Source organism: Rhodanobacter sp. OR87 (assembly GCF_000473345.1).
GTDB lineage: Bacteria > Pseudomonadota > Gammaproteobacteria > Xanthomonadales > Rhodanobacteraceae > Rhodanobacter > Rhodanobacter denitrificans.
In genome coordinates this window covers 1-82,773 of record NZ_AXBJ01000017.1, presented here as the reverse complement: position 1 = coordinate 82,773, position 82,773 = coordinate 1, and the positions used below count along the sequence as shown (strand labels likewise).

Sequence of the window (82,773 nt, the reverse complement as noted above, 5' to 3'; positions counted from 1 at the left end):
CATCGCCGCTGGAACGAGTGGTATCGCCTTGCCCTGGATAGCCAGCTGCCACCCCTGGTCGCCTTCGCCAAACGCTTGGCGCCGTACATCGATGGCATCATCGCCAGCGCCCTTTACCGGCTCAACACCAGCGTCTTGGAAGGCATGAACAATCGCATCAAGGTCATCAAGCGAATGGCCTATGGCTACCGCGACTCCGCTTACTTCTTCCTCAAAATCAAGGCCGCCTTTCCCGGTAAGGCGCGATGAACCATAAAAAAGCCGCGTCGGCGGGAGTGCCGGACGCGGCCAAGCTTGGGACCGATCCACTGCCAGTGCATCGGGCGCCGGTCGCGGAGCGGTCCGCGCCGGCCCGGGCAGTGTGCCGAGCGTAGGTCTCACCGTTCGGGATTGCCCTGATCCCGGTCAGGGCGCCCGGGCGGGGCGCCGGTCACCATCGCGCCCGGCGGATGTGCCGCCCTCAACCCTGGAGATCGTACCGATGCTGTTCCAAGTGAAGGATTTTGCCGGTGACACCGGCGCCATCGCCGCCATCCTGCGTGCCCATGACGCCACCGCGAAAGTCACGGGCGATGCCGTCGCCGGGCAGATCGACGTGTCGGCACAGCTGACCTCCGGCCAGGTCGTCACCGCCCTGCACGAGGCAGGCTACGAGGCCGTGCGCGTGTCCGAGCCGCGGCAGATCCACGTCAGCGGCGGCAGCACCTGCTGCGGCAGCTGCTCATGAGCCGCTGACGTCCTCGCCGCGCGGCCGCGTGCGCGGCTTGCGCGGCCCCGGCGCGGAATGCCGCCCCTGCGCCGCGTCGATCGCGTCGATCCAACCGGCGCGCGCGGCGGGGAACGCGTCCGCGTAGGGCACGTACGGCTTGATGTCGAGGATCGGCGTGCCGTCTAGCAGGTCCACCCCGCGCACGCGCAACGCGCCTTCCTCCACCGCCACCAGCTCCACCGCCGACAGCCCGATCGCGTTCGGCCGGTGCGGCGAGCGCGTGGCCAGCACGCTGCGCTTGCCGCCGCCGCGCGGCGGGCGCACCTCGGCCTTCCAGCCCTCGCTGCGGTGGAAGGCGAACAGCAGCCAGATCCGCTCGAAGCCGGCCAGGTCGCGGAACGCCGCCGCGGGAAAGCCCGCCACGAACTCGACCACCGCCTCGGCCGCCGCCTGCGTCTCGATGCCGGCGACCACGGTGGGCTGGTGCGGCGCGTCGATGCGCTGCGCATACGGCGAGCGCACGAACGCGATCGGATGGCAGGACAGGACGTGCAAGCTATCGGGCGCGGTGCTCATTGCGGCATTATCGCTCCTTCGCCCCGCTTCCCCCGCCGAGGACGCCATGAAATATCTCGTGATGATCTACTGCGACGACGCCCTGCTGGACGCGCTGCCGGAAGGCGAGTTCGACACCCTGATGCACGGCTGCTTCGCCAAGGCCGATGCCCTGCGCGCGAACGGACGGCTGCATGATTCGCAGCAGCTGGAGGCGCCCTCGACCGCGCGCACCGTGCGCGTGCGCGAGGGCCACACCAGCGTGGTCGACGGCCCGTTTGCCGAAACCAAGGAATACCTGGGCGGCTTCAACCTGATCGAGGCCGCCGACATGGACGAGGCGGTGCGCATTGCGCAGGCCTTCCCGTGGTCGCGCACCGGCGCGATCGAGATCCGCCCGGTGCGCGACATGGATGCGGTCAGGCGGCGGGTGGGCGCGTGAGCATGCGCGACGACGACGATTTCGACGCCGACCCGGACTTCGACGAGGAGGACGACTCGGTCGAGGCGAAGGTCTGGCAGTTGCTGCTGCTGATCAATCCCGGCGACGAGGAAACCGCGCTGCAGCAGTTCGCGGACTACCGCGAGGCCGCGGCGGAGGGCGGAGACGCGGAGCCGGTCGAGCTGATCGGCCGGGTGATCGACTGGCGCTCCGGCTTCATGGTCGACGAGCACGACCTGCGCGCGCTGGTGCAGGCGCTGGACGAGCTGAGCGCGCGCTGGAACCTGTCGATCGACTGGAACGGCGACCCGGACGACGACGACTTCTTCGACGACACCGACGCGGGCAGCCTGCTCGGCCTCGCCTACGATCGCCTCGCCGAATCCGGCTACACGGTGTGGTCGTGGGAAACCGCCGACGGTGCCTGCGCCGGCTGGATCACCCTGAGCCGCGACAACGAGCCGATGCGCGAACTGGCCACGGCGCTGCACATCAACCTGCGCCTGGGCAGCGACTTCGGCTGAGCCGCGGAACAGAAAGGGAACGGCACGACCATGCTGCAATTGATCGGTTTCGATGGCGACGACACGCTGTGGCACAGCGAGGGCTATTACCGCCAGGCCGGCGACGCGTTCGCTGCGATCATGGCGCGCTACGTGGACCTCGGCGACCGGCACGTGCACGACAGCATGCTGGCCACCGAGCAGCGCAACCTCAAGCTGTTCGGCTACGGCGCCAAGGGCATGGCGCTGTCGATGGTGGAAACCGCGATCGCGGTCTCGGGCGGCCGCATCAGCGCCGCCGACATCCACGCGCTGGTCGAGCTGGGCAAGACCGTGCTGCAGCATCCGGTGGAACTGCTGCCCGGCATCCGCGAGGCGGTCGAGGCGGTGGCGCGAAGCTACGACGTGGTGCTGATCACCAAGGGCGACCTGTTCCACCAGGAAAAGAAGGTGGCCGAGTCCGGCCTGGCCGACCTGTTCCGCCGCATCGAGATCGTCTCGGAGAAGGACGCCGCCACCTACCGCCGCGTGCTGGGCGAGTTCGACCTGCAGCCGGCGCAGTTCGCCATGGTCGGCAACTCGCTGCGCTCGGACATCGAGCCGGTGCTGCGCCTGGGCGGCTGGGGCGTGCACCTGCCGTACCACGTGACCTGGGCGCACGAGCTGGAGAACGGCCTGGCCGCCGACGAGCCGCGCATGCTCACGGTGGACGCGCCGGCGGCGATCCCGGCGGCGCTGGAACGGCTGCGCGCATTGGCCGGTGCCGCGGCGTAAGGCAGGCATCGCCCGCCGCTCGCCTAGTCGTCGAAGCCGGTGTAGCCCTCGGGGAAGATCGGCGTGCCGTCCGCTTCCAGGCCGGTCATGTCGGCCAGCGCCCTGGCGGCGGCGGCTTCGGCGATGCCCTTGTCGCGGAAGCTGCGGTTCTCGCAGATCGCGTAGTACACCGGGTAGCCGTGGCGGCGCGGGGTGACCGCCAGCCAGGCCGCATAGCGCGAGCCTTCCAGGGTGGCGCCGGAGCGGCAAAGGTAATCGTCGAACTCGCGCTCGGCCATGGTCGTCGGTTCCGCCCGGAAAGCCTGCATTGTATCGAGTGGACAGCGTGTCTCGCGCAGCCGGCGAGGTGGATCCATCGAACCCGTCGGTCCCGATCAGCTAGGATCCCCTGGCTGCAGCCGAGGTGACCCGTATCCGTCCACCGCATGACAGCGCAGGTCGCCATGCCCCGTGACCCTGGAAAACGACAAGGATGAATCGATGAAGTGGGGTCTTGCCTTTTGTTTCCTGGCCGTATCGACCGCTGCCGGAGCCGTTGTCATCCGGGCAGACCTTGATGATGCCAAATATCGGGTTCCGGCTTCGGCATTCCCCGCGCTGGTCGATATGCCCGGCGAGGGACATGGCGTCCTGATCGCGCCGCGGTGGGTCGTGACCGCGGCTCACGCCGCGCCCATGCCGATGCAGGGCATGGAGAACGAGGTATCTGTCGGCGGCGTGGCGCGCAGGGTCAAACGTGTCGTCACGTATCCCGGCTACAGGAAACTGCCCAACCGGCTGATCACGGAGGCATTGGCCTCCGGCGACTTGTCCAGGGTGTCTGCCTTTCTCGCATCGTCCAACGACATCGCGCTGATCGAACTTGCATCGCCGGTGACGGAGGTGACTCCCGTTCCCCTCTATCGCGGGAAAAAAGAAGTGGGGATGACCGTGCAGCTCGTGGGCAAGGGCGTCACGGGCAATGGCGCCGGAGGCCAGGATCCCCACGGCTCGCATCGCAGCGTCTTGCGCCACGCCTTCAACGTGATTGCCGGTGCCGACGCGCGTTACGTCTGGTATCGATTCGATGCGCCGCCGTCCGCCCTGCCGCTTGAAGGCATCACGGGAAGCGGTGACAGTGGCGGTCCCCTGCTCATCGGGGATGGCCATTCAAGGCAACTCGTCGGCCTGGCCTCCTGGAGCAGATATCCGCCGGACCATCCATTCTGGAGAAAATGGGCACCGGGCCGCCCGTTCGTGGAAGGTCTTTACGGCGAGATCGGGTACGCCGTTCGCATCTCAGGCTACGTCCCGTGGATCGAAGGCGTGATGTCAGCGCCTGCGGGTGGCCGTACGCAGCATCAGGCAGCGGAGGCTGGCGACTCGAACCAGCCGACGGACATGCGCCACTGATCAGGGCACCGGCAAACGGACGTCCAGAAAGCTGACCATCGCGGTTGGCTGGAATGGGCGGCTTCTGCCGGTCGACGCCGGCCGTCGGCTGGTCCCGTCGGTCGGCGGTCAGGTCAGCGCCGACCGGTCGCGTGATGCGATCGCTCCGGTGCGATCGTTGCCGGCGTGCGGGGTGGCGCGCCCGCCCTCGACCCCGATGGTCGGTTCCGCTCGGAAAGCGTGCAGTGCACCGTGCGGCCCGCTTGCCTCATCATGGCGCAATGACCCTTGCCGAACCGCCCGTGCCGCGCATCGTGCTGGACACCAACGTGTGCCTGGACCTCTTCCTGTTCCGCGACGCGCACTCCGCGGCGCTGCACGTGGCGATGCAGCAGGGCACGATCGAGGCGGTGACGCGCGCCGACTGTCGCGACGAATGGCGGCGCGTGCTGCACTACCCGCAGCTGCCGGTGACCGGCGCCACCCGGCCGGCGATCGAGGCCGCGTTCGATGCGCTGGTGCGCTGCCTGCCCGATGACCTGGCCATGGCACCGGCCGCGCTGCCGTTGCCGCGCTGTGCCGATCCGGACGACCAGAAGTTCCTGGAGCTGGCGCAGGCCTCGGGCGCGCGCTGGCTGGTCAGCAAGGACAACGAACTGCTGAAGCTGGCGCCGCGCTGCGCCCGCGACGCGCTGTTCTGGATCGGCCTGCCGCAGGCGTGGTCGTTGCGCAGGGGCTGAGCGTCGCAGCGCCGCCGCTACGGCGTCGTGGTGTACTTGGGCTCCCCCGTCTGCCGGGACGCACCATGCTCACGCCACACGCCATCGACTGCCCGTACTGCGGCGAGCCGATCGAAGTACTGATCGACGCCTCGATTCCCCGCCAGCGCTACATCGAGGACTGCCAGGTGTGCTGCCGGCCGATCACGCTCGACGTGGAGACCGACGTGGACGGCGAGCCGCAGGTGCGCGCCTCCGGCGAGAACGACGCCTGAAGTTCAGGCAAGTGCCCACTCCGCCGACGCGGCGATGCCGATGCCCTGCGCCAGCAGCGTGGCGCGGGTGGCCGCGTCGCCGGCCGGCGTGACCGGGCGGCTCAAGTCCCACAGCACGCTGGCGCGCAGGCCCAGTGCCTGCGCGTCCTGCGCGGTCCACAGCACGCATACGTCGCGCGCCAGCCCGCACACGAACACCTCCTGCACGCCGCGCTCGCGCAGCCAGCCGGCCAGCCCGGTGCTGGGCCGCGTGCCGTGCGGGCCGTGGTTCTCGCGGAAGCCGCTGTAGGAATCCACGGTGCTGTCGCTGCCCTTGCGGATCACCGCATCCAGCGCCGACCAGTCGACGTCCGGATGCAGCGCGGCGCCGGGCGTGCCTTGCACGCAATGCTCCGGCCACAGCGTCTGCGGCTGGCCGTACAGCGCGATCTGCTCGAACGGCGCACGGCCGGGATGCGAACCGGCGAACGAGACGTGCCCGCGCGGGTGCCAGTCCTGGGTGGCCACCACGTGGCGGAAGCGGCGTGCGCGCAGCAGCGCGTCGAGGCCCGGCACGATCGCGTCGCCCTCGTGGCAGGCCAGCGCACCGCCGGGCATGAAGTCCGGCTGCACGTCGACCACGATCAGTGCGGCATGGGGCGAGAAGGCTTGGCTCATGGCGTGGGGCGCAGGAAGGGGCGGTCAAGTCTAGCGCGCGGATGCGAGCCGTCGGCATGGCCCATAATGCGCGCTGCAGCGGCAACGCGGTTCGGGGCAGGCGATGCAGTACGACCAGTCGTGGATGGGTTACGGGATCGTCGGCGGACTCCAGGCCGGCCTGATCTCGGCCGCGGCGGGGCTGGCGCTGTTTTTCGTGTTCCACGGACTGGGCCGGCGCCACGGCTGGGGCTGGGGCCCGCCGATCGGCTGGGGCTTCCTGCTGGCGAGCGCGCTGACTGCCAGCGGCGACCTGTGGAACCTGTTCTATTTCAACTACGGCCGGCTGCAGTCGCTGCAGCTGCTGAAGGTGAAGCTGGCCGAAGTGCACGACCCGGACAGCATCGGCCTGCGCGCACTGTGCGAGTTGCTTGGTGTCGCGCTGGGTATCTACGTCGGCTGGGCGCTCGCCAGCGGCGACTGGCGCCGGCGCTTCGGCGGGCGCAGGTGATTCCTCAGCGCGCCGGCAGCCGGTGCGCGAACATCCACGGCCACAGTGCCTGCGTGGCGTATGCGGCCTGCCAGGAGGCGTGCCTGATGCCGGCGAATTCGGTATAGCGCACCTCGGCGCCGCGCGCCTGCAGCGCGGCGTGCATGCGGCGCGATTCCTCCGGCGGCACCACGTCGTCGAGCGCGCCGTGGAAGATCCACACCGGCAGCGTGCCGAGGTGGGCGGCGAGCCACGCATGCGGGTCGCCGGCCGTGGCGGGGATGCCCTGCACGCGCAGGTCGGCGTGGTCGTTCGGATGGCGGATGCCGCCGCAGACGATCGCGGCGGCGGCAAACATGCCGGGGTGGTCCAGCGCGATCTGCCAGGCGCCGTAGCCGCCCATCGACAGGCCGGTGAGGTAGAGCCGCCGGCGGTCGCCGTGCCATTCGCCGATGCTGTCGTCCAGCGCCTTGAGCGCCATCTGCTCGATCGCGCCGTGCCAGCGGCTGCCGGCCGGCGCCTGCGGGATCACCACCACCGCCGGGAACGCCTCGCCGTGCCCGTTGAGCCATGGCGGCAGGCCCTGGCCGAGCTGGGCCCGGTTGTTCCTGCCGCGCTCGCCGCTGCCGTGCAGGAACAGCACCACCGGCCAGCGGCGTTCGGCCGTCCAGCCGTCCGGCACGAACACCCGGTAGCGATAGGTCGTACCGTGCAGTTCCAGCGAGCGCGCGACGAAGCGCGCCGGTTCGCCGGTGTGGCCGGTCAGGCTGACGCTCATCAGGCACAGCAGCAGGGCGAGTCGGCGCATGGCGGGGTGTTCCTACAGCAGCGGGTCGAACAAGCGTGCCACATGCATCGCCACCCGGCGCAGGTAGGGCGCCTCGCGGTATTCGTGCTCGTCGATGGCCCTGGCGCGGGCAAAGTCGGCGTTGAGCATCGCCGCCACCTCGGCGGCGAAGGTATGGTCCACTGCCAGCACGGCGGCTTCGAAGTTGAGCCGGAACGAGCGGCTGTCCAGGTTCAGGCTGCCGATCGCGGCGGTGTCGCGGTCGATCAGCAGCGCCTTCTGGTGCAAAAAACCGGGCTGGTAGCGGAACACGCGGATGCCGGCGCGTACGGCGGCGTAGGCGTGCAGGGTGGAGGCGAGGAACACGGTGCGGTGGTCCGGCCGCGCGGGGATCAGTACGCGCACGTCCACCCCGCGCAGCACCGCCAGCTGCAGCGCCGCGCGCACCGCGTGGTCGGGCACGAAGTACGGCGTGCTGAGCCACACGCGCTGGCGTGCCGCGTTGATCGCGGCGGCGAAGAACAGCGAGCCGGTTTCCTGCGGATCGGCCGGGCCGCTGGCCACCACCAGCGCACTGGCCTCGCCGTCGGCGGGCGGCGACGCCAGCAGTGGCGGCGGTGCGCCGGTGATCCATTGCCAGTCCGCGGCGAACAGCTGCTGCAGGTCGGCCACCGCCGGCCCGGCGAGTTCCAGCTGGGTGTCGCGCCACGGCGCCAGCGGCGGTTTCAGGCCGAGGTATTCGTCGCCCACGTTGAGGCCGCCGACGAAGCCGCGCGCGCCGTCCACCACCAGAATCTTGCGGTGGTTGCGGAAATTCAGCTGGAAGCGGTTGCGCCAGCGGTGGGTGGCGAAGCGGTGGATCGCCACGCCGCCGGCGCGCAGCTCGTCGACGTAGCGTTGCGGCAGCGCATGGCTGCCGATGCCGTCGAACAGCACGTACACGCGCACGCCGGCTGCGGCGCGCTCCAGCAGCACCCGCTGCAGGCGCCGGCCCAGCGTGTCGTCGTGGATGATGAAGAACTGCACCAGCAGACAATGCCTGGCCGCAGCCATCGCGCCGAGCATGGCGTCGAAGGCGGCTTCACCGTCGATCAGCAGGCGCAACCGGTGGCCGCCGCGGAACGGCCGCCGCTGCAGCGCGCTGATGGCGGCGTAGCGCTCGCAGCCCGGGTCGAGCGGCGGCGCGGCACCGGCCGCCCCGGCCTGCGTGGATGCCGCTGGTGCATGGTGCCCGGCGCGATAGCCGAGGAAGTGGCTGGAGCCCAGGTACAGGTAGGGCAGCAAGGTCACGTACGGCAGCAACAGCAGGCCGAGCGTCCAGCCGATCGCGCCTTGCGGGGTGCGCGCGCGCATCACCGCGTGCATCGCTGCCAGCAGGCCGAGCAGGTGCGCCACGGCGATGCAGGCAGTGAGCACGCTGGCGGTCATCGCGGGCGCCGCGGGCCGCTCAGCCGCCCAGCAACTGGTCGGCCAGGTGGCGCGCCTGCTGGCGGATCTCCGGCATCGCGGTGGATTCCCACAGCGTGCCGCGCAGCAGGCTGCCGATGGCGAACAGGTTCGGCCAGTACTGCTCGCCGTGGCGCAGGTGGCCGTCGCTGTCGGCCTGCACGCCGAGGCCGAGCGGGTCGGCGGCGATGTGCGCGTTGGTGAGCAGCTGGCTGACCAGCCGGTGGTTGCAGCGGCGCAGGTCGGTCTCCAGGCCCACGGTCTGGATCACCAGCTCGGCGCCCAGTACATAGGTTGCGCCGGCGTGGGCCACGGTCAGTTGCAGCACGTCGCCGGCGACGCCCACCGCGTGCACGCGTCCGCACTGGCGCTGCAGCCGGCCGTCGCGTTCCAGCGCGGCGATCGTCTCGCGCACCTGCGGCGGCATGCGGTGGCGCACGCGCTCCCACGCCCAGCGCGCGTGGCGCATGAAGCGCGCGCGCTGTTCCGGCGACAGCTCGGCCCACAGCGCTGGCAGGTGCGGGCGCAGGCCGTCGACCACGGCGCGCCATTCGGTGCCTTGCTGCGCGATCGCCTCGCGCAGCAGGCGCATCCAGCGGCGAATCTCCGGCGCGTCGCGCATCGCCTCGACCAGCGCGGCGCCGTCGTCGGCGGGCGTGGCGGCGGCGTGCAGGTGCGCCTCGGGGAAGCGGCCGTGGCGGGAGATCGCGACGAATTCGGCCTGCGGCCATTGCGCGGACAGTTCCAGCAGCACGTCGACCGCGGTCAGCCCCAGCCCGATCAGCACCACCTTGCGCGGCGGCGGCTGCCGCTCGGCGAGCTGGGCCAGCAGGCGCCATGGGTCGACCACGTAGCGGCCGCTGGCGAGGGCGGCGGCGCTGACGCCGGCCAGCGGCTGCGGCGGCAGCGCGCCCAGCGCCAGCACGGCAGCGTCGGCCGGGTGGCTTTCCTCGCCATGGATCACGGTGATGCCGCCCGACTCGGGCACCAGCGCGTCGACCGCGAATGGCAGGATGTTGACGTGGTGCCCGCGCGCCTTGCCCTGCTGCAGCGCGCGCGCCACTTCCGCCTCGAGGTAGTCGCCGTAGCGGCGGCGCGGCAGGAAGTCGGTGCCGGCGATGGCGGGATCGTCGCGTTGCAGGAAATCCAGGAAGCCGCGCGGCTTGCCGGCGAACATGCTCATCGAGGCCGCCCGCACGTTCAGCAGGTGGCGTTCCGAAGCGGTGCCGTAGGCCACTCCGCGCGCCGGTGGGCCGCCGCCGGTGAACCAGTCCAGCTGCAGTGGCTGCGGCGATTCGCGCTCCAGCAGCTCGCTGAGCAGCGTGGCAGCCGCGGCACCGCCGCCGATGATGGCGACCCGTCGAAACATGGAACTCCCCGTGCGTGTGGTGGCGGGCGGATCAGCCGGGCAGGCGGCCGGCGATGGCGCTGTGCCGTGGCTGCGCGCTCCAGCGCCCGGCGGGGTCGAGCTGCCCGCCGGCAAAGTGCTGCGCCGGCTCGCCGCTGCAGACGTGCAGCGAGAGCGCCGTGTCGTGCCGCGACAGGTTGCGGCAGCGCCGCGCCAGTCCGTGTTCGCCCTCGAACCAGATGCCGTCGCCCGGGCCGAGCCAGTTGCGGCCGTGCAGGCTCAGCTCGCCGGACGCGTCGTCGCAGCGGTAGGACTGCACTTCCAGCGCGCCCACCAGCGCCATGTCCAGGCCCCACAGGCCGGCGGGGTCATGCACCGGCGCGGCGTGGTTCGGCGGCCAGGCCAGTACCAGCACGCTGACCGGCGGCTTGCCGCGCTCGGCCAGCAGCCAGCGTTCGAAACCGTGCCGGCGCTGGCTCAGCCGGCCCAGCCGGTGGGCCAGCGCCGCGGCATCCTGATGCACCACGCGGCCCAGTTCGCGCGCCATCGTGGCGAGGTCGGGGCGTTCGACGCCGGCGTGCTCGAGCGCGATCGCGCGCAGGGTTTTCAGGAGAGGCTGGTGCTTGCCCATGCGTGGAGCCCGGCAGGGTGAATGGGCGCCAGTGGAGCATGCATATCGTTAAAGCCACGTAAGCCGGCGGCATCGCCGCAGGCACTCGCGCCACGGTCATCCGCCCGTCGCGGCCGCCGGGCGGATGACCGCGGCGAAAGCGCTACTCGCGCAGGTCGAACGTCACCGGCACCCGTGCCCAGGCGCGCACCGCCCGCCCGTTCACCATCGCCGGCTGGAACTGCCAGCCGGCCAGCACCTGCTCGACGGCGCTATGGTCGAGCAGCAGGTAGCCGCTGCCGTGCTCCACCGACACCTGCACCGGCTTGCCGGTCTCGTCCACCAGCACGCGCAACAGCACCGTGCCCTGCATGCGTTGCTGCAGGGCGCGGGTGGGGAAGCGCAGCGGGGCGGAGCGGTAGGCCAGGCTGGCCTCGACCGGTGCGGTCAGTGCCGGCCCTGGCGTCGTAGCGCTTGGCAGCAGGGTCGGTGTGGCGACCGGTGGCGGTGGAGGCAGGGGTGGTGTCGGCTCGACGAAATGGATCGTGGGAATTGGGTTGATCTGTTCGATCGCATGGAAAAACGCCGGGCCGGTCGGCCGCGAGGCGATCACGATCACGGCAAGGTTGAGTGCGATCGCGGCACTGATGGCGGCGATGCGTGCGCGGTCGGGGTGGGTACGATGAGCTACGGCCAGGCTTGCGGACGACATGGCGACCTCCTGACTTCGGTGGGATGTTGCGGCGGTCACGCTGCGCGAGCAGGGGGATCGTGCCGTCGCGATGGCAGCGTATGCCTGCGGAATGCGCTTGCGCAAGCGGACGGCTGGATGGCCAAATGCGGGATCGTGGCGGCGCGGCCGTGACCGGCAAAAAAAGCCCCGCGGGGAGGCGGGGCGGAAGGCGGATGGCGGGGAGTGCACAGCCACCGGCAAAATCGTGCGCTGCGGCTGCAACGGTCCGCCGTGGAGTCCTCGTGAAGACGGTCTTCATGCCAGTCCCCGCCGCGGGTGCCATGCTCCTGCAGCCTTCGGCCGCGGCGCCGGTGCTGACCAGGGGCAAGGTCTCGCTGCGCTCGGCGGCACGGGCGCGGGCCGGAACCTGGGCGTGGCGTTCGGTGCGTTCATCATCGAATAACGTGACGGCGTACCGGCGCGGCCATGCGCCACGATAGGCAGGCGCGGGCACACCCGGTTAAGGTATGCCCACGCGCCTCGCATTGCCCAGGAGTCCCCCATGTCCGCCACATCCGGCACGGTGATCCCGCGCTACAGCTTCGGCGACGAGCTTGCCAGCATCATCATCCACGGCCTCGGCATCGTGCTCAGCATTGCCGGCCTGGCGACGCTGGTGGCGTTCGCCGCGCTGCACGGCAATGCATTGACCGTGGTCGCCTGCGCGGTGTTCGGCACTTCGCTGGTGCTGCTGTACACCGCGTCCACGCTGTACCACTCGATTTCCGTGGCGGCAGCCAAACCGGCGTTGCGCATGCTCGACCACATCGCGATCTATGTGCTGATCGCCGGCACCTATACCCCGTTCACCCTGGTCGCCCTGCCCGGAGCATGGGGCTGGAGCCTGTTCGTGGCGGTGTGGGCACTGGCGCTGGCCGGCAGCGCGCTGGAGCTGGGTCTGCTCAAGCGTTACCACAAGCTGGCGGTGCTGCTGTACGTGGGCATGGGCTGGATCGGCATGGTCGCGTTCAAGCCGCTCAGCGAGCATCTGCAGACCGGCGGCACCGCACTGCTGCTCGCCGGCGGGCTGGCCTATACGCTGGGCGTGCCGTTCTACCTGTGGCGGCGGCTGCCGTACCACCATGCGCTGTGGCACGTGTTCGTGCTGGCCGGCAGCGTGCTGCACTTCCTGGCCGTGCTGCTGTACGTGATTCCCGACCCGGCGTGAGCCTGCCGCCGGACCTCGCGGCGCGGCGCCGCGAACTGGAGGACGCGGCCACCCACCTGGGCCGGCCGCACGCGCTGCGCTTCCGGCCGATGTTCGGCGGGTTGATGGCGTATCTCGACGAGCGGCCGTGCGCCTGGCTGACGCCCGGCGCCCTGGCCCTGAAACTGCCGCCGGCCGAGCAGCCGGTGTTGCTGCGCATCGCGGGCACGGCACGGCTGGTCGTCAAGCCCGGCGCCGCGCCGAGCCGGCACTACATCGTGCTGCCCGCCGCGCTCAGCCGCGACACCGCGCGGCTCGCCGGCTGGCTGGCGAAGAGCGCGCGGCATTGAGGGTCACGGTTTCTGCCGGGTCGGCACGAACTGCGTGCGCACCGCCTCGGCCAGCTGCTCCGGCGGCAGCAGGCCCTGGCCGATCACGAAATCGTTGAAGGCCAGGCGGTCGAACTTCGGGCCCAGCGCCAGCTCGGTCTGCAGGCGCAGCTGCTGCAGGCGCAGGTAGCCGTAGAAGTACGCGGTGGCCTGGCCGGGCGAATCGTAGGTATAGCGGTTGATCTCCTGCGTGGCGAGCGCGTCGGACAAGCCCACCTCATGCATCAGGATCTGCTTGGCACGCGCGGGGGTGATCAGGCCGAGATTGAGCATCGGGTCGAGATACGCGCGCGCGGCGCGCTGCAGGCGCGCCTGCAGCGCGGCGAACTGCCCAGCTGGCGGCTCGTACGGCAGCATCTCGGACTCGGCGTACAGCGCCCAGCCTTCCACGTTGACGCTGTTGAACGCGAACAGGCTGCGCGCCAGCGAGACGCCGCGCTCGACCATCGCGGCGAACTGCAGCTCGTGGCCGGGGCGGCCCTCGTGTGCGGTCAGCGTCCACGCCGCGGCCTTGTAGGTGAAATCGTCGTAGGCCTGGGTCGGGTCGCCGTTCTTGCCCGGGTTGCCCATGGTCAGCACGAAGGTGCCTTGCTCGCCGTGGTTGTTGATGAACGGTGGCGGGTCCATGTGCGGCGCCGGCACCTGCGCGGCTTCCGCGTCGGAGGCCAGGCGCATCTGCATCTTGCGCTGCGGCAGGGTGACGATGCGCTCGCGGCGGATGGTGTCCTCGATCCTTCCGAGCACCTCGTGGTACCACGGCTCCACCTGGTCCCGACCCAACTGCTGCTTCTTCAGTGCCTTGAGCACGTCGCGGTAGTCGGTGGCATCGATGCCCTCGGCCTTCGCCACCACCGGCGCCAGCACCTGCATCATGCCCTGCAGCTCGACGAACTCCAGCTGCGCCTGTTCCATTAACTGCTGCGGCGGGATGTCGATGCCGACCTGGCGCAGGTTGTAGGCGTACAGCGGCTCGGGCAGGCGGAAGTCGGCGCGGGCGCGCGGCAGCACGGTGCGGCGCACCCAGCCGTCGTACGCCTGCAGCTGGGCGTCCAGCGCGTCCAGCGCAGCCTTGCCCTGGGCATCGTCCAGCTTGTATTTGGCGAACAGCTGGCGGATGCCTTCGACATAGCGCGACGTGTTGGCGAGCTTCTGCTCGACCTCGCCCTTGTACGGGCCGAGCAGCGCCTTATCGCCGAGCCGGGCGACGGTCTGCGCCTTCGCCAGCTCGGCGATCGGCGTGCAGCCGGGCGTCTTGCCCACGTAGCACTGCAACCGCTTCAGTGCCGACGGGCGGCGCGCGGCGGCCACGTCATCCTTCAGCAGGCTGAATTCGCCGCCGAACACCAGCTCGCCGACATCGGTGTACGGCAGCAGGTATTTGCGGTTGAGGTCGATGCCCTCGATCTGCCCGGTGGTGGCCTTGATCAGGATCTGCAGGTCCTGCCGCACGTTGGCGTCCCGCTCCGCCGCCAGCAGGGTCTGCAGCTTCGCCTTGGCCGCCACCAGCGCGGCGCGCGAGCGCTGGTCCACGCCGGGGCGCAGGTCGGCAACCTTGTCGTCGTAGCCGGATACACCGACCTGCGAGGCGAACTCCGGGCTGAAACGGGCGATCTGGTCGAGCAGGATCTGCGAGTCGGCGTTGCTGCGGGCGATCCAGGCCGGCGGTGCGGTCTGGGCGTGCAGCGAAGCGGTCGCGGCCAGCACGGCGGCGAGGGCGAAGACGAGGCGTCTGGACATGGCGTTCTCCCTGGGGTAGCCCCAGCCTAGGACGCCGCGCGTGTCGAAAGCATGTGCCGGAAGCTCAGCCGAACAGCATCGCCAGCCCGAACAACCCCACCATCACGAACGAGAGCACCAGTTTCACCAGGGTGCCGAGCAGCAGGCCGAGCCAGGTGCCGACGCCGACGTGGGCCGAGCGCAGCACGCTGGTGCCGGAGGCTAGCTCGCCGGCCAGCGCGCCGAGGAACGGCCCGAACAGCAGCCCCGGGATGCCGAAGAACATGCCGACCAGGGTGCCCAGCCCGGCGCCCCACAGCGCCCGCTTGCTGGCACCGACGCGCTTGGCGCCGAGCGTGCCGGCGACGAAGTCGACGATCACCCCGAGCGTGCCCAGCGCACCGATGAGCAGCAGCCACCACAGGCCCAGGTGCCGGTAGCCGTCCAATGCCGCGGCCAGCCAGATGCCGCCGAACAGCATCGGGATGCCGGGCAGCGCCGGCAGCACGGCGCCGGCCAGGCCGCCGCCGATCAGCAGCGCGGCGAGTACGTACAAGGCGATGTCCATCAGGTGGGTTCCGTTGGCGCGATCACGCGGCGGGCGTCACCGCCGCGACCATGGCGGGTCGGGACACTATGGCATGCAACCGCGCGCCGTTCGCGGCCGTGGCGTGCCATCGGCAAGCGGTTGCACGCATGGACCGCATGCCGCGCGTTCATGCGCGGTCTAAGCCGGCGGCTATTTCTCCACGAAGGCCCGCTCGATCACGTAGTCGCCCGGTTCGCGCGTGCGCGGCGAGGCCTGGAAGCCGCGGCCGTCGAGCAAGGCGCTGAGGTCGTCCAGCATGGCCGGGCTGCCGCACAGCATCACGCGGTCGGTGGCCGGGTTCAGCGGCGGCAGGCCGGTGGCTGCGCTCAGCCTGCCGTTGACGATCGCATCGGTGATGCGGCCCTGGTGGCGGAACGGCTCACGCGTCACGGTCGGGTAGTAGATCAGCTTCTCGCGCACCAGCTCGCCCAGGTAGTCGTGCCGTGGCAGCTGGTGTTCCAGGTAGTCGGCGTAGGCGAGGTCCTCGACCCGGCGCACGCCGTGGGCCAGCACGATCCTGTCGAAGCGCTGGTAGGTGTCCGGGTCGCGGATGACGCTCATGAACGGCGCCAGCCCGGTGCCGGTGCCGAGCAGGTACAGGTGCTTGCCGGGCTTGAGGTCGGTCAGCACCAGGGTGCCGGTGGGCTTGCGCGTGACGATCAGCGGGTCGCCGGGTTGCAGGTGCAGCAGGCGCGAGGTGAGCGGGCCGTTCGGCACCTTGATCGAGAAGAACTCCAGGTGTTCCTCCCAGCTGGCGCTGGCGATCGAGTAGGCGCGCAGCAGCGGACGGCCGTCCGTCTCCAGCCCGATCATCACGAACTGGCCGCTGTCGAAGCGGAAGCCGGGGTCGCGCGTGGTGCGGAAGGAGAACAGGTTGTCGTTCCAGTGCCGCACGTCGATCACGTGCTCGGTTGCCATTGCCACCATGGTCGGTCGTCTCGCCTTGTTGCGCCGTCGGGGAAGTCGCACGCCGGGCCATCCGGCAGGCCGGAGAGGGGGACTCGCGGGGAGGGCGGCCACGGCCGCGGTGCCTTGCGAGCGCCGGGATGGGCGCGGCGACAGGCGCCTAGGATACGCGAGTGGGCGGGAGCGCGCCCATGCCTGGGCGCGGTGGTGCCGGGGCTTGCGGCATCGTGCCACGCCGCCGGCCCCGGCCGGGAGTCGGGGCGAAGGGGCGGTTGGGTGACCGGCCGCCATTTCCGGGGCGGGACGAGGCGATGGCCTAGGCCGGTGAGCCGCCGGGTACTACGCCGGCAGCAGCCGGGGACGACAGCAGGAACATGACTTGGACTGCAGCGCCGAAACTGCGCATACTCCATCGTCGCCGATGATCCGGTGACGCCAGTACCGGATCGCGATGGATGCCAGGGGGATTTCGCTGCACGCCGGGAGTTGGCGTGCCGGGGTTCTTGCTGGTGACTTCGGGGACGGACGATGCCGGTCATGCTCGGCCAATCCATGGCAATCCAGGCGGTGCGGGCGCAATTGCAGCGCTATGCCGGCTGCGACGTGCAGGTGCTGATCGAGGGCGAGACCGGCACCGGCAAGGAGCTGGCCGCGCGCGAGATCCACTACGCCAGTACGCGCCGCGACCACCCGTTCGTGCCGGTCAACTGCGGCGCGATCCCCGACAGCCTGATCGAGAACGAGCTGTTCGGCCACGGCCGCGGCGCCTTCACCGACGCCGGCGCCGCCCAACCCGGCCTGGTCGACCATGCGCGCGGCGGCACGCTGTTCCTCGACGAGGTCGACGCACTCTCGGACAAGGGCCAGGTGACCCTGCTGCGCTTTCTGCAGGACAACGAATACCGCCCGGTCGGCGGTGGCGCGGCGCGGGTGTCGGACGCGCGCATCATCGCCGCCACCAATGCCAGCCTGGAGCGCCAGGTGGCGGCCGGGCGCTTCCGCCGCGACCTGCACTACCGACTCAACGCCTTGTACCTGCGGCTGCCGCCGCTGCGCGAGCGCAGCGACGACGTGGCCCTGCTCGCCCGGCGTTTCGTCGATACCGTCGCCCTGCGCCTGCGCGGGCCGGTCCGTCAGTGGAGCGAAGCCGCCCTGCAGGCGCTGCGGGCCCATGCGTGGCCGGGCAATGTGCGCGAACTGGAGAACGTCGTGTTGCGCGCCTACATGGCCACCGAGGGCGACGTCATCGGCTTTGCCGAGCTGGTGACGGCGGAACCGGCGTTCGCCGGCACCGCATCGGTGCCGCGGCGCCGCGCCGACGAGCCGGACCTCGGCTTCAGCGCGGCCAAGCTGCATGCCATCCGCCAGTTCGAGCACGACTATCTCACCCGGCTGATGCAGCAGGCCTGCGGCAACATCAGCGCCGCCGCCCGCCTGTCCGGCACTGAGCGCCGCCAGCTTGGCAAGCTGCTGCTGAAGCACGGCATCGAGACCAAGCAGTTCCGCTCGCACTGAACGGGGCGTCCGGCCCGGGTGCAATCTTCCCCGGTGCGCCGGCAAAACGGGTCACCGCTGACCCGGTTGCTGCAGGCTGGCACGCCCAGGCCCTTGGCACAGCCCATCCGGCCGGTCTGCTCCGCTGGCACGCCTGTTGCCTTGGTCCCCATGCACATGTGCAGAAGGGTGTCATGACCAGGCATCAGGGCCACAGCACGGCAGGCGAAAGCGGGATGGAGATCGAGCGTTCGGTACTCGCGTATCTGCATTCCCATCCGCAGGCGGCGGACACCCTCCGCGGCATCGTCAACTGGTGGCTGCCGCGGCAGCGCTACGAGAGCAACTGCCTGCGCATCGAGCACGTGCTGGAGCGGCTGGTCGCCGAGGGACTGCTGCACCGCGACGAGCTGCCGGACGGCGAGGTGCTGTACGCGTTGAACAGGCACACCAGGCAGCCGCAGCCGAACTGACCGCGACACGGGTTTTCACGACGGAGGACCGATCCCATGCCATCTGCGCTCACCTATCCGGGCGTCTACATCGAGGAAATTCCCAGCGGCGTCCGCACCATCACCGGGGTGGCCACCTCGATCACCGCCTTCGTCGGCCGTGCCGCGCGCGGCCCGATCGATGCCGATGCGGAAAGCCCGGTCATCGTCAACAGCTACGGCGATTTCGAGCGCAACTTCGGCAGCCTCGATCCGGCCTGTCCGATGGGCTATGCCGTGCGCGACTTCTACCTCAACGGCGGCGCGCAGGCGGCGATCGTGCGGTTGCACAAGGGGACCGACGGCAAGCCGGCAAAGGCGGCCATCGCGATCGCCAACCTGCCGCTGGAGGCAGCCTCGGCCGGCAGCTGGGGCAATCAGCTGCGCGTGCGCATCGACGGCAACGTGTCCGCCGACATCGCCACCGGCTTCGGCCTGGCGGTGGGCGACCTGTTCAACCTCACCGTGCGCGACCTGGCCAGCGGTACCCAGGAGAGCTTCCTCAACCTCAGCGTGAAGGAGAGCCCGCGGCGGGTCGACCGTGTGCTGAAGGCGGGCTCCTCGCTGCTGCGCGTGGCGTCGTCGCTGGTCCTGCCCGCCACCGCCGTGCCCGCCGCCCACCTCGACGCGGACGCCGGCAAGACCGTGTGGGAGCAGGACAAGTCCTCCACCGGTGTTGCCGCGGCCGGCCAGGCCGTCGACAGCGCGGCGCTGGATGACAACGCGTACCTGGGCAGTGCGGACGCCAAGACCGGCATCTACGCGTTGAAGAAGGCCGACCTGTTCAACCTGCTGTGCATTCCGCCGGACGTGCGGGGGGGCAACACCAGCAAGTCGGTCTATCAGAACGCAATGGCGCTGTGCGTGGAACGTCGTGCGCTGCTGATCGTCGATGCGCCGGCCGAGTGGAGCAGCGCCGGCGCGATCACCCCGGCGGTGCTGGCGGCGCTGGGCCTCACCGGCACGGCCGCGCGCAACGCCGCGCTGTACTTCCCGCGGGTAATCGAATCGGACCCGAAACGCCAGGGCCAGCTCGACACTTTCGTGCCCTGCGGCATCGTCGCCGGGGTGATGGCGCGCACCGATACGCAGCGCGGCGTGTGGAAGGCGCCGGCCGGCATCGACGCGGCGCTGAACGGCGTGCAGGGGCTCGCCGCCACGCTCAACGACGCCGAGAACGGCATGCTCAATCCGCTCGGCGTGAACTGCCTGCGCAGCTTCCCGCTGGTCGGCCCGGTGCTGTGGGGGGCGCGCACGCTGCGCGGCGCCGACCTGCTCGCCGACGAATACAAGTACGTACCGGTGCGGCGGCTCGCGCTGTACATCGAGGAAAGCCTGTTCCGCGGCACCCAGTGGGTGGTGTTCGAGCCGAACGACGAACCGCTGTGGTCGCAGATCCGCCTCAACGTGGGCGCCTTCATGCAGAACCTGTTCCGCCAGGGCGCGTTCCAGGGCAAGACGCCGAACGACGCGTACTTCGTGAAGTGCGACAAGGAAACCACCACGCAGAACGACATCAACCTCGGCATCGTCAACATCGTGGTCGGCTTCGCGCCGCTCAAGCCCGCCGAGTTCGTGGTCATCCAGCTGCAGCAGATGGCCGGCCAGATCCAGACCTGAGGACACATCCATGGCTCAGTTCAGCGTCAATGCGCAGCGCTTCGATCCGTACAAGAACTTCAAGTTCCGGGTGAAATGGGACGGCCGCTACGTGGCCGGCATCAGCAAGGTGTCGGGCCTCAAGCGCACCACCGAGGTGGTCAAGCACCGCGAGGGCGGCGACCCCAGCAGCACGCGCAAGTCGCCCGGGCGCACCGAGTACGAGGCGATCACCATCGAGCGCGGCGTCACCCACGACACCGAGTTCGAGAAGTGGGCCAACAAGGTGTGGAACTTCGGCGCCGGGCTCGGCGCGGAAGTCTCGCTGAAGGACTTCCGCAAGGACCTGATCCTCGAGGTCTACAACGAGGCCGGCCAGCTCGCGCTCGCCTACAAGCTGTACCGCTGCTGGGTCTCGGAGTACCAGGCGATGCCGGACCTGGACGCGAACGCGAACGCGGTGGCGATCCAGCACCTGAAGCTCGAGAACGAGGGTTGGGAGCGCGACGTCGGCGTGCCGGAGCCGGCCGAGCCAAGCTTCACCGTACCCGCTGGCTGAGCGCCATGCACACGCCCACGCCCGCGCAGCTGCTGCAGGTCTGGGAACGCGGGGGCGACCCGTCCGCCGCGGCACGCGGACTGTTGCTGCTCGGCTGCAGCTGCGACGAATACTCCGCCGAAGCGCAGGCGGCCTTGCCGCTGGGCCGGCGCGATGCGCTGCTGCTGGAGTTGCGCGAGCGCCTGTTCGGCGCCGCGATCGACGCGGTGGCGACGTGCCCGCAATGCGCGGCCACGGTCGAGGCCACGTTCCGCTGCGATGACCTGCGGCTGCCGGATGCGGAAGCCGCCGCCACCACGCTGGAACACGCCGCACACGGCATCCGCGTGCAGTTCCGCCTGCCCGACAGCCGCGACCTGCTGGCGCTGGAAAACTGCGGCGATGCCGGGGCGGCGCGCGCGCTGCTGCTCGAACGTTGCGTGCTCGCCGCGCAGCGTGGCGGCGAATCGCGCGAGCCGCGCGGCCTGCCGCACGAGCTGCAGGCGGAGATCGCGCAGGCGATGGCGCAGGCCGATCCGCAAGCCGACCTGCAGCTGGCGTTCCGCTGCCCGGACTGCGGCCACGAATGCCAGCCGCTGTTCGATATCGCGCGCTTCCTGTGGCAGGAGCTGCATGCCTGGGCGCTGCACATGCTGCGCGAGGTGGACACCCTGGCGCAGGCCTACCACTGGGCCGAGGCCGACATCCTCGCGCTGAGCCCGCGCCGCCGCCAGGCTTACCTGGAGCTGTGCGCGCCATGAGCGATTTCCTCGACCGGCTGGCGGCACGCGCGATCGGCAGCGAAACCACGCTGGCGCCGCGGCTGCCGTCGCTGTTCGAGCCGCTGCAGCGCGCGCCGATCATGCCGCCGGCCGATGCGGACGAGGCGCCGCCGGACCGGCGCGATGCCGCAGCCGCCATGCGCGCGGTGCCGGTGGAGGCGCCGACAAGTGCCACGCCCGCGAGCACGTCGGCGCCGCCGGCCGCAGCGCCGGTCAGGACCATCGAGCGCGTGGCGACGGCGGGGCCGGCAAGCGCTGCCACGAGTGCAGCGCGGCACGCATCGGCACCGCCGATCATCGGCGAACGGGCCGCCACGCCTGCCGTCGACCGTCCCGCAGCGCCATCCGTGTCGGTGCGTCCGGCCATGCCCGCATCGCCGCTGCCGGTCCAGCCGCGGCAGGCGCGCGTGGCGCCGGATCGGCCGGAAACGGCGCGGACGCCGGCGTCGAACGGCGTCTTGTTGCCCGCGCCTGCGCCGGTGTTTGCCGTAACGCTTGCGGCGCCCGCACGACCCGGGCGCACCGTCGCCGCGCGGGCCGCGGCGGCGCGAACCGAAGGCAAGGCTGATGCAGCGGGCGAGCCGGTGGTGCACGTCAGCATCGGCCGGCTCGAAGTGCGCGCCGCGCCGGCGGCTGCCGCGCCGCCGCGTCGTCGCGGCGGCCCGCAGCCCGGCAGCCTCGACGACTACCTGCGCCAACGCGCAGGCAAGGCCTTGCCATGAGCAACGTGCTGGCGATCGCCGCGACCACGCGCACGCTGCGCAACCTGCTGCTGGCGCAGATGCCGGTGCTGGATGCGGAACTGAGCGACCTGGAGGTGACCCTGCAGCCGCTGGACGTGGCGCGCAAGGGCATCAGCAAGGCGCAGCTCAACCTGTTCCTGTACCAGGTGGTCGCCAATGCCGCCTGGCGCAACCTCGACCTGCCGGGGCAAGTGCGTCCCGGCGAGACCGCGCCGCCGCCGCTGGCGCTGAACCTGCACTACGTGATCACCGCCTGGGGTCGCGGCGAAAACGACAACGATGCGATCAGCCACCGCGTGCTGGCCGCCGCGATGAGCACCCTGCACGACCGCGGCGTGCTCGACGGCAACGACATCCGCAACGCGCTGCCAGACAACGACCTGGCCGGCCAGGTCGAGCGCGTGCGGGTCACCCCGCTGCCGCAGAGTGTGGACGAGCTGTCCCGGCTGTGGACCGCGTTCCAGACCAACTACCGCGCCTCGGCCGTCTACGAGGCGGCGGTGGTGCTGATCGACAGCCAGGCGGCGATGCGTGCGCCGCTGCCGGTGCTGCGGCGCGGCCCGCAGGATCGCGGCGTGATCGCCACCGCATCCGCCGCCGCGGTGCTGGACGCGCTCGACTACCCGCGCCATCAGGCGGCCGTGCGCCTCGGCGAGGACATCGTGCTGAACGGGCGCCAGCTCGCGACGGATCACGCGCTGGCCCGCTTCAGCAGCCTGCGCCTGGATGCGCCGATCGATCTCGCGCCGCTGCCCGGCGACGCCGCCGGCACGTTGCGCGTGCATCTCGCCGACACCGCCGACGATGCCGACGCCGTCGCGCGCTGGGCGCCTGGCATCTACACCGTGGCCCTGCTGGTGCAGCCGCCGGGACTGCCGCCGCTGCTCAGCAACGAGCTGCCGCTGGTGCTGGCGCCGCGCATCACGCTCGGCTCGCTCGCCGCCACGGCCGGCGACTTCGCCTTGAACCTGACCTGCACCCCGCGCATCCGCGACGGCCAGCGCGTGTTCCTGCTGTTCGGCGACCGCCTGCTGGCGCCGGCCAGCCTCGGCAACCCGGCCGATACGCACCAGCCGACCGCGCTGGTCTTCCAGCTCACCGGCGTGGCCGCGGGCAGGTACACCGTGCGCCTGCGCGTGGATGGCGCCGACAGCATCCCGGTCGACTTCAGCGGCAGCACGCCCGCATTCGCCGCGGACCAGCAGGTGGTCGTGTCATGAACGACTACGCGCCGTGGCTGGAAGCGAACGACCGCTACCTCGCCGGTGCGCTGGCCGATATGCGCGCGCGGCTGGAACGCGCCGCGCAGCGGCACGACACGCCGCCGGCGGCACCGGCGGCGGCCACCGCGCTGATGGAATCCACGCCGGCGGTGAGCGCGCCGGCCGGGCCGAGGCATTCCTGGGTCGCGCGGCTGTTCGGCGGCCAGCACGCGCCGCCGTCGCTTGCGGCGGAGGCCGACGAACCGCCCGCCGCCCAACCGCTCGTCGCCGCCGTGCCGGATGACGGGGTGGCTGCTGCCGCACCGGGCGACGACGAGGGCGGCCACACCCCCGCGCTGGCCGTGCTAGCGAACCGCCTCGGCCTGTCCGCGTTCGAGCGCGACGTGCTCCTGCTGTGCATCGGCATGGAACTGGACACGCGTCTGCCTGCGCTGTGCGCACTGGCCCAGCACGATCCCGCCAGGCCGTATCCCACGTTCGCGCTGGCCTTTGCGGTACTGGACGAGCCGAGCTGGGATGCCTTGTCGCCGGAGCGGCCGCTGCGCTACTGGCGCCTGCTCGACATCCACCAGCCCGGCGCGCAGCCGCTGATCGGCGCGGCGCTCAGCGCCGACGAGCGCGTGGTCAACTTCGTCAAGGGCATGAACTACCTGGACGACCGGCTGACGCCGCTGCTCACCGCCTTGCCGCCGGCCACGCTGCCGCCGTCGCAACAGGCGATCGCCGACCAGCTGCTGGACAGCCTGCACCACGTGCCGCCGGGCGAGCCGCTGCCACTGGTGCAACTGCTCGGCAGCGACAGCGTCAGCAAGCAGGCGATCGCGCAGGCGATCGCAGCCGCGTTCGGCGCGCAGGCCTATCGCCTGTCGGCCGAGCTGCTGCCGGCCGCGGTCGCCGAGCAGGAAACCCTGTTGCGGCTGTGGCAGCGCGAAAGCCAGCTGCTGCCGCTGGCGCTGTACCTCGACGCGGCCGAGGTCGAACACGGCGACGCCGCGGCCGCGTGGGTCAGGCGTTTCTTCGCGCGCACCGGCGGGCTCGCCTTCGTCGACGCGCGCGAGCCGTGGGCGGGTGCGGCCACGCAGGCGCTCAGCGTCGACGTGGCCAAGCCCACCGCGGTCGAGCAACGTTCGCTGTGGCAGCGCCTGCTCGGCGACGCCGCCGGCGCGCAGCCGCAACGGCTGGCCGGCCATTTCGATTTCAACCTGGGCCGGATCGAGCAGATCGCGCACGGTGCGCTGGCGGCGGCCGAGGGCAAGCCCGCCGCGCTGGCGCAGACGCTGTGGCAGGGCGCGCTGGCGCACACGCGGCCGGCGCTGGATCAACTTGCCCAGCGGATCGAGCCGAAGGCCGGCTGGGACGACCTGAAACTGCCCGACAGCGAGAAGGCCCTGCTGCGCCAGATCGCCGACCAGGTGGCCCAGCGCACGACCGTCTACGACGACTGGGGTTTCCGCCAGCGGATGAATCGCGGGCTGTCGATCAGCGCGCTGTTCACCGGCGAAAGCGGCACCGGCAAGACCATGGCGGCGGAAGTGCTGGCGCGCGAGCTGGGCCTGTCGCTGTACCGCATCGACCTGTCGGCGGTGGTCAGCAAGTACATCGGCGAGACCGAGAAGAACCTGCGCAAGCTGTTCGACGCAGCCGAGGGCGGCGGCGCGATCCTGTTCTTCGACGAGGCCGACGCGCTGTTCGGCAAGCGCAGCGAAGTGAAGGACAGCCACGACCGCTACGCCAACATCGAGGTGAACTACCTGCTGCAGCGGCTGGAGTCGTTCGGCGGGCTGGCGATCCTGGCCACCAACATGAAGGGCGCGCTGGACAGCGCGTTCCTGCGCCGGCTGCGCTTCGTCATCAACTTCCCGTTCCCCGGCACGGCCGAACGCCGCGCGATCTGGGCCTCGGTGTTCCCGGCGCAGGCGGCGGTGGGCGCGCTGGACTTCGACCGGCTGGCACGGCTCGCTCTCACCGGCGGCAGCATCCAGGGCATCGCCCTCAACGCCGCGTTCATGGCGGCCAAGGCTGGTGTGTCGATCGGCATGCCGCTGCTGCTGGATGCCGTGCGCACCGAATACCGCAAGCTGGACAAGCCGATCAACGAGGCGGACTTCCGCTGGCTGGAAAGCGCCGGAGGCAAACCGTGAGCATCGAGCTGCACATCGAACGGCTGGTGATCGACGAAGCCGCGCTCGGCGGCGAGCGCGCTGCCGGCGTGCGTGCCGCGATCGAGCGCGAACTGGCCCGGCGGCTGGCGCAACCCGGCGCCGTCGACGCGCTGCGCGGTCTCGGCGCCGTGGCCACGCTGCCGCCGGCGACGCTGCCGACTGCCGGCCACCCGCACGAGCGCCTCGGCGTGCGCATCGCGACGGCGGTGCAGCACGGCCTCGGCATCCCTCCCGCCGCGCGCGTCGCGGGCAAGGAGCATTGACATGAAAGCGATCCCCAAACCCCGCCCCGACGGCATCGTGCGTTTCGGCAAACGGAAGGCCAAGCGCGACGACCGCAACCTGCTGTTCGCCACGCTGCTGAAAGTGCCGCCGGCGCTGCCGGCCGAGTACGACTTCGACGTGGTGCACCACGGCATCCCCACGCCGATGTTCGGCAACGACCAGTACGGCGACTGCGTGATCGCCGGCCGCGCGCACCAGACCCTGCGCTTCGAGAAGGCCGAGCAGAACAAGTTGATCGCGATCGGCGACAACGACGTGCTGCACGAGTACTTCGGCGAAACCGGTGGGACGGACAGCGGCCTGGTCGTGCTCGATTCGCTGAAGGAATGGCGCAAGCGGGGCTGGCTCGCCGCGAAGCGGCGCTACAAGATCAAGGCCTTCGCGCAGATCGACCAGGGCAAGCGCAGCGAGGTCAAGCGCGCGGTGTTCATGGACATCGGCGTCGGCCTCGGCTTCACCCTGCCCGACGCGGCGCTGACCCAGTTCTACGCCGGCAAGCCGTGGGCGGTGGTGGGCGGCAAGGCCGGCCAGCCGAACCCGCGCAACGGCCACTACGTCTACGTGCCCGGCTACACCAGGAGCGGCCCGGTCTGCGTCACCTGGGGCCGCAAGCAGCAGATGAGCTGGGCCTTCCTCGTCAAGTACTGCGACGAGGCCTACGCGATCATCGATGCGATCGACACCGCGAAGAAGAAGCGCGGGCTGGATGCGGGCAAGCTCGACGCCTTCCTTGCCGGGTTGCGCAAGGCGAAGGCGACCGCGAAGAAACGGGCGCCGCGCGCGGGAGCCCGACATGGCTGAGCGCAGCGCCACTGCCGTGAGCAAGCCGCTCGCCCGTCACGCGGCCGCGGCCGGCCTGCTGCGCCGCAAGTGCGCGTGCGGTGCGCACGTGCCTGGTGGCGGTGAATGCGAATCCTGCAAAAAAAAGCACGCGGGCCTGCAGCGTTCGGCGCAAAGGTCGGAGCCGCCCGCCGCGCTGCGGACTACCGGTCCACTGACCGCTTCACTGATGCGTTCGCGCTTCGGTGGGGATTTCTCGCGTATCCGCGTGAACGGCGCCAACGTGCCGATGGCGAGAGCAGACGACGGCGGCAGGAAGATGGATATCGACGTGCGCACGGTGCGCCACAACGCGGCTGCCCGCCTGGGCGCCCTGCAGCAGGCTGGCGAGCAGCCGAAGGAAAACGAAGGTGCTGGCGCAGGCGGCATCATGCGCACGGCGCAGGTCACGCCGCCGCCCGGCATCATGGGGCCGGTGGGCCCCGGTTCCGGCGCGGGTGGCTGCAGCTTCGCGATCCACTACGAGAACGTCCGGAATACCGGTTGTGGAGCGAACTGCGGCGCGCAGATCGAGTACGACGTCACCGGCGTGACCGCGACCGGCAGCGGTTGTCCGGCTACGCTCAACGGCCTGCGTGTCACCGAATCGGTAACCACCGACAACGGCTGCGGCCCCGGCGGTGTGACCACCGGCGCGGGTTGTCCGATCGAGGAACATCCACCGCTGCTGCCTGGCCACGGCATCATCCGCAACTGCCACGATACCTATGCGCTGTGCGGTCCGAACGCCGCCTTCGGCACGGCCGGATGCAGCGAAACCTACACGCAGAAGCTGTCCGTCGGCGGCACGCTGGCCGAGACGCGGACGATCCGCTTCGTCATCACCAAGTCGGGCAGCAGTTGCTCGGGCACAGTCACGCGTACCTGAGGGAATGCCATGAATACTCCCGCCCGCCGAACCGATGGTTCGTCCGTCTTCACCCCGAGGCAAGCCGCTGCATATCTGCGCGGGCAACACCACATGGCGCTGTGCTTCATCCAGAACGGTGCCGCGTCCCACGACTGGCAGGCGGCATCGCACGGGACGCCCGGAGCGCTCCTGGATTCCATTGTCGCCGTCGTGCCCGAATACGCGTGGACCGCGATAGGAGACCGGTACGTGCTCCATCCGCGTCAGGACATCTGGCGTGCGCCGCTGTCGGGTGGGGCGTTTCGGGGGCCGCGCCTGCAGACGGCGAAGGCCTATGTCGAGTTCCTGCGCGGCACGGCACCGGAGATGGCCGATCTGCTGCCGCCACTGTTGAAAGGCGATCCCGCCGCGGCGCTGTACACGGCCACGGTGTCGATACCTGAAAGCTGCAGCGCGCTGCAGGGGCTGGTCGGTCTGCTTGGTCCTGAGCCGACGATGGTGTTCACCATCGAACGTCAGGATGCCGACCGGCGGGTGCTTTTCTTCGAGCAGGTGGACGTGGGAGAGGCAGCATGAGCGCGGATAGCTCCTTCGCCTGTGCGCGGCCCCCGGATGCAGCCCCCTTCGCGGCGAGCCTGCGCCGCAAGTGCGCTTGCGGCACGCACACGCCGGACGGCGGCGAATGCCGGGATTGCGCGAGCAAGCGACTGCGGCGCAGCAGCGCCGGGAGAAGCTCGCCCATGCTCGTGCCGTCGCTCGTGCACGACGTGCTCGCCACGGCGGGCCGGCCGCTCGAACCCGCGACCCGCAATTGGATGGAGCCGCGTTTCGGCAGCGACTTCAGCCGCGTGCGCGTGCACGACGACGGCCACGCCGCCGCATCCGCGCGCGCCGTGGGTGCGCTGGCCTATGCGGTCGGCAGCCATGTCGTGTTCGACACCCATCAGTACGCACCGGGCACGCCCGCGGGCCGCCACCTGCTCGCGCACGAGCTGGCGCATACGCTGCAGGACCCCGGCGCTGGCGGCCTGCACGCGTCGCTGGCGATCGGGCAGCCCGGCGACGCCTCCGAAGTCGCCGCCGACCGGGCGGCCGACGCGGTGACGCGGGGCGAGCGGGTTTCCGTTGCGCCGAGCGGCGGCGGGCTGGTGCGTCGGCGGATGCGCGGGTGCGCCGCCAGCGCGGGCGACAGCCCGGACGTGCGCAAGGTGCATTGCCCGGACGGCTCCGACTACCGGGTGACGATGACCGCCATGGACGGACCGCCGGTGCCCGGCTTCCATGGCTCGGTCACGCCCGGTGCCAGCCTCAAGGAAATCTGGCTGGACATCGAACTGTGCAAGGGCGGCACCCAGGTGAACGTCCGCCCGAGCGTGGACCTGCCACCGGCGCTCGGCTCGGTCGTCGCCAACCTGGTCACGGGCTCCGACGCGCTGAAGGGCGTCGCCATCAATCCGGCGCTGAAGGTCACCTTCATCCAGGGCTCGAACTTCACGGTGACGCTCTCGCCGTCGGTCAGGCTGGACGACAAGGGCGTCGCCGGTGCCGGCGGGTCGGTGAAGGTGCAGACCCCGGATGTCACCGTGACCGGTGGAGTCAACTGCGACCCGCGGGCGAAGTCGTGCATGTTCACCATCGACATCGGCGGTGGCGCGGCCACCAAGGATGTCGATTGCCACAAGAAAGGCAAGCAGAAGCTCGTCTTCGCGTGCGAGAAGATCACCCATGTGCCGCCGGTCCCGGAGGTGCCAGCGCAGACGCGGACGGACACCCAGACGCGCTACGTGTTCTTCCGGCACGCCAGGCACGAAGTACGCAAGGATTTCCGGCTGCCGACCGACATCCAGGCATTGAACGAACAGGGCTACCGGGTCACCTCGATCAAGGGCTTTACCTCGCCCGAGGGACCGCGTGGTTCCGAACACGCGCCGCAGTTCGAGGGCAATGTGGAGCTGGCCAAGGAGCGCGCGCAGGCGGCCCGTGACTGGCTGGCGGACCCGAAGGTGTGCGCCGGCTGCGACCTGTCCGGCGCCAGACAAAGCGGCGAGAGCGAACTGCCGCCGGAACAGGGCCAGCAGGAGCCCGAACCGAAAGGCCCGGGCATGGAGCATGGCGCCGTGGACGAGTTCCTCGGCAAGCAGGGCACGCCCGACCCGCTGGCGCCTGCCGACCCGGCGGAACGCGCGAAATTCGAGCGCATGCCGTTCGGCCGGCAGCGCGAACAGGCGTACGAACTGATGCGCCGGGCGGCCATCGTGCTACAGCGCACGCAGGTCGTGCGCGAACGTCAGCCCGGCGTTCCGGCACGGGACGAACCCAGCGCTGTCGAATGCAGCCCGGAGGTGCTGGAGGCGGCGCAGAAATCGTTCGGCATCAACCCGCCGGGCCCGTTCAACTTCGGCACGCCCGGGAAACCCTGATGGAAAGCTCGCCATGAACATCTTCGACGGCCTGTACGGCTACGAAAAACTGATGCTGCTTTGCGGCTTCATCCTGTTCGTGTTCGCGCTGGCGGCGATCACCGTGATGATCGTGCAGCGGCGCGACTTCAAGATGGCGATGGGGCTGATCGTGTTCGCGATCGTGCTGATGGGCTTTCCCGGCATCCAGGCGGTGAAGTTCAGCCAGGACACGGTCGAGCTGGACCGCATCCGCGCGCAGCCGCAGGCCCCCGCCGATCCGGCGCAGAAGCAGCAGGCCGAGCGGACGCTGGCCAGTCTGGAGCAGCGTGCGGCCGGCAATCCGCAACTGCAGGCGCAGGTGTCGGACGGCTACCGCGCGATCGGCGAGCTGGACCAGGCCTATCGGCTGGCGCAATCGGTGCTGCATGAGAAACCCTCGGCGCAGGTGCAGGCCACCCTGGTGCCGGTGCTCACCGCGAAGTTGAACCAGGTGCAGGCGGGCGCGCCGATCGCCGAACCGGCCATGCCGGCCGCCGCTGCCAGTTCGGCCATCGCGTCGACGACCACGCCGCCGGCGGCGCCCGCCGCAACCGCCACCCAGCAGCGCGAGATCGCCGATATCGCCAGCCAGCTGCAAGGCACCGGCACGCCGTTGCCGGCGGCCTCGCATGCCGCGCTGGCCAAGGCCTACGTGGTACTGGGCCAGCCGCAGAAGGCGCAGGCGAACGTCGAGGCGGCCCGCCGGATCGACCCGAACGTGAAGATCAACGCCGCCGTGCTGCGTGCGGCCAGGACGGACGGCCACCCATGAGCGACGAGGCGACGACGATGGATACCTTGCGCAGGAACGACCGGGGACCGCCGGTGCGGCAGTTGCAGAAGCTGCTGGCGCAGCGTGGCTACGCAGTCGATGCCAATGGCACGTTCGACACGAAGACCTGGCAGGCGACGCGCGCGTTCCAGACGCAGAACCTCGACCAGCACGGCCAGCCGCTGGTGGTCGACGGCGTGGTCGGGCCGCTGACGTGGTGGAGCCTGCGCAACCCGAAGCCGTTCATCCGCACGCCCACGGCGGTCGACTACGCCACGCTGCCGGCCAGCGGCGGCAGCAAACTTGGCCGCGCCGCACTCGCCGCGGCGATCGGCGAGCTGAAGGCGAACGCGCGCGAGATCGGCGGCAACAACTGCGGTCCGTTTGTGCGCAAATACCTCGCGCCGGCCGGCCTCGACGAAGGCAGTTCGTGGTGCGCCGGTTTCGTCAGCTGGTGCTTCATGCAGGCAAGCGGTGGCGACAAGGCGGCGATGCCGTTCACCTATATCGCCAGTGCGCGCAGCTTGCTGGGCGAGTTCAAGCAGCAGGGCTGGGCGTCGGCGCCGGGCAGCGGCTACCTGCCGCAGCCGGGCGACGTGGTGGTGTGGTGGCGGGTCAGCCTGGCCGGCTGGCTGGGCCACACCGGCCTGGTGCACTCGGTGCAGGACGGCATGCTGTACACCATCGAGGGCAACCGCAGTCCGCGCGTGCAGGGCTTCTCCTATGTGCTGAGCCGGATGGACAAGCTGCTCGGCTACGGCCACGTGCCATGAGCGCATTCCCCGGCTCCCCGCGCATTCTGAAGGGCGGCATCGTGCTGATCGACGCGGCCAGCTCGGCGGTGCTGCGGGTGATCGCGCTGCAGTACAACCCGGATTCGCTCACGCGCTCGCTGCAGGTGCAGGCCGTCAGTGCGGACGGCGGCGACCGCTCCGAGGTGCTGCGCCTGAAGGGGCCGCCGGTGGAGACGCTGAAGCTGGAGGCGGAGATCGACGCCACCGACCAGCTGGAGTTTCCGGAACAGAACGGCGGCGTCGCCCAGTCCGGCATCTTCGCCCAGCTGGCCGCGCTGGAGACGATGGTCTATCCGAGCAGCGGGCAGCTGCGCGCGAACGACCTGCTGGCGCAGATCGGCACGCTGGAGATCGTGCCGATGGAAACGCCGCTGGCGCTGTTCGTGTGGAGCAAGTCGCGCATCCTGCCGGTGCGCGTCACCGAGTTCGGCATCACCGAAGAGGCGTTCGACACGGCGCTGAACCCGATCCGCGCCAAGGTCAGCTTGGGGTTGCGCGTGCTGTCGGTGAACGACGTGCCGTCCGGGCACAAGGCCGCCAGCCTGTTCATGAGCTACCTGCAGCAGAAGGAGCGCCTGGCCGGCGGCGCCGGCGGCCAGCTGTCCGCGCTGGGCTTGAGCGGAGTGCCGTGATGAACGCGAACTTTCCTCCCACCAGCCGTTACGCGCTGACGCCCACCGCGAGTCTCGTGCGCGCCGACGGCAGCGCGGTGACGTACCTGAAGCGCCGGTTCGTGCCGCCGCCGGAAAACCTCGCGCTGCTGCAGTGGCATCGCGTGGTGCAGGGCGAGCGGCTGGACAACATCGCGGCGAAGTACCTGGGCGATCCGGAACAGTTCTGGCGTCTGTGCGACGCGAACCGCGCGCTGCGTCCCGGGGAGTTGACCGAGACGACAGGAAAGCCGTTGCGCATCACCTTGCCCGAAGGCATCCCGGGGGTGCCGCATGCTTGAGGGAATCCACCTGACCTTGCTGGTCGGCCCGGTGGTGCCGGTGCCGGTGCCGCAGCTCGTGCTGGATGCGCTGACCCGGATCGAGGTGAACGCGCCGGACGAAGCGGCCGGTGCGTTCACCCTGCAGTTCACGCTGAGCGTGCAGTCGCCGCTGCACACGCTGTTCCTGCTCTCGGGCGGCGGCGTGGTGCCGCTGCTGCGGGTGATCGTGGTGGTCACCGTGAACGGCATGCCGCAGGTGCTGATCGACGGCGTGGTGACCCGCACCGAGGTGGTGCCGGGTGCGGACCAGCGCCATACCACCTTGCAGGTCACCGGCGACGACCTCACCGCGGTGATGACCAAGCTGGAGTTCTCCGGCCTGCCCGGCCTGCCGTATCCGGCGATGCCGGCCGAGGCGATCGTGGCGCTGCTGCTGGCGAAGTACGCGTTCCTCGGCATCGTGCCGCTGGTGATCCCCAGCATCGCGATCGACGTGCCGATCCCGACCAACCGTATTCCTACCCAGCAGGGCAGCGACCTGGAGTACATCCGCCTGCTGGCCGAGCGCGTCGGCTACGTGTTCTACCTCGAGCCCGGCCCGCTGCCCGGCATGAGCACCGCGTACTGGGGGCCGAAGATCAAGGTGGGCGTGCCGCAGCCGGCGCTGAACGTGGACATGGACGCGGCGAGCAACGTCGACGAGATCAGCTTCAGCTACGACGGCAACGCGCGGCAGCTGCCGGTGGTCTACATCCAGAACGAGCAGACCAAGGTGCCGCTGCCGTTGCCGATTCCGGACATCGGGCCGCTCAATCCGCCGCTGGGCCTGATCGATCCGCCGCCGCAGCAGTTCCGCCCGCTGCCGGAGACCGCGAAGTATTCGCCGCAGCGCGCGCTGCTGCTGGGCATGGCCGAGGCGGCGAAATCGGCCGACACCGTCACCGGCCGCGGCAGCCTCGACGTGGTGCGCTACGGCCGCGTGCTGCAGCCGCGCCAGCTGGTCGGCGTGCGCGGCGCCGGCCCTGCGTTCGACGGCCTGCACTACGTCACCCAGGTGCGCCACACGATCCGCCGCGGCGAGTACCGGCAGAGCTTCCAGCTGTCGCGCAAGGGCCTGGTTTCCACCGTGCCGCTGGTGCCGTCATGAGGATGCCGCCATGAACCGGTTCTACGGCAAGTACCGCGGTACGGTGATCCAGAACGTGGACCCGGAACAGCGCGGGCGCCTCCAGGTGATGGTGCCGGACGTGTCCGGGCTGATCCCGTCGAGCTGGGCGATGCCGTGCGTGCCGATCGCCGGCAAGCAGAGCGGCGTCTACGTGGTGCCGCAGATCGGCGCCGGCGTGTGGGTCGAGTTCGAGCAGGGCGATCCGGATTATCCGGTCTGGGTCGGCGGCTTCTGGGGCAGCGCGGCGGAAGTGCCGGCGCTGGCGCTGGCCGGCAATCCGGCCAGTCCGAGCGTGGTGCTGCAGTCGGGCCTGCAGCACACCATCGCGATCAGCGACGTGCCGGGGCCGGCCGGCGGCATCCTGCTGAAGAGCGTCACCGGCGCGATGATCATGGTCAACGAGGTCGGCATCACGATCTCCAACGGCCAGGGCGCCACCATCGTGCTCGCGGGGCCGACGGTGACGATCAACAACGGCGCGTTGGTCGTGACCTAGGGAGATGCATGATGCCGGGCTTCCTCCTCCATGTCGGCGCCAGCGTGCTCTGCTCGCACGGCGGCCAGGCGCAGGCCACCGCTCCGAATCCGCGCGTCACCGTCAGCGGCCAGCCCAGCGTGACGATGCCGGCGCCGTGGCTGGTTGCCGGCTGCGCGCTGCCGCCACCGACGGCGGCAAACGGGCCGTGCGTCACCGCGCAGTTCGTCACCGCCGCCACCCGGGTGACTTCCAACGGACAACCGCTGCTGCTCATCGACAGCCAGGCGATCTGCGCGCCGACCGGCACGCCGCTGCTGATCGTCGCCAGCCAGACGCGCGTCACCGCGATGTGAGGGTCCCATCATGAACATGGATTACCCGTTCCATTTCGACCCCCGCGGCCGCGTCGCGGAAACCGGCGACGACGAGCACGTGCGCGACATGATCGAGCAACTGCTGTTCACCAGCCCGGGCGAGCGGGTGAACCGGCCCGATTTCGGCAGCGGCCTGCTGCAGCTGGTGTTCGCGCCGAACAGCCCGGAGCTGGCCGCCGCGCTGCAGTTCACCTTGCAGGCGGCATTGCAGCGCTGGCTGGGCGACGTGATCGACGTGGGCAAGCTCGAAGTCAGCAGCGAGGACGCCACCCTGCGCGTCGACCTCAGCTACACCGTGCGCGCCAGCGGCGACAAGCGCAGCGACAGCTTCGTGCGGAGCCTGCCATGAACCGCGCGAACGCCCATGCGAGTCTCGGCACGATCGGCTGCGCGCCGCTGCCGGCCTGCAGCGTGCCGGCGCGGCGCGAGAAGCTGCGTCAGGCCGGCACGCTCAACGGCATCGACTACGTCGAGGTGAGCGACGACGGCGTGAGCCTGTGCGTGCACCTGTTCGGCGAGATTCCGCAAGGCCTCGGCGTGGCCAACGTGCGGATCAGCGGCGGCGACCGCATCACCGGGCTGCGCGTGCTCAGCGTGAACCCCGAGCTGGAGCCGGAGCTGCACGACGACGCCTGCCTGCGCGTGGTGCTCGATCGCGAAGGCGACCACACCGCGTACTGCCTGTGCCTGGTGGATGCGGCCTCGGGCAGCGACGCGGCGAGCTGGCAGGCCTACCCCGGCTTCGATCCGCGCTACGCCTGCGTCACGCTGCACTTCCGCCTGGACTGCGCGAAGACGCTGGACTGCGCCGACGAGACGCCGTGCGTGTCGCCGCCGTCGCCCGCGCCGGAGATCAATTACCTGGCGAAGGACTACGCCAGCTTCCGCCAGCTGTTCCTCGACCGCCTCGCGCTGGACCTGCCGGCATGGCAGGAGCGTCACGTACCGGACCTCGGCATCGCGCTGGTGGAGACGCTGGCGTACACCGCCGACTACCTCAGCTACTACCAGGACGCGGTCGCCACCGAGGCCTACCTGGGTACCGCGCGCAAGCGCATCTCGGTGCGCCGGCATGCGCGGCTGGTCGACTACCGCATGCACGAAGGCTGCAATGCGCGCGCCTTCGTCACGCTGGCATCGAGCGACGATCTGAGTCTCGAGCTGGCCAACCTGCTGCTGCTGGTGCCGCCGCCGGGGCAGGGCCATCCGCAACCCGGCGTGATCGACGCGGCCCAACTCGACGCGGCGCGTGCGCAGGGCGCGCTGATCTACGAGCCGCTGCCGCTGGACGGCATGACCACGTTCGACGTGGTCGCCGCGCACAGCGCGATCCGGCTGCACAATTGGGGCGACGAGCTGTGCTGCCTGCCGCGTGGCAGCACACGGGCGACGTTGGTCGACACGCCGCCATCGGCGCCGCCGGCGACGACGGATGTCGCCGCCGCCACGGCGCCGCAACGCGCACTGAAACTCGTGGCTGGCGACCTGCTGATCTTCGAGGAAGTGCGGGGCCCGCAGACCGGCAACCCGGCCGACGCCGATCCCACGCACCGGCACGCGGTGCGCCTGACGGACGTCCGGACGTCCGTCGATCCGCTCGACGGCACGCTGCTGCTGGAGGTGGCGTGGGATCCTTGCGACGCGCTGCCGTTCGACCTGTGCCTGTCGGTGCGCACGCCGGCGCCGGATTGCGCATGGCTGCACGACGTCAGCCTGGCGCGCGGCAACGTGCTGCTGGTCGATCATGGCGAACACGTGCGCGGGCAGTGCGTTTCGTCGGCGATCTGCATGCCGACCGGTGGCGATGGCGACTACCCCGGCCTCGCCGCCGCGCTCGCCGCGATGCCGGATGCCTGCACGCGCTGCGGCACGCTGGCCGAGGACTGCTGGCTGGTGCCCGGCGGCACGCAATACGGCTGCTGCCGTTGCGACGGCGCCGTGCCCGACGTGCGCCGTCCGCCGTCCGACACCGGCCACGTGCTGCCGGATACGCCGCTGACCTGGGCCGAGCCGCTGCCGCCGCACGCGCCGGTGTGTCGGCTGCTGGCGCGCGATCCACGCCAGGCGCTGCCGCAGCTCACCGTCTACGGCGGCGCGCTCGACGAGGTGCTGGTGGCCGGCACGCCGGATCCGCGCTGGCAGTGGCTGCCCCGCCAGGACCTGCTGGCGAGCGGTCCGGACGACCGCCACTTCGTGGTCGAGATCGACGACGACGGCGCCGCGCACCTGCGCTTCGGCGACGGCGTGCTGGGCGCGCAGCCACAGGCCGGCGACTTCTTCCGCGCCGCCTCGCGCGTCGGCAACGGCCCGGCCGGCAACGCGGGCCGCGACAGCATCGTGTGGCTGGCGTTGAAGTCCGGCGTGCTGTCCGCCGAGCTGCAGCCGCGCAACCCGCTGCCGGCCAGCGGCGGCACCGCGCCGGAGAGCCTGGCCGAGGTGAAGCTGTACGCGCCGGGCGCATTCCGCGCGAAGCCGCTGCGCGCGGTCGTCGCCGACGACTACGCGAGCTTCGCCGCGCGCGCGCCGCAGCTGCAGGGCGCCGCCGCCGCGCTGGAGTGGAGCGGCAGCTGGTACGCCGCCGACGTGGTGGTCGACCCGCTGGGCCGCGAGAGCCTGCCGGCGGGACTGGCGCGGCGGATCAGGGCGCAACTGGAGCGCTACCGCCGCATCGGCCACGACGTCGAGGTGCATGCCGCCCGCTACGTGCCGCTGCGCATCGCGCTGTTCGTCTGCGTGCTGCCGGACTTCCTCGTCGCCCACGTCGAGGCCGGGCTGCGCGACCGCTTCGGCGCCGGCCTGCGCCGCGACGGCACGCCCGGCTTCTTCCATCCGGACCGGCTGAAACTGGGCGCGCCGGTGTTCGCCAGCGCCCTGCTGGCCGAGGCGCAGGCGATCGCCGGCGTGGCCCACGTCGAGGTCACCACGCTGGCTCGCGCCGACGGCGTGGATGGCAGCGTGCCCGACGACGGCGTGCTGCACCTGGCCGCACGCGAAATCGCTCAGGTCGACAACGACCCGGACCATCCCGACCACGGAAGCATCGCGTTCACGCTGGGAGGTGGCCGATGAGCTGCTGTAGCGCTTGCGGCACGCATGCCTGCGCCTGCGGTTGCGGCGCGACTGCCGGCACGCCGCTGCCGCTGACCAACCGGCCGGGGCTAGACAGTCTCGCGTATCGCGTCGGCACCTACGCCGACTTCCGCGCGACCATGCAAGCCGGCTTGAGCGACGCCGCGCTGCCGGCGCTGGCCGGACTGCGCACGCGCGAGGCCGACGATCCGGCGATGGCGCTGCTCGACGCCTGGGCGGTCGGCGCCGACGTGTTGAGCTTCTATACCGAACGCATCGCCAACGAGGCCTACCTGCGCACCGCCACCGAACGCCGCTCGGTTCTGGAGCTGGCGCGGCTGGTCGACTACCGCCTGCGCCCCGGCGTCGCCGCCAGCGTCTACCTCGCCTACACCGTCGAGAAGGATTCGCCGCCGGTGACCATCCCCGCCCGTGCGCGGGCGCAATCGGTGCCGGCCCCCGGCGAGCAGATGCAGACCTTCGAGACGGCCGAGCCACTGGATGCGCGCTTCGAATGGAATGCACTGCAGCCGCGGCTGACCCGGCCGCAGAACATCACACTCGACAACGTCGCCGGGCTCGGCGAGCTGTGGATCGCCGGCACCGCCAGCAACCTCAAGCCGAACGATCGCCTGCTGTTCCTGTTCGGCGACCTCGCCAGCGGCGTGCAGGCGATCCGCCTGGTGCAGTCGGTCGAGGTGCAGCAGCAGAGCGGGCGCAGCAAGGTGCTGTTGCAGCCGGTCGATGCGGCGACGGTGGCGATCGTGGCGGCGGCAAGCAAGGCGATCGCCGCGTTGAACGCGTCGGCCGCCGGGCCCCATCGCGAAAGATGGCTGGAAGGCATCGAGTCCGCGCGCAGGGATCTGCTGCTGGGCGGCGACAACGGCGGCAGCTTCGACGTGCTGATGAGTCGCCGGCTGGATGGCATTCCCGCCGGGCCGCCGGCCGTCGACGATTTCAAGAGCGCGGTGGACGCGGCGTTCGGCACCGTTCCGGCGCCCGCCGGTCCGCCGGCCGGCTTCGGCGCGCTGTTCGGCGCGCTGACGCTCACGCCGACCTTGCAGCCGGCCAGCCGTTTCCGCCTGCAGCGCAACGTCGCCAGCGCACTGGGCAAGGCCAGCGACGTGCGACCGCAGCTGCTGCTGAATTTCGAGGCGCGGCTGGCCGACAACTTCTACCGCGCCTGGACCAGCGTGCCGCAGGGCGAACCTTCGCCGGCACTGAGCGGCGTCCATGCGTTGCGCGTGTCCGCGCCGCTGTTCGGCTACAACGCACCGCACATCATGGGGCTGGGCTTGAACACGGACGCCGGCACCAAGGCGACGGTGCCGTATGTGTCCAGGCCCGACGGCGACTGGACGGCGGCCGAGGATGACGACCGCGTGCAACTGGACAACGCCTACGACGGCGTGCTTGCCGGCAGCTATCTGCTGATCCAGCCGAGCAGTGATGACGTGCCGGCGGTGGCGAAGGTGAAGAGCGTGCGGATCCATCCGCGCAGCGACTACGGCATCAGCGGCAAGACCACCGACATCGTGCTGGACGATCCGTCGACGGGTGGTGGCTCGCCCGTCTGGCGGGCGCCGGACATGGCGATGCTGCGCGGCACGCAGGCGCATGCGCAGAGCGAACCGTTGCCGCTGGCCGAACTGGCGATCGCCGACACGATCGGCCGGGTCGCCGATGACGGCACGCCGCGTACGACCGGGGACAACGCCACCCGGCTCACCCTCGATACCGCCGTCGACGGCCTCAAGGTCGGCCGCTGGGTGATCGTCGAGGGCCGGCGCAGCGACGTGCCGGGCACCGACGCGGTGACGGCCGCCGAGCTGGTGATGCTGGCCGCGGTGGAGCAGGGCGCGGATGCGAACCTGCCGGGCGACACCGTGCACAGCACCCTGGTGTTCGCCAGCCAGGGCCTGGCATACAGCTACGTGCGCGACAGCGTGGCGGTGCATGCCAACGTGGTGCGCGCCAGCCATGGCGAGACGCGCAACGAGGTGCTCGGCAGCGGCAACGGTGCCGCGACGATGCAGGCGTTCGTGCTGAAGCAGTCGCCGCTGACGTACGTTTCCGCCGCCACCGTCGACGGCGTGCAGAGCACGCTCACGCTGCGCGTCAACGACATGCGGTGGCACGAGACGCGCAACCTCGCCTTCGTCGGCGCAGCCGAGCGCAGCTTCGTCACCGCCATCGACGACGGCGGCAAGACCACGGTGCAGTTCGGCGACGGCACGCATGGCGCGCGTCCGCCGACCGGCATCGAAAACATCGTCGCCACCTACCGCAACGGCATCGGCACGCCGGGTAACGTGCGCGCACGACAGGTCAGCCTGCTGGCGACCCGGCCGCTCGGCGTCAAGGAGGTGATCAACCCGCTGCGCGCCTCCGGCGGCGCCGACGCGGAGACGCGCGATCAGGCGCGTCGCAACGTGCCGCTGGCGGTGCTGGCGCTGGACCGGCTGGTCTCGGTGCCGGACTACGCCGACTTTGCGCGCACGTTCGGCGGCGTCGGCAAGGCGGCGGCGATCAAGCTGGGCCACCGGGTGCAGGTGACCATCGCCGGTGCCGCCGATGCGCCGATCGACTCGTCTTCCGATCTGTACCGCAACCTGCTGCAGGCACTGCAGCGCTACGGCGATCCGTCGCTGTCGGTGCAACTGGGCGTGCGCGAGCTGCTGGCGCTGACCGTGAGCGCGAAGGTGGGGCTGCTGCCGGACTTCGCGTGGGAGTCGGTCGAGCCGGCCGTGCGCGCGGCGCTGCTGGATGCGTTCGGCTTCGAGCGGCGCGCTCTGGCGCAGAGCGTCTACCTCAGCGAATTGGTCGCCTGCGTGCAGGCCGTGCGCGGCGTGGCCTGGGTCGACGTGGACGCGTTCGGCAGCCTCGACGAGGCGACCCTGCTGGCCGGTTTCGGCGTGAGCGGCGACAAGCAGGGTGATGGCGTTGGCTTGATGAGCCACGCCACCGCCACGACCGTTGCGACGGTGCCGCCGCGCGTGCGCGTGCTGCCCGCCCGCTACGACGATCAAGGCACGCTGCGCCCGGCGCAGCTCGCCTACCTGCCGCCGAACATCCCCGACACACTGCTGCTGCAGGAGGCCACGCCATGAGCGCGCAAGCGGAAGGAGGGCGCGCCATGAGCGCGCGAGCGGATCGGCTGTTCGACCTGCTGCCGGTGGTCTACCGCATGCGCGATGCGGAGCAGGGCTATGCGCTGCGCGATTTCCTGCGCGTGCTGTCGAGCCAAGTCGAGGTGATCGAGCAGGACATCGCGCGGCTGTACGGCAACGCCTTCATCGAGACCTGCGACGACTGGGTGGTGCCGTATATCGGCGACCTGCTCGGCTACACGCTGCTGCCGGAAGCGGCCACGCTGGGCGCGGACGGCGGTCGCGATGGCGGCCTCGGCCGCGTGCTGGCACCGCGCGCCGACGTGGCCAACACGATCGACGCGCGCCGGCGCAAGGGCACGCTGTCGCTGCTGGAGGACCTGTCCCGCGACGCGGCGGGCTGGCCGGCGCGCGCGGTGGAGTTCTACCGCCGGCTCGGCTGGATGCAGCATCTCGACCACCTGCATCCGCGGCGCGGCGGCACGGCCGACCTGCGCGATCCCGGGCGGCTGCAGCGGCTCGGCTGGGCCAACGGCGCGTTCGATCCGTTCGCGCACAGCGTCGACCTGCGGCGCCTGGGCAGCGCGCATCGGCGCGGCCGCCACAACATCCCCGCGGTGGGCGTGTTCGCCTGCCGCCTGCGCAGCTACCCGGTGAGCTGCACCCCGGCGTACTGCATCGAGGAGCGCGGCCCGCACTGCTTCAGCTTCAGCGTGCTCGGCAACGACACGCCACTGTTCCAGCGCCCGGTCGCGGAAACCGAACCCACCCACATCGCCGACGAGCGCAACCTGCCGCTGCCGCAGCGCCGCTGGCGTTTCGCCGAGCGCGGCGTGCTGGCCGACTACGCCAGCGTGGCGGCCGAACTCTACGGCGACGGCCGCAGCGTGCAGCTGTGGGCGCCGGACTGGCCGGCGAAAGGGCAGGGCGTGCCGGTGCCGCGCGAGGCGCTGATCCCGGCGGATCTGTCCGGCTGGGGTGGCCAGGTGAAGCGCGGGCGCGTGGCAGTCGATCCCGAGCGCGGCCGCCTGCTGTTTCCGGCCAACCAGCGGCCGAAGCGCGGCGTGTGGGTGAGCTACCAGTACGGTTTTGCCGCCGATCTCGGCGGCGGCGAGTACGCACGGGTCACGCCGGAACTGGAAGGCGCCACCCGCTACGTGGTGCATGCGACGCGGCCGGATCGTGCGGCAAACGCCAGCTGGCCGGCCGGCCACTTCGGCAGCGTCGCCGAGGCGCTGGCGGCGTGGGCCGCCGCCAAGGCGGCCACGCCGGCGTTGCACGCGCTGATCATCGAGCTGGCCGAGAGCGGCGTGTATGAAGGCAGCCTCGATCTGCAGCTCGATGCCGGCGAGGCGATCCAGCTGCGCGCCGCCGAACGCACGCGGCCGGTGCTGCGCCTGCTCGACGTGCGCGCCAGCCAGCCGGACGCGCTCAGCGTCAGTGGCCATGCCGGCAGCCGCGTCTTGCTCGACGGCCTGCTGATCGTGGGCCGCGGCGTCGAGGTGCATGGACCGGCGGAAGAAGATGACGCGCCGACCGGCGACCTGTGCGAACTGGTGATCCGGCACTGCACCCTGGTGCCGGGCTGGGCGCTGCAGTGCGATTGCGATCCGAAGCGCCCGGGTGAACCCAGCGTCACGTTCGATCGCACGCGCGCTGCGCTGCGCGTCAGCCACAGCATCCTCGGCGCGATCATGGTGATCAGCCCCGAGCAGCGCGGCGAGCCGCCGCCGCTGGAACTGTGCGACAGCATCCTCGACGCCACCGGCATGGAGCGCGTGGCGCTGGGCGCGCCGGACGAGGCAGTGGCGTATGTCGAGGCCAGCTTCCGCCGCTGCACGGTGATCGGCGCGGTGCAGGCGCACGGCATCGTGCTGGCCGAGGACTCGATCTTCGCCAGCCCGCTGCGCGTGCTGCGCCGGCAGCAGGGCTGCGTGCGTTTCTGCTACGTGGCCGACGGTTCGCGCACGCCGCGACGCTTCCACTGCCAGCCCGACCTGGCGCTGGCCGCGGTGGTGCCGGAGCAGCGCGCGCATGAACGGCTGCGCGTGGTGCCGCAGGTCCGCAGCCGGCGTTACGGCACGCCGCACTACCTGCGCCTGGCCGATGGCTGCTGCGCGGAGATCCGCCGCGGTGCGTCCGACCGTTCGGCGATGGGCGTCTGGCACGACCTGTACGAGCCGCAACGCGAGGCGAACCTCGCGGCGCGGCTGACCGAATACGTTCCGGCGGGCACGGACGCCGGCATCCTCTTTGCGACTTAGGAGATCGACCATGAAAGGCGACTTCGCACGCGTCAGCTTCGATCCGACCCGGCATTACAGCCAGGTGTTCCAGCAGCAGGGCCGCGTGTTGCTGGAGGCGGACTGGAACGAACAGGCGCAGATCCAGCTGCAGCTGCTGCGCAGCCTGGTGCGCGACCTGGTCGGCCCGTGCTGGGCCGCGGGCAGCGGCTTCGCCATCACCGCCAGCGTCACCAACGCGGACGGCAGCAGCAAGCCGCTGCCGCTGGCCGACTGGCAACTGGCGCCGGGGCACTTCTACGTCGACGGCATCCTGTGCGTGAACGAGGCTGCCTGCACGCTGGCGCAACAGCCGTACGCGCCCACGCCCGACTACGGCGTGGCCGATGGCAAGAGCGGCTTCGAGAACCCGCCGCAGGGCTACGCGTTGTGGCTGGACGTGTGGGAGCGGCACCTGTGCGCGGTGGAAGCGCCGGGCATCGCCGATGCGGCGCTGGACGGCGTCGACACCGCCTCGCGGGCGCAAGTGGTGTGGCAGCTACGCATGCTCGACCAACCGCGGGCGCAGCAACAGCTCGACGACGTCACCACGGCGTTGAAGACGCGTCAGCAAGCCGCGGACAATCCGACCAGTGCCGCCGCGATCAAGCAGCAGTTGGCCGAGGTGGCCTCGCTGCGCAAGAGCCTCGACGGCGGCGACCAGGCCAACGCCTCGCCCTGCGCGCTGGTGCGCCAGTTGCTCGATGCGCGCGCGACCTATGCGTCGCCGCGGCTGCGCGCCGAGCTGGGCCCCCACGAGACCGATGACGATCCTTGCGTGATCGCCGCCGACGCGCGCTACCGCAGCATGGAGAACCAGCTGTACCGGGTCGAAATCCACCAGGGTGGGCCGGCCGGCACCGCCAGCTTCAAGTGGTCGCGCGAGAACGGCTCGGTGGTGTTCCCGGTCACCCGCAGCAATCTCGGCGCCACGGCGGACGACGGCAGTGCGCCACTGACGGTGACGCTGGCCCGGTTCGGCCGCGATGCCCGGCTCGGGCTGGCGGCGAACGACTGGGTGGAGCTGGTCGACGACCGCTACACGCTGGGGCAGCGCGCGTATCCGCTGCTGCAGGTGATCGCGATCGACCCGGCGAATGGCAGCGCCACCCTGAACGTGCCGAAGAACATCGCGCCATGGCCGTTGGACAGCGATCCGCGCCAGCATCCGTTGCTGCGCCGTTGGGACCAGCGCGATGCGGTGAATGCGCAAGGCGTGCTGGCCGTGGCCGAGGGCACGCCGATGGCACTGGAAGACGGCGTCCAGATCACCTTCGAGCCGGGTGGCGTGTACGCCACCGGCGAGTACTGGTTGATTCCCGCGCGCGTGGCCGGCAACGGCCAGCTCGACTGGCCGTTGGCGAACGGCGCACCCGCCACCCTGCCGCCGCGCGGAGGGCATCACTACGCGGTGCTCGGTGTCACCGGTGACAACGGCAGCTATGTCGAATGCTGCTGCCGGTTCGACTCGCTGTGCCAGTTGCTGCAGGCCAGGCTTGGCCTGCAGACCGGGGCCGGGGCGGTGCTGGTGCCAGGCGCCGCCGTGGCGGCGCCGAGTGCGGTGAAGAAGGCGCGGGCCAGACCGGTGAAGAAGGCCGCGAAGGTGAACGGGTAGGCACGGCGCAGCGCGCGGGCATAGGAGCAAACGCCGGGGTGACGTAGCATTCACCCGGAAACTCCCCGAGATGTTCCGAATATGGCCGAAAACCACCACCGCGCCCCGCCCTGGCAGCTTTCGGTGGCGCCGATGATGGACTGGACCGACCGGCACTGCCGCTACTTCCACCGGCTGCTGTCGCCGCGCGCGCGGCTGTATACCGAGATGGTGACCAGCGCGGCGCTGGTGCGCGGCAAACAGCTGCGCCTGCTCGAGCACAGCCAGCAGGAGCATCCGCTGGCGCTGCAGTTGGGTGGCAGCGAGCCGTACGAACTGGCGCAGGCGGCGCGCCTGGGTGCGGAGGCGGGTTACGACGAGATCAACCTCAATGTGGGCTGCCCGTCCGACCGCGTGCAGTCGGGTCGCTTCGGTGCCTGCCTGATGTACGAGCCGGCGCTGGTCGCCGACTGCGTGAAGGCGATGCGCGACGCGGTAAGCGTGCCGGTGACGGTGAAGTGCCGCATCGGCGTGGACGACCAGGACGACTACGCCGGCCTGCAGCAGTTCACCGAACTGATGCTGGAGGCTGGCGTCGAGGTGCTGGTGGTGCACGCGCGCAAGGCCTGGCTGAAAGGCCTCAGCCCGAAGGAGAACCGCGAGGTCCCGCCGCTGGACTATGCGCGCGTGTACCGGCTCAAGCGCGAGTTTCCGCCGCTGGTAGTGGTGATCAACGGCGGTATCAGCACGGTGGACCAGGTGCGTTCGCACCTGGCACAGCTGGACGGCGTGATGCTGGGCCGCGCCGCCTACCACGCCCCGTACCTGCTGGCGCAGCTCGAACACGCGCTGCACGACGAGCCGCTGCCCCGCCGCGAAGACGTGCTGCAGCGCCTGCGTCCCTACGTGGAGGCCGAGTTGGCGCGCGGCACCGCGCTGAAACACATCAGTCGGCACCTGCTCGGCCTGTACCAGGGTGAGCCGGGAGCGCGCGCGTTCCGCCGCACGCTCAGCGAAGGCGCACACCTGCCGGGCGCCGGCTGGGCGCTGCTGGAGCAGGCGATGGCGCCCTGCGCGGCGGCGGCGTGACAGCCGCCGCCCGTCCGGTCAGTATTCAGGCCCGACTGCCTAGGCTGGGCGCCTGGGCAAGGGCCGGGTGGAAACTTCACGCATGACGACGCACAAAAACTTCATCTCGGCTCTGCTCATATCGCTGTTCGTCGGCGTGTTCGGGTCGGCCCTGGCGCAGTCGGCCGAGGCGACGGTGACGCTGGACCAGGCGGTACTCCAGGTGCAGCAGGAGACCGGCGGCAAGGTATTGTCGGCCGAGCAGCGGGGGGTCGGGCGCCGGCAGGAATACCGCATCAAGGTGCTCACCCCGGACGGTCACGTCAAGGTGATGGTGGTCTCTTCAGAATCGGGCAAGAATCCGTCATCTGCCCAATCAACCAAGAACTCGCCCGCCAAGAATGCGGGCCGCAAGGAGAAACGCTGATATGCGCATCCTGCTGGTGGAGGACGAGGCGCCGTTGCGCGAGACGCTGGCGGCACGCCTGAAACGCGACGGCTTCGCCGTCGATGCGGCGCAGGACGGCGAGGAGGGCATCTACCTCGGCCGCGAGGTGCCGTTCGACCTGGCGATCATCGATCTGGGCCTGCCCAAGATGTCCGGCATGGAACTGGTCAAGGCGCTGCGCGAGCACGGCCAGCGCTACCCGATCCTGATCCTCACTGCGCGGGGCAGCTGGCAGGACAAGGTCGAGGGGCTGAAGTACGGCGCCGACGACTATCTGGTCAAGCCGTTCCACGTCGAGGAACTGCTGGCGCGCATCAATGCGCTGGTGCGTCGCGCCAGCGGCTGGTCGAAGCCGATCCTGGCCTGCGGCATGATCAAGCTGGACACCACCGCGCAGACGGTGATGGTGGAAGGCAAGCCGGTCGACCTGACCAGCTACGAGTACAAGGTGCTGGAATACCTGATGCTGCACGCCGGCGAGCTGGTGTCCAAGGCCGACCTCACCGAGCACATCTACCAGCAGGATTTCGACCGCGATTCCAACGTGCTGGAAGTGTTCATCGGCCGTCTGCGGCGCAAACTCGACCCGGAAGGCACCCTCAAACCCATCGAGACGGTACGTGGACGCGGATACCGCTTTGCCATCCCGCGCACCGACGGCGACGACGAATGAGCGTGGATCGCCGCGCCGCCCGCTGTCGCTGGCGGCACGCGCGGCGATCGCCACCACGCTCGTGCTGGCCGGCTTCCTCGGCCTGGTCGGGCTGACCCTGACCCAGACCAACAAGGCGCGCGCGCTGCGCACGCTGCACGACCGGCTCGAGAGTTTCGCCATCGCGTACATCACCAGTACCGACGTCAACCGGTACGGCAGGCTGTTGCCGCCGGAGACCTCGCCGAACCCGAACTTCTCGCAGCCGGGCTCGGGCCTGTACGCGGTGGCGCTGGGCGACCACGGCTACCGCTGGGAATCCTCGTCGGCGATTGGTCGCGATTTCGCGTTCCTCAGGCCGCTGGAGCCGGGCCAGAGCCAGTTCGTGGGGCCGATCGACACCCACATGGGCCGGCTGTACTACTACAGCTACGGCGTGGCGCTGGACACCGTGGACAGGAAATCGGTGCGGCTCACCGTGCTGGTGGCGCAAACCGAGGACCAGCTCGAGGGCGAGAACGCAGTGTTCCGCCATACCTTGGTGGTGTGGCTGTCGATCCTCGGCGTGATGCTGATCGTGCTGCAGCTGCTGCTGCTGCGCTGGAGCCTGACCCCGCTGCGCAAGGTGGCCAGCGACATGAGCCGGGTCGAACGCGGCGACAGCGAGCAGTTGGACAGCCAGTACCCGCTGGAGCTGACCGGCCTGACCGAGCGCATCAACGCGTTCATCACCAACGAGCGCGAGCAGCGCACGCGCTACCGGCATACCCTGGCCGACCTGGCGCACAGCCTGAAGACGCCGCTGGCGGTGATCCGCTCGCAGCTGGAGTCGCCGACCACCGGCGACGAGGCGGCGCGGCGCGCCAGCGTGCTCGACCAGGTGCGGCGGATGAACGAACTGGTCGCCTACCAGCTGTCGCGCGCCGCCACCTCCGGCCGGCAGACCTTCGCCAGCGCGGTGCCGATCGCCGGCCATGCCGAGGACCTGGTGCAGGGCCTGGAGAAGGTCTACGCGGCCAAAAATGTTCTCTGCGAATTCGACATCGAGGACGGTGCGGTGTTCTACGGCGAGCAGGGCGACCTGCTGGAGCTGATGGGCAACCTGCTGGAGAACGCGTTCAAGTGGGCCGGCCACCGCGTGCTGCTGGTGGTGAAGATGCAGCCGCAATCCGGCCGCAAGCGCCCCGGCCTGTGGCTGAGCGTGGAAGACGACGGCCCGGGCATTGCCGAAGACCAGATCGAGAAGGTATTGCAGCGGGGCGTGCGCGGCGACGAGCGGGTGCAGGGCCACGGCATCGGCCTGTCGATCGTGCAGGACATCGTGCATGCCTATCAGGGCGAACTGGTGGTCGACCGTTCGCCGGAATTAGGCGGCGCGCGCTTCAGCGTGAGGCTGGCAGCAAGCTGAGCCGGCTCCGCGGGGCGCTCAGCGCGCGCGGCAGAAGCCCACCGGTTCGCGGCCTTCGGCGGGCGAGCGGCCGTAGTAGGCTTCCAGCAATTCGGCGACCGCCGGCTCGGCCTCGCGCAGCAGCACCGGTTGCGAGTAGTGCAATTCGCTGACCACGGCAAAGTACTCGGCGGCGCTTTCGGTGGCGTAGTGGTCGATCGGGCTGTTGCAGCGGTCTGGCGGCGTGGCGACCAGGCGGTCGTAGGCCTGCTGGAATTGCTGGATCCAGCGCCGCCGCGGAATGTCCACCAGCGGCGGCACGCCATCGGGCGGCCCGTCGAGCATGTCCAGCTTGTGCGCCATCTCGTGCACGACCACGTTGTAGCCGTCCCACGGCTGCTCCAGGTCCAGCTGCACATCGGCCAGCGACAGCACCAGCGGGCCGCGTTCCCACGCCTCGCCGATGCGGACCTCGTCGCCTTCGGTGACCACGCCGGTGCGGTCGTCGTGGTGGCTGCGGCGCACCTTGAACTCGCCCGGGTAGATCAGCACCTCATGCCAGCCGCGCAGGCTGGCGCCCCCTTGCTGCAACGCCGGCAGGCAGGCCTGCATGGCGATCAGCAGGCGCCAGTAGTCGTCCAGCACGGCGCCGGCCAGGGCATGGAAGCGCTTGCGCGCGAGGAACAGGGCGGACAGCCGGCGCAGTTGGAGTTGCCGTTCGGGGTCGAGCCGGCGTGCCAGCGGGCAGCCGGCCAGCGCGCGTCGCCACAGTGGGTCGGCAATCGGCGCCGGTTCAAAACGCGCCCGCAGCGATTGCCACCATGGCCCCGGCATGACGCCGGGCGTTACTGGATCGAGCCAGGCAGCAGCGATTGCCAGCCCAGATGCGGCCGGCGGGCCGGCGCCGGCCCGGAGGAAGCACCGCCGGAGCGGGTGCTGCCGTTGCCGGCATTGCCACCGGTATTGTCGTTGCTGCCGGCCGGCGGGCAGTCGCGGCTCAGCCCCAGCACGTCGCCACCGCTGCTGTTGCCGTCATGGGAACTGGCGTTGTCGAGCGTGGCGTGCGAGGAGCTGTCCAGGTCCTGGGTGGCGTCCAGACTCGTGGCCGCCGCGCCGCCGAGCCCGGCGATGCACAAGGCGCAACCGATAAGCCAATGGGTGGCACGCATGGCGATCGAACTCCCTGACCCTCAAGCGAGGGTCCTGATCGTCTCAGAAACACCGACGCCGTACCAGTGCTGCCGACCCGCCCGCGGGATGCCGCAGGGGCGACCGGCCGGGCTAGAATCCGCCGATGCCTGAGCTGCCCTACCATCCCTCCTTTTGCCGCCGCCGCGCCGCCGCAGCCCTTTCCGGGGCCTGCTGATGCAGCCGGCCGAATTGCTGGCCCTGCTCGCCGAAGGTGAATCACTGTCCGGTGCCGGCCTTGCCGCGCGGACCGGGGTGACCCGCGCGGCAATCTGGAAGCAGGTCGAGGCCCTGCGCGCCCGTGGCGTGCCGATCGAGGCGCGCGGCACCACAGGTTATCGCCTGCCCTGGCCGTTGCAGATGCTGGATGCGAAGCGGATCCGCGCCGCCCTGCCGACGCCGCTGGCGCGCTCGCTGGGGGCGCTGGAGGTGCACTGGGAACTCGATTCCACCTCCAGCGAACTGCAGCGTCGTGGCAACGCGGCGAAGGACTTCAGCATCGTGCTGGCCGAGACCCAGCGAGCCGGGCGCGGCCGGCGTGGACGCACGTGGCTGTCGCCGCCCGGGCTGAACCTGTACCTGTCCTGCCTCAAGCGTTTCGAGTCCGGGTGTGCCGCGCTGAGCGGATTGTCGCTGGCGGTCGGCGTGATGGTGCTGCGCGCGCTGGAGCAGCTGGGCATCGCCGGAGCCGGGCTGAAGTGGCCGAACGACGTGCTCGCCGTCGGCGGCGACCGGGCCGGCGGCAAACTGGGCGGCATCCTGGTCGAGCTGAGCGGCGAATACCAGGGGCCGTGCGCGGCGATCATCGGCATTGGTCTCAACCTGCGACTGACGCCGGCACTGCGCGAACAGGCCGGGCAGCCGGCCTGCGACCTGGCCACCCTGGCCGGCGGCACGCCGCCGGACCGCAACCGCGCCGCGGCGGCGCTGGTCCAGGTGCTGGTCGAGGGACTGCGGCAGTTCGAGCGCGAGGGCTTCGCCGCGTTCGTCGATGACTACGCGCGCCACGACCTGCTGCGCGACCAGCCGCTGCAGCTGAGTGGGGCACCGGGCGTGTTCGACGGCGTGGGCGCTGGCGTGGACGGGCGCGGCGCGCTGCAGGTGCGCATGGCCGATGGCAGCATGCGCCGGATCGACAGCGCGGACGTCACGGTGCGCCGCGCATGAGGCTGCTGCTCGACCTCGGCAACACGCGGCTGAAGTGGGCGCTGCAGGCGCAGCCGGAAGGCTGGCTGGCACGCGGTGCGGTGGACTGGCAGGATCACCCGGCGGCCGCGCTGGCATCGGCCTGGGCCGGTTTGCCGCGGCCGGCGCGGGTGCTTGCGGCGTCGGTCGTCGATGCCGCGCGCGAAGCGCAGGTGGAAGCCGTGGCGCAGCGCCTGTTCGATTGCGCGCCGACCTGGCTGCGCACGCCGGCGCATGCCTGCGGCGTGCGCAACGCGTACGCTGAGCCGCAGCGGCTCGGCGTGGACCGGTTCCTGGCGATGGTGGCGGCGCATGCCGACGGCCACGCGCCGTGCCTGCTGGCCGGCGTCGGTACCGCGCTCACGCTGGATGCGCTGGCGGCCGATGGCCGGCACCTGGGCGGCCTGATCGCGCCAGGCCCGGCGCTGATGCAGCAGTCGCTGCTGGGTGCCACCGCGCAGGTGCGGCCGGAGCGGCCGGGTGTGGTCGTGGAGCTGGCCGACAACACCGCCGACGCGGTGGCTTCGGGTTGCTGGCACGCGGCGGCCGCGCTGGTCGAACGCTTCGCGACCCGGGCCACGGCGCGGCTGGGCGCGACGCCGCAGCTGATCCTCGGCGGCGGCGATGCCGCATCGCTGTTGCCGCTGCTGTCACTGCCGACCCGGCTGAGTCCGGACAGCGTGCTGCGCGGCCTCGCCGTGTGGGCCGATGCGTCATGACGCCCGGGCCGTCCGTCTAGAATGGTGCCCGCTGCCGGTTGATGGGGGTTCGATGTTCCTGCGTCTGCTGTTCGTGTTGTTGACCGCGCTGAACATCGCGGTGGGCGCCTGGCTGCTGCTGGGGCAGCCGTATGCCCGCGGCGGCATGCCCAGCGACCCCGGCGTGGCGGAACTGCGCCTGCTGTCGGAACTGCCCGAGTCCGGCCCGGCAGCGACGGCGTCGGCAGCCGTGCCTCCGACGGTGACGCCACCGCGCAATCTCGTTTACAGCTGCCTGGCGCTGGGTCCGTTCGCCACCCCGCAGGACCTGCGCAATGCGCGCCAGGCGCTGTCCGCGCAGGCCACGCGAATGCGTTCGCGCCAGGAACAGGCCAGCCAGACCAGCGGCTGGTGGGTCTACCTGCCGGCCGCCGGCAGCCGCGCGCAGGCGCTGGCGGTGGCGCGCCAGCTGGCGGCGCGCAACATCGACGACTACTTCGTGGTCAGCTCCGGCGACCAGCCCAACACGATCTCGCTGGGCCTGTTCAAGGACCCGGCGAATGCGCGCAAACGCCGCGACGAAGTCACTGCGGCCGGCTTTCCCGCCCGCATGAGCGAGCGCAGCGAGAGCGTGCCCGAATACTGGCTGGATCTGGTGGTCGCCGACGGCGGCAATTTCGACTGGCGCAGCCGTGTCCGCACCGCCGGCATCGACGCACACGACACCGGCTGCTTCTGAACACGCGCCGTGATGTGCCCTGCTAGAATCCATCGCCTTCGCCGGCATAGCTCAGTTGGTAGAGCAACTGATTTGTAATCAGTAGGTCGCGGGTTCGATTCCTGCTGCCGGCACCAGCTTCCAGCCATCCGCCTGGCCACTCGCCCGTCTTTTTCTCCGCGGTCGGTGGCACCGCGACGAGCGCCCGCCCCAGGCTGAACGCTTCAACCCGGTCTTAACGAAACCATCGCGATCTCTCTACTTCCGCCTGTTCACCGTCGCATGGCCGGGGGCATGCGCGAGGGCACATCATGGGTACGCTTTACGTGGTGCAGGGCTTTCACGAGGTGGACGGCGACGTCGTCGCGGACAAACCGATTCTTCACGGCATGGAGCAACTGGCGCGCACGCGCGGTGAAATGCTGGCCAGACAACGTGAGGGCGTGCTGGTTTACGCACAGGCGGCCGACATCGACCGCGGCGAGTACTCGGAACCGATCATCCTCGCCCGGTACGGCCGGGTACCGCATCCGGAACAACAGAGTCTTTGCCAGGCTGGCTGAGCGGAGCGGCGAAAGCACGGAGCCGGCCGGGGCCGGGGCTCTCTCCGGGCCGTTTGCGTACGCCAGCCCTAGGTGCGCGCCGACATACGCAGCGGGCCGCGCGATGCAGACTGGGCAAAGACCGGAGGCACAGCATCACCCGTCGGCAAGGGGGCTCGGGTGGGGCTCCGGGCGATTCCTCTGTCCGGGAGTGCAGCGATGCGCATGGTTCTGTCGATCAAGGAAAGCCGCCATGGCTTGTGGCGCATCTGCAGCGGGGAGGCCGTGCTGTACGACAAGCTGCGCTTCACGCATGCGATCCGGCTGGCGCGCGGACTGGCGCGGGAAGAGCACGCCAATTCTGGCCGCACGGTCAGTGTCGAGATGGCCTGTGCGGAGTTCACCATCACCCTGGCGCACTATGCGGGGACCGCCAGCCCGCAGCGCGTCGTGGCCTGACGCCACCGGCCTGCCGCAATCCCGGGCGTGCTGTCGCGCCAGCGGCCGCGCACTCCGCTGCGAGGCATGATCGGCGTGCCATGTCGTGGCGTGCTTGCGGGGTCTCAATCGTGTGCACTACGCCGGCCGTCGACGGGCGGTTTGCCAACGGCCCCATGGCCGGCGTTGGGCATGCACGCCACATGAAAGCTTGCTACGATCCACTCGACGGCTGCGCAGGGGCAGCTCGGGGTGATCGACATGCAAACGCTTCTTGCGCATTCCGCCTTCTGGCGTGGAGTGTCGCTGTTTGCAGGGATGCTGCTGGGGAAAATCATTCGGGATGCCAAGCCCGCCGCCTCACCGCCCCGGAATGCCGGGGATCTGGTGTCGTGGAATCCGGGCGCGCGATCGCGCCGCGAGGACGAGTTGGCACGAAGTCGCCATACGGGATGCCGCTGACCGACGAGCGCGCCGGTTCGGGCAGCCAGCGTGGATGCAACGGATGCGATCGCCGCGGTCGTGCATCGGCCCGGCGGCGGCGCCTTTCCAGATCGAGCCGGAGGATGCCCATGCACGTTTCGTCCATCTTGCGCCGCTTCGGCCTGGGCGCGTTCACCTTATGGACCACCATGGCGCTGGCGCAGTCGGGTTCCGGCAACATGATGACGATGACGGTCACCATGAAGATGCAGGTATCGGGCGCGGGCGACTTGCCGGCGCGCACGACCACGCAGGAGGTGTGCGCCTCCACGGACCATGACATGCGCGCCATGCTGCAGCATCAGCAGAAGTGCGTGGTCAGCGACTACCGGCAGCTCGGCAGCGTCGTCAGCTACCACCTGGTTTGCGGCGGAAATCCGCCGACGATGACCGGCGATGCGCGCTTCGAGCTGCTGCCCAACGACGACATCCGGGGCAGCGTCCACGCTAACAGCAACATGGGCGGCCAAAGCGTGGTGATGGACATGACCTACGCCGGCCGGCGCACCGGCAGCTGCGATTACGGCGCGAGCCGGCAGCGGCGTTGAGTGGAACGCCATGGGGGCGACCATCGACAGGCATCTTGCCGGTGCGGCCGTGCCGGTCCGGGCGTCGGCGGGCCTGTTCCGGTAGACTTTCGGCTCGTTCGCGACGGTTCGTGTCGCGAGTACCCTTCTCACTGGGACGGCGGTGACTCGTTCGGGATGGTGGCGGAACGCCCCTTCGCCGGCTGTCGTTCCGACGTCGGCGGCGTGCGACGGCCCAGGCCGCGCGGCCGCCGCGATGCATGGCAGGTAGACACGGATCATGGGCAATCAGACCGTTTCATTGATCGGCGTGCCGACCGACATCGGCGCCGGCCATCGGGGTGCCGCGATGGGGCCGGAAGCGCTGCGGGTAGCCAACCTGGCGGCGAAGCTGGAGCGCCGCGGACTGAAGGTGATCGACCGCGGCAACCTGCAGGGGCCGCTCAATCCGTGGCTGCCACCTGAGCACGGCTACCGGCATCTGGATGAGGTGGTGGCCTGGAATACGGCCGTCCATACGGCTGTTCACCAGGAGCTTCAGGCTGGCCGCCTGCCGATCATGCTCGGCGGCGACCACTGCCTGGCGATCGGCTCGATCTCGGCGGTGGCGCGTCATTGCCACGACGAAGGCAAGCAGTTGCGCGTGCTGTGGCTGGATGCGCACACCGACTTCAACACGGCGCAGGCCACGCCCACCGGCAACATCCATGGCATGCCGGTGGCCTGCCTGTGCGGCATCGGCCCGGCCGGGCTGATCGACTTGGGCGGCAGCGTGCCGGCGACCACGCCGGACGTGTTCCGCTACGTCGGCATCCGTTCGGTCGACGAGGGCGAAAAGCGGCTGGTGCGCGAGGCGCACATGCAGGTGCACGACATGCGCCACATCGACGAGATCGGCATGAAGCGCGTGATGGAAGAGGCGCTGGCCGGAATCGACGAGAACACCCACCTGCACGTGAGCTTCGACGTCGACTTCCTCGACCCCAGCATCGCGCCGGGCGTGGGCACCACCGTGCGCGGCGGGCCGGATTACCGCGAGGCGCAACTGTGCATGGAAATGCTCGCCGATACCGGCCGGGTGAGGTCGCTGGACATCGTCGAACTGAACCCGGCCTTCGACAAGCGCAACCAGACCGCGAAGCTGGCGGTGGACCTGGTCGAATCGCTGTTCGGCAAATCCACGCTGATCCGCTGAAGTGGATCGAGGCCCTTCGACGCGACCCGGCGGGTCGCGTCGAAGGGCCGCTCACTCCTCGACGAGTTTGGCGTCCGGCGCGTTCGCCATCACCGAGGCGATGCCGGCGTCGCGCTCGCTCTCGCTCTCGTACATCTCGCTGCTGCCGATGATCTGGTGGTTGGCCGCCTTCAGGCTGAAGTGGAACTTGCCGCCGACCGAGGTCTTTTTCTCGTAGCGTGCCGCATCCGGCGCGTTCTTGCGCACCGACTCGACGCCGTTGCGTGCGCTGGCCTTGTCCTTGTAACCCTCGCTCTTGAGGATGATCTCGCCGTTGCCGGCCCTGAGGTTGAAGTAGGCCTCGCCGTTCTTGCCGCTAAACAAGGTGAACTTTCCGCTCATGAGTCGGATCTCCATCGCCATGGTCAGGGTTGGCAGAATCTGGACTCGCCCATGTGATTTTTTTGGCAAGGGGCAACGCCGACCATGGTGGACGGCGGGCCGCTCGGTCGAGCCGTTTTGCCGGATGTCGTAGACTGGCGTTTTCCCTGCGCGGCGCAGCATGAACACCCGAGTCCTCACCGGCATCACCACCACCGGCACCCCGCACCTGGGCAATTACGTGGGCGCGATTCGCCCGGCGGTCGAAGCCAGCCGGCGCGACGACGTGGATGCGTTCTTCTTCCTCGCCGACTACCACGCGCTGATCAAGAGCGACGACGCCGCGCGGATCGAGCGCTCGCGGCTGGAGATCGCCGCCAGTTGGCTGGCCGCCGGGCTCGACCCGCAGCGGGTCACCTTCTACCGCCAGTCGGACATCCCCGAAATCCCGGAGCTGACCTGGTTCCTCACCTGCATCGCCTCCAAGGGCATGCTCAACCGCGCGCACGCGTACAAGGCGGCGGTGGACAAGAACGCCGCGGCGGGCGAGGACGCCGATGCGGGCATCACCGCCGGCCTGTACATGTACCCGGTGCTGATGGCGGCCGACATCCTGGCGTTCGACGCCAACCAGGTGCCGGTGGGGCGCGACCAGATCCAGCACATCGAGATGGCGCGCGACCTCGGCCAGCGCTTCAACCATCTGCACGGCCACGAGTTCTTCGTGCTGCCGGAGGCGCTGATCGAGGAGCAGGTGGCCACGCTGCCGGGGCTCGACGGCCGTAAGATGTCGAAGAGCTACGACAACACCATCCCGCTGTTCGCCGGCGGCAAGAAGCAGCTGCGCGAGGCGATCATGCGCATCGTCACCGATTCGCGCGCGCCCGGCGAGCCGAAGGATCCGGACGACAGCGCACTGTTCACCATCTTCCGCGCATTCGCCAGTGAGGCCGAGACCGCGGCGTTCCGCCAGGCCCTGCTGGACGGCAGCGGCTGGGGCGAGGCGAAACTGGCGCTGTACGAGCGCATCGAGGCCGACGTGGCGCCGATGCGCGAACGCTACGAGGCGCTGATGGCCGACCCGGCCGCGATCGAGACCATCCTGCAACAGGGCGCACAGAAGGCGCGCGCGATCGCCACGCCGAAGCTGGCCGCGCTGCGCGAAGTGCTGGGCCTGCGCGCGATGACCACCGCGCCGGTGCGCGCCGGGCAGGCGGCCGCGGCGGCGAAACCCGACAAGGCGCCGCGCTTCGCCAGCTTCCGCGACGCCGACGGCAGCTTCCGCTTCCGACTGTTCTCCGCCGATGGCGAGGAGTTGCTGCTGTCCAAGCCGTTCGCCGACCCGAAGGCGGCCGGCGCGCTGCAGAAGCGGCTCGGGGCATTGGGCGCCGTGGCAGCCGTGTTGCAGCTTCGGGCGCAGGGCATGAGCCTGGAGCTGGACGGCGAGACGGTCGCCAGCACGCCCGATTACCGCGACGAGCAGGCGCGCGATGAAGCGCTGGCGCAGTTGCGCGCGGCGCTGGATCAACTCGCCGCGCAGGCCTGATGCGCGGCGCCACACTTTGCGGGTGATCGACCGATGCGCTACCTCGCCATCCTGCTGCTTGCGCCGCTGCTGCTGATCCTGTGCTGGGGCTACTGGGCGTACCCGAAGAGCCTGCCGCGCACGTCCGGCCGGCGCCTCTTCGATGTTGCTGCCCTGCTGCTGGCGCTGATCACCGCGGTGCAGTGCGCGATGCTCGGTTTCGACACGGTCGAGTTGCCCACGGTCGATGGCTTCGGCCGCGCCAGTGGCGCGATCTGGCAGCAGGTGTTGCCGGCGCTGTACGGCTACGGCGCGTTCGCCGCCGTCATCGTGCTGGCGATGCTGCTGCGCCATGCATGGTGGGGGCGCCGCCGGCGCCGCTGAGCGGGCGGCGCCAGCGCACGATGGGGCGCCTGCCACAAGTCATGGCGTGACTTGTGGCGGTCGAGGCGGCGGCGCACAGGCGGCAAGCTGTGCGCCACCCGACGTGGCGATTCCATCGCCTCCACGGCGCCTCCGCGCCGCCTCCCCGTGGAAATTTTTCAACATGCGCCTGGCATGCCTGCTGTTCGTTACCCTGGCCGCACTGTCGACACCGGCACTGGCCGTCGACATCGACGGCCACCTCGGCGCGGACGAGTGGAAGGGCGCACGACACATCACCGACTTCCGCCAGACCCAGCCGCTCACCGGCAAGCCGGGCTCGCTGCCGACCGAGGCCTGGATCCTGGCCACGCCGAAGGGGCTGGCGGTGGCGTTCCGCTGCGTGCAGCCGCCCGGCGTGCCGCGTACGCACCAGCGCGTGCAGCGTGACTTCGAGGACCAGGTCGACCGGGTCAACGTGATGGTCGACTTCAACGGCGACGGACGCACCGGCTACGACTTCGTGGTGAGCTCGACCGGCGGCATCAACGATGCCGTGGTCATCAACGAGAACAAGTTCAACAAGGACTGGGACGGCAACTGGCGGCATGCGGTGAGCGAGGATGCCGAAGGCTGGACGGTGGAGATTCTGATCCCGTGGTACATCGCGCCGATGCACACGGCGCGCGACGGCAGGCGCATGCTGGGCGTCTACCTCGACCGCGTGACCGGCTCGACCGGCGAGCGCGACTCGTGGCCGGCGGCCAGTTTCACGCTGCCGCGTTTCCTGTCCGAGTTCGGCAAGGTCGAGGTGCCGCAGTACAGCCAGTCGCTGCTGGCGGTGACGCCGTACGTGTCCGGCCTGTACGACAACGTGCGCGGCCGCAGCCACTTCCAGGAAGGCGCCGACCTGTTGTGGAAGCCGAGCGGCCAGTTCCAGCTCACCGCCGCGCTGCACCCGGATTTCGGCCAGGTCGAGAGCGACGACCTGGTGGTGAACTTCAGCGCCACCGAAACCTACGTCAGGGACAAGCGGCCGTTCTTCACCGAGAACCAGGGCATCTTCGACTTCAGCCTGCTCGACGACTACAGCCAGCTGGTCTATACGCGACGTGTCGGCGGACCGTCCGATGACGGTCTCGGTGCGGCCGACATCAACGCCGCGGTGAAGCTCAACGGCAGCTTCGGCACCACCAGCTACGGCGTGCTGGCCGCCGACGAGGATGGCGCGGCGGGGCGCTTCTTCGGTGCCGCGCGGGTCATCCACGATTTCGGTGACCAGAGCCTGGGCATGCTGCTGACCCGGGTCGACCGCCCGTGGCTGGACCGCGAGGCCAGCGTGCTCGGCGTGGACCATCACTGGCGGCCGACGCCGCAGCTGACCATCGCCACCAACGTGGTCGGCAGCGACATCCTGCAGTCGGGCACGCACACGCGCGACAGCGGCGGCACCGTCATCGCGGATTACGAGATGGGCGACGGCTGGCGCCAGCAGTGGCTGGGCATGCATTTCGGCGACCGGCTGCAGGTCAACGACTTCGGCTACCTGGAGCGCAACAACTTCAACTACGGCCATTGGGAAGTGCGCAAGCGCAATACGGCGCTGCCGGCCGACTCCGCCTACAGCTCGCACGAATGGCGCTTCCGCATCGACGCCCTGGACAACGACCACGGCCTGCGCCTGCGTCGCCAGTTGCGCCTGCGCCGCAACAGCGACCTGCGCAACGGCGCCACCGAAATGGTGCAGCTCAACGTCAACAGCGCCGGCTGGGACGACCTGCTTACCCGCGGCAACGGTGCGTTGTTCCTGCCGCCGTCGCTGGACCTGGTCTACGAACGGATCAGCCCGCGCCACGGCGACTGGGCGTTCAAGCTGGACGCGGAGGTCGTCAGCGGCGGGCTCGGCGGCAACCGGCAGCTCGGCTACGACGTCAAGTTCATCCCGACCTACTTCGTCAGCGACGCGTTCAGCGTCTACGCCGGCCCGTACTACGAGCACCTGCCGGACTGGCTGGTGTGGCAGCACGACAACCTCATCGGCCGGTATGACGAGCACACGCTGCAGCTGGACGCCGGTTTCGACTGGAGCATCGACAGCCGCCAGGAGCTGCGGGTGAAGCTGCAGGCGATCGGGCTGGACGCAGGTGTGCGCGGCGGCTACCGCGTGCAGGCCAACGGTCGCGCCGTGGCCAGCAACGAGCCGGTCGACGGTTTCGGCGTGCGCAACCTCGGCCTGCAGATCCGCTACCGCTACGAGCTGGCGCCGCTGTCGTACCTGTACGTGGTCTACGGTCGCGGCGGCTACGCGATGGATGGCTATGCGCGCCGCACCAGCGACGTCTTCGACCGCAGTTTCGCGCTGCGCGACGACGAACAGCTGCTGGTCAAGCTGAGCTACCGCTTCGACATCTGACGGCAGGCGATTCCGGCGGCGCCCCGGCCCGCTCGGCCGACGGCTGGGCGGGCCGGGGCGGCGACGGTGGCCGCACCCGCGCGCGCGACTTTCCGCGAGGGCTCCGGCATGATCGCGCCGTGGCCGGAATGCGGCCGTGGCGCGTCATGAGTGTGGCTCGATGGATGTCGTTCTTTCCTGGACCGGCTTCGCGGTCGCGCTGGGCATCGGATTGCTGATCGGCGCCGAGCGCGAGCGGCGCAAGGGCGGCGACGGCGACGCGGTTGCCGGCATCCGCACGTTCGCCGTGGTGGCGCTGCTGGGGGCGGCCAGCGCGAGCTTCGGCGTCGCGGTGCTGCTGCTGGCACTGGCTGCGGTGGCGGCGCTGCTGGCGATCGCGTATGCGCGCGATACCAGCAGCGATCGCGGCCTGACCACCGAGGTCAGCCTGCTGCTGTGCCTGATACTCGGCGCGGTAGCCATCCACCAGGCTCCACTGGCCGCCGGGCTGGCGGTGGCGGTGACCATCCTGCTGGCGGCGCGCGAGCCCATGCATCACTTCGTGCGCGGCGTACTGACTGCGGAGGAGCTGAACAACCTGCTGGTGCTGGCCGCCGCCACGCTGCTGGTGTTGCCGCTGGTGCCGGATCGCCCACTCGGCCCGTTCGACGCGATCAACCCGCGCGCGCTGTGGCTGATCGTGATACTGATCATGTCGATCGGTGCAGCCGCCCACGCACTGCTGCGGCTGGTGGGCAGCCGCGTCGGCCTGCCGCTGGCCGGGTTGCTCTCCGGCTTCGTGTCCAGCGTGGCCACCATCGGCGTGATGGGCTCGCAGGCGCGCAGCTTGCCGGCGCTGCGGCGGTCGGCGGTCGCGGCGGCGGTGCTGTCGACCGTGGCCACCTTTGTGCAGATGGCGGCGGTACTGGCGGTCACCGACCTGGCGACGCTGCGCGTGCTCGCCGTGCCGCTGGCTTGCGGTGGCGTGACCGCGGCGGTGTACGGCGCGTTGTGGACGTGGAAGGGCCTGCACCTGAGCGCGGCGGACCCGGTGCAAGGCAGCGTCGTCTTCAGCGTCAGGGCTTCGCTGCTGCTGGGACTGATGATCGCCGTGGTGCTGCTGGCGTCGGCCGCGATGCGGGCCTGGCTGGGCGAGCGTGGGCTGGCTATCGCCACCGGCGTCGCCGGCTTCGCCGACACGCATGCCGCGGCGGTATCGGTGGCTTCGCTGGCGGCCGCAGGCAGGATCGAGCCCGCGGCCACCGCGGTGCCGATCCTGATCGCGCTGACCAGCAACAGCCTGTCCAAGGCGGTGATTGCCCGGACGAGCGGCGGTCGCGACTATGCGCGGCCGGTGCTGCTGGGCCTGGCCGTGGTGCTGGCGGCCACCTGGCTGGGCTGGTGGCTCGGCTGACGCGCCCGGCGCGCGCCGTCGCGTCGGCGCGCCGGCGACGACACGTCAATCCCAGTGGTTGAGGTGCGGCCCGAACACCTCGCGCTGCCGCTGCACCACGCAGAAACGATGTCCACTGGGCGCCTCCAGCACCCACCAGCGCCCGCGCACGAACGCGATGCGGCGCGCGCCCAGCTGCTCCAGCCGCGCCACCTCGGCGTCGAGGTCGTCGGTCTCGATGTCCAGGTGCACGCGGCTGGCATGGTCGACCTTCTGCAGCAGGATGATCGGTTCGTCCGCGGCGGTCTGCAGCTCCGCGTATTTGCCGTCGCCGTCCTGGTCGATGCTGGCGATCGGCTTGCCCAGCGCCCGGCTCCAGAAATCGGCGACGGGTGCGAGTTCGTCGACGTGGCAGTCGATGACGATGGCGCAGAGTCGGCTGTGGTGCATGGGATGCCTCCATCGGGTTGTCGAAACGCATGGCAGCGGTGCAGTGCGAGAATACCCCGCATGATTCCGCTCAAATACCTCCAGGCCTACCCCGCCACCTTGCAAGACAAGGTGCGCGAGTTGATCGCGCAGGAGCGCCTGGGCGAGCACCTGGCCAAGCGCTACCCGGGGCGCCATGAGGTGCAGAGCGACAAGGCGCTGTACGCCTACGTGGCATCGCTGAAACAGCAGCACCTGAAGAACGCGCCGGCCATCGACAAGGTGCTGTACGACAGCAAGCTCGACGTGTTGCGCAACGCGCTGGGCCTGCACACCGCGATCTCGCGCGTGCAGGGCGGCAGGCTCAAGGCGAAGAAGGAGATCCGCGTGGCCAGCCTGTTCAAGGCCGCCGCGCCGGAATTCCTGCAGATGATCGTGGTGCACGAACTGGCGCACCTGAAGGAAATCGATCACAACAAGGCGTTCTACCAGCTGTGCACGTATATGCTGCCGGACTACCACCAGCGGGAATTCGACCTGCGTGTCTACCTGACCTGGCGCGAATTGCCGTCGACGATCGACGTGAACCAACGGGAATGACGATGGACAGTGCGGCGCTACAGAAATACCTGCTGCGGCTGTTCGAACGGCACGATGTGGAGCTGGACGTGGACGAGGACGGCTGGCTGGTCACCGACGGCGACTTTCCCGCGATCCGTGCCGCCTGGCACGAGGGCGCCAGCGACGAACCGGGCCGGCTCGACGTCGACGTGGTGCTCAGCGAAGAGCGCTACATCGAAGAGAGCTTCGCCGGCGTGGGCGGCGGCGACGCCGGCTGCCGCGACGCGCTGCGCACGTTCGAGCAGAACGTGTTCCATGTGCTGCTGGCGGCGTGCTGGTACGTCACCGACGAGCGCCGCATGCGGATCGCCGCGTGGGACATCGGGCTGCGCACGTGGGACGTGTTCATCGGTCCGTTCAGTGTGCGCGGTGCGGATGCCGCGAGCATGCCGGCCGAGGCGCTGGCGTCGATCGAGGCGGCGGTGAAGCGCGAGGCGTTGACACCTGAATTGCACTGGCTGCGACTGGTGCACAGCCATGTCGAGAATGGCGACTCGCGCTGCGAGGCACTGCTCGACAATGAACCGTGGACGGCCGGGACGCTGGCGCTGACCGCCGTGCCGTGGCCGCATGGCGGCGACTACGTCGCACGTTGCTTCATGCTGCTGGATGTGCGCGATTATTGATTGACGTCCCGTAGACAAGCGAACGGGCGCCTGGGCGCCCGTTCGTTCAACGCATGATCGCGGATACGATCAGTTCGGCAGTGCCAGATCGTCCAGCAGCGCCTTGAGGAAGCGCGCGGCTTCGCCGCCGGTGGCGGCGCGGTGGTCGAAGGTGAGGCTGATCGGCATGCGCCGGTGCACTTCGATGCCGCCGATCACCGCCACCACGTCGTGGCTGAGCTTGCCGGCGCCGATGATGGCCACGGTCGGCGGCACCACCACCGGCGTGGCGTAGCGGCCGGCGAACATGCCGAAGTTGCTGAGACTGATGGTGTAGCCGGACAGTTCCGAGGCTGGGATGCTGCGGTCCTCGACCTGCGTGCGCAGGCGCTTGATCGCGGCGCGCACGCCGGCGGCGTCGAGCACGTCGGCGTTGCGCAGCGCCGGCACGAACAGGCCGTCGTCGGTGTCCACCGCGATGCCGATGTCGACCTGCGGGTGCAGCGTGCGGCTGAGGTTCTTGCCGTCGAACCACGCGTTCAGCGCCGGCACCGTCTTGCAGGCGGCCACGATGGCGCGGATCAGGCGCGCGGTGATGTCCTGCTTGCCGATCCAGCCGTGCAGGTCGGCGTCGTCGACCAGGGTGGTCGGTACCACTTGCGCGTGCGCATCGGCCATCACGCGGGCCATGTTGCGGCGCACGCCCTTGAGCTGCTCCGGCTGGCCGCTGGCCTGCATCGACGGCGGCGCGGTGCGCACCGGCTTGCCGGCCAGCGAGACCGGGCCGCGCTGCTGACCTTGTGGAGCATGGCCGGGCTGCGGCAGTTCCGGTGCCAGATGACGACCGGCCGAGGCGGGCACGGCGCGCGCCGGGGCGGCGCCCAGCGCGGCGCTGCCGTTGGCGGCGGCGTTCTTCACGTCCTGCATGGTCACCACGCCGTCGGCACCGCTGGGACGCACGCGGGTGAGGTCGACCTTGAGCTTCTTCGCCAGCGCGCGCACCGCCGGCACCGCCTTCACGCCGCCGATGCTGGCGGCCTGCTCGACGTGCACGGTGTTGCCGCTGACCATCGCGCCGACCACGGTGCCTTCGTCCTCGCGGTCCGTGCCGCCGGTCTGCACTTCGCCGCCTTCGTCGGAGGCGATCACGTTGCCTGCGTCGTCCGGCGCGGGGCTGCCGACGCTCCTTTCCGCGCCCTTCTTCGGGCCGTGGTGGTGGCCGGTGGCTTCGGCCTCGGCGCGTTGCTTGGCGTTCGGGTCGGGCTCGAAATCGGCCAGCGCGGCGCCGGTCTCGATGATGTCGCCGGGCGCGCCGTGCAGCTTGACGACCTTGCCGGTGTACGGCGAGGGCACGTCGACCACCGCCTTGGCGGTTTCCATCGAGCACAGCGGCGCGTCGAGCTTGATGCTGTCGCCCGCCTTCACGTGCCACTCGACGACGGTCGCGTCGGGCAGGCCTTCGCCGAGGTCGGGGAGGTAGAACGTCTTGATGTCAGCCATGGGCGGATTTCCAGAATATGTGTTGGTTTGGCTCCCTCCCCTGCATGCAGGGGAGGGTTGGGGTGGGGTGCTCTTTGTTCCGGACTTCAGATCAAGAGCTTTACGCCCTCCCAGCCTCCCCCTGCAAGCAGGGGGAGGAGCAAGGGCGTCAGCTCGCCGCCAGCGTGCGCTTGGCCGCGTCGACGACGCGCTCCACGCTCGGCAGGTATTTCATTTCCAGGCGGAACAGCGGGATGTGCGTGTCGAAGCCGGTGACGCGCTCGACCGGCGCGAGCAGGTCGTACAGGCATTCCTCGGCCACGCGCGCAGCGATCTCGGCGCCGAAGCCGGCGGTCTTCGGCGCCTCGTGCACGATCACGCAGCGGCCGGTCTTCTGCACCGACTCGGCGATGGTGTCGAAGTCCAGCGGGGTCAGCGTGGCCACGTCGATCACCTCGGCGCTGATGCCTTCGGCGGCCAGCTCGTCGGCTGCTTCCAGCGCTTCCTTCACCTGCGCGCCCCAGGTCACCAGGGTCACGTCGGTGCCGTCGCGCAGCACGAAGCACACGTCCAGCGGCAGCGCCTCGCCGTCGTCCGGCACCTCTTCCTTGTACTGGCGGTAGATCCGCTTGGGCTCGAAGAAGATCACCGGATCGGGATCGCGGATCGCGGCCAGCAGCAGGCCGTAGGCGCGCGCCGGCGAGGACGGCATCACCACGCGCAGGCCGGGGATGTTGGTGAACAGGTGCTCGTTCGCCTCGGAGTGATGCTCCGGTGCGCGAATGCCGCCGCCCCACGGCGCGCGCCACACGGCCGGCACGGTGAGGCGGCCGCGGGTACGGTTGCGCATGCGCGCGGCGTGGCAGGCGATGTGCTCCATCATCGGATAGATGAAGCCCTCGAACTGTGCCTCGGCCACCGGCTTCATGCCTTGCACGGCCATGCCCACGGTGACGCCGGCAATGGTCATTTCGTCCAGCGGCGTGTCGATCACGCGCCATTCGCCGAACTTCTCCTGCAGGCCCTGGGTGGCGCGGAACACGCCGCCATTGACGCCGACGTCCTCGCCCAGCACCACGACCGATGCGTCGTGCGCCATTTCGTAGGCGAGCGCCTGGGTGACGGCCTCGATGAGTGTGATTTGTGCCATGGCTCAGTGACCCTTGTTTTCAAGCGAGAGGACGTAGTCGCGCTGTTTCGCGAGGTCGGCGGGGACTTCGGCGAAGATGTAGTCGAACATCGCCGAGACCGGCTGGGTCTTGGTTTCGAGGTAGGCGTTCACCTCGTTGTCCATCCAGTCGTCGCACTCGGCCTTCCAGGCTTCTTCCTTGGCGTCGTCCCACACGCCCTTGGCCACCAGCCAGTGCTTCAGGCGCTTCATCGGTTCCTTGGCCCAGGCCTCGTCGACCTCGTCCTTGCCGCGGTAGCGGCGTGCGTCGTCGGCGGTGGTGTGGTCGCCGAGGCGGTAGGTGACCAGTTCCAGCACGCTGCCGCCCAGGCCGTTGCGCGCACGCTCCAGCGCGTCTTCCATCGCCTTGCGCACGGCGATGATGTCGTTGCCGTCCACCTGGATCGAGTAGAGGCCCGCGGCGATGCCCTTCTGCGCCAGCGTCTGCGCGCCGGACTGGATCTTGCGCGGCACCGAGATCGCCCACTGGTTGTTGACGATGGCGATCACCAGCGGCAGCTCGCGCGCGCCGGCCATGTTGATGGCGCCGTAGAAGTCGCCCTTGGAGGAGCCGCCGTCGCCGATGGTGGCCACCGCCACGCGCTTCTCGCCGCGGATCTTGAACGCCAGCGCGGAGCCGGCCGCATGCAGGCACTGGGTGGCGATCGGCACCGACCAGGCGAAGTCGTGCCGCGCCGGTTCTTTCTGGTAGTCGTTGCCGCGCTCGTCGCCGCCCCAGTACATGTATACCTCGCGCGGCTGCACGCCGCGGTACAGCTGCGCGCCGTATTCGCGGTAGCTCGGCGCGTACACGTCTTCGGGCTTCATGGCGCTGCCGATGCCGACGTGCGCGGCCTCATGGCCGAGGCAGCTGGCGTAGGTGCCGAGCTTGCCGGTGCGCTGCAGCGCGATCGACTTGGCGTCGAACACGCGGGTGGACAGCATCAGCTTGTACAGCTCGACCATGTGGTCGAGGTCTTTGGCGAACTCGGGCAGATCATCACGTACCTGCTTGCCCTCGGCGTCGAGGTATTGCAGGTATTCGATTTCAAACTTGGCGGCGATGGTCACGACGCGCTCCGGGGGTGAGAGACAGGGGGCTGGCGGTGGCCGGGCTCCGATGCAGGAGGCACGAAACGACCGCACAAGACCGCGCTTGATAACAGGCGGGGATGTTGCGCTGCAAGGTACAGCGCAGCATGCGCAGGCGTACGGGTCGACCGTCGCCGGTCGCCGCCGGGCCGCCGCTCCGCGCCACGCCGGCCTTTTCGCGCCGGGTCACGGTAGCGGCGGGCGGGCGCTCGGGCCCTGTCCTGGATCAGGCGTTGTGCGCGAACGGGGGCGTGGGGCCGGGCCGGCGAACGGGCGCGCTTGCCGCGGATCAGGGGCCGCTCGACGCGCTGCCGTTACCATGAGCGTTTTCGACCACGTGACGGAACACCATGAGCGACAACCAGCGCGACATCGAGGCGGGCATCCAGACCGACCTCAACGGCCAGATCACCTATGGCGGCTATCTGCACCTGGACACCTTGCTGTCGGCCCAGCAGCCATTGAGCCAGCCGCCGCATCACGACGAGATGCTGTTCATCGTGCAGCACCACGTGTCCGAGCTGTGGATGAAGCTGCTGATCCACGAGCTGAAGGCGGCGCTGGCGCACCTCAAGCAGGACGACGTCGACGCCTGCCTGAAGATCCTGGCGCGGGTGAAGCAGGTGCAGCGCCAGCTGTTCGAGCAGTGGGCGGTACTGGAGACGCTCACCCCGTCGGAGTACCTGGAGTTCCGCGGCGTGCTGGGGCCGTCGTCGGGTTTCCAGTCGCTGCAGTACCGCACCATCGAGTTCATGCTGGGCAACAAGAACGCCGGCATGCTCAAGGTGTTCGCGCACGACCCGGCCGCGCAGGCCGAGCTGCGCGCGGTGCTCGAGGCGCCCAGCCTGTACGACGAGTTCCTGTGCTACCTGGCGCGCTGCGGCCACGCGGTGCCGGCCGAGCTGCTGCAGCGCGACTGGACCGAAGCCTACCGGCGCAACGAGGCGCTGCTGCCGGCGCTCAAGCGCATCTACGAGCAGCGCGCGCAGTTCTGGCCGGAGTACCACCTGTGCGAACAGCTGGTGGACGTGGAGGAGAGCTTCCAGCTGTGGCGCTTCCGGCACATGAAGACGGTGGAGCGGATCATCGGCCACCGCCGCGGCACCGGCGGTTCGTCCGGGGTGAGCTTCCTGAAGAAGGCGCTCGACCTGGAATTCTTCCCCGAGCTGCTGGACGTGCGCACCGTGCTGGGCAGCTAGCGACATGACGTGGCTCGTGCTGCGGCGCATTTGACGATCGCGCGACCGGCGGTTACATCTGGCCATCGCAAGATTTTTCGATCGACCGACGGAGCAGGGGACACGCATGGGCCACACCACACTCGCCGGCGACGCCGGGCCGGTACCCGACTACCCGCAGCTGCTGGGCCACCCGCGCCCGCTGTGGATGCTGTTCATGTCGGAGTTCTGGGAGCGCTTCGCGTTCTATGGCATGCGCTGGGCGCTCACGCTGTACATCGTGGCGCAGTTCTACGACGGCAACGACGCCGGCCAGGCGGACGCCAGCCGCACCTACGGCGCCTACCTGGCGCTGGTCTACGCCACCGCGGTGTTCGGCGGCTACGTGGCCGACAAGATCCTCGGCTACCAGCGCTCGATCCTGCTCGGCGCGGTGGTGATGGCGGCCGGCCTGTTCATGGTGATGGTGCCGAACCATGCGGTGTTCATGCTCGGCCTGGCCACCATCATCGTCGGCAACGGCCTGTTCAAGCCGAACATCTCCTCGATGGTGGGCCAGCTCTACGTGCAGGGCGACTCGCGCCGCGACCGCGGCTTCACCCTGTTCTACATGGGCATCAACGCCGGTGCGCTGATCGCGCCGATCCTCACCAGCATCCTCGCCAACAAGGTGTTCGGCACGCCCGGCCACCACAACTACCACGTGGTGTTCGCCGCCTCCGGCGTGGGCATGCTGATCAGCCTGGTGTGGTTCTGGTTCGGCCGGCGCCAGCTCGGCCCGGTCGGCCGCCCGGCGCCGGAACAGGCCAGTCGCATGCGCATGCTGTACGTGGTGCTGGGCGTGCTGGCGACGATTCCGCTGGTCTACCTGCTGATGGACAAGGCCGGCGCGGTGGCGATCCAGTGGCTGCTGAGCGTGCTGTTCCTGGGCGTGGGCGTGATGCTGGTGATCGAGGCGATCCGCACCGGCCGCGTGCAGATCCAGCGGGTGATCGCGATGCTGATCATCTTCACCTTCAACGTGCTGTTCTGGATGTTCTTCGAGCAGGCCGGCAGTTCGTTCAACTTCCTGGCGCAGCACATCGTCGACCGCAACCTGGGCGGCTGGGAGTTCCCGATCGGCTGGTTCCAGTCGGTCAACCCGGTGGCGATCGTGCTGCTGGCGCCGCTGATCTCGCTGGCCTGGGGCTGGCTGGACCAGCGCCGCGTCGAGCCGTCGATCCCGCGCAAGTTCGGCCTGGGCCTGATCGGCAATGCGCTGGGCTTCGCGGTACTGATGTACGCGCTGTCCGCGCTGGTCGGCAGCGACGGCACGATTCCGCTGTGGACGCTGGTGCTGTGCTACGTGCTGCAGACTGCCGGCGAGCTGTGCCTGTCGCCGATCGGCCTGTCGATGGTGACCAAGCTGGCGCCGGCGCGCCTGGTCGGGCTGGGCATGGGCGGCTGGTTCCTGTCCACTGCGATCGGCAACAACCTCGCCGGCCTGTTCGCCGGCCACGTCAGCGGCGCGAGCGGCATGACCGTGGACTCGGCGCTGTCCGGCTACACCATGGGCTTCTGGATCCTGCTCGGCGGCGGCATCGTGCTGTTCCTGGTTGCGCCGCTGATCAACCGGCTGATGCACGGGGTGCGTTGAAAGCCGGGAATAGGGAATCGGGAATGGGTAAAGCGAAGCTCGCCCGCTTTTCCGATTCCCTATCCCCTATCCCCTATTCCCCACTCCCTGCTCCACAAACATTGACGCCATGCCCGGCGCCCGGTTACATCTGGGCGCTTGCGGCGGCCTGACGCATGCCGACGAGGGGATTGCATGAGCCAGACCAGCAGCGCCGGCGATAGCGTGACGACGCCCGACTACCCGCAACTGCTCGGCCATCCGCGTCCGTTGTGGATGCTGTTCATGACCGAGTTCTGGGAGCGCTTCGCCTACTACAGCGTGAGCTGGGCGCTGGTGCTGTACATCGTGGCGCAGTTCTTCCATGGCGACGCGTCGGGTCAGGGCTGGGCCGCCGGCATCTACGGCGCCTACACTGCGCTGATCTACGCCGCCTCGATCTTCGGCGGCTACGTGGCCGACCGGGTGATCGGCTACCAGCGCTCGATCCTGCTCGGCGCGGCGGTGATGGCCGCCGGCTTGTTCACCCTGCTGTTGCCGCAGCAGCCGGCGATGCTGCTGGGACTGGCGCTGGTGATCGCCGGCGACGGCCTGTTCAAGCCGAACATCTCCACCATGGTGGGCCAGCTCTACGGCCGCGACGATCCACGCCGCGACCGCGGCTTCACCCTGTTCTACATGGGCATCAACGCCGGCGCCTTCGCGGCGCCGCTGCTGACCGGCTGGATGGCGGCCCACTTCACCGACACGCCGATGCAGCAGAACTACCGCGTAGTGTTCGGCGCCGCCGGCGTGGGCATGCTGCTGAGCTTCCTGTGGTTCTGGTTCGGCCGGCGTGGTTTGAAGGGCGTGGGCCGCCCGCTGCCGGGCATGGAGAACCGCCTGCGCGTGCTGTGGGTGCTGCTCGGCGCGGCACTGGCGGTGCCGCTGATCTACGCGCTGCTGGCCTATGTCGGCGCCGATGGCCTGCAGTGGCTGCTCGGCGCGCTGTTCATCGGCGTGGCGGCGGCGCTGATCGTCGAGGCGCGGCGCCACGACCGCGTGCAGCTGCACCGCGTGATCGCCATGCTGATCGTGTTCGGCTTCAGCGTGCTGTTCTGGACCTTCTATTTCCAGTTCGGCACCTCGCTCAACTTCCTGGCGGAAAACTGGGTGGATCGGCAGATGTTCGGTGGCTGGACGTTCCCGGTCGGCTGGTTCCAGTCGGTGACGCCGCTGGCGATCTTGCTGTTTGCGCCGCTGCTGACGCTGGTGTGGGCCGTGCTTTCGCGCCGCAACGCCGAGCCCTCGATCCCGCGCAAGTTCGGCTTCGGGCTGATCTTCAACGGCTTGGGTTTCGTGGTGCTGGTGTATGCGCTGAAGGAACTGCTTGGCCCGACCGGGCTGATCCCGTTCTGGCCGCTGGTGCTGTGCTACGTGATGCAGACACTGGGCGAGCTGTGCCTGTCGCCGATCGGGCTGTCGATGGTGACCAAGCTGGCGCCGCCGCGCCTGGTCGGCTTGGCGATGGGCGGCTGGTTCCTGTCACTGGCCGCCGGCGGCGACTTCTCCGGCCTGGTGGCGCGTTCGATCAGTGGCGAGCGCGGCATGACGGTGGCCTCGGCGCTGTCCGGCTTCACCTTCAGCTTCTGGGTGCTGCTTGGCGCGGGCGCGTTGCTGTTGCTGCTGGCGCCGCTGATCAACCGGCTGATGCATGGGGTGCGGTGAGGCAGGGAACCGGCACTAGGGAATAGTTGAAGCGAAACCAGCGCGCCGGACATCGCCCGCCTTTCCCGTTCCCGATTCCGGATTCCCTCAGGAAAGCAATTTGTCCAGGATGCGCGCCAGCCACTGCCGCTCCTGCGCATCGAGCTTCGCCAGCACTTCGCGCTCGCGCGCGCGGGCCATCGGCGCGACCACGTCGTGGATCGCCCAGCCGGCGCTGCTGAGGTTGAGCACCGAGCGGCGCTTGTCGTTGTCGTGCACCGCGCGGTCGACCCGGCCGGCCTCGACCAGCCGGGCCAGCGCGCGGCTCACCGCCACCTTGTCCATCGCAGTGCGCTCGGCCACCTCGCGCGCGGACAGGCCGGCGTAGCGCGCCAGCACGGCCATCACCCGCCATTCCGTCACCGAGATGTCGTAGCGGCGCTGGTAGTCGTCGGCGATCGCCTGGCTGATCGTGTTGGACAGGATCGACAGCCGGTACGGCAGGAAGTGTTCCAGCTGCAGCGGCGCGTGTTCGGCCGTGGCGGGGACAGGGGAGCGCTTGGCAGGCATTGCGGCGGTGATCCTTGCAAATGGTTTCAAATGAAACTATAACGCAAGACCAATCTGCCGGTGGCACGCTTGCGTGAGGCCATCGTGCACCGACTCAGAGGAGAGCGCCATGAACGCCCAACCCAACCCCGGCATGCAGGTCACCACGTTCGAGAATCCGATGGGCATCGACGGCTTCGAGTTCGTCGAGTTTGCCGCCCCGGCCGGTCGCGCCCACGAGCTGCACGCGCTGTTCCGGCGGATGGGCTTCAGCGCCGTGCTGCGGCACAAGTCCCGCCCGATCACCGTCTACCGGCAGAACGGGGTGAACCTGCTGGTCAACGAGGATCCGGATTCGTTCGCCGCCGATTTCGCCGCGCAGCACGGCCCCAGCGCCTGCGGCTTCGCGATCCGTTTCCGCAAGCCGGTGGCCGAGGTGGAGGCGAGGGTGCTCGCCAACGGCGGCGAGGCGGTCGCGCACAAGCCAGCCAGCCGCGCGATCGGGGTGCCGGTGGTCAAGGGCATCGGCGACTGCATGCTGTACCTGGTGCCGCGCGAGGGCGACGCCTACGCCGCCGACTACGCGCCGATCCCGGGCGCCGAGCAGAACCCGAAGGGTTTCGGCCTGACCTTCATCGACCACCTCACCCACAACCTGCATTTCGGCAACATGCAGAAGTGGTCGGACTACTACGAGAAGCTGTTCAACTTCCGCGAGATCCGCTACTTCGACATCAAGGGCGCCAAGACCGGCCTGGTGTCCAAGGCGATGACCGCGCCGGACGGCATCGTACGCATCCCGCTGAACGAGTCCAGCGACCCGAAGAGCCAGATCAACGAGTACCTCGACGCCTACCACGGCGAAGGCATCCAGCACATCGCCTGCTTCACCGACGACATCTACGCCACGGTGGAGGCGATGCGCGACGCCGGCGTGGAATTCCTCGACACCCCGGACGCGTATTTCGAGGTGATCGACGTGCGCGTGCCCAACCACGGCGAAGACGTGCCGCGGCTGGCCAGAAACAAGATTCTGATCGACGCCGACCCGGAGACCAAGCAGCGCAAGCTGCTGCAGATCTTCACCCAGAACGCGATCGGCCCGATCTTCTTCGAGATCATCCAGCGCAAGGGCAACGAGGGTTTCGGCGAAGGCAATTTCCAGGCGCTGTTCGAGTCGATCGAACGCGACCAGATGAAGCGCGGTTTCCTCTGAAGGAGCGGTGCATGGCAACGATCGTGGGCAAGGGCTACCAATCCGGCTTCGGCAACGAATTCGCCAGCGAGGCGATCCCCGGCGTGCTGCCGGTCGGCCAGAACTCGCCGCAGCGCGTGGCGCACGGACTGTACGCCGAGCAGCTGTCGGGTACCGCATTCACCGCGCCGCGCCACCTGAACCGGCGCAGCTGGCTGTACCGGATCCGCCCGGCGGCGGTGCACGAGCCGTTCGCGCCGCTGGCGCACGAGCGCTTCCACAACCGCTTCGACGAGGCACCGGCCACGCCGAACCAGCTGCGCTGGGATCCGCTGCCGCTGCCGGAGCAGCCGACCGATTTCGTCGACGGCCTGGTGACGATCGCCGGCAACGGCGGCGCGGCCGAGCAGGGCGGCATCGGCATCCATCTCTACGCGGCGAACCGCTCGATGCAGGGCCGCTTCTTCTACGACGCCGACGGCGAGCTGCTGATCGTGCCGCAGCAGGGCCGGCTGCAGCTGGCCACCGAGCTGGGCGTGATCGAGCTCGAGCCGCAGGAGATCGCGGTGATCCCGCGCGGCGTGCGCTTCCGCGTCGAGCTGCCCGACGGAACCGCGCGCGGCTACGTCTGCGAGAACTTCGGCGCACTGCTGCGCCTGCCGGAGCTCGGCCCGATCGGCTCGAACGGGCTGGCCAACGCGCGCGACTTCCTCACCCCGCACGCCACCTGGGAGGACGTCGAGGGTGCGTTCGAGCTGGTGACGAAGTTCCAGGGCACGCTGTGGACGGCCGCGATCGGCCACTCGCCGCTGGACGTGGTCGCCTGGCACGGCAACTACGCGCCGTACAAGTACGACCTGCGCCGCTTCAACACGATCGGCTCGATCAGCGTCGACCACCCCGATCCGTGCATCTTCACCGTGCTGACCTCGGCCAGCGACACGCCCGGCACGGCGAACGTGGATTTCGCGATCTTCCCGCCGCGCTGGCTGGTGGCGCAGCACACCTTCCGTCCGCCGTGGTTCCACCGCAACGTGGCCAGCGAGTTCATGGGCCTGATCACCGGTGTCTACGACGCCAAGGCCGAGGGCTTCGTGCCCGGCGGCGCGAGCCTGCACAACTGCATGAGTGCCCACGGCCCGGACGCGGCCACCTTCGAGAAGGCCACGAACGCGGATCTGTCGAAAGCGGACGTGATCGGCGGCACCATGGCCTTCATGTTCGAGACGCGCAAGGTGATCCGCCCCACCCGGCAGGCGCTGGGGGCGCCGCAACTGCAGCGCGACTACTACCGATGCTGGCAGGATATCCGCAAGCACTTCGCGCCGTGACGGCGATCCCTCCACGCAGCAGGCACAAGGCGGCACGATGAAACTCGGATCTCTCAAGGAAGGCGGCCGCGACGGCACGCTGGTGGTGGTCAGCCGCGATCTCTCCCGCGCGGTAACGGCGGACGGCATCGCGCCGACGCTGCAGGCGGCGCTGGACGACTGGTCGAACGCGGCGCCGCGGCTGAATGCGCTGTCGGATGAACTGAACGGGGGCCGCGCCACCGGCGCGTTCGCGCTGGACATGGCCATGCTCGCCTCGCCGTTGCCACGTGCCTACGAGTTCGTCGACGGCAGCGCTTACCTGCCGCATGTCGAGCGCGTGCGCCGCGCGCGCGGCGCCGAGGTACCGGCCAGCTTCTACACCGACCCGCTGATGTACCAGGCCACCAGCGCCGGCTTCCTCGGCCCGCGCGACCCGGTGGTGGTGCCGAGCGAGGACTACGGCATCGACCTGGAAGCCGAGGTGGTGGTGGTCACCGACGATGTGCCGATGGCGGTCACGCCGGGCGAGGCCGCCGCGCACATCCAGCTGGTCGGCCTGGTCAACGACGTGAGCCTGCGCGGGCTGATTCCCGGCGAGCTGGCCAAGGGCTTCGGCTTCCTGCAGAGCAAGCCGCGCTCGGCGCTGTCGCCGGTGCTGGCGACGCCGGACGAGCTGGGCAGAGCGTGGGCCGGCGACAAGCTGCACCTGCCGATGCGCACCTGGCTCAACGACAAATGGTTCGGCGAGGCCGAGTGCGGCGTCGATATGCAGTTCAGCTTTGCCGAACTGGTGGCGCACGTGGCGAAGACGCGGCCGCTCACCGCCGGCACCATCGTCGGCTCCGGCACCATCGCCAACCAGGACACCGGCAAGGGTGCCTCCTGCCTGGCCGAGCAGCGCACGGTGGAAACCCTGCGCGACGGCCAACCGAGCACGCCGTTCCTGAAGTTCGGCGACCGCCTGAAGATCGACGTCACCGACGCCACCGGCGCCTCGATTTTCGGCGCCATCGAGCAGCAGGTCGAGCCGTACCGGAGATGACGCGAGCCGCCACGCCGGCGCTGCGGCAGGTCGCCGCGACCGGCGTGCGAATTGACCCGGATCAAGGCATGCTGGCGGGTGTCCCGACAGACTCGGCAACATGGCCATTCCCATCACTCCTCCCGAATTCGACCCGGCGCTGATCGCCCGCTACGACGTGGCCGGGCCGCGCTACACCAGCTACCCGACCGCGCCGCATTTCAAGGCCGAGTTCGACGAGGCGGCGTTGCGCGCGGTGATCCGCGCTTCCAACGAGGAGCCGATCCCGCGTCCGCTGTCGGTGTACGTGCACGTGCCGTTCTGCATGAGCCCGTGCTTCTACTGCGGCTGCAACCGGGTGATCACCCGCGACGTGACCCAGGCCGACCGCTACCTGGAACGGCTGTACCGCGAGATCGAGCTGATCGCGCCGCTGTTCGACCGCGACCGGCCGGTGCGCCAGCTGCACTTCGGCGGCGGCACGCCGAACTTCCTCGACACCGCGCACATGGGCGAGCTGCTGGAGTCGCTGGCGCGGCATTTCAGCTTCAGCCATGCCGCGGATCGCGAATACGGCATCGAGATCGACCCGCGCTTCGCCGACGCCGCCTACATCCGCGCCATGGGTGAGCTGGGCTTCAACCGGCTCTCGGTGGGCATCCAGGATTTCGACCCGGTGGTGCAGAAGGCGGTGAACCGGATCCAGAGCTTCGAGCAGACCCGCGAGGTGATCGAGGCGGCGCGGACCTCGGGTTTCCGCTCGGCCAGCGTCGACCTGATCTACGGCCTGCCGTTCCAGAGCGTGGACGGCTTCAGCCGCACGCTGGACCAGGTGGTGGCGCTGAACCCGGACCGGGTGGCGGTGTACGGCTACGCGCACCTGCCGGAAATGTTCAAGGCGCAGCGGCAGATCGAGGCCGCCGACCTGCCCGACGCGGCCACCCGGCTGGCGCTGTTCGGCCGCGCGCTGGAACACCTGTCGGCGGCCGGCTACGTCTACATCGGCATGGACCACTTCGCCAAGGCCAGCGACGAGCTGGTGCTGGCGCAGCGTGCCGGCACGCTGCAACGCAACTTCCAGGGCTACTCGACGCACGGCGATTGCGACATCGTCGGCCTGGGCGTCAGCGCGATCGGCCGCATCGGCGACAGCTACAGCCAGAACGCACGCGACCTGATCGGCTACTACGCGGCGCTGGACGCCGGCCGTCTGCCGCTGATGCGCGGCCTGCAGCTGGACGAGGACGACTTGATCCGGCGCGAACTGATCAACGAATTGATGTGCCACGGCAGCGTGGAGAAGCAGGCGTTCGGTGCGCGCCACCGGCTGCTGTTCGACGAGTACTTCGCGCGCGAGCGGCAGCGCCTGCTGCCGCTGATCGAGGATGGGCTGGTCACGGAAAACCCGCGCGAGATCCGGGTCACCTCGCGGGGGCGGCTGCTGTTGCGTATCATCGCCATGTGCTTCGACGCCTATCTGGACGACGCGGCACAGGCCCCACGCTATTCGCGCGTGATCTGATCCACGCAGCCCCAACCCGGCAGCCCATCGTCATCATGCAATCCAAGCCCATGGCAGGTCGTCTGCCCGAGCCGCCCAGCCCGATTGCCGACGACGGCGACGAAACGCGCTTCTGCGGCACCTGCGCGTTCTCCAGCGCGTGCATCGCGGCCGGCTACGACAAGCCGGAGCTGGCCGAGTTGCAGTGCCTGGTCGAGCACGTCGGCCCGTTCCGCGCCGGCGAGCACATCTTCCGTACCGGCGACCCGTTCCGCGCGATCTTCGCCGTGCGGGCAGGCACCGTGAAGACGCGCATGGTCGACAAGGAAGGCCGCGAGCAGGTGCTGGGCTTCTACCTGCCCGGCGAGGTGATCGGCCTCAACGCGATCTACCCCGAGCATTTCCCGTGCGACGCGGTGGCGCTGGACACCGCCTACTTCTGCCGCTTCTCGTTCCCCGCGATGAGCGCGCTGGCCTCGCGCATCCCTGCCGTGCAGCAGCATCTGTTCCGCATGCTGAGCAAGGAGCTGGGCACCGCCAGCCTGCTCGCCGGCGACCACAGCGCCGACGAGCGCGTCGCCGCGTTCCTGATGGACCTGGCCGGCCGCTACGCCGTGCGCGGCTTCTCCGCCACCCGCTTCCACCTCAGCATGTCGCGCGGCGACATCGCCAACTACCTGCGTCTGGCCGCGGAAACCGTCAGCCGTGTGCTCAGCCGCTTCCGTAGCCAGCAGCTGATCGAGATCGAAGGGCGCGAGCTGGAGCTGCTGAATCCGAAGAAGCTGCGCGAGATCGGGCAGGCGCTGCTGCCGGAGTGAGCGCCGCGAGGCGCTCCGGGGGGCTGACACAGATCAGTGTCCGTGCGGGTGCTAACCTGCCACCATGGTGAATCATTCTCGTTCGGGTTGGCATCGGCATGGCTGAATCACGATCTCCCGCGGCGGAAGCGGTCGCACCGGCGCAGCTGACGGCGCTGCTGGCTTCCGCGCCGCATCGGCCGCTGTTCCTGGCCGGTACCGTCGCGGTGTTGCTCAGCATGACCTGGTGGGCGCTGGAGCTGACCTGGATGCGCTTCGGTCTGGCCGGCTGGCCGCAGCCGTCGATACCGCCTGGCTGGGCGCACGCGATGCTGATCCAGTACGGCCTGTTCCCGCTGTTCATGTTCGGCTTCCTGATGACCACGTTCCCGCGCTGGCTGGGGCGGCCGGACCTGCCCAAGACGCGCTACCTGCCGGTGGCCGGCTGCGTGTTCGGCGGCTACGTGCTGGCGAACGTCGGCCTGCTCGACCTGCCGTGGCTGCTGAAGCTGGGCATCGCCGTGATGCTGGTCGGCTACCTGGTTGGCGTGTGGACACTGGGCGGGGTGCTGCGTGCCTCGGTGGCCGAGCGCAAGGGCCATGCGCGTTCCTGCCTGATGGCGTTGAGCCTGGGCTGCCTGGGGCTGGCGGTGTTCCTGGCCTACCTGTTCGGTGCGCCGGCCGATTGCGCGCTGCTGGCGATCAAGCTGGGCACCTACGGCCTGCTGCTGCCGATCTACTTCACGGTGATGCACCGCATGCTGCCGTTCTTCACCGGCAACATGGTGAAGGGCTACGAGGTGGTCCGGCCGGACTGGAGCATGCCGGTGGTATGGGCATTGCTGCTGGCGCACCTGCTGCTGGAATGGCGAGCCGCGCTGGGCTGGCTGTGGCTGGTCGACGTGCCGCTGGCACTGGTGTTCGCATGGCATTCGCTGACCTGGCGACCGTGGCGGGCGATGCGCCCGGGCATCCTGGCCGTGCTGCACCTGGCGTTCGCGTGGCTGCCGGTGGCGTTCGTGCTGTACGCGGTGCAGGACGTGGTGTACGCGACCAGCGGGCATCCGATCCTCGGCCGCGCGCCGCTGCATGCGCTGGCGATCGGTTTCTTCGGCTCGATGCTGGTGGCCATGGTGACGCGGGTCACCATGGGCCATTCCGGCCGCCCGCTGCAGATGGGCGCGGTGGCCTGGCTGTGCTTCGGCCTGCTGCAGCTGGTGGCGCTGCTGCGCATCCGTGCCGAGCTGGGTGGGGATGTCTACCTGTGGCTGGTGATCGCCGCCTACGGCTGGCTGCTGGCGTTCCTGCCGTGGGTACTGCGCTCGGCATGGATCTACCTGACGCCGCGGGCGGACGGCAAGCCGGGTTGAACGGGGCGCGGGCCGCGGCAGGGTGACGCAGCGCGGCCCCGACAGAGTTCGGGTTGACCCAGGTCAGCGGCGCAGCCGGGCGATCGCCTAGGCTAGGACGCGCAAGGACTCACGGAGACCGCCCATGTCACGTCCACCGTTTCTCGTCGTCGCCGCGGCCGCAGCGGAGCACTGACGATGCGCGCACGATGGGTCCTGGCCTGGCTTGGCCTGATGCTGGCGCTGCCGGTGGCGGCGGCGGACTATGCCGCCCTGCCGGGGGGCCGCTTCGCCAGCGTGCTGCCGGCCGACGGCAAGGCGGCAGCGGCGCAGGTCGCGCCGTTCCGCCTGCGCACCGAGCCGGTCACCAATGCCGAGTTCCTGGCCTTCGTGAAGGCCCATCCGCAGTGGCGGCGCGATCGCGTCGCCAGCATCCTGGCCGATCGACGTTATCTCAGCCACTGGGCCGGTGCCGATGCGTTGGGCAGTGAGGTGCTGCCCAGGCAGCCGGTGACCCGGGTCAGCTGGTTCGCCGCCCAGGCTTACTGCGAGAGCGAAGGCGCCCGCCTGCCCAACTGGTACGAGTGGGAGTACGCGGCGGCGGCCGACGCCACCCGCCGCGACGCGCGCAGCGACCCGGCCTGGCGCGAGACCCTGCTGGCCTGGTACTCGCGCCCGTCCAATGCGCCGCTGCCGGCCATCGGCGGCGCACCCAACACCTACGGCGTGCGCGACATCACGCAGCCGGTGTGGGAGTGGGTAGACGACTTCAACGCGCTGCTGGTGGCCAGCGACAGCCGCGACCAGAACGACCCCGACGTATTGAAGTTCTGCGGTGCCGGCGCGATCAGCCTGCAGGAAAAGGAGAACTACGCGGTGCTGATGCGCATCGCGATGCTGTCCGCGCTGAAGGCCGCCGACACCACCAACAACATGGGCTTCCGTTGCGCGAAGCCCCAGTGAGGTAATGCATGAAACGCCTGTTGCCCCTGCTCGCGATGCTCCTGCTGTTCGGCAGCACGCGGGCCGCCACGCCGCTGCCCGGCGACTCCGTGTACAACCTGCCGCTGCAGCTGACCGACCAGGACGGCCATCGACAGACGCTGGCCGATCGACGCGGCCGCCCGCAGCTGGTGACGATGTTCTACACCTCGTGCCAGATGGTCTGCCCGCTGATCATCGACAGCCTGCGGCTGACCCGCAATGCGCTGGACCCGGCCACGCGCGCACGGATCGACCTGCTCGCAGTGAGCTTCGACCCGGCGCGCGACGGCGTGGCCACGCTGAAGAGCTACGCGCAGAAGCGCAAGCTCGATCCGCGCATCTGGACCCTGGCGCGCGCCGAGCCGGCGCAGGTGCGCCAGTTGTCCGGCGTGCTCGGCCTGCAGTACCGGCAACTGCCCGATGGCGAGTTCAACCACTCGAGCGAACTGATCCTGCTCGATGCCGAAGGCCGCATCACCGCCCGCACCGCGCAGATCGGCAAGCTCGATCCCAGGTTCGTGGAGGCGATCCGCAAGGTGGTTGCGCAGCCGCACGACTGAGGGACCCGCTCCGCCGCCGGCTGATCCATGTCAGCGCGGCAGTGGCCGACGGCGAGCAGACTTCCCGGAAAACTTCGGGAGACGCTGCATGGTTGCCTGGTATCCGTGGATCGTGCTGGTGCACCTGGCGTGCGCCATCGTGTTCGCCGGCGCGGTAGCATTCGAGGTGCTGGTGGTCGAGGCGCTGCATCGGCATTTCGACACGGCCACCATGCAGCGCATCGAACAGTCGATCATGGCGCGCGTGCGCCGGTTCATGCCGGTGATCGTGGTGCTGCTGTTCGCCAGCGGCTTCATGCTGTTCGACATCCGTTGCGACGGCCTGTCCTGCGTGGGCAGCCGCTTCGGCAACTGGCTGCTGCTGAAGGTGCTGCTGGCGTTCGGCGTGCTCGGCGTGTTCATCAACGCGATGTGGGCGATGCGCAGCGGCAAGATGGACGTCTGCCGCTTCCGGCACACCCATCGCGTGGTGCTGGGCCTGATGGTGGGCATCGTCTTCCTGGCCAAGACCATGTTCTACTTGTAGCCATCCATCTACACACGAGGTGCACGATGTCCCAGGTCACGTTCAAGGGCCAGCCGATCAGCATCGACGGCCAGTTTCCCGCGGTCGGTTCGACCGCGCCGGCATTCAGCCTGGTCGGCGGCGACCTGTCCGACGTGGCGCTTTCCGGCTTCGCTGGCAAGCGCAAGGTGCTGAACATCTTCCCCAGCATCGACACCGGGGTGTGCGCCGCCTCGGTGCGCCGTTTCAACGAACTGGCCGGCAAGCTCGACAACACCGTGGTGCTGTGCATCTCGGCCGACCTGCCGTTCGCGCAGGCACGCTTCTGCGGCGCCGAGGGGCTGGAGCGGGTGACCAACCTGTCGCTGATGCGCGGGCGCCAGTTCCTCAACGACTACGGCGTGGCGATTGCCAGCGGCCCGCTGGCCGGATTGGCCGCGCGCGCGGTGCTGGTGCTGGACGGCCATGACAAGGTGTTGCACGCCGAGCTGGTCAGCGAGATCGGCCACGAGCCGAACTACGACGCGGCGCTGAAGGCGCTGGGCTGAGAACGATCGCCTACAGCTTGCCGATGCCCACGATCGGCACGCCGAACGGCTGCGCCTGCGGGTGCAGGTCGAGGCCCAGCTTGAGGCTGCGGCCGATGCGCTCGGCGTATTCCAGCATCTGTGCGGCGCCGGCCTCGTCCAGTTCCTCGGCGGTGGTCTCGCGCCACAGCGCGAGCCAGCGGTCGAAGTGTTCGGCGCGGATCGGGTGCGGCCGGTGCGCGCCCATCGGGTTGCCGCGGTAGCTGCCCGCGCGCAGCGCCACCGAGGCCCAGAACGAGGTCAGCAGGCGCTTGTGTTCGTCCCAGTCGTGCACCGCCGCGTTGAAGATCGGGCCGAGCTGCGCGTCGCGCCGCACTTTCTCGTAGAAACGGTCGACCAGCCGGGCGAGGGCCGGTTCATCCAGTGGCGAGGACGAGTTCGTGCGGGACATGATGGATCCGTGCGCGGAACGGTGTGTGATGCCCGTACCAACAAAAACGCATCCGGCCATCACGGCCGGATGCGTCGCTGGTCCGCCAAGCTTACTGACCCAGGCTCAACGTGCCCTTCATCAGCGCGGCGTGGCCGGGGAAGGTGCAGAAGTAGGCGTACTGCTCGCCGGCCTTCAGCTTGGTCACGTTGATCGTGGCGGTGTCCGATTCGCCGCCGCCGATCAGTTTGGTATGCGCGATGATGCGGGCGTCGCCGGGCTTCTCGTAGCTGTTGGCGGCGCCGGCCTTCATGCCGTCGGCGATCACGCCGGATTCGTCGGCGCTATGCGCGAGCACCCAGTTGTGGCCCATCGCGGTGACCGGCAGCTTGCCGGTGTGCTTCAGGGTCACCTTGAAGGTCTTGCAGGTCTTCGGCACGGTGATGGTCTTGGTGTTGAACTGCATGGCGTCGCTGGCCTCGACCGTGGTGGCGCACTCGGCGGCCATCAGCGGGGTGGAGAGCAGGCCGAGCAGGGCAAGGGCAATCAGTTTGCGCATGGGGTGTCGCTCCTGGGGAAGTGGTGAAATGCGGATGGATTCTGCAGCGGCGGCGCGCGGCGGGCACTGATCTGCGTCATTGCCACGGCACCTGCCGTCATTCGACACTCTAGCCACCACCGGCGGATGCCGGAAGGAGGCACGATGACGCACGTCGTTACCGAAAACTGCATCAACTGCAAGCACACCGATTGCGTCGAGGTGTGTCCGGTGGACTGCTTCCACGCGGGGCCGAACTTCCTGGTGATCGACCCGGACGAATGCATCGACTGCACGTTGTGCGTGGAGGAGTGCCCGGTCGGCGCGATCTTCCCCGAGCTCGACGTGCCGGCGGGGCAGGAGATCTTCATGTCGATCAACGCCGAGCTGGCCAAGGAGTGGCCGGTGCTGACCAGCAAGATCCCGTCGATGGAAGACGCCGACAAGTGGGACGGTGTGCCGAACAAGCTGCCGCTGCTGCAGCGCTGAATTGCCTGCCCCCCGTAGGAGCCCGCTCGCGGGCGATGCTGTTGATCTTGCGATTCCCAATTCCCGACCCCAAGAGTATCGCCCGCGAGCGGGCTCCTACGGGGGCGTAAAAAAAGCCGGGTGGTGCCTAATGCCAGTCAGTTAAGGTATTGACGAAGCCGGAACGACCCAAGAGGCTCATGGTTTTCCATGAGCCTCTTGCTTTGATCTCAGCCCTGCAAGCCAACTTTGATGCGGTAGGCGATCTGTCTCCCGCCGCGTTTGATCGTTTCAGCCAGCTCATTCCGGCCGCCTGGATCGAGCAAGCATTGCAAGCGACTGGCACGACGTCACTGCGCCGTCGACGTCTGCCGGCCGAGCGATTGATCTGGCTGGTCATCGGCTTAGCGCTGTTTCGCAACGAACCGATCTG

General features: G+C 69.7%; 90 protein-coding genes and 1 tRNA gene. 70 read left to right on the top strand and 21 right to left on the bottom strand.

Features of this window, described 5'->3' with window-relative positions:
• Together RHOOR87_RS0113620 and RHOOR87_RS0113615 are read left to right on the top strand one after the other, a co-directional pair.
• Positions 1–249 (top strand): transposase (locus tag RHOOR87_RS0113620; protein WP_027485330.1); only part of this gene is annotated, 249 nt, incomplete at its 5' end.
• A gap of 232 nt (positions 250–481) precedes the next feature.
• On the top strand, positions 482–727 hold the full coding sequence (locus RHOOR87_RS0113615; protein WP_015446700.1) for a hypothetical protein: 246 nt from the start codon (positions 482–484) through the stop codon (positions 725–727).
• Here the strand turns inward: RHOOR87_RS0113615 and tsaA are convergent.
• The gene (gene tsaA, locus RHOOR87_RS0113610) at positions 722–1,285 is read right to left on the bottom strand and encodes a tRNA (N6-threonylcarbamoyladenosine(37)-N6)-methyltransferase TrmO (RefSeq protein ID WP_027485329.1); all 564 of its coding nucleotides are present in this window, start codon (positions 1,283–1,285) and stop codon (positions 722–724) included. The two genes, RHOOR87_RS0113615 and tsaA, sit on opposite strands and share 6 nt — an antisense overlap.
• A gap of 46 nt (positions 1,286–1,331) precedes the next feature.
• On the opposite strand from tsaA, the gene RHOOR87_RS0113605 reads away from it, so the two are divergent.
• The 3 genes from RHOOR87_RS0113605 to RHOOR87_RS0113595 are packed head-to-tail and all read left to right on the top strand — an operon-like array spanning position 1,332 to position 2,983.
• The gene (locus tag RHOOR87_RS0113605) at positions 1,332–1,706 is read left to right on the top strand and encodes a YciI family protein (RefSeq protein ID WP_027485328.1); all 375 of its coding nucleotides are present in this window, start codon (positions 1,332–1,334) and stop codon (positions 1,704–1,706) included.
• Positions 1,707–1,708: 2 nt separating this feature from the next.
• Positions 1,709–2,230 carry a hypothetical protein gene (locus RHOOR87_RS0113600; protein ID WP_027485327.1) on the top strand — a complete coding sequence of 174 codons (522 nt, stop codon included), beginning with the start codon at positions 1,709–1,711 and terminating at the stop codon, positions 2,228–2,230.
• 30 nt (positions 2,231–2,260) lie between these two features.
• On the top strand, positions 2,261–2,983 hold the full coding sequence (locus RHOOR87_RS0113595) for an HAD family hydrolase (RefSeq protein ID WP_007511659.1): 723 nt from the start codon (positions 2,261–2,263) through the stop codon (positions 2,981–2,983).
• Between the two features lie 23 nt (positions 2,984–3,006).
• Here the strand turns inward: RHOOR87_RS0113595 and RHOOR87_RS0113590 are convergent, their stop codons facing one another.
• Positions 3,007–3,261: a hypothetical protein gene (locus RHOOR87_RS0113590; protein ID WP_027485326.1), complete on the bottom strand. Its 255-nt coding sequence runs from the start codon at positions 3,259–3,261 to the stop codon at positions 3,007–3,009.
• A gap of 202 nt (positions 3,262–3,463) precedes the next feature.
• On the opposite strand from RHOOR87_RS0113590, the gene RHOOR87_RS0113585 reads away from it, so the two are divergent.
• From RHOOR87_RS0113585 to RHOOR87_RS0113575, 3 genes are all read left to right on the top strand, one after another.
• Positions 3,464–4,375 carry a trypsin-like serine protease gene (locus RHOOR87_RS0113585; RefSeq protein WP_027485325.1) on the top strand — a complete coding sequence of 304 codons (912 nt, stop codon included), beginning with the start codon at positions 3,464–3,466 and terminating at the stop codon, positions 4,373–4,375.
• A gap of 260 nt (positions 4,376–4,635) precedes the next feature.
• Entirely contained in the window at positions 4,636–5,094 is a 459-nt protein-coding gene (locus RHOOR87_RS0113580) for a putative toxin-antitoxin system toxin component, PIN family (RefSeq protein ID WP_027485324.1), read from the top strand.
• Positions 5,095–5,159: 65 nt separating this feature from the next.
• A complete protein-coding gene (locus tag RHOOR87_RS0113575; RefSeq protein WP_007511652.1) occupies positions 5,160–5,348 on the top strand; it encodes a CPXCG motif-containing cysteine-rich protein in 189 nt (62 codons plus the stop codon).
• A gap of 3 nt (positions 5,349–5,351) precedes the next feature.
• Here RHOOR87_RS0113575 and pncA read toward each other — a convergent pair whose 3' ends face one another.
• Positions 5,352–6,005: a bifunctional nicotinamidase/pyrazinamidase gene (gene pncA / locus RHOOR87_RS0113570; RefSeq protein ID WP_027485323.1), complete on the bottom strand. Its 654-nt coding sequence runs from the start codon at positions 6,003–6,005 to the stop codon at positions 5,352–5,354.
• A 103-nt stretch (positions 6,006–6,108) separates the two neighbouring features.
• Here pncA and RHOOR87_RS0113565 point away from each other — a divergent pair, with 103 nt between their 5' ends.
• The gene (locus tag RHOOR87_RS0113565; protein ID WP_027485322.1) at positions 6,109–6,495 is read left to right on the top strand and encodes a hypothetical protein; all 387 of its coding nucleotides are present in this window, start codon (positions 6,109–6,111) and stop codon (positions 6,493–6,495) included.
• 4 nt (positions 6,496–6,499) lie between these two features.
• On the opposite strand, the gene RHOOR87_RS0113560 is transcribed toward RHOOR87_RS0113565, so the two are convergent.
• The 5 genes from RHOOR87_RS0113560 to RHOOR87_RS0113540 form a co-directional block, all read right to left on the bottom strand.
• Positions 6,500–7,282, bottom strand: a complete 783-nt coding sequence (locus RHOOR87_RS0113560; RefSeq protein WP_027485321.1) for a prolyl oligopeptidase family serine peptidase — start codon at positions 7,280–7,282, stop codon at positions 6,500–6,502.
• Positions 7,283–7,294: 12 nt separating this feature from the next.
• A complete protein-coding gene (gene cls / locus RHOOR87_RS0113555) occupies positions 7,295–8,689 on the bottom strand; it encodes a cardiolipin synthase (protein WP_027485320.1) in 1,395 nt (464 codons plus the stop codon).
• 19 nt (positions 8,690–8,708) lie between these two features.
• Positions 8,709–10,076 carry an FAD/NAD(P)-binding protein gene (locus RHOOR87_RS0113550; protein WP_027485319.1) on the bottom strand — a complete coding sequence of 456 codons (1,368 nt, stop codon included), beginning with the start codon at positions 10,074–10,076 and terminating at the stop codon, positions 8,709–8,711.
• Positions 10,077–10,107: 31 nt separating this feature from the next.
• A complete protein-coding gene (locus tag RHOOR87_RS0113545) occupies positions 10,108–10,686 on the bottom strand; it encodes a cysteine dioxygenase (RefSeq protein WP_007514701.1) in 579 nt (192 codons plus the stop codon).
• A gap of 142 nt (positions 10,687–10,828) precedes the next feature.
• Positions 10,829–11,377, bottom strand: a complete 549-nt coding sequence (locus RHOOR87_RS0113540) for an energy transducer TonB (protein WP_027485318.1) — start codon at positions 11,375–11,377, stop codon at positions 10,829–10,831.
• A 523-nt stretch (positions 11,378–11,900) separates the two neighbouring features.
• On the opposite strand from RHOOR87_RS0113540, the gene RHOOR87_RS0113535 reads away from it, so the two are divergent.
• Together RHOOR87_RS0113535 and RHOOR87_RS0113530 are read left to right on the top strand one after the other, a co-directional pair.
• Positions 11,901–12,566, top strand: a complete 666-nt coding sequence (locus RHOOR87_RS0113535) for a hemolysin III family protein (RefSeq protein ID WP_007514705.1) — start codon at positions 11,901–11,903, stop codon at positions 12,564–12,566.
• Positions 12,563–12,895 (top strand): TfoX/Sxy family protein, encoded by a 333-nt coding sequence (locus tag RHOOR87_RS0113530; protein ID WP_027485317.1) that lies wholly within the window; start codon positions 12,563–12,565, stop codon positions 12,893–12,895. The genes RHOOR87_RS0113535 and RHOOR87_RS0113530 overlap by 4 nt, the downstream gene beginning before the upstream one ends.
• A gap of 3 nt (positions 12,896–12,898) precedes the next feature.
• On the opposite strand, the gene RHOOR87_RS0113525 is transcribed toward RHOOR87_RS0113530, so the two are convergent.
• The 3 genes from RHOOR87_RS0113525 to RHOOR87_RS0113515 form a co-directional block, all read right to left on the bottom strand.
• Complete coding sequence (locus tag RHOOR87_RS0113525; RefSeq protein ID WP_027485316.1) at positions 12,899–14,671, bottom strand: DUF885 domain-containing protein; 1,773 nt, start codon at positions 14,669–14,671, stop codon at positions 12,899–12,901.
• Between the two features lie 64 nt (positions 14,672–14,735).
• Entirely contained in the window at positions 14,736–15,218 is a 483-nt protein-coding gene (locus RHOOR87_RS0113520; RefSeq protein ID WP_027485315.1) for a DUF456 family protein, read from the bottom strand.
• A gap of 171 nt (positions 15,219–15,389) precedes the next feature.
• Positions 15,390–16,166, bottom strand: coding sequence for a ferredoxin--NADP reductase (locus tag RHOOR87_RS0113515; RefSeq protein WP_015446711.1), 777 nt, complete (start codon positions 16,164–16,166; stop codon positions 15,390–15,392).
• A 516-nt stretch (positions 16,167–16,682) separates the two neighbouring features.
• Between RHOOR87_RS0113515 and RHOOR87_RS0113510 the strand changes: the two genes are divergently transcribed.
• The 29 genes from RHOOR87_RS0113510 (at position 16,683) to RHOOR87_RS0113370 (ending at position 47,744) form a co-directional block, all read left to right on the top strand.
• Positions 16,683–17,660 carry a sigma-54 dependent transcriptional regulator gene (locus RHOOR87_RS0113510; RefSeq protein ID WP_027485314.1) on the top strand — a complete coding sequence of 326 codons (978 nt, stop codon included), beginning with the start codon at positions 16,683–16,685 and terminating at the stop codon, positions 17,658–17,660.
• Between the two features lie 173 nt (positions 17,661–17,833).
• Positions 17,834–18,112, top strand: a complete 279-nt coding sequence (locus RHOOR87_RS0113505; protein WP_155950955.1) for a hypothetical protein — start codon at positions 17,834–17,836, stop codon at positions 18,110–18,112.
• A gap of 36 nt (positions 18,113–18,148) precedes the next feature.
• Entirely contained in the window at positions 18,149–19,750 is a 1,602-nt protein-coding gene (locus RHOOR87_RS0113500; RefSeq protein ID WP_027485313.1) for a phage tail sheath subtilisin-like domain-containing protein, read from the top strand.
• Positions 19,751–19,760: 10 nt separating this feature from the next.
• Complete coding sequence (locus RHOOR87_RS0113495) at positions 19,761–20,288, top strand: phage tail protein (RefSeq protein WP_007514723.1); 528 nt, start codon at positions 19,761–19,763, stop codon at positions 20,286–20,288.
• A 5-nt stretch (positions 20,289–20,293) separates the two neighbouring features.
• A complete protein-coding gene (locus RHOOR87_RS0113490; protein WP_027485312.1) occupies positions 20,294–21,028 on the top strand; it encodes a hypothetical protein in 735 nt (244 codons plus the stop codon).
• Positions 21,025–21,771, top strand: a complete 747-nt coding sequence (locus RHOOR87_RS0113485) for a hypothetical protein (protein ID WP_027485311.1) — start codon at positions 21,025–21,027, stop codon at positions 21,769–21,771. Before RHOOR87_RS0113490 ends, RHOOR87_RS0113485 begins: the two co-directional genes overlap by 4 nt.
• On the top strand, positions 21,768–23,012 hold the full coding sequence (locus tag RHOOR87_RS0113480) for a DUF4255 domain-containing protein (RefSeq protein ID WP_027485310.1): 1,245 nt from the start codon (positions 21,768–21,770) through the stop codon (positions 23,010–23,012). The genes RHOOR87_RS0113485 and RHOOR87_RS0113480 overlap by 4 nt, the downstream gene beginning before the upstream one ends.
• On the top strand, positions 23,009–25,156 hold the full coding sequence (locus RHOOR87_RS0113475; RefSeq protein WP_027485309.1) for an ATP-binding protein: 2,148 nt from the start codon (positions 23,009–23,011) through the stop codon (positions 25,154–25,156). Before RHOOR87_RS0113480 ends, RHOOR87_RS0113475 begins: the two co-directional genes overlap by 4 nt.
• Positions 25,153–25,440 carry a hypothetical protein gene (locus RHOOR87_RS0113470; protein ID WP_015446719.1) on the top strand — a complete coding sequence of 96 codons (288 nt, stop codon included), beginning with the start codon at positions 25,153–25,155 and terminating at the stop codon, positions 25,438–25,440. The genes RHOOR87_RS0113475 and RHOOR87_RS0113470 overlap by 4 nt, the downstream gene beginning before the upstream one ends.
• Before the next feature lies 1 nt (position 25,441).
• A complete protein-coding gene (locus RHOOR87_RS0113465; protein WP_015446720.1) occupies positions 25,442–26,263 on the top strand; it encodes a hypothetical protein in 822 nt (273 codons plus the stop codon).
• Entirely contained in the window at positions 26,256–27,170 is a 915-nt protein-coding gene (locus tag RHOOR87_RS0113460; RefSeq protein WP_015446721.1) for a hypothetical protein, read from the top strand. Before RHOOR87_RS0113465 ends, RHOOR87_RS0113460 begins: the two co-directional genes overlap by 8 nt.
• Positions 27,171–27,179: 9 nt before the next feature.
• A complete protein-coding gene (locus tag RHOOR87_RS0113455; protein ID WP_015446722.1) occupies positions 27,180–27,728 on the top strand; it encodes a hypothetical protein in 549 nt (182 codons plus the stop codon).
• Between the two features lie 164 nt (positions 27,729–27,892).
• Complete coding sequence (locus RHOOR87_RS0113450) at positions 27,893–29,572, top strand: DUF4157 domain-containing protein (RefSeq protein WP_027485308.1); 1,680 nt, start codon at positions 27,893–27,895, stop codon at positions 29,570–29,572.
• A 13-nt stretch (positions 29,573–29,585) separates the two neighbouring features.
• The gene (locus RHOOR87_RS0113445) at positions 29,586–30,365 is read left to right on the top strand and encodes a hypothetical protein (protein ID WP_027485307.1); all 780 of its coding nucleotides are present in this window, start codon (positions 29,586–29,588) and stop codon (positions 30,363–30,365) included.
• The gene (locus RHOOR87_RS0113440) at positions 30,362–31,138 is read left to right on the top strand and encodes a CHAP domain-containing protein (RefSeq protein WP_027485306.1); all 777 of its coding nucleotides are present in this window, start codon (positions 30,362–30,364) and stop codon (positions 31,136–31,138) included. The genes RHOOR87_RS0113445 and RHOOR87_RS0113440 overlap by 4 nt, the downstream gene beginning before the upstream one ends.
• Complete coding sequence (locus RHOOR87_RS0113435) at positions 31,135–31,791, top strand: hypothetical protein (RefSeq protein WP_007512630.1); 657 nt, start codon at positions 31,135–31,137, stop codon at positions 31,789–31,791. The genes RHOOR87_RS0113440 and RHOOR87_RS0113435 overlap by 4 nt, the downstream gene beginning before the upstream one ends.
• Positions 31,791–32,111, top strand: a complete 321-nt coding sequence (locus RHOOR87_RS0113430) for a LysM domain-containing protein (protein ID WP_007512628.1) — start codon at positions 31,791–31,793, stop codon at positions 32,109–32,111. The genes RHOOR87_RS0113435 and RHOOR87_RS0113430 overlap by 1 nt, the downstream gene beginning before the upstream one ends.
• Positions 32,104–33,240 (top strand): hypothetical protein, encoded by a 1,137-nt coding sequence (locus tag RHOOR87_RS0113425; protein ID WP_027485305.1) that lies wholly within the window; start codon positions 32,104–32,106, stop codon positions 33,238–33,240. Before RHOOR87_RS0113430 ends, RHOOR87_RS0113425 begins: the two co-directional genes overlap by 8 nt.
• Before the next feature lie 10 nt (positions 33,241–33,250).
• A complete protein-coding gene (locus RHOOR87_RS0113420; protein WP_027485304.1) occupies positions 33,251–33,757 on the top strand; it encodes a phage baseplate assembly protein V in 507 nt (168 codons plus the stop codon).
• Positions 33,758–33,768: 11 nt separating this feature from the next.
• Positions 33,769–34,092 carry a hypothetical protein gene (locus RHOOR87_RS0113415; RefSeq protein WP_027485303.1) on the top strand — a complete coding sequence of 108 codons (324 nt, stop codon included), beginning with the start codon at positions 33,769–33,771 and terminating at the stop codon, positions 34,090–34,092.
• Positions 34,093–34,102: 10 nt separating this feature from the next.
• Positions 34,103–34,462: a GPW/gp25 family protein gene (locus RHOOR87_RS0113410; RefSeq protein WP_027485302.1), complete on the top strand. Its 360-nt coding sequence runs from the start codon at positions 34,103–34,105 to the stop codon at positions 34,460–34,462.
• Positions 34,459–37,182: a putative baseplate assembly protein gene (locus RHOOR87_RS0113405; RefSeq protein WP_027485301.1), complete on the top strand. Its 2,724-nt coding sequence runs from the start codon at positions 34,459–34,461 to the stop codon at positions 37,180–37,182. The genes RHOOR87_RS0113410 and RHOOR87_RS0113405 overlap by 4 nt, the downstream gene beginning before the upstream one ends.
• The gene (locus RHOOR87_RS0113400) at positions 37,179–40,292 is read left to right on the top strand and encodes a putative baseplate assembly protein (protein ID WP_015446732.1); all 3,114 of its coding nucleotides are present in this window, start codon (positions 37,179–37,181) and stop codon (positions 40,290–40,292) included. The genes RHOOR87_RS0113405 and RHOOR87_RS0113400 overlap by 4 nt, the downstream gene beginning before the upstream one ends.
• A 26-nt stretch (positions 40,293–40,318) precedes the next feature.
• Entirely contained in the window at positions 40,319–42,556 is a 2,238-nt protein-coding gene (locus tag RHOOR87_RS0113395) for a hypothetical protein (protein ID WP_027485300.1), read from the top strand.
• Positions 42,557–42,566: 10 nt separating this feature from the next.
• Entirely contained in the window at positions 42,567–44,189 is a 1,623-nt protein-coding gene (locus tag RHOOR87_RS0113390) for a DUF6519 domain-containing protein (RefSeq protein WP_027485299.1), read from the top strand.
• 81 nt (positions 44,190–44,270) lie between these two features.
• Complete coding sequence (gene dusA / locus RHOOR87_RS0113385; protein ID WP_027485298.1) at positions 44,271–45,257, top strand: tRNA dihydrouridine(20/20a) synthase DusA; 987 nt, start codon at positions 44,271–44,273, stop codon at positions 45,255–45,257.
• 82 nt (positions 45,258–45,339) lie between these two features.
• Positions 45,340–45,663 carry a PepSY domain-containing protein gene (locus RHOOR87_RS0113380; protein WP_027485297.1) on the top strand — a complete coding sequence of 108 codons (324 nt, stop codon included), beginning with the start codon at positions 45,340–45,342 and terminating at the stop codon, positions 45,661–45,663.
• Between the two features lies 1 nt (position 45,664).
• On the top strand, positions 45,665–46,357 hold the full coding sequence (locus RHOOR87_RS0113375) for a response regulator transcription factor (RefSeq protein WP_015446736.1): 693 nt from the start codon (positions 45,665–45,667) through the stop codon (positions 46,355–46,357).
• Positions 46,323–47,744: an ATP-binding protein gene (locus RHOOR87_RS0113370; RefSeq protein WP_027485296.1), complete on the top strand. Its 1,422-nt coding sequence runs from the start codon at positions 46,323–46,325 to the stop codon at positions 47,742–47,744. Before RHOOR87_RS0113375 ends, RHOOR87_RS0113370 begins: the two co-directional genes overlap by 35 nt.
• 18 nt (positions 47,745–47,762) lie before the next feature.
• Here RHOOR87_RS0113370 and RHOOR87_RS19270 read toward each other — a convergent pair whose 3' ends face one another.
• Positions 47,763–48,557 carry a M90 family metallopeptidase gene (locus tag RHOOR87_RS19270; protein WP_007512607.1) on the bottom strand — a complete coding sequence of 265 codons (795 nt, stop codon included), beginning with the start codon at positions 48,555–48,557 and terminating at the stop codon, positions 47,763–47,765.
• Positions 48,558–48,568: 11 nt separating this feature from the next.
• Positions 48,569–48,892 carry a hypothetical protein gene (locus RHOOR87_RS0113360; protein WP_027485295.1) on the bottom strand — a complete coding sequence of 108 codons (324 nt, stop codon included), beginning with the start codon at positions 48,890–48,892 and terminating at the stop codon, positions 48,569–48,571.
• Between the two features lie 196 nt (positions 48,893–49,088).
• Between RHOOR87_RS0113360 and RHOOR87_RS0113355 the strand changes: the two genes are divergently transcribed.
• From RHOOR87_RS0113355 to rocF, 9 genes are all read left to right on the top strand, one after another.
• Positions 49,089–50,078, top strand: coding sequence for a biotin--[acetyl-CoA-carboxylase] ligase (locus tag RHOOR87_RS0113355; protein WP_015446740.1), 990 nt, complete (start codon positions 49,089–49,091; stop codon positions 50,076–50,078).
• The gene (locus RHOOR87_RS0113350; protein WP_027485294.1) at positions 50,075–50,815 is read left to right on the top strand and encodes a type III pantothenate kinase; all 741 of its coding nucleotides are present in this window, start codon (positions 50,075–50,077) and stop codon (positions 50,813–50,815) included. Before RHOOR87_RS0113355 ends, RHOOR87_RS0113350 begins: the two co-directional genes overlap by 4 nt.
• Positions 50,816–50,867: 52 nt before the next feature.
• Positions 50,868–51,533: an SPOR domain-containing protein gene (locus tag RHOOR87_RS0113345; RefSeq protein ID WP_027485293.1), complete on the top strand. Its 666-nt coding sequence runs from the start codon at positions 50,868–50,870 to the stop codon at positions 51,531–51,533.
• Between the two features lie 40 nt (positions 51,534–51,573).
• Positions 51,574–51,649 (top strand) — tRNA-Thr (locus RHOOR87_RS0113340).
• A gap of 174 nt (positions 51,650–51,823) precedes the next feature.
• The gene (locus RHOOR87_RS0113335) at positions 51,824–52,075 is read left to right on the top strand and encodes a hypothetical protein (protein ID WP_015446743.1); all 252 of its coding nucleotides are present in this window, start codon (positions 51,824–51,826) and stop codon (positions 52,073–52,075) included.
• Between the two features lie 198 nt (positions 52,076–52,273).
• Positions 52,274–52,513: a hypothetical protein gene (locus RHOOR87_RS0113330; RefSeq protein WP_027485292.1), complete on the top strand. Its 240-nt coding sequence runs from the start codon at positions 52,274–52,276 to the stop codon at positions 52,511–52,513.
• 231 nt (positions 52,514–52,744) lie between these two features.
• The gene (locus tag RHOOR87_RS20430) at positions 52,745–52,954 is read left to right on the top strand and encodes a hypothetical protein (protein WP_155950954.1); all 210 of its coding nucleotides are present in this window, start codon (positions 52,745–52,747) and stop codon (positions 52,952–52,954) included.
• Positions 52,945–53,523, top strand: a complete 579-nt coding sequence (locus tag RHOOR87_RS0113325) for a DUF3617 family protein (RefSeq protein ID WP_231381798.1) — start codon at positions 52,945–52,947, stop codon at positions 53,521–53,523. Before RHOOR87_RS20430 ends, RHOOR87_RS0113325 begins: the two co-directional genes overlap by 10 nt.
• A gap of 259 nt (positions 53,524–53,782) precedes the next feature.
• Positions 53,783–54,697 (top strand): arginase, encoded by a 915-nt coding sequence (gene rocF / locus RHOOR87_RS0113320; protein WP_027485290.1) that lies wholly within the window; start codon positions 53,783–53,785, stop codon positions 54,695–54,697.
• A gap of 51 nt (positions 54,698–54,748) precedes the next feature.
• Here rocF and RHOOR87_RS0113315 read toward each other — a convergent pair whose 3' ends face one another.
• On the bottom strand, positions 54,749–55,078 hold the full coding sequence (locus RHOOR87_RS0113315) for a YegP family protein (RefSeq protein ID WP_027485289.1): 330 nt from the start codon (positions 55,076–55,078) through the stop codon (positions 54,749–54,751).
• 160 nt (positions 55,079–55,238) lie between these two features.
• Here RHOOR87_RS0113315 and RHOOR87_RS0113310 point away from each other — a divergent pair, with 160 nt between their 5' ends.
• From RHOOR87_RS0113310 to RHOOR87_RS0113295, 4 genes are all read left to right on the top strand, one after another.
• The gene (locus tag RHOOR87_RS0113310) at positions 55,239–56,603 is read left to right on the top strand and encodes a tryptophan--tRNA ligase (RefSeq protein WP_007512589.1); all 1,365 of its coding nucleotides are present in this window, start codon (positions 55,239–55,241) and stop codon (positions 56,601–56,603) included.
• 33 nt (positions 56,604–56,636) lie between these two features.
• Positions 56,637–56,966 carry a hypothetical protein gene (locus tag RHOOR87_RS0113305; protein WP_027485288.1) on the top strand — a complete coding sequence of 110 codons (330 nt, stop codon included), beginning with the start codon at positions 56,637–56,639 and terminating at the stop codon, positions 56,964–56,966.
• A 163-nt stretch (positions 56,967–57,129) separates the two neighbouring features.
• Positions 57,130–59,358: a DUF5916 domain-containing protein gene (locus tag RHOOR87_RS0113300; RefSeq protein WP_027485287.1), complete on the top strand. Its 2,229-nt coding sequence runs from the start codon at positions 57,130–57,132 to the stop codon at positions 59,356–59,358.
• Between the two features lie 160 nt (positions 59,359–59,518).
• On the top strand, positions 59,519–60,751 hold the full coding sequence (locus RHOOR87_RS0113295; protein WP_027485286.1) for an MgtC/SapB family protein: 1,233 nt from the start codon (positions 59,519–59,521) through the stop codon (positions 60,749–60,751).
• Positions 60,752–60,796: 45 nt separating this feature from the next.
• Here RHOOR87_RS0113295 and RHOOR87_RS0113290 read toward each other — a convergent pair whose 3' ends face one another.
• On the bottom strand, positions 60,797–61,180 hold the full coding sequence (locus RHOOR87_RS0113290) for a VOC family protein (RefSeq protein ID WP_027485285.1): 384 nt from the start codon (positions 61,178–61,180) through the stop codon (positions 60,797–60,799).
• Between the two features lie 60 nt (positions 61,181–61,240).
• On the opposite strand from RHOOR87_RS0113290, the gene RHOOR87_RS0113285 reads away from it, so the two are divergent.
• Together RHOOR87_RS0113285 and RHOOR87_RS0113280 are read left to right on the top strand one after the other, a co-directional pair.
• Positions 61,241–61,759, top strand: coding sequence for a M48 family metallopeptidase (locus RHOOR87_RS0113285; protein WP_007512580.1), 519 nt, complete (start codon positions 61,241–61,243; stop codon positions 61,757–61,759).
• A gap of 2 nt (positions 61,760–61,761) precedes the next feature.
• Complete coding sequence (locus tag RHOOR87_RS0113280; protein ID WP_027485284.1) at positions 61,762–62,406, top strand: DUF6348 family protein; 645 nt, start codon at positions 61,762–61,764, stop codon at positions 62,404–62,406.
• A 69-nt stretch (positions 62,407–62,475) separates the two neighbouring features.
• Here RHOOR87_RS0113280 and RHOOR87_RS0113275 read toward each other — a convergent pair whose 3' ends face one another.
• From RHOOR87_RS0113275 to pdhA, 3 genes are all read right to left on the bottom strand, one after another.
• Positions 62,476–63,885 carry a dihydrolipoamide acetyltransferase family protein gene (locus RHOOR87_RS0113275; RefSeq protein ID WP_027485283.1) on the bottom strand — a complete coding sequence of 470 codons (1,410 nt, stop codon included), beginning with the start codon at positions 63,883–63,885 and terminating at the stop codon, positions 62,476–62,478.
• 148 nt (positions 63,886–64,033) lie between these two features.
• A complete protein-coding gene (locus tag RHOOR87_RS0113270) occupies positions 64,034–65,014 on the bottom strand; it encodes an alpha-ketoacid dehydrogenase subunit beta (RefSeq protein ID WP_007512574.1) in 981 nt (326 codons plus the stop codon).
• Positions 65,015–65,017: 3 nt separating this feature from the next.
• Positions 65,018–66,103, bottom strand: coding sequence for a pyruvate dehydrogenase (acetyl-transferring) E1 component subunit alpha (gene pdhA / locus RHOOR87_RS0113265; RefSeq protein ID WP_027485282.1), 1,086 nt, complete (start codon positions 66,101–66,103; stop codon positions 65,018–65,020).
• A gap of 371 nt (positions 66,104–66,474) precedes the next feature.
• Here pdhA and RHOOR87_RS0113260 point away from each other — a divergent pair, with 371 nt between their 5' ends.
• The 3 genes from RHOOR87_RS0113260 (at position 66,475) to RHOOR87_RS0113250 (ending at position 70,624) form a co-directional block, all read left to right on the top strand.
• A complete protein-coding gene (locus RHOOR87_RS0113260) occupies positions 66,475–67,323 on the top strand; it encodes a tryptophan 2,3-dioxygenase family protein (protein ID WP_027485281.1) in 849 nt (282 codons plus the stop codon).
• Between the two features lie 106 nt (positions 67,324–67,429).
• Entirely contained in the window at positions 67,430–68,938 is a 1,509-nt protein-coding gene (locus tag RHOOR87_RS0113255) for a peptide MFS transporter (protein WP_007512568.1), read from the top strand.
• A 174-nt stretch (positions 68,939–69,112) separates the two neighbouring features.
• Positions 69,113–70,624 carry a peptide MFS transporter gene (locus tag RHOOR87_RS0113250; protein WP_015446757.1) on the top strand — a complete coding sequence of 504 codons (1,512 nt, stop codon included), beginning with the start codon at positions 69,113–69,115 and terminating at the stop codon, positions 70,622–70,624.
• An 87-nt stretch (positions 70,625–70,711) separates the two neighbouring features.
• On the opposite strand, the gene RHOOR87_RS0113245 is transcribed toward RHOOR87_RS0113250, so the two are convergent.
• On the bottom strand, positions 70,712–71,173 hold the full coding sequence (locus RHOOR87_RS0113245) for a MarR family transcriptional regulator (protein ID WP_015446758.1): 462 nt from the start codon (positions 71,171–71,173) through the stop codon (positions 70,712–70,714).
• Positions 71,174–71,282: 109 nt separating this feature from the next.
• Here RHOOR87_RS0113245 and hppD point away from each other — a divergent pair, with 109 nt between their 5' ends.
• The 10 genes from hppD (at position 71,283) to tpx (ending at position 80,925) form a co-directional block, all read left to right on the top strand.
• Positions 71,283–72,368, top strand: a complete 1,086-nt coding sequence (gene hppD / locus RHOOR87_RS0113240) for a 4-hydroxyphenylpyruvate dioxygenase (protein ID WP_027485280.1) — start codon at positions 71,283–71,285, stop codon at positions 72,366–72,368.
• Between the two features lie 11 nt (positions 72,369–72,379).
• Positions 72,380–73,678: a homogentisate 1,2-dioxygenase gene (gene hmgA / locus RHOOR87_RS0113235; protein ID WP_027485279.1), complete on the top strand. Its 1,299-nt coding sequence runs from the start codon at positions 72,380–72,382 to the stop codon at positions 73,676–73,678.
• A 37-nt stretch (positions 73,679–73,715) separates the two neighbouring features.
• Positions 73,716–74,702 carry a fumarylacetoacetate hydrolase family protein gene (locus tag RHOOR87_RS0113230; protein WP_015446761.1) on the top strand — a complete coding sequence of 329 codons (987 nt, stop codon included), beginning with the start codon at positions 73,716–73,718 and terminating at the stop codon, positions 74,700–74,702.
• A 100-nt stretch (positions 74,703–74,802) separates the two neighbouring features.
• Entirely contained in the window at positions 74,803–76,203 is a 1,401-nt protein-coding gene (gene hemN / locus RHOOR87_RS0113225; protein WP_027485278.1) for an oxygen-independent coproporphyrinogen III oxidase, read from the top strand.
• A 35-nt stretch (positions 76,204–76,238) separates the two neighbouring features.
• On the top strand, positions 76,239–77,000 hold the full coding sequence (locus tag RHOOR87_RS0113220; RefSeq protein ID WP_015446763.1) for a helix-turn-helix domain-containing protein: 762 nt from the start codon (positions 76,239–76,241) through the stop codon (positions 76,998–77,000).
• Positions 77,001–77,098: 98 nt separating this feature from the next.
• A complete protein-coding gene (locus RHOOR87_RS0113215) occupies positions 77,099–78,349 on the top strand; it encodes an NnrS family protein (RefSeq protein ID WP_027485277.1) in 1,251 nt (416 codons plus the stop codon).
• A gap of 177 nt (positions 78,350–78,526) precedes the next feature.
• Positions 78,527–79,291, top strand: a complete 765-nt coding sequence (locus tag RHOOR87_RS0113210; RefSeq protein WP_027485276.1) for a formylglycine-generating enzyme family protein — start codon at positions 78,527–78,529, stop codon at positions 79,289–79,291.
• Positions 79,292–79,299: 8 nt separating this feature from the next.
• Entirely contained in the window at positions 79,300–79,872 is a 573-nt protein-coding gene (locus RHOOR87_RS0113205; protein ID WP_027485275.1) for an SCO family protein, read from the top strand.
• An 88-nt stretch (positions 79,873–79,960) separates the two neighbouring features.
• Positions 79,961–80,398: a membrane protein gene (locus tag RHOOR87_RS0113200; protein WP_027485274.1), complete on the top strand. Its 438-nt coding sequence runs from the start codon at positions 79,961–79,963 to the stop codon at positions 80,396–80,398.
• Positions 80,399–80,424: 26 nt separating this feature from the next.
• Positions 80,425–80,925: a thiol peroxidase gene (gene tpx / locus RHOOR87_RS0113195; RefSeq protein ID WP_027485273.1), complete on the top strand. Its 501-nt coding sequence runs from the start codon at positions 80,425–80,427 to the stop codon at positions 80,923–80,925.
• Between the two features lie 10 nt (positions 80,926–80,935).
• Here tpx and RHOOR87_RS0113190 read toward each other — a convergent pair whose 3' ends face one another.
• Both RHOOR87_RS0113190 and azu read right to left on the bottom strand, forming a co-directional pair.
• Positions 80,936–81,355 carry a group III truncated hemoglobin gene (locus RHOOR87_RS0113190; protein ID WP_043795598.1) on the bottom strand — a complete coding sequence of 140 codons (420 nt, stop codon included), beginning with the start codon at positions 81,353–81,355 and terminating at the stop codon, positions 80,936–80,938.
• A 91-nt stretch (positions 81,356–81,446) separates the two neighbouring features.
• The gene (gene azu / locus RHOOR87_RS0113185; RefSeq protein WP_007512540.1) at positions 81,447–81,893 is read right to left on the bottom strand and encodes an azurin; all 447 of its coding nucleotides are present in this window, start codon (positions 81,891–81,893) and stop codon (positions 81,447–81,449) included.
• Between the two features lie 144 nt (positions 81,894–82,037).
• Between azu and fdxA the strand changes: the two genes are divergently transcribed.
• Both fdxA and RHOOR87_RS19265 read left to right on the top strand, forming a co-directional pair.
• Positions 82,038–82,361, top strand: coding sequence for a ferredoxin FdxA (gene fdxA / locus RHOOR87_RS0113180; protein ID WP_007512538.1), 324 nt, complete (start codon positions 82,038–82,040; stop codon positions 82,359–82,361).
• 179 nt (positions 82,362–82,540) lie between these two features.
• Positions 82,541–82,773: transposase domain-containing protein (locus RHOOR87_RS19265; protein ID WP_043795596.1), on the top strand; the 233-nt coding region annotated here is incomplete at its 3' end.

Bases quoted from the DNA above. Each gene is read 5' to 3' on its own strand.
- RHOOR87_RS0113230 (WP_015446761.1), top strand. From the start codon at position 73,716: ATGAAACTCGGATCTCTCAAGGAAGGCGGCCGCGACGGCACGCTGGTG.
- RHOOR87_RS0113210 (WP_027485276.1), top strand. From the start codon at position 78,527: ATGCGCGCACGATGGGTCCTGGCCTGGCTTGGCCTGATGCTGGCGCTG.
- RHOOR87_RS0113445 (WP_027485307.1), top strand. From the start codon at position 29,586: ATGAACATCTTCGACGGCCTGTACGGCTACGAAAAACTGATGCTGCTT.
- RHOOR87_RS0113480 (WP_027485310.1), top strand. From the start codon at position 21,768: ATGAGCAACGTGCTGGCGATCGCCGCGACCACGCGCACGCTGCGCAAC.
- azu (WP_007512540.1), bottom strand. From the start codon at position 81,893: ATGCGCAAACTGATTGCCCTTGCCCTGCTCGGCCTGCTCTCCACCCCG.
- RHOOR87_RS0113420 (WP_027485304.1), top strand. From the start codon at position 33,251: ATGAACCGGTTCTACGGCAAGTACCGCGGTACGGTGATCCAGAACGTG.
- RHOOR87_RS0113460 (WP_015446721.1), top strand. From the start codon at position 26,256: ATGGCTGAGCGCAGCGCCACTGCCGTGAGCAAGCCGCTCGCCCGTCAC.
- RHOOR87_RS0113255 (WP_007512568.1), top strand. From the start codon at position 67,430: ATGGGCCACACCACACTCGCCGGCGACGCCGGGCCGGTACCCGACTAC.
- RHOOR87_RS0113345 (WP_027485293.1), top strand. From the start codon at position 50,868: ATGTTCCTGCGTCTGCTGTTCGTGTTGTTGACCGCGCTGAACATCGCG.
- RHOOR87_RS0113450 (WP_027485308.1), top strand. From the start codon at position 27,893: ATGCTCGTGCCGTCGCTCGTGCACGACGTGCTCGCCACGGCGGGCCGG.
- RHOOR87_RS0113405 (WP_027485301.1), top strand. From the start codon at position 34,459: ATGAACCGCGCGAACGCCCATGCGAGTCTCGGCACGATCGGCTGCGCG.
- RHOOR87_RS0113560 (WP_027485321.1), bottom strand. From the start codon at position 7,282: ATGCGCCGACTCGCCCTGCTGCTGTGCCTGATGAGCGTCAGCCTGACC.
- tpx (WP_027485273.1), top strand. From the start codon at position 80,425: ATGTCCCAGGTCACGTTCAAGGGCCAGCCGATCAGCATCGACGGCCAG.
- RHOOR87_RS0113310 (WP_007512589.1), top strand. From the start codon at position 55,239: ATGAACACCCGAGTCCTCACCGGCATCACCACCACCGGCACCCCGCAC.
- RHOOR87_RS0113435 (WP_007512630.1), top strand. From the start codon at position 31,135: ATGAGCGCATTCCCCGGCTCCCCGCGCATTCTGAAGGGCGGCATCGTG.
- RHOOR87_RS0113495 (WP_007514723.1), top strand. From the start codon at position 19,761: ATGGCTCAGTTCAGCGTCAATGCGCAGCGCTTCGATCCGTACAAGAAC.
- RHOOR87_RS0113545 (WP_007514701.1), bottom strand. From the start codon at position 10,686: ATGGGCAAGCACCAGCCTCTCCTGAAAACCCTGCGCGCGATCGCGCTC.
- RHOOR87_RS0113410 (WP_027485302.1), top strand. From the start codon at position 34,103: ATGAACATGGATTACCCGTTCCATTTCGACCCCCGCGGCCGCGTCGCG.
- RHOOR87_RS0113500 (WP_027485313.1), top strand. From the start codon at position 18,149: ATGCCATCTGCGCTCACCTATCCGGGCGTCTACATCGAGGAAATTCCC.
- RHOOR87_RS0113580 (WP_027485324.1), top strand. From the start codon at position 4,636: ATGACCCTTGCCGAACCGCCCGTGCCGCGCATCGTGCTGGACACCAAC.
- RHOOR87_RS0113280 (WP_027485284.1), top strand. From the start codon at position 61,762: ATGGACAGTGCGGCGCTACAGAAATACCTGCTGCGGCTGTTCGAACGG.
- RHOOR87_RS0113275 (WP_027485283.1), bottom strand. From the start codon at position 63,885: ATGGCTGACATCAAGACGTTCTACCTCCCCGACCTCGGCGAAGGCCTG.
- RHOOR87_RS0113360 (WP_027485295.1), bottom strand. From the start codon at position 48,892: ATGCGTGCCACCCATTGGCTTATCGGTTGCGCCTTGTGCATCGCCGGG.
- RHOOR87_RS0113220 (WP_015446763.1), top strand. From the start codon at position 76,239: ATGCAATCCAAGCCCATGGCAGGTCGTCTGCCCGAGCCGCCCAGCCCG.
- RHOOR87_RS0113600 (WP_027485327.1), top strand. From the start codon at position 1,709: ATGCGCGACGACGACGATTTCGACGCCGACCCGGACTTCGACGAGGAG.
- tsaA (WP_027485329.1), bottom strand. From the start codon at position 1,285: ATGAGCACCGCGCCCGATAGCTTGCACGTCCTGTCCTGCCATCCGATC.
- cls (WP_027485320.1), bottom strand. From the start codon at position 8,689: ATGACCGCCAGCGTGCTCACTGCCTGCATCGCCGTGGCGCACCTGCTC.
- RHOOR87_RS0113605 (WP_027485328.1), top strand. From the start codon at position 1,332: ATGAAATATCTCGTGATGATCTACTGCGACGACGCCCTGCTGGACGCG.
- RHOOR87_RS0113535 (WP_007514705.1), top strand. From the start codon at position 11,901: ATGTCCGCCACATCCGGCACGGTGATCCCGCGCTACAGCTTCGGCGAC.
- RHOOR87_RS0113325 (WP_231381798.1), top strand. From the start codon at position 52,945: ATGCCGCTGACCGACGAGCGCGCCGGTTCGGGCAGCCAGCGTGGATGC.
- RHOOR87_RS0113350 (WP_027485294.1), top strand. From the start codon at position 50,075: ATGAGGCTGCTGCTCGACCTCGGCAACACGCGGCTGAAGTGGGCGCTG.
- RHOOR87_RS0113565 (WP_027485322.1), top strand. From the start codon at position 6,109: ATGCAGTACGACCAGTCGTGGATGGGTTACGGGATCGTCGGCGGACTC.
- RHOOR87_RS0113355 (WP_015446740.1), top strand. From the start codon at position 49,089: ATGCAGCCGGCCGAATTGCTGGCCCTGCTCGCCGAAGGTGAATCACTG.
- RHOOR87_RS0113515 (WP_015446711.1), bottom strand. From the start codon at position 16,166: ATGGTGGCAATGGCAACCGAGCACGTGATCGACGTGCGGCACTGGAAC.
- RHOOR87_RS0113390 (WP_027485299.1), top strand. From the start codon at position 42,567: ATGAAAGGCGACTTCGCACGCGTCAGCTTCGATCCGACCCGGCATTAC.
- RHOOR87_RS0113430 (WP_007512628.1), top strand. From the start codon at position 31,791: ATGAACGCGAACTTTCCTCCCACCAGCCGTTACGCGCTGACGCCCACC.
- hmgA (WP_027485279.1), top strand. From the start codon at position 72,380: ATGGCAACGATCGTGGGCAAGGGCTACCAATCCGGCTTCGGCAACGAA.
- RHOOR87_RS0113585 (WP_027485325.1), top strand. From the start codon at position 3,464: ATGAAGTGGGGTCTTGCCTTTTGTTTCCTGGCCGTATCGACCGCTGCC.
- RHOOR87_RS0113305 (WP_027485288.1), top strand. From the start codon at position 56,637: ATGCGCTACCTCGCCATCCTGCTGCTTGCGCCGCTGCTGCTGATCCTG.
- RHOOR87_RS0113440 (WP_027485306.1), top strand. From the start codon at position 30,362: ATGAGCGACGAGGCGACGACGATGGATACCTTGCGCAGGAACGACCGG.
- RHOOR87_RS0113380 (WP_027485297.1), top strand. From the start codon at position 45,340: ATGACGACGCACAAAAACTTCATCTCGGCTCTGCTCATATCGCTGTTC.
- hemN (WP_027485278.1), top strand. From the start codon at position 74,803: ATGGCCATTCCCATCACTCCTCCCGAATTCGACCCGGCGCTGATCGCC.
- RHOOR87_RS0113590 (WP_027485326.1), bottom strand. From the start codon at position 3,261: ATGGCCGAGCGCGAGTTCGACGATTACCTTTGCCGCTCCGGCGCCACC.
- RHOOR87_RS0113615 (WP_015446700.1), top strand. From the start codon at position 482: ATGCTGTTCCAAGTGAAGGATTTTGCCGGTGACACCGGCGCCATCGCC.
- RHOOR87_RS0113315 (WP_027485289.1), bottom strand. From the start codon at position 55,078: ATGAGCGGAAAGTTCACCTTGTTTAGCGGCAAGAACGGCGAGGCCTAC.
- RHOOR87_RS0113290 (WP_027485285.1), bottom strand. From the start codon at position 61,180: ATGCACCACAGCCGACTCTGCGCCATCGTCATCGACTGCCACGTCGAC.
- pncA (WP_027485323.1), bottom strand. From the start codon at position 6,005: ATGAGCCAAGCCTTCTCGCCCCATGCCGCACTGATCGTGGTCGACGTG.
- hppD (WP_027485280.1), top strand. From the start codon at position 71,283: ATGAACGCCCAACCCAACCCCGGCATGCAGGTCACCACGTTCGAGAAT.
- RHOOR87_RS0113245 (WP_015446758.1), bottom strand. From the start codon at position 71,173: ATGCCTGCCAAGCGCTCCCCTGTCCCCGCCACGGCCGAACACGCGCCG.
- RHOOR87_RS0113575 (WP_007511652.1), top strand. From the start codon at position 5,160: ATGCTCACGCCACACGCCATCGACTGCCCGTACTGCGGCGAGCCGATC.
- RHOOR87_RS0113510 (WP_027485314.1), top strand. From the start codon at position 16,683: ATGCTCGGCCAATCCATGGCAATCCAGGCGGTGCGGGCGCAATTGCAG.
- RHOOR87_RS0113205 (WP_027485275.1), top strand. From the start codon at position 79,300: ATGAAACGCCTGTTGCCCCTGCTCGCGATGCTCCTGCTGTTCGGCAGC.
- RHOOR87_RS0113335 (WP_015446743.1), top strand. From the start codon at position 51,824: ATGGGTACGCTTTACGTGGTGCAGGGCTTTCACGAGGTGGACGGCGAC.
- RHOOR87_RS0113375 (WP_015446736.1), top strand. From the start codon at position 45,665: ATGCGCATCCTGCTGGTGGAGGACGAGGCGCCGTTGCGCGAGACGCTG.
- RHOOR87_RS0113285 (WP_007512580.1), top strand. From the start codon at position 61,241: ATGATTCCGCTCAAATACCTCCAGGCCTACCCCGCCACCTTGCAAGAC.
- RHOOR87_RS0113475 (WP_027485309.1), top strand. From the start codon at position 23,009: ATGAACGACTACGCGCCGTGGCTGGAAGCGAACGACCGCTACCTCGCC.
- RHOOR87_RS0113550 (WP_027485319.1), bottom strand. From the start codon at position 10,076: ATGTTTCGACGGGTCGCCATCATCGGCGGCGGTGCCGCGGCTGCCACG.
- RHOOR87_RS0113540 (WP_027485318.1), bottom strand. From the start codon at position 11,377: ATGTCGTCCGCAAGCCTGGCCGTAGCTCATCGTACCCACCCCGACCGC.
- RHOOR87_RS0113485 (WP_027485311.1), top strand. From the start codon at position 21,025: ATGAGCGATTTCCTCGACCGGCTGGCGGCACGCGCGATCGGCAGCGAA.
- RHOOR87_RS0113395 (WP_027485300.1), top strand. From the start codon at position 40,319: ATGAGCGCGCGAGCGGATCGGCTGTTCGACCTGCTGCCGGTGGTCTAC.
- rocF (WP_027485290.1), top strand. From the start codon at position 53,783: ATGGGCAATCAGACCGTTTCATTGATCGGCGTGCCGACCGACATCGGC.
- RHOOR87_RS0113190 (WP_043795598.1), bottom strand. From the start codon at position 81,355: ATGTCCCGCACGAACTCGTCCTCGCCACTGGATGAACCGGCCCTCGCC.
- RHOOR87_RS0113525 (WP_027485316.1), bottom strand. From the start codon at position 14,671: ATGTCCAGACGCCTCGTCTTCGCCCTCGCCGCCGTGCTGGCCGCGACC.
- RHOOR87_RS0113520 (WP_027485315.1), bottom strand. From the start codon at position 15,218: ATGGACATCGCCTTGTACGTACTCGCCGCGCTGCTGATCGGCGGCGGC.
- RHOOR87_RS0113465 (WP_015446720.1), top strand. From the start codon at position 25,442: ATGAAAGCGATCCCCAAACCCCGCCCCGACGGCATCGTGCGTTTCGGC.
- RHOOR87_RS0113400 (WP_015446732.1), top strand. From the start codon at position 37,179: ATGAGCTGCTGTAGCGCTTGCGGCACGCATGCCTGCGCCTGCGGTTGC.
- RHOOR87_RS0113455 (WP_015446722.1), top strand. From the start codon at position 27,180: ATGAATACTCCCGCCCGCCGAACCGATGGTTCGTCCGTCTTCACCCCG.
- fdxA (WP_007512538.1), top strand. From the start codon at position 82,038: ATGACGCACGTCGTTACCGAAAACTGCATCAACTGCAAGCACACCGAT.
- RHOOR87_RS0113260 (WP_027485281.1), top strand. From the start codon at position 66,475: ATGAGCGACAACCAGCGCGACATCGAGGCGGGCATCCAGACCGACCTC.
- dusA (WP_027485298.1), top strand. From the start codon at position 44,271: ATGGCCGAAAACCACCACCGCGCCCCGCCCTGGCAGCTTTCGGTGGCG.
- RHOOR87_RS0113300 (WP_027485287.1), top strand. From the start codon at position 57,130: ATGCGCCTGGCATGCCTGCTGTTCGTTACCCTGGCCGCACTGTCGACA.
- RHOOR87_RS0113490 (WP_027485312.1), top strand. From the start codon at position 20,294: ATGCACACGCCCACGCCCGCGCAGCTGCTGCAGGTCTGGGAACGCGGG.
- RHOOR87_RS0113595 (WP_007511659.1), top strand. From the start codon at position 2,261: ATGCTGCAATTGATCGGTTTCGATGGCGACGACACGCTGTGGCACAGC.
- RHOOR87_RS0113215 (WP_027485277.1), top strand. From the start codon at position 77,099: ATGGCTGAATCACGATCTCCCGCGGCGGAAGCGGTCGCACCGGCGCAG.
- RHOOR87_RS0113415 (WP_027485303.1), top strand. From the start codon at position 33,769: ATGCCGGGCTTCCTCCTCCATGTCGGCGCCAGCGTGCTCTGCTCGCAC.
- RHOOR87_RS0113425 (WP_027485305.1), top strand. From the start codon at position 32,104: ATGCTTGAGGGAATCCACCTGACCTTGCTGGTCGGCCCGGTGGTGCCG.
- RHOOR87_RS0113200 (WP_027485274.1), top strand. From the start codon at position 79,961: ATGGTTGCCTGGTATCCGTGGATCGTGCTGGTGCACCTGGCGTGCGCC.
- RHOOR87_RS0113295 (WP_027485286.1), top strand. From the start codon at position 59,519: ATGGATGTCGTTCTTTCCTGGACCGGCTTCGCGGTCGCGCTGGGCATC.
- RHOOR87_RS0113505 (WP_155950955.1), top strand. From the start codon at position 17,834: ATGACCAGGCATCAGGGCCACAGCACGGCAGGCGAAAGCGGGATGGAG.
- RHOOR87_RS19270 (WP_007512607.1), bottom strand. From the start codon at position 48,557: ATGCCGGGGCCATGGTGGCAATCGCTGCGGGCGCGTTTTGAACCGGCG.
- RHOOR87_RS0113330 (WP_027485292.1), top strand. From the start codon at position 52,274: ATGCGCATGGTTCTGTCGATCAAGGAAAGCCGCCATGGCTTGTGGCGC.
- RHOOR87_RS0113250 (WP_015446757.1), top strand. From the start codon at position 69,113: ATGAGCCAGACCAGCAGCGCCGGCGATAGCGTGACGACGCCCGACTAC.
- RHOOR87_RS0113270 (WP_007512574.1), bottom strand. From the start codon at position 65,014: ATGGCACAAATCACACTCATCGAGGCCGTCACCCAGGCGCTCGCCTAC.